This is a genomic window from Acinetobacter sp. AOR01_HL (assembly GCF_027855455.1).
Classification (GTDB): Bacteria; Pseudomonadota; Gammaproteobacteria; order Pseudomonadales; family Moraxellaceae; genus Acinetobacter; species Acinetobacter baumannii.
Genome location: NZ_JAKTIM010000018.1, coordinates 230,687 through 346,029 on the forward strand (window position 1 = coordinate 230,687; position 115,343 = coordinate 346,029).

Annotated in this window: 108 protein-coding genes and 2 pseudogenes (2 of these 110 running past the window's edge); 78 read left to right on the plus strand and 32 right to left on the minus strand. The window is 39.5% G+C overall.

Features of this window, described 5'->3' with window-relative positions:
- The 3 genes from MKL62_RS05665 to MKL62_RS05675 all read left to right on the plus strand — a co-directional run.
- A protein-coding gene (locus MKL62_RS05665; RefSeq protein ID WP_000450961.1) for a GntT/GntP/DsdX family permease crosses the window boundary here: on the plus strand, positions 1-419 show its 3' portion. It extends 940 nt beyond the left edge of the window; only the last 419 of its 1,359 coding nucleotides appear in the window; its start codon lies beyond the left edge, outside the window; its stop codon occupies positions 417-419.
- A 17-nt stretch (positions 420-436) separates the two neighbouring features.
- On the plus strand, positions 437-949 hold the full coding sequence (locus MKL62_RS05670; RefSeq protein ID WP_001978744.1) for a gluconokinase: 513 nt from the start codon (positions 437-439) through the stop codon (positions 947-949).
- 172 nt (positions 950-1,121) lie between these two features.
- Positions 1,122-2,750, plus strand: a complete 1,629-nt coding sequence (locus MKL62_RS05675) for an NADP-dependent glyceraldehyde-3-phosphate dehydrogenase (RefSeq protein WP_001072702.1) — start codon at positions 1,122-1,124, stop codon at positions 2,748-2,750.
- 105 nt (positions 2,751-2,855) lie between these two features.
- On the opposite strand, the gene MKL62_RS05680 is transcribed toward MKL62_RS05675, so the two are convergent.
- Entirely contained in the window at positions 2,856-4,121 is a 1,266-nt protein-coding gene (locus tag MKL62_RS05680) for a glutamate-5-semialdehyde dehydrogenase (protein WP_001154159.1), read from the minus strand.
- 299 nt (positions 4,122-4,420) lie between these two features.
- Here MKL62_RS05680 and MKL62_RS05685 point away from each other — a divergent pair, with 299 nt between their 5' ends.
- Positions 4,421-5,734, plus strand: coding sequence for an alpha/beta fold hydrolase (locus MKL62_RS05685; RefSeq protein ID WP_001084482.1), 1,314 nt, complete (start codon positions 4,421-4,423; stop codon positions 5,732-5,734).
- A 53-nt stretch (positions 5,735-5,787) separates the two neighbouring features.
- Here the strand turns inward: MKL62_RS05685 and MKL62_RS05690 are convergent, their stop codons facing one another.
- Positions 5,788-6,630 carry a class I SAM-dependent methyltransferase gene (locus tag MKL62_RS05690; protein ID WP_000191936.1) on the minus strand — a complete coding sequence of 281 codons (843 nt, stop codon included), beginning with the start codon at positions 6,628-6,630 and terminating at the stop codon, positions 5,788-5,790.
- Between the two features lie 325 nt (positions 6,631-6,955).
- The gene (gene nagZ, locus MKL62_RS05695) at positions 6,956-7,975 is read right to left on the minus strand and encodes a beta-N-acetylhexosaminidase (protein ID WP_000578583.1); all 1,020 of its coding nucleotides are present in this window, start codon (positions 7,973-7,975) and stop codon (positions 6,956-6,958) included.
- Positions 7,976-8,167: 192 nt separating this feature from the next.
- Between nagZ and MKL62_RS05700 the strand changes: the two genes are divergently transcribed.
- The 14 genes from MKL62_RS05700 to MKL62_RS05765 all read left to right on the plus strand — a co-directional run bounded on the left by MKL62_RS05700 (position 8,168) and on the right by MKL62_RS05765 (position 22,831).
- The gene (locus MKL62_RS05700) at positions 8,168-10,351 is read left to right on the plus strand and encodes a carboxy terminal-processing peptidase (RefSeq protein ID WP_000776302.1); all 2,184 of its coding nucleotides are present in this window, start codon (positions 8,168-8,170) and stop codon (positions 10,349-10,351) included.
- A gap of 138 nt (positions 10,352-10,489) precedes the next feature.
- Positions 10,490-11,788, plus strand: coding sequence for a glycosyltransferase family 4 protein (locus MKL62_RS05705; RefSeq protein WP_086374126.1), 1,299 nt, complete (start codon positions 10,490-10,492; stop codon positions 11,786-11,788).
- A 24-nt stretch (positions 11,789-11,812) separates the two neighbouring features.
- Positions 11,813-12,364 (plus strand): phosphatase PAP2 family protein, encoded by a 552-nt coding sequence (locus MKL62_RS05710; RefSeq protein WP_005129748.1) that lies wholly within the window; start codon positions 11,813-11,815, stop codon positions 12,362-12,364.
- Positions 12,365-12,463: 99 nt separating this feature from the next.
- The gene (gene iscX, locus MKL62_RS05715; RefSeq protein ID WP_000524329.1) at positions 12,464-12,664 is read left to right on the plus strand and encodes a Fe-S cluster assembly protein IscX; all 201 of its coding nucleotides are present in this window, start codon (positions 12,464-12,466) and stop codon (positions 12,662-12,664) included.
- 113 nt (positions 12,665-12,777) lie between these two features.
- Complete coding sequence (gene ndk, locus MKL62_RS05720; RefSeq protein ID WP_000963851.1) at positions 12,778-13,209, plus strand: nucleoside-diphosphate kinase; 432 nt, start codon at positions 12,778-12,780, stop codon at positions 13,207-13,209.
- 122 nt (positions 13,210-13,331) lie between these two features.
- Positions 13,332-14,564: a dual-specificity RNA methyltransferase RlmN gene (gene rlmN / locus MKL62_RS05725; protein WP_000093084.1), complete on the plus strand. Its 1,233-nt coding sequence runs from the start codon at positions 13,332-13,334 to the stop codon at positions 14,562-14,564.
- A gap of 15 nt (positions 14,565-14,579) precedes the next feature.
- Positions 14,580-15,380 (plus strand): type IV pilus biogenesis/stability protein PilW, encoded by an 801-nt coding sequence (gene pilW, locus MKL62_RS05730; RefSeq protein WP_004738086.1) that lies wholly within the window; start codon positions 14,580-14,582, stop codon positions 15,378-15,380.
- The gene (locus MKL62_RS05735) at positions 15,371-16,162 is read left to right on the plus strand and encodes a helix-turn-helix domain-containing protein (RefSeq protein ID WP_005129742.1); all 792 of its coding nucleotides are present in this window, start codon (positions 15,371-15,373) and stop codon (positions 16,160-16,162) included. The genes pilW and MKL62_RS05735 overlap by 10 nt, the downstream gene beginning before the upstream one ends.
- A gap of 21 nt (positions 16,163-16,183) precedes the next feature.
- Positions 16,184-17,299 (plus strand): flavodoxin-dependent (E)-4-hydroxy-3-methylbut-2-enyl-diphosphate synthase, encoded by a 1,116-nt coding sequence (ispG, locus tag MKL62_RS05740; RefSeq protein WP_000572095.1) that lies wholly within the window; start codon positions 16,184-16,186, stop codon positions 17,297-17,299.
- Positions 17,296-18,588 (plus strand): histidine--tRNA ligase, encoded by a 1,293-nt coding sequence (gene hisS / locus MKL62_RS05745; protein WP_000095254.1) that lies wholly within the window; start codon positions 17,296-17,298, stop codon positions 18,586-18,588. Before ispG ends, hisS begins: the two co-directional genes overlap by 4 nt.
- Positions 18,589-18,616: 28 nt before the next feature.
- Positions 18,617-19,315: a YfgM family protein gene (locus MKL62_RS05750; RefSeq protein WP_005129738.1), complete on the plus strand. Its 699-nt coding sequence runs from the start codon at positions 18,617-18,619 to the stop codon at positions 19,313-19,315.
- Entirely contained in the window at positions 19,315-20,460 is a 1,146-nt protein-coding gene (bamB, locus tag MKL62_RS05755) for an outer membrane protein assembly factor BamB (RefSeq protein ID WP_005129735.1), read from the plus strand. Before MKL62_RS05750 ends, bamB begins: the two co-directional genes overlap by 1 nt.
- Before the next feature lie 187 nt (positions 20,461-20,647).
- Positions 20,648-22,057 (plus strand): ribosome biogenesis GTPase Der, encoded by a 1,410-nt coding sequence (der, locus tag MKL62_RS05760; RefSeq protein ID WP_000805592.1) that lies wholly within the window; start codon positions 20,648-20,650, stop codon positions 22,055-22,057.
- Positions 22,058-22,174: 117 nt separating this feature from the next.
- Positions 22,175-22,831 carry a 4'-phosphopantetheinyl transferase family protein gene (locus MKL62_RS05765; protein ID WP_005129732.1) on the plus strand — a complete coding sequence of 219 codons (657 nt, stop codon included), beginning with the start codon at positions 22,175-22,177 and terminating at the stop codon, positions 22,829-22,831.
- Positions 22,832-22,898: 67 nt separating this feature from the next.
- Here MKL62_RS05765 and secB read toward each other — a convergent pair whose 3' ends face one another.
- From secB to rsgA, 4 genes are all read right to left on the minus strand, one after another.
- Entirely contained in the window at positions 22,899-23,357 is a 459-nt protein-coding gene (gene secB, locus MKL62_RS05770) for a protein-export chaperone SecB (RefSeq protein WP_001288260.1), read from the minus strand.
- A 27-nt stretch (positions 23,358-23,384) separates the two neighbouring features.
- Positions 23,385-23,642 (minus strand): glutaredoxin 3, encoded by a 258-nt coding sequence (gene grxC, locus MKL62_RS05775; protein WP_000729828.1) that lies wholly within the window; start codon positions 23,640-23,642, stop codon positions 23,385-23,387.
- Positions 23,643-23,653: 11 nt separating this feature from the next.
- Positions 23,654-24,070: a rhodanese-like domain-containing protein gene (locus MKL62_RS05780; RefSeq protein WP_000443006.1), complete on the minus strand. Its 417-nt coding sequence runs from the start codon at positions 24,068-24,070 to the stop codon at positions 23,654-23,656.
- Positions 24,071-24,167: 97 nt separating this feature from the next.
- Positions 24,168-25,226 (minus strand): ribosome small subunit-dependent GTPase A, encoded by a 1,059-nt coding sequence (rsgA, locus tag MKL62_RS05785; protein ID WP_001174001.1) that lies wholly within the window; start codon positions 25,224-25,226, stop codon positions 24,168-24,170.
- Between the two features lie 125 nt (positions 25,227-25,351).
- Here rsgA and orn point away from each other — a divergent pair, with 125 nt between their 5' ends.
- The 3 genes from orn (at position 25,352) to MKL62_RS05800 (ending at position 27,745) form a co-directional block, all read left to right on the plus strand.
- A complete protein-coding gene (orn, locus tag MKL62_RS05790) occupies positions 25,352-25,918 on the plus strand; it encodes an oligoribonuclease (RefSeq protein ID WP_000099436.1) in 567 nt (188 codons plus the stop codon).
- A 155-nt stretch (positions 25,919-26,073) separates the two neighbouring features.
- Complete coding sequence (locus MKL62_RS05795) at positions 26,074-26,805, plus strand: Bax inhibitor-1/YccA family protein (RefSeq protein WP_001191562.1); 732 nt, start codon at positions 26,074-26,076, stop codon at positions 26,803-26,805.
- 136 nt (positions 26,806-26,941) lie between these two features.
- Entirely contained in the window at positions 26,942-27,745 is an 804-nt protein-coding gene (locus tag MKL62_RS05800; RefSeq protein WP_002027450.1) for an enoyl-ACP reductase FabI, read from the plus strand.
- 69 nt (positions 27,746-27,814) lie between these two features.
- Here the strand turns inward: MKL62_RS05800 and MKL62_RS05805 are convergent, their stop codons facing one another.
- The 7 genes from MKL62_RS05805 to MKL62_RS05835 form a co-directional block, all read right to left on the minus strand.
- Positions 27,815-29,209, minus strand: a complete 1,395-nt coding sequence (locus MKL62_RS05805) for an efflux transporter outer membrane subunit (RefSeq protein WP_161778796.1) — start codon at positions 29,207-29,209, stop codon at positions 27,815-27,817.
- A gap of 22 nt (positions 29,210-29,231) precedes the next feature.
- Positions 29,232-31,226, minus strand: coding sequence for a MacB family efflux pump subunit (locus tag MKL62_RS05810; protein ID WP_000165905.1), 1,995 nt, complete (start codon positions 31,224-31,226; stop codon positions 29,232-29,234).
- Between the two features lie 2 nt (positions 31,227-31,228).
- Entirely contained in the window at positions 31,229-32,566 is a 1,338-nt protein-coding gene (locus MKL62_RS05815; protein WP_001124211.1) for a MacA family efflux pump subunit, read from the minus strand.
- Between the two features lie 107 nt (positions 32,567-32,673).
- Entirely contained in the window at positions 32,674-33,663 is a 990-nt protein-coding gene (gene holA / locus MKL62_RS05820; RefSeq protein ID WP_000762831.1) for a DNA polymerase III subunit delta, read from the minus strand.
- 19 nt (positions 33,664-33,682) lie between these two features.
- Positions 33,683-34,192, minus strand: a complete 510-nt coding sequence (locus tag MKL62_RS05825; RefSeq protein ID WP_000549819.1) for an LPS-assembly lipoprotein LptE — start codon at positions 34,190-34,192, stop codon at positions 33,683-33,685.
- A 27-nt stretch (positions 34,193-34,219) separates the two neighbouring features.
- Positions 34,220-36,844 carry a leucine--tRNA ligase gene (gene leuS / locus MKL62_RS05830; RefSeq protein WP_005129726.1) on the minus strand — a complete coding sequence of 875 codons (2,625 nt, stop codon included), beginning with the start codon at positions 36,842-36,844 and terminating at the stop codon, positions 34,220-34,222.
- Between the two features lie 186 nt (positions 36,845-37,030).
- On the minus strand, positions 37,031-37,366 hold the full coding sequence (locus tag MKL62_RS05835; RefSeq protein WP_001054464.1) for a DUF4124 domain-containing protein: 336 nt from the start codon (positions 37,364-37,366) through the stop codon (positions 37,031-37,033).
- A 504-nt stretch (positions 37,367-37,870) separates the two neighbouring features.
- On the opposite strand from MKL62_RS05835, the gene MKL62_RS05840 reads away from it, so the two are divergent.
- The 5 genes from MKL62_RS05840 (at position 37,871) to MKL62_RS05860 (ending at position 44,692) form a co-directional block, all read left to right on the plus strand.
- Positions 37,871-39,595 carry an acetolactate synthase 3 large subunit gene (locus MKL62_RS05840; protein ID WP_000422094.1) on the plus strand — a complete coding sequence of 575 codons (1,725 nt, stop codon included), beginning with the start codon at positions 37,871-37,873 and terminating at the stop codon, positions 39,593-39,595.
- Positions 39,595-40,086 carry an acetolactate synthase small subunit gene (gene ilvN, locus MKL62_RS05845; RefSeq protein ID WP_001215920.1) on the plus strand — a complete coding sequence of 164 codons (492 nt, stop codon included), beginning with the start codon at positions 39,595-39,597 and terminating at the stop codon, positions 40,084-40,086. Before MKL62_RS05840 ends, ilvN begins: the two co-directional genes overlap by 1 nt.
- 32 nt (positions 40,087-40,118) lie before the next feature.
- Positions 40,119-41,135: a ketol-acid reductoisomerase gene (gene ilvC, locus MKL62_RS05850; RefSeq protein WP_001165443.1), complete on the plus strand. Its 1,017-nt coding sequence runs from the start codon at positions 40,119-40,121 to the stop codon at positions 41,133-41,135.
- Positions 41,136-41,465: 330 nt separating this feature from the next.
- The gene (locus MKL62_RS05855) at positions 41,466-43,520 is read left to right on the plus strand and encodes a bifunctional diguanylate cyclase/phosphodiesterase (protein ID WP_000510211.1); all 2,055 of its coding nucleotides are present in this window, start codon (positions 41,466-41,468) and stop codon (positions 43,518-43,520) included.
- A gap of 608 nt (positions 43,521-44,128) precedes the next feature.
- Entirely contained in the window at positions 44,129-44,692 is a 564-nt protein-coding gene (locus MKL62_RS05860; RefSeq protein WP_001985463.1) for a TetR/AcrR family transcriptional regulator, read from the plus strand.
- A 215-nt stretch (positions 44,693-44,907) separates the two neighbouring features.
- On the opposite strand, the gene MKL62_RS05865 is transcribed toward MKL62_RS05860, so the two are convergent.
- Entirely contained in the window at positions 44,908-45,480 is a 573-nt protein-coding gene (locus MKL62_RS05865) for a TetR/AcrR family transcriptional regulator (RefSeq protein ID WP_000043985.1), read from the minus strand.
- 330 nt (positions 45,481-45,810) lie between these two features.
- On the opposite strand from MKL62_RS05865, the gene MKL62_RS05870 reads away from it, so the two are divergent.
- The 8 genes from MKL62_RS05870 (at position 45,811) to MKL62_RS05905 (ending at position 55,588) form a co-directional block, all read left to right on the plus strand.
- Positions 45,811-46,674: a heme oxygenase-like domain-containing protein gene (locus MKL62_RS05870; RefSeq protein ID WP_000037371.1), complete on the plus strand. Its 864-nt coding sequence runs from the start codon at positions 45,811-45,813 to the stop codon at positions 46,672-46,674.
- 204 nt (positions 46,675-46,878) lie between these two features.
- A complete protein-coding gene (locus tag MKL62_RS05875) occupies positions 46,879-48,471 on the plus strand; it encodes a peptide chain release factor 3 (RefSeq protein ID WP_000008539.1) in 1,593 nt (530 codons plus the stop codon).
- Between the two features lie 69 nt (positions 48,472-48,540).
- Positions 48,541-49,383 carry a hypothetical protein gene (locus MKL62_RS05880; protein ID WP_001054080.1) on the plus strand — a complete coding sequence of 281 codons (843 nt, stop codon included), beginning with the start codon at positions 48,541-48,543 and terminating at the stop codon, positions 49,381-49,383.
- Positions 49,384-49,470: 87 nt separating this feature from the next.
- Entirely contained in the window at positions 49,471-50,412 is a 942-nt protein-coding gene (locus MKL62_RS05885) for an RsiV family protein (RefSeq protein ID WP_025470096.1), read from the plus strand.
- Positions 50,412-51,224, plus strand: a complete 813-nt coding sequence (locus MKL62_RS05890; RefSeq protein ID WP_000549985.1) for a TatD family hydrolase — start codon at positions 50,412-50,414, stop codon at positions 51,222-51,224. Before MKL62_RS05885 ends, MKL62_RS05890 begins: the two co-directional genes overlap by 1 nt.
- A 124-nt stretch (positions 51,225-51,348) precedes the next feature.
- Positions 51,349-54,105 (plus strand): aconitate hydratase AcnA, encoded by a 2,757-nt coding sequence (gene acnA, locus MKL62_RS05895; protein WP_001151979.1) that lies wholly within the window; start codon positions 51,349-51,351, stop codon positions 54,103-54,105.
- Positions 54,106-54,225: 120 nt separating this feature from the next.
- Complete coding sequence (locus tag MKL62_RS05900) at positions 54,226-54,699, plus strand: RidA family protein (protein WP_000532213.1); 474 nt, start codon at positions 54,226-54,228, stop codon at positions 54,697-54,699.
- A 124-nt stretch (positions 54,700-54,823) separates the two neighbouring features.
- Positions 54,824-55,588, plus strand: a complete 765-nt coding sequence (locus MKL62_RS05905; protein ID WP_001281716.1) for a tRNA threonylcarbamoyladenosine dehydratase — start codon at positions 54,824-54,826, stop codon at positions 55,586-55,588.
- A 60-nt stretch (positions 55,589-55,648) separates the two neighbouring features.
- Here the strand turns inward: MKL62_RS05905 and MKL62_RS05910 are convergent, their stop codons facing one another.
- On the minus strand, positions 55,649-55,771 hold the full coding sequence (locus tag MKL62_RS05910) for a hypothetical protein (RefSeq protein ID WP_001984446.1): 123 nt from the start codon (positions 55,769-55,771) through the stop codon (positions 55,649-55,651).
- Between the two features lie 103 nt (positions 55,772-55,874).
- Between MKL62_RS05910 and MKL62_RS05915 the strand changes: the two genes are divergently transcribed.
- Entirely contained in the window at positions 55,875-56,768 is an 894-nt protein-coding gene (locus MKL62_RS05915) for a LysR family transcriptional regulator (protein ID WP_005129672.1), read from the plus strand.
- A gap of 7 nt (positions 56,769-56,775) precedes the next feature.
- On the opposite strand, the gene MKL62_RS05920 is transcribed toward MKL62_RS05915, so the two are convergent.
- Positions 56,776-57,285: a hypothetical protein gene (locus MKL62_RS05920; RefSeq protein WP_000587862.1), complete on the minus strand. Its 510-nt coding sequence runs from the start codon at positions 57,283-57,285 to the stop codon at positions 56,776-56,778.
- A 335-nt stretch (positions 57,286-57,620) separates the two neighbouring features.
- Positions 57,621-58,637: a tRNA dihydrouridine(20/20a) synthase DusA gene (gene dusA, locus MKL62_RS05925; protein ID WP_030423654.1), complete on the minus strand. Its 1,017-nt coding sequence runs from the start codon at positions 58,635-58,637 to the stop codon at positions 57,621-57,623.
- A gap of 134 nt (positions 58,638-58,771) precedes the next feature.
- Between dusA and MKL62_RS05930 the strand changes: the two are divergent.
- The 4 genes and pseudogenes from MKL62_RS05930 to MKL62_RS05945 form a co-directional block, all read left to right on the plus strand.
- A pseudogene (locus MKL62_RS05930) lies at positions 58,772-59,842 on the plus strand (tyrosine-type recombinase/integrase); the annotation flags it as partial.
- Positions 59,830-59,985, plus strand: a pseudogene (locus MKL62_RS05935) (copper-binding protein); the annotation flags it as partial. The pseudogenes MKL62_RS05930 and MKL62_RS05935, both read left to right, overlap by 13 nt.
- Before the next feature lie 14 nt (positions 59,986-59,999).
- On the plus strand, positions 60,000-63,146 hold the full coding sequence (locus tag MKL62_RS05940) for an efflux RND transporter permease subunit (RefSeq protein WP_000561732.1): 3,147 nt from the start codon (positions 60,000-60,002) through the stop codon (positions 63,144-63,146).
- Positions 63,147-63,179: 33 nt separating this feature from the next.
- Entirely contained in the window at positions 63,180-63,542 is a 363-nt protein-coding gene (locus tag MKL62_RS05945) for a copper-binding protein (protein ID WP_000911303.1), read from the plus strand.
- Between the two features lie 71 nt (positions 63,543-63,613).
- On the opposite strand, the gene feoB is transcribed toward MKL62_RS05945, so the two are convergent.
- From feoB to MKL62_RS05960, 3 genes are read right to left on the minus strand one after another with little or no spacing between them, the layout of a single operon-like run.
- Positions 63,614-65,443 (minus strand): ferrous iron transporter B, encoded by a 1,830-nt coding sequence (gene feoB / locus MKL62_RS05950; protein WP_002061944.1) that lies wholly within the window; start codon positions 65,441-65,443, stop codon positions 63,614-63,616.
- Complete coding sequence (locus MKL62_RS05955) at positions 65,433-65,693, minus strand: FeoA family protein (RefSeq protein WP_001048218.1); 261 nt, start codon at positions 65,691-65,693, stop codon at positions 65,433-65,435. Before MKL62_RS05955 ends, feoB begins: the two co-directional genes overlap by 11 nt.
- A gap of 11 nt (positions 65,694-65,704) precedes the next feature.
- Positions 65,705-67,012, minus strand: coding sequence for a cation efflux transmembrane domain-containing protein (locus MKL62_RS05960; RefSeq protein ID WP_000537299.1), 1,308 nt, complete (start codon positions 67,010-67,012; stop codon positions 65,705-65,707).
- Positions 67,013-67,087: 75 nt separating this feature from the next.
- On the opposite strand from MKL62_RS05960, the gene cadR reads away from it, so the two are divergent.
- The 23 genes from cadR to MKL62_RS06075 all read left to right on the plus strand — a co-directional run bounded on the left by cadR (position 67,088) and on the right by MKL62_RS06075 (position 88,119).
- Positions 67,088-67,480, plus strand: a complete 393-nt coding sequence (gene cadR / locus MKL62_RS05965) for a Cd(II)/Pb(II)-responsive transcriptional regulator (RefSeq protein WP_000480876.1) — start codon at positions 67,088-67,090, stop codon at positions 67,478-67,480.
- A gap of 224 nt (positions 67,481-67,704) precedes the next feature.
- Positions 67,705-68,139, plus strand: coding sequence for an arsenate reductase (glutaredoxin) (gene arsC / locus MKL62_RS05970; RefSeq protein ID WP_000213576.1), 435 nt, complete (start codon positions 67,705-67,707; stop codon positions 68,137-68,139).
- Between the two features lie 55 nt (positions 68,140-68,194).
- Positions 68,195-68,518, plus strand: coding sequence for a metalloregulator ArsR/SmtB family transcription factor (locus MKL62_RS05975; RefSeq protein ID WP_000373080.1), 324 nt, complete (start codon positions 68,195-68,197; stop codon positions 68,516-68,518).
- 6 nt (positions 68,519-68,524) lie between these two features.
- Positions 68,525-68,998 carry an arsenate reductase ArsC gene (locus MKL62_RS05980; protein ID WP_002125971.1) on the plus strand — a complete coding sequence of 158 codons (474 nt, stop codon included), beginning with the start codon at positions 68,525-68,527 and terminating at the stop codon, positions 68,996-68,998.
- Positions 68,999-69,005: 7 nt separating this feature from the next.
- Positions 69,006-70,046 carry an ACR3 family arsenite efflux transporter gene (gene arsB / locus MKL62_RS05985; protein ID WP_000068659.1) on the plus strand — a complete coding sequence of 347 codons (1,041 nt, stop codon included), beginning with the start codon at positions 69,006-69,008 and terminating at the stop codon, positions 70,044-70,046.
- Between the two features lie 4 nt (positions 70,047-70,050).
- A complete protein-coding gene (gene arsH / locus MKL62_RS05990) occupies positions 70,051-70,755 on the plus strand; it encodes an arsenical resistance protein ArsH (protein ID WP_001052988.1) in 705 nt (234 codons plus the stop codon).
- 18 nt (positions 70,756-70,773) lie between these two features.
- Positions 70,774-71,727, plus strand: a complete 954-nt coding sequence (gene trxB, locus MKL62_RS05995) for a thioredoxin-disulfide reductase (RefSeq protein WP_002061937.1) — start codon at positions 70,774-70,776, stop codon at positions 71,725-71,727.
- Positions 71,728-71,832: 105 nt separating this feature from the next.
- On the plus strand, positions 71,833-72,900 hold the full coding sequence (locus MKL62_RS06000) for an ArsO family NAD(P)H-dependent flavin-containing monooxygenase (RefSeq protein ID WP_002061939.1): 1,068 nt from the start codon (positions 71,833-71,835) through the stop codon (positions 72,898-72,900).
- A gap of 293 nt (positions 72,901-73,193) precedes the next feature.
- The gene (locus MKL62_RS06005; protein ID WP_000835372.1) at positions 73,194-74,012 is read left to right on the plus strand and encodes a hypothetical protein; all 819 of its coding nucleotides are present in this window, start codon (positions 73,194-73,196) and stop codon (positions 74,010-74,012) included.
- A 407-nt stretch (positions 74,013-74,419) separates the two neighbouring features.
- Positions 74,420-74,692 carry a type II toxin-antitoxin system HigB family toxin gene (locus MKL62_RS06010; protein ID WP_000770669.1) on the plus strand — a complete coding sequence of 91 codons (273 nt, stop codon included), beginning with the start codon at positions 74,420-74,422 and terminating at the stop codon, positions 74,690-74,692.
- Positions 74,682-75,905, plus strand: coding sequence for an ImmA/IrrE family metallo-endopeptidase (locus MKL62_RS06015; protein ID WP_000394713.1), 1,224 nt, complete (start codon positions 74,682-74,684; stop codon positions 75,903-75,905). The genes MKL62_RS06010 and MKL62_RS06015 overlap by 11 nt, the downstream gene beginning before the upstream one ends.
- A gap of 2 nt (positions 75,906-75,907) precedes the next feature.
- Positions 75,908-77,038, plus strand: coding sequence for a beta family protein (locus MKL62_RS06020; RefSeq protein ID WP_000975797.1), 1,131 nt, complete (start codon positions 75,908-75,910; stop codon positions 77,036-77,038).
- A gap of 711 nt (positions 77,039-77,749) precedes the next feature.
- Positions 77,750-78,889, plus strand: coding sequence for a phosphoribosyltransferase domain-containing protein (locus MKL62_RS06025; protein ID WP_005129669.1), 1,140 nt, complete (start codon positions 77,750-77,752; stop codon positions 78,887-78,889).
- Positions 78,882-79,703: an HAD family hydrolase gene (locus MKL62_RS06030; protein ID WP_025470094.1), complete on the plus strand. Its 822-nt coding sequence runs from the start codon at positions 78,882-78,884 to the stop codon at positions 79,701-79,703. Before MKL62_RS06025 ends, MKL62_RS06030 begins: the two co-directional genes overlap by 8 nt.
- The gene (gene stiP / locus MKL62_RS06035) at positions 79,687-80,838 is read left to right on the plus strand and encodes a cysteine protease StiP (RefSeq protein ID WP_005129667.1); all 1,152 of its coding nucleotides are present in this window, start codon (positions 79,687-79,689) and stop codon (positions 80,836-80,838) included. The genes MKL62_RS06030 and stiP overlap by 17 nt, the downstream gene beginning before the upstream one ends.
- A 4-nt stretch (positions 80,839-80,842) precedes the next feature.
- Positions 80,843-81,724, plus strand: a complete 882-nt coding sequence (locus tag MKL62_RS06040) for an HpcH/HpaI aldolase/citrate lyase family protein (RefSeq protein WP_030423642.1) — start codon at positions 80,843-80,845, stop codon at positions 81,722-81,724.
- Between the two features lie 22 nt (positions 81,725-81,746).
- Positions 81,747-82,931: a TerD family protein gene (locus tag MKL62_RS06045; protein ID WP_005129663.1), complete on the plus strand. Its 1,185-nt coding sequence runs from the start codon at positions 81,747-81,749 to the stop codon at positions 82,929-82,931.
- A 93-nt stretch (positions 82,932-83,024) separates the two neighbouring features.
- Complete coding sequence (locus MKL62_RS06050; protein ID WP_005129662.1) at positions 83,025-83,603, plus strand: TerD family protein; 579 nt, start codon at positions 83,025-83,027, stop codon at positions 83,601-83,603.
- A gap of 59 nt (positions 83,604-83,662) precedes the next feature.
- Complete coding sequence (locus tag MKL62_RS06055) at positions 83,663-84,727, plus strand: DUF475 domain-containing protein (RefSeq protein WP_005129661.1); 1,065 nt, start codon at positions 83,663-83,665, stop codon at positions 84,725-84,727.
- Between the two features lie 88 nt (positions 84,728-84,815).
- Entirely contained in the window at positions 84,816-85,391 is a 576-nt protein-coding gene (locus MKL62_RS06060) for a TerD family protein (protein ID WP_005129659.1), read from the plus strand.
- A gap of 78 nt (positions 85,392-85,469) precedes the next feature.
- Positions 85,470-86,765 carry a VWA domain-containing protein gene (locus MKL62_RS06065; protein ID WP_005129658.1) on the plus strand — a complete coding sequence of 432 codons (1,296 nt, stop codon included), beginning with the start codon at positions 85,470-85,472 and terminating at the stop codon, positions 86,763-86,765.
- A gap of 14 nt (positions 86,766-86,779) precedes the next feature.
- Positions 86,780-87,493 (plus strand): TIGR00266 family protein, encoded by a 714-nt coding sequence (locus MKL62_RS06070; protein WP_005129657.1) that lies wholly within the window; start codon positions 86,780-86,782, stop codon positions 87,491-87,493.
- A gap of 47 nt (positions 87,494-87,540) precedes the next feature.
- On the plus strand, positions 87,541-88,119 hold the full coding sequence (locus MKL62_RS06075; RefSeq protein ID WP_005129655.1) for a TerD family protein: 579 nt from the start codon (positions 87,541-87,543) through the stop codon (positions 88,117-88,119).
- 87 nt (positions 88,120-88,206) lie between these two features.
- Here MKL62_RS06075 and MKL62_RS06080 read toward each other — a convergent pair whose 3' ends face one another.
- The 3 genes from MKL62_RS06080 to MKL62_RS06090 all read right to left on the minus strand — a co-directional run bounded on the left by MKL62_RS06080 (position 88,207) and on the right by MKL62_RS06090 (position 90,811).
- Positions 88,207-89,391: an MFS transporter gene (locus MKL62_RS06080; protein ID WP_000106691.1), complete on the minus strand. Its 1,185-nt coding sequence runs from the start codon at positions 89,389-89,391 to the stop codon at positions 88,207-88,209.
- A gap of 18 nt (positions 89,392-89,409) precedes the next feature.
- Positions 89,410-89,817, minus strand: coding sequence for a RidA family protein (locus MKL62_RS06085; protein ID WP_001031016.1), 408 nt, complete (start codon positions 89,815-89,817; stop codon positions 89,410-89,412).
- 67 nt (positions 89,818-89,884) lie between these two features.
- The gene (locus tag MKL62_RS06090) at positions 89,885-90,811 is read right to left on the minus strand and encodes a DMT family transporter (protein WP_000703587.1); all 927 of its coding nucleotides are present in this window, start codon (positions 90,809-90,811) and stop codon (positions 89,885-89,887) included.
- A gap of 239 nt (positions 90,812-91,050) precedes the next feature.
- Between MKL62_RS06090 and MKL62_RS06095 the strand changes: the two genes are divergently transcribed.
- From MKL62_RS06095 to MKL62_RS06105, 3 genes are read left to right on the plus strand one after another with little or no spacing between them, the layout of a single operon-like run.
- Positions 91,051-92,178: a Re/Si-specific NAD(P)(+) transhydrogenase subunit alpha gene (locus MKL62_RS06095; RefSeq protein ID WP_001165468.1), complete on the plus strand. Its 1,128-nt coding sequence runs from the start codon at positions 91,051-91,053 to the stop codon at positions 92,176-92,178.
- A gap of 11 nt (positions 92,179-92,189) precedes the next feature.
- Positions 92,190-92,504: a proton-translocating transhydrogenase family protein gene (locus MKL62_RS06100; protein WP_000230434.1), complete on the plus strand. Its 315-nt coding sequence runs from the start codon at positions 92,190-92,192 to the stop codon at positions 92,502-92,504.
- Positions 92,505-92,516: 12 nt separating this feature from the next.
- Positions 92,517-93,971, plus strand: a complete 1,455-nt coding sequence (locus MKL62_RS06105) for an NAD(P)(+) transhydrogenase (Re/Si-specific) subunit beta (protein WP_000394402.1) — start codon at positions 92,517-92,519, stop codon at positions 93,969-93,971.
- Between the two features lie 52 nt (positions 93,972-94,023).
- Here the strand turns inward: MKL62_RS06105 and MKL62_RS06110 are convergent, their stop codons facing one another.
- The 6 genes from MKL62_RS06110 to MKL62_RS06135 form a co-directional block, all read right to left on the minus strand.
- Positions 94,024-94,845: an SDR family NAD(P)-dependent oxidoreductase gene (locus MKL62_RS06110; RefSeq protein WP_005129654.1), complete on the minus strand. Its 822-nt coding sequence runs from the start codon at positions 94,843-94,845 to the stop codon at positions 94,024-94,026.
- Between the two features lie 251 nt (positions 94,846-95,096).
- Positions 95,097-95,498 carry a ribosome silencing factor gene (gene rsfS / locus MKL62_RS06115; protein ID WP_001047580.1) on the minus strand — a complete coding sequence of 134 codons (402 nt, stop codon included), beginning with the start codon at positions 95,496-95,498 and terminating at the stop codon, positions 95,097-95,099.
- Positions 95,499-95,579: 81 nt separating this feature from the next.
- Positions 95,580-96,374 carry a hydroxypyruvate isomerase family protein gene (locus MKL62_RS06120; RefSeq protein ID WP_000532984.1) on the minus strand — a complete coding sequence of 265 codons (795 nt, stop codon included), beginning with the start codon at positions 96,372-96,374 and terminating at the stop codon, positions 95,580-95,582.
- A gap of 13 nt (positions 96,375-96,387) precedes the next feature.
- Positions 96,388-97,257, minus strand: coding sequence for an NAD(P)-dependent oxidoreductase (locus MKL62_RS06125; RefSeq protein ID WP_005129652.1), 870 nt, complete (start codon positions 97,255-97,257; stop codon positions 96,388-96,390).
- A gap of 10 nt (positions 97,258-97,267) precedes the next feature.
- Complete coding sequence (locus MKL62_RS06130; RefSeq protein ID WP_001196726.1) at positions 97,268-98,056, minus strand: crotonase/enoyl-CoA hydratase family protein; 789 nt, start codon at positions 98,054-98,056, stop codon at positions 97,268-97,270.
- 96 nt (positions 98,057-98,152) lie between these two features.
- Positions 98,153-100,960, minus strand: a complete 2,808-nt coding sequence (locus tag MKL62_RS06135) for a GacS-like sensor histidine kinase (RefSeq protein ID WP_000064534.1) — start codon at positions 100,958-100,960, stop codon at positions 98,153-98,155.
- 172 nt (positions 100,961-101,132) lie between these two features.
- Between MKL62_RS06135 and cysM the strand changes: the two genes are divergently transcribed.
- Genes cysM through MKL62_RS06155 form a run of 4 tightly spaced genes read left to right on the plus strand, consistent with a single transcriptional unit; the run spans position 101,133 to position 106,626 of the window.
- Positions 101,133-102,047, plus strand: coding sequence for a cysteine synthase CysM (gene cysM / locus MKL62_RS06140; protein WP_000072604.1), 915 nt, complete (start codon positions 101,133-101,135; stop codon positions 102,045-102,047).
- A gap of 22 nt (positions 102,048-102,069) precedes the next feature.
- A complete protein-coding gene (locus MKL62_RS06145) occupies positions 102,070-102,888 on the plus strand; it encodes a 3'-5' exonuclease (protein WP_001212169.1) in 819 nt (272 codons plus the stop codon).
- Between the two features lie 9 nt (positions 102,889-102,897).
- Positions 102,898-104,289, plus strand: a complete 1,392-nt coding sequence (gene rlmD / locus MKL62_RS06150) for a 23S rRNA (uracil(1939)-C(5))-methyltransferase RlmD (RefSeq protein ID WP_005129649.1) — start codon at positions 102,898-102,900, stop codon at positions 104,287-104,289.
- A 30-nt stretch (positions 104,290-104,319) separates the two neighbouring features.
- Positions 104,320-106,626, plus strand: a complete 2,307-nt coding sequence (locus MKL62_RS06155) for a RelA/SpoT family protein (protein ID WP_000259109.1) — start codon at positions 104,320-104,322, stop codon at positions 106,624-106,626.
- A 44-nt stretch (positions 106,627-106,670) separates the two neighbouring features.
- Here the strand turns inward: MKL62_RS06155 and MKL62_RS06160 are convergent, their stop codons facing one another.
- Positions 106,671-107,444, minus strand: coding sequence for an SDR family oxidoreductase (locus MKL62_RS06160; RefSeq protein WP_000682841.1), 774 nt, complete (start codon positions 107,442-107,444; stop codon positions 106,671-106,673).
- Positions 107,445-107,555: 111 nt separating this feature from the next.
- On the opposite strand from MKL62_RS06160, the gene mazG reads away from it, so the two are divergent.
- The 9 genes from mazG (at position 107,556) to yjgA (ending at position 114,194) form a co-directional block, all read left to right on the plus strand.
- Complete coding sequence (gene mazG, locus MKL62_RS06165; protein WP_000359487.1) at positions 107,556-108,362, plus strand: nucleoside triphosphate pyrophosphohydrolase; 807 nt, start codon at positions 107,556-107,558, stop codon at positions 108,360-108,362.
- Positions 108,331-108,741, plus strand: coding sequence for a ComEA family DNA-binding protein (locus MKL62_RS06170; RefSeq protein WP_002041921.1), 411 nt, complete (start codon positions 108,331-108,333; stop codon positions 108,739-108,741). Before mazG ends, MKL62_RS06170 begins: the two co-directional genes overlap by 32 nt.
- 124 nt (positions 108,742-108,865) lie before the next feature.
- Positions 108,866-110,329 (plus strand): polynucleotide adenylyltransferase PcnB, encoded by a 1,464-nt coding sequence (gene pcnB, locus MKL62_RS06175; protein WP_005129648.1) that lies wholly within the window; start codon positions 108,866-108,868, stop codon positions 110,327-110,329.
- On the plus strand, positions 110,326-110,808 hold the full coding sequence (folK, locus tag MKL62_RS06180) for a 2-amino-4-hydroxy-6-hydroxymethyldihydropteridine diphosphokinase (RefSeq protein ID WP_030423643.1): 483 nt from the start codon (positions 110,326-110,328) through the stop codon (positions 110,806-110,808). Before pcnB ends, folK begins: the two co-directional genes overlap by 4 nt.
- A gap of 45 nt (positions 110,809-110,853) precedes the next feature.
- Positions 110,854-111,663, plus strand: a complete 810-nt coding sequence (panB, locus tag MKL62_RS06185; protein WP_000624763.1) for a 3-methyl-2-oxobutanoate hydroxymethyltransferase — start codon at positions 110,854-110,856, stop codon at positions 111,661-111,663.
- 3 nt (positions 111,664-111,666) lie between these two features.
- Positions 111,667-112,515 carry a pantoate--beta-alanine ligase gene (gene panC / locus MKL62_RS06190; protein ID WP_000846362.1) on the plus strand — a complete coding sequence of 283 codons (849 nt, stop codon included), beginning with the start codon at positions 111,667-111,669 and terminating at the stop codon, positions 112,513-112,515.
- Positions 112,516-112,537: 22 nt separating this feature from the next.
- Positions 112,538-113,389 carry an RNase adapter RapZ gene (rapZ, locus tag MKL62_RS06195; RefSeq protein ID WP_000821671.1) on the plus strand — a complete coding sequence of 284 codons (852 nt, stop codon included), beginning with the start codon at positions 112,538-112,540 and terminating at the stop codon, positions 113,387-113,389.
- On the plus strand, positions 113,386-113,655 hold the full coding sequence (locus MKL62_RS06200; protein WP_000567533.1) for an HPr family phosphocarrier protein: 270 nt from the start codon (positions 113,386-113,388) through the stop codon (positions 113,653-113,655). Before rapZ ends, MKL62_RS06200 begins: the two co-directional genes overlap by 4 nt.
- A 2-nt stretch (positions 113,656-113,657) precedes the next feature.
- Positions 113,658-114,194 carry a ribosome biogenesis factor YjgA gene (gene yjgA / locus MKL62_RS06205; RefSeq protein ID WP_000124014.1) on the plus strand — a complete coding sequence of 179 codons (537 nt, stop codon included), beginning with the start codon at positions 113,658-113,660 and terminating at the stop codon, positions 114,192-114,194.
- Between the two features lie 60 nt (positions 114,195-114,254).
- On the opposite strand, the gene MKL62_RS06210 is transcribed toward yjgA, so the two are convergent.
- On the minus strand, positions 114,255-115,343 hold the 3' portion of the coding sequence (locus tag MKL62_RS06210; RefSeq protein ID WP_000253052.1) for an acyl-CoA synthetase. Its footprint extends 540 nt past the window's final position; the window shows 1,089 of its 1,629 coding nt (coding positions 541-1,629); the start codon falls outside the window, past its right edge; its stop codon occupies positions 114,255-114,257.

Consider the following 115,343-nt stretch of genomic DNA (forward strand, 5'->3'; position numbering starts at 1 on the left):
TTTTGCTGATTGTTGGTGCTGGTGGCGGTTTCGGCGGTATTTTAAGAGACAGTGGAATTTCTAATGAAATCGTCTCTACTGCTTTAAAAGCAAACCTTTCACCATTGTTATTAGGATGGCTTGTTGCTGCTCTCATACGTCTGGCAACAGGTTCGGCTACTGTTGCGATGGCCACGGCTTGTAGCATTGTTGCACCTATTGCGGCAGCAGCAGGTGTAGTCGTTAGACCTGAACTTTTAGTATTAGCGACAGGTTCTGGATCATTAATTTTCTCGCATGTAAACGATGCTGGTTTCTGGCTAATCAAAGAATATTTTGGAATGACAGTTGGGCAGACACTGAAGACTTGGTCTGTACTGGAAACAATTATTTCGGTACTTGGTTTGTCTTTCACATTGTTGCTTAGTGCTGTTTTGTAATTAGAGGTAGGTAATCCATGATAGTGATAGCAATGGGTGTTTGTGGCACAGGGAAAACCCTTATTGGTGAGTTGTTATCAGAGCGTTTGGCTTGTGAGTTTCTTGATGGCGATACGCTTCATTCAGCTGCAAATAAAAGTAAGATGAGCCAAGGTATTCCTTTAACCGATGAAGACCGCTTGCCGTGGTTGCAAGCTATTCGTCAGGCAATTGAAGCAAAACAAAGAGATGGTGAAACGGCTGTGTTTACATGCTCATCTTTAAAGCGTATGTATCGCGATATTTTAAGAGGGCAGGACCAGAACGTTAAGTTTGTATATCTAAAAGGTTCTTATGAACTATTACAGCAAAGACTTGCAGAAAGATCTGGTCATTTTTTTGATCCAGCATTGTTACAAACCCAGCTAGATACATTAGAGGAACCTGATGTGAATGAAGCAATTGCTATCGATATTGCTCTCACACCAGAACAGATCATTGAACAAGTTATCCAGAAGCTAGGGGTAACTGATAGTGTGTGTCGGGGGTAAATTCAACTAAAAAATATCGAAACTATCCATGCTTTAAGAATTCACCTTGTGGTCTACGGTTCAAGCAAGGTGAGTACTGATAATAATAGTGGTATTGATCCGAAGAAGAACTGATTACAGTGTACGGTTCGGGGATATATAAAGACATACAAATAATAAGGTATTAAGAAGAATGAATCAGTTAAATAATTTACAGCATAAATTTCCAGTAGTGGACGGTATTCCTGAAAGTGTACGTTTGCCATCTCAAATTCATCAGCGTGTCTCACTCGTGGATGGTGAGTTGAAGTTATGGGCTGGTGCAACCAAGAAAACATTATCTCCAATCTGGATTCAGCAGCCTGACGGTAGCCTACAGCAAGTTGAACTTGGTAGTTATCCAGTCATGGGCGAAAAAGAAAGCGATGAAGCATTAGAAGCAGCGGTACGAGCTTATAACAATGGTCGTGGCGAATGGCCAATGATGAAGGTTAGTGAGCGTATTGCATGTATGCAAAATTTCATTCAGCGCATGGTAGAGCAACGAGATCTGATTATTAAGCTGATCATGTGGGAAATTGGTAAGAGCTTGGCCGATTCAGAGAAAGAGTTTGATCGTACTATCACTTACATGCGTCAAACCATTGATGCCCTGAAAGATCTGGATAATGCTAACTCCCGCTTTGTAATTGCTGAAGGCACCATTGGTCAAATTCGTCGTACTCCATTAGGTGTTGTGTTGTGTATGGGACCATACAACTACCCGCTAAACGAAACCTTTGCAACCCTGATCCCGGCTATGCTGATGGGTAATACTATTATTTTTAAACCGCCTCAATTTGGAACTTTACTATTTGAACCATTGTTAGAGGCATTTCGTGATTCATTTCCAAAAGGGGTGATCAATACCATTTATGCACCAGGTTCTCTAGTAGTGCCGCATTTGCTGGCATCTGGGCAAATTAATGTATTGGCACTGATTGGTTCTAGTAAAGTGGCCGACCACTTGAAAAAACAACATCCAAAATCTCACCGTCTGCGTGCGATTCTGGGGTTGGATGCAAAGAATGCAGCCATCATTTTGCCGGATGCTGATTTGGACCTGACAGTGAAAGAGTGCCTGTTGGGTGCATTGTCATTCAATGGTCAGCGTTGTACAGCTTTAAAAATGCTGATGGTGCACCGCTCGATAGCCGATGAGTTTGTTAACCGTTTAACGACGGAGCTGGCTAAACTGAAAGTAGGTATGCCGTGGGAAAAAGGTGTCTCTATTACGCCGTTACCGGGCATGCACCGTACAGCCTACATGACTGAAGTGATTGAAGATGCGGTGGCAAAAGGAGCAAAAGTGGTTAATCCGGAAGGTGGTGAATTCTGCAAAACCATGTTCTATCCAGCCGTAGTTTATCCAGTGACTGAGGGGATGAGACTGTATCGCGAAGAACAGTTTGGCCCAGTGGTACCAGTTGCTGTTTATGATGATATTGAAACTGTATTGGATTATGTCACTACTTCTGATCATGGTCAGCAGGTGAGTATTTTTGGTAGTGACCCAGCGCAAATTGGTCATTTGGTCGATACACTTGTACATCAAGTTTGTCGTGTAAACATCAACTGTCAGTGTCAACGTGGTCCTGATGTATTCCCATTTGGTGGTCGTAAAGATTCTGCAGAAGGTACACTTTCTGTGCATGATGCGCTTCGTGCATTCTCGATTCGCTCTATGATTGCGGCTAAACAGACGGATGACAGTAAAGGTATGCTGGCTTCTATGGTGTCTGAGCACTATTCGAAATTTGTGAATACCGACTTTATTTTCTAATTGATCTATGGTTAAAAAAACCAGCCTTCGGGCTGGCTTTTTTATGGGAAATAACAAAATAAAAACGCCTGATATGGATCAGGCGTTTTTATTTAAGTAGGAGGCTTATTGACGAATTTGACCGTCACCTAACACAATCCATTTTTGAGAAGTTAAACCTTCTAAGCCAACAGGGCCGCGTGCATGAATCTTATCTGTTGAGATACCAATTTCAGCACCTAAACCATATTCAAAGCCATCGGCAAAACGAGTTGATGCATTAACTACGACGGAGCTTGAATCTACGCGAGCCAAGAACTGACGTGCCAAAGTATAGTTCTCTGTCACAATTGCATCGGTATGATGCGAACCATATTTGTTGATATGGTCAATTGCTTCATCAATACCGCTAACCACTTTAACTGCAAGAATCGGCCCTAGATATTCGGTATACCAATCTTCTTCTGTCGCAGGTTTGACAGTAGTACCCAAAATACGACGTGTTTCTGGGCAACCACGTAGCTCAACTTGTTTTTCAGCATAAAGCTCAGCAATGTGTGGTAAGAAAACTTCTGCAATTTTTTCATCAACGAGCAGAGTTTCCATTGCATTACAAACGCCGTAACGATGTGTTTTAGCATTCAAAGTAATCGGTAATGCTTTTTGTAAGTCTGCTTGGGCTTCTACAAACACATGACAGTTACCATCAAGATGCTTAATCACAGGAATGCGAGCTTCGTTGGTTACACGCTCAATTAAGCTTTTACCACCACGTGGAACAATAACATCTACATACTCAGCCATAGTAATGAGGTGACCAACCGCTGCGCGGTCAGAAGTTTCAATCACTTGTACTGAGTGCTCAGGTAAACCAGCAACTTTTAGGCCATGCTTCACCGCTTCTGCGATTGCTTTATTTGACTCAAGTGCTTCTGAGCCACCACGTAAAATAATAGCATTGCCCGATTTAATTGCTAAAGATGCAGCTTCAAGTGTGACATTTGGACGTGATTCGTAAATCATACCAACGACACCTAGAGGTACACGCATTTTCCCAATTTGAATGCCTGTGGGGCGATATGCAAGATCCGTAATTTCCCCAATTGGATCGACAAGCGCGATCACATCTTTTAAACCTTGCAACATCCCTTTAAAACGTGCGGGCGTAAGCTCAAGACGATCAAGTAAGGCGCTGTCGAGCTGGTTGCTACGGCCTTTTTCCATGTCGATTTGATTCGCCGCCAAGATAGCTGCTTGGTTGTTTTCCAAAGCAGTATAAATAGCAGAGAGTGCATGATTTTTAAGTGAGGTAGAAGCACTTGTTAAGACGCGTGAAGCATCACGTGCTTGTTGCCCAACTTTTTGCATATATTGTTCAATTGAATCTTGCATAGCATTTTTTAATCATTTACCAATGACTACGATAGTAGCAGTCAAATGCGGAACAATGAATGGCTTTTTTGGAAAAATGTGACCGCTATAAAAAAACATTTAAATATTTTGCAAACTATTCGCGGCTTAAACAGGATGAGCGGTCAATTCAGCGATTGCGTATATTTCAGACAATTGTTTAGAATGGACTTGTGCAATACAAACTAATACAAATTTTAAAGATTTGTGCATAAAAGATTACATGTTCAAGAAGGAACTCTTGCAGCATAAAAAAATTACAGCAAGGAGGAAGCAAGGATATGAATTCCATTATTCAAATGGATTCGGAGATAAACCAAGCTTATGCCGGTTTTGGGTTTTTCGATATCTACCATAGAGATAGTTTTAAACAGCCAGCTCGTACCACATGGATTGACGGTTGGAAAATTGAATACATGGCGATTGCAGACCCACAAACGATTCACAAAACACCGATTGTGATTGTTGGCGGTGCTTTTCAAAATTTTAACTCGTATAAATATTGTGTTGAACAACTATTTGAAAGTGGCCCGGTGATTTTAATCGACTTGCCATCTATGGGCGCAAATCAACAAATTACCAATCGAGATACCGGAATTTCTGCTGGAACATTAGAGCTTCCCGATTTGTCGGAAATGTTAGGACGTTGGCTAGATATCGTCGGAATTCAAAAAGTTTCTGTAATGGGAATGTCGTTGGGTTCAGTTGTTGCTTCTTGTTTTGCTTATCATCGTCCAGATTTGATGGACCGTATGATTTTAATGGGTGTTATGCAAAAGACCCGTAAAAGCTGGCGGATGATTCTGGAAGAGTCGCTCAAACTCATGCAAGAAAATCGTATGGAAGAGTTTGGGCAAGCGGTAATTTTATATTTGGTGAATCATGCCAAATTAGATAAAACACGTATGTCGCCTACAGCTAAAAAATTATTTTTTAGGCAAATGGCAGAATTTACGGGTACTGAAAGAGAACGTTATGAAATTAACTGTAATCGCCTTTTGCGTTTAACAGATGTACCTATTCCAGAATGTAAGACACTGGTCGCAGCAGGGCAGTACGATAGTTTTACTTTGCCTCATGAAAATGCCAATTTTGCTTTGCAATGTCCGGATATGGAATTTGCTCTGATTGCTAACGCTGACCATGTGCCGCAGCTCCAGCGCCGTAAAGAAACTATGAGTTTGTTCACTTCATTTTTGAAGGGTGAATCTATCCAAAATCTGGATGGCATTATTCCAATGACGCGTGAGCAAATACAAAACATGGAACGCCGAGGTGAAGAGCGTATACCAGTTCTCCAGCCTAAAACGAAACTGAGCCACCGTGAATGTGAAACAGAGGTGCCAGTGACGATTGTTGACGTGACTTTCTTTGGGATGTATTTGAAGTTAGATGATGTAGCACAGCTTGAGTTTGTAAATGAACACCCACGTGATTTGGCTTTACATTTAGAAGATGAAGAGGGTGCTTTCTCGATTGAGTGTTTAATTTTTGAAGCTACTGAACAAGGAGTCCGTGCCTTATTTAAACATGGTAGCTTTGAGCTTGCTGACCGTTTAAGCCGCTTCATTGCTCGCCAGAAACAAGCAGCTTAACGTTTAATTCTTTTATGATTTGGAAGCCCCAAAACTCACGAGGCTTCCATTTTTTATTTTAATTGAGCATGGATAGTCCAGACTAAGTCGCCTAAATGCTCTTCATCGCTGTCTTTAGAAACTTGTCCAAAGAATATTTGAGGTTGTTCAACGTTAACTTGACTAAAGCCTGCATCTTTAAAAAAGTCTTTCACTTCTAGTGGAGTCTTAAAATGAAAACTAAATGAGCTTCGAGACATAAGTTTAAGTAATTTACTACTATTCCAGATAATACTTGCAAGTTTGTTTTTAACGGGTTCAGGATACAGGTCGGTTAAATAATGAAGCTTTTTAAAGGAAGCACCATAGTGGGCAATGGATTGGATCAGTTGCTTTAATAAGTCTTTATCAAAATAGTTAATTAAACCTTCACTAATTACAACCAGTGGGCGGTTAGAGTCAAACACTTCAAATGCTTGAGCAAAGGCTTCGGTAAATAAATCGACTGATAAAACCTCAGGTGCATTTTTTTCAATTTGTTGTAGTGCATTTTGTTTTGTTTGAGCCATATCAGGTAAATCAAGCTCTCGATAGCTAATGGAAGGATAATGCTGCCTAAACCACCAACCACGTGGTGATAAACCACAAGCAATTTCAAGCACCTGTAAATCAGGATTTTCTTGAATTAACTTCTCTAAATCATGATCAAGCATGGTATGGCGCTGTTTAAGCGTCGTGCGCATACTGCCACCGACATATTTCTCCGCCCAAGACTCTAATGGGTGAACTAAATATGCCAGTGATTTGCCTTTGCTAGTGGCAAGTGCTTCATGTGAGATCCCCATTTGATACCAGATATAGCCTGTATAGTGGGCTGTAAAAGAAATGTGGCGGTGTTTTGAAAGGTGTTGTGTCATTCGTCCTGAACTCGATTTATTGTTTTTGTGTGATCTTCATTATTAATAACAATGAAGAGGTTCTAATGCATTGATGGTGAATGAACTTGCATGACGGAGTCCTGTCAATTAGGTTGACATTCTGGGATGAACTTTCAGTTGGAGTTACTTTTCTTTCGGGAAAAGTAACCAAAACCATTGTCATACGCAAAACCTGTTCACTTTCTGCATCTATCAAATATATTGAAGCAATCAATATCCTTCAGCAGATGAGCAGGTTGCGTATGACTTAACCGCGTATCAGATAGTGAATAGGCTTTTGTAGCCAATTAAAATTTTTACTAACTTAAATCGAATTTTTAAATTCTTCAATGGCTGTTTTGACAGCTTGCCAGTCATTTCCAAGCGATAAAGTTTCACCCACTTGGATTTGTGGAATTCGACCACGCATACGTTCTAAACGCTCTTGATTTGGTAGCTCTAAGTTTGCAATACCATCGAGTGCAGTACATGCTGCACTACGGTCATTACACACTAACCCCATATCACAGCCTGCTGCCAGAGCCGCTTGAATACGCGCATCTGCACCACCAGCGACACAAGCAGCTTGCATGCTTAAGTCATCGGAGAAAAGTACGCCATTAAACTTCAAGCGATTACGAAGGACTTCTTGAATCCAGAAAGGTGAGAAACCTGCCGGATTTGGGTCAACCTGATCGTAAATTACATGTGCCGGCATGAGCGCATCTAGCTCAGGCATAAGCTTGATAAAGCTTTGCATGTCATGGTTATAAATTTCGTCATAGCTACGGCTATCGATTGCAGCTGCGACATGTGAGTCAGCTTTTACCGATCCGTGACCAGGGAAATGCTTGCCGGTATTTGCCATGCCGGCTTTTTTCATACCGCGCATAAATGCACCAGCAAGTGGAGCGATATCTTCGATATTTTTAGAGAAGCCACGGTCACCAATTACATCGCTAATTGCATTCAGATCTAAAACTGGCGCAAAACTAAAATCGATCCCCACAGCCAAGACTTCAGTTGCCATTAACCAGCCGCACTGTTCAGCTAATTCAAGTGCTTTTTGAGGTTGAGTGATATAGAGTTCACCAAAACGGCCCATGGCTGGCAATAATGTAAAGCCAGATTTTAGACGTTGAACGCGACCACCTTCTTGGTCGACAGCAATCAAAATATCTGGGCGAACTTGGCGCATATGGTCGGTTAAAGCACGGACTTGTTGTGGTGATTCAATATTTCGTGCAAATAAAATCATGCCACCGACTTGCGGAGCTTGTAATAGTTCAATATCTTCTTGAGTAAGTTCTGTGCCGGCTATGTCCAGCATCAACGCGCCAATCATATTGGTTCCATTTGAATTTTGATTGAAAAACAATAAGCGAATTTTGCAATGATTTGCTACATTTTGTCAGTACAGAATATGATAAAACTACACGGTATAAACAATTTAGTTGGTTAAGATGTTGAATCTGCTTAGTTCATATCGAAAACAGAGCGTGTAAGATACGAACACCCAAGGAAGTATTAAGAATTTATGAAACTTCAAACTATAGCTTGTGCAGTAGCAATCGCGACTGGCGGTTTATTCTTCTCTCATACGATGAACGAAGCAAGAGCAGCAACCAATACTGCTGCTGTTTCTCAATCGATCCAGCCAACGCAAGAGCAAGCCTTGGTGGCTCGTCAACTGGCAACTTTAGTAGACCGCCAACATTATTTAAATATGCGTCTGGATGCGAACACATCTAACCGTATTCTTGATATGTACTTAGACAGTCTTGATCCGGACCACTCATTATTTTTAGACGCTGAAGTTCAAAACTATAAAAAGCTATATGGTTCAAATTTTGGTGCTTCATTAAAAGCGGGGAATTTAACTGGGCCATTTGCTATTCACCAGCAATATCGTGAGCGCTTAAAACAGTTTTATGAGTTCATGCTTGCTGAGTTGAAGAAACCACAAAACTTAAAACAGCCAAATACTTTTATTGAAGTAGATCGCGAAAAAGCACCGTATTTTAAAACGTCAGCTGAGCAGCAAAATCACTGGCGTAAAATGCTGGTTTCTCAGTTAATCAATTTAACAATTAGCCGTGAAGAAGAGCAGGCGAAACAAAAGGCGTTAAAAGAAAACCCTTCACTTGCTGATGGTCAAGACTTAACAGGCCCAGAAGATTTAACGCCAGCTCAGACTTTGACTAAGCGTTATACGCGTCAGCTTGAAAGAATTAGTCGTGTGAAAAGCGACGATGTGTTGGATAAAACATTAAATGCAATGTTGGCAACTTATGATCCACACAGTAACTATTATCCGCCAATTGATGCGATAGAACTCAATCGCCAAACAACCTTACAGCTTGAAGGTATTGGGGTATCGATTCGCCCAGAACGTGGTAATGAAGATTACACCAAGATTGAAACTATTGTAGAAGGTGGCCCTGCAAGTAAGTCTGGTCAAGTGAAATCAGGAGACCGAATCGTTGGTGTCGCTCAAGAGGGCGGCAAAATGATCGATGTGGTCGGCTGGTCGAGTTCGGAAATTGTTGGGTTGATTCGTGGTAAGCGCGGTACAAAAGTAACGTTGAAGCTTCTTGGTGCTGGTGCATCAATGAGTCAAGCACGCAATGTGACTTTGGTACGTGATGTTATTCAAGAAGAAGATGCCGGTGTTCGTTCACGTACAGTTGAAGTGACACGTGATGGTAAAAAGCATCTATTAGGTGTGATTGAAATTCCATCGTTCTATTTTGACTATCGTTCACGTCGTGCCGGTCAACAATATCGCTCAGTTTCTGAAGATACTGCAAATGCGTTTGAGGCATTAAAAGCCAAGAAAGTTGAAGGTATTATTATTGACTTGCGTAATGACCCAGGTGGTTCATTAGAAGAAGTTGCACGTATGCTTGGACAAGTGATTAAGTCAGGTCCAGTTGTGCAAATTCGTGATGGTAATGGCAACGTAAGTGTATTTGAAGACAACGATGGTGGTCAGCAAATCTATACAGGTCCACTCGCTGTATTGGTGAACTTAGCATCAGCATCTGCAAGTGAAATTTACTCTGCTGCAATTCAAGATTATGAGCGTGGCATTATCATTGGTAGTACAACCACAGGTAAAGGTACAGCTCAGGTCCAACTCGATACTTTGGCATATGGTCAAGCAACCTTAACTCAGCGTAAATTCTACCGTGTAACTGGTGGTAGTACGCAAAACAAAGGTGTAGTGCCAGATATTAAGCTTGTTGATATCTATAACGAAGAGTTTGGTGAGCGTAAATCGAAAAATGCGTTGAAGTGGGATACGATTCCGACTGCACCATTTAAGCGTGAAGGTTCAGTGCAGCCATATGTAGCGAAGCTGTCTCAACTTTCGGAACAACGCGTTGCTGTTGATCCACAGTTTAAGTATTTAAATAAACGTACAGCAATTGCGAAGGTTACGAGTGACCAGAAACAAGTTGTGCTTGATATTGATAAGCGCCGTGCAGAGCTTTTGAGTTTAGAAAAGCAAACTTTAGATGCTGAAAATGAACGTCGTATAGCAACAGGTCAAAAACCTTTCCCTAACTGGGAAAGCTATCAGGCTTCTTTAGATGCTCTAGCTGAATCTCGTGCCAAAATGAAAGCTAATCAACGTCCTGCGTTGCCAGAAGAAGAAACGTTCGTAAATGAAGCTGCGAATGTATTGATGGATTATGCGAAATTGCAGAACCGTTAAGTTCTCTTGTCTGTTTTATGAAAAAGCACGCTGTTCTCGGCGTGCTTTTTGAATTTTTATGTCAGTAAACTGTCATGCATTTATCATCAAAGTGTCAAGAAAGCTGCTTAATCTTTAAGCATGAAAATAAATATACTGATGGATGGCGCTATGCAAGGCTCATACGCGACAGCACTATTAAAACAACAGCAACTTCCTGAAAGCTTCCAATTCTATTTTAAACAAAAACAGCATTTGTCTAATACTCAGGAATTGCACCAACTTCACGAGTTGGTTCGTCCTCGTTTAAAAATTGCGATTGTGACAGAAACATGGCCGCCTGAAATTAATGGTGTAGCACTCTCTTTGTTGCAGTTATGCCAAGGTTTACAGAAACAAGGGCATAAAATTCTACTTGTTCGACCTGAGCAAAAAGCCAAATGTCATGATTTTTTGCCAGAACAAGAATGTCTGGTCATGTCACAAGCGATTCCAAAATATCCAACTTTACAATTTGGCTGGCCCCAATATTTAAAAGTTTCAAAAGCTTTTGAAAAATTTGTGCCAGATGTCGTACATATTGTGACTGAAGGGCCGTTAGGTTTAACAGCCATGCAAGCTGCAAAAGCTAAAGATATTCCGGTCTCTAGTGGTTTTCATTCGCCGTTTCAAGATTTTAGCAGGTTCTTCGATTTGGCCTTTTTGGTGAAGCCGATTCAAAAATACCTTTGCTGGTTCCATAACAATACTCAAGTGACCTGTGTTCCAAGTAAAGATACGGAAGAGGCTTTACGCGGTTTTGGCATTACATGTCCTCTAGTTGTTGTTGGGCGAGGAGTGGATACTACTCGTTTTTCACCAAAACATCGCTCAGAAAGCTTACGCCAGCAATGGGGCGTTGATTCCAATACACGTGTCATGTTGTATGTAGGTCGTTTATCACCGGAAAAAGAAGTCCAACTGATCGTTGAGAGTTATGCAGCTATGCAAAACATTCAGCAACAGAAAACTAAACTGGTTGTGGTGGGAGATGGCCCGGATCTTGCTCGATTAAAAGCACTACCTGAAGCGAAAAATGTTATTTTTACGGGTAGTTTGCGCGGGCACGATTTGGCAGTCGCATATGCAAGTGCCGATGTCTTTGTATTTGCAAGCCAAGTTGAAACGTTTGGTAACGTAGTTTTGGAAGCAATGGCGAGCGGTTTGCCAGTTATCGCGTATGATTATGCATGTGCACACCAGTATTTAATACATGGCGTAAACGGTTGGTTAAGCCCACTTGGGCATAAGAACCATTTTATACAACAAATTTATCAGCTTCCTTCAATACAACAACTTAGAGAAATGGGCATACAAGCCTGTCATAAAGTACAGCAAAGCGGTTGGCAACTTCCGGTACAGCAATTAGAACAGGCATTTTATCAGGTAGTGAAGGAACCCTCGGCGGACTTCACCTAAGTATCCTAAAATAGGAGAACAACCATGAAATTTAAGAATGCAAAAATAAAAATACTCGATCTCGATTTACGAGGCTGCTTATATCTCAATAATTTCTCTCATTCACAGCGTGTGGCATTATTCTTCAAAATTATTAGCCGTGCTGGTGACGGACCTTTTTGGTACCTCATGTTGGCGATTGTATGGGGAATGCAGGGTATTACCTATAGCTTGCAAATTATCTATTTGCTACTTGGTGGTTCGGTTGGAACAGCAATTTATAAATTCTTAAAACATAAAACCACGCGTCCACGTCCTTACCAAGTACATCAGGTGATTGTTCTCGGTGAAAGACCACTCGATCACTTTAGTTTTCCATCAGGTCATACGTTACATGCTGTCATGGTGACAATTGTGTTGGGGTATATCCAACCTGTGTTGCTTGCAGCGATGTTGCCGTTCATGGTGCTTGTGGCATTGTCTCGTATGGTACTTGGACTTCACTATCCGAGTGATGTGATTGTGGGCGCACTTATTGGTGCAGCAGTAGCAAGTCTGATTATTTTTATCGCGCCATTATTGGGCATTGCTTTATAACGAACAGTAATTTTTATCAGCTTAAGCTATCGATTAGGTTTGTGGATTTGCTAAAGTACACAGTTCGTGATTTAGCAGATTAAACAGATAGGAGCCGCTATGGGCTTACGTTGGACAGATACGATTGATATTGCCATTGAATTGTCAGAAGCACATCCAGAAGTTGATCCGCAATGGATTCGTTTTACCGATTTACATGCATGGGTTTGTGCGTTACCAGACTTCAGTGATGACCCAAATAAATCAACCGAAGGATTGCTAGAAGCCATCCAGATGGCTTGGTTGGATGAAGTTCGCTAAAAACAGTAGAAAAAATCGCAACTTTTACACATTCAAAGCTGATTATTGCCTATGACATCGGTATAATGCGGCAAATTTTTTAAAGTTTAAATCTTAAAATAAAGGAGCCACTCATGGCAATTGAACGTACTTTGTCTATCGTAAAGCCAGATGCTGTGTCTAAAAACCACATCGGTGAAATTTTTGCTCGTTTCGAAAAAGCGGGTTTAAAAATTGTTGCGACTAAAATGAAACACCTTTCTCAAGCTGACGCTGAAGGTTTCTATGCAGAGCACAAAGAACGCGGTTTCTTTGGTGACTTAGTTGCATTCATGACTTCTGGTCCAGTTGTTGTATCTGTTCTTGAAGGTGAAAACGCAGTTCTTGCTCACCGTGAAATCTTAGGTGCTACAAACCCTAAAGAAGCGGCTCCTGGTACTATCCGTGCTGATTTCGCTGTAAGCATCGATGAAAATGCTGCTCACGGTTCTGACTCAGTTGCTTCTGCAGAGCGTGAAATTGCTTACTTCTTTGCTGACAACGAGATCTGCCCACGCACTCGTTAATCGAAAGCATTCAAACCAGATAAGTGGTATACTACTTATCTGGTTTTTTTATTCTCTCAAGAGCATATTGTTTGATTCTTGAACAATATATTCTTTTTTTGACATGGTTTAGGTAAATACACATGAGTTCTGCAGTGGTCGTTTCATCTGAAAATCTTGATGGACAGCAGCAATCTTCGTCCACGCCAGCATCGCCTGCTGCCGAAAAAGTGAATTTACTCGGCATGTCACGTGCTGAATTAGAAAAATTCTTTGAAGATATTGGTGAGAAAAAGTTTCGTGCCGGTCAGGTTATGAAATGGATTCATCAATACTTTGTTACTGATTTTGCTGAAATGACCAATATTTCAGGTAAATTACGTGCAAAGCTTGAACAAATTTGTGAAATTAAAGCCCCTGAAGTGGTACACCGTCATTATTCAAAAGACGGAACACGTAAATGGGTGTTTCGCGTAGGTGAAGGTTCTGGCTCTTTAGTAGAAACTGTATTAATTCCTGCCGAAGATAAAACAGGTTCACGCAAAACTTTGTGTATTTCTTCACAAGTAGGTTGTGCATTGGACTGCTCATTTTGTTCAACAGGTAAGCAAGGTTTTCAGCGTGATTTAACCCCAGATGAAATTATTGGGCAACTTTGGATGGCAAACTATTCCTATATGGAAGAAGTGCCTGTTGCTGAGCGCGAGCGTTCAGTGACCAATGTCGTGATGATGGGTATGGGTGAGCCATTGCTCAACTACGATGCCGTATTAAGCTCAATGCACATTATGCTCGATGACTTTGCTTATGGTATGTCAAAACGTCGTGTGACTTTGTCAACGTCAGGTGTTGTGCCAAAAATTGATCAACTTGCAAAAGATATTGATGTTGCTTTAGCAATTTCCCTACATGCGCCAAATGATGAATTGCGTAATGAACTTGTGCCTATTAATAAAAAATATCCATTGGCTCAGTTGATTGCGGCATGTCAGCGTTATATTGCTAAAGATGGTAATGAAAGTGCGCGTAAACATGTGACCATTGAATATGTCATGTTAGAAGGTGTGAACGACCAACCTGAACATGCACAGCAGTTGCTTAAATTACTTAAAAACTTACCAAGTAAAATTAACTTGATTCCATTTAATCCGTTCCCTCATGCGCCATATGGACGCTCAAGTCGAAATCGTATCATCTCTTTCCAAAAAACTTTGTCTGATGCAGGATTTGTGTGTACGATTCGTCAAACACGTGGCGATGATATTGATGCCGCATGTGGACAATTGGTCGGCCAAGTTGCTGACCGTACGCGTCGTGCTGAGCAGTGGCAAAAGAAAGTGGCTCAACGACAAGAGATTTTACGTACACAAGGATAATATTGAGGGCAGACTTTGAGTACTCCGAAGTTGAAGATCATGTTATGTATGGGGGTTGCTGTTGCACTTTTGGCAAGTGGTTGTCAGACTTCGCAAACGGTTAAAAAGGACCCGGAAAAAGCAGTAAAAGTGCGTACGCAGCTTGCTGCCGAATACATTCGTTCTGGTGACTTGGATTCTGCAAAGCGTTCCCTTGACCAAGCGTTAAGTGTCGATAGTCGTGATGCAACGGCAAATATGATGATGGGTATTTTATTGCAACAAGAAGGCAGTAAACCCAATTTAGAAAAAGCGGAACATTACTTTAAGCGTGCAATTTCGTCTGAACCAGACAATGCTCAGGCACGTAATAATTATGGTACGTATTTGTACCAAATGGAGCGTTATAATGATGCTATTGAGCAATTTCGTATTGCTGGTGCAACATTAGGCTATGATCAACGTTACCAGGCTTTAGAAAATCTGGGGCGAATTTATTTAAAACTAGGCGATATTGCGAGTGCTGAAAAAACATTCAAACAAGCACTTCTTGCTAACCGCGACTCTTACATTTCAATGTTAGAGTTAGCAGAAATTTTTTATTTGCAGCAGCAGATTCCGGCTGCTACACAAATGTATGAACAATATGTTCGTACAGTGGGGCAGAAAAATCAGGGTGCACGCGCACTTTGGATTGGTTTAAGAGTGGCTCGAGCCAATGCGGATAAAATGGGAATGCAAGTTTTAGTAAACCAGTTACGTGCTTTATTCCCGGAAAGTCCAGAATATCAACGTTATTTGCAATTACAGTATAGTACTGAGGCCGTATGGAAATAAATCCTAATTCACAGCAGCCAACTGGCTCAAGCTTACCGACTTCTGCTTTAGGAAATATTCAACGTCCTGGTGAGTATTTACGTCAAATTCGTGTTTCTCAGAAAAAAGAATTAGAGCAAGTATCTGCAGATTTAAATATGCCGCTGAAAACGCTCAATGCGTTAGAGCAAGACGACTATAAATCTTTGCCAGAAGCGACTTTTATCAAAGGCTATTATCGTTCTTATGCGAAGTATTTAAATACTGATGCAACTGCAATTATCCAGCGTTTTGATGAGATTTATGCAAACGATACTGGGCTTTTGCCAAATCATGCTTTAAACAATTCACCAATTAAAATCATGGGTAAATTACCGGGTTCTAATAGTGATCGTAACAAAAAATGGTTAAAGCGCGCACTGCTTGCAATTTTGATTATTGCTGTTGTGTCATTAATTGTGATGGGTGTCCAAAAATGGACCTCAAACAAAGAAGATGCTGAGCTGCCAAAAGCAAATCAGTCTAATGTTGAAGTTTTACCTATGAAAGGGAACACCTCTGCAACAGTGGGTGACCAATTGGTGTTAAACTTTAACCGTCCAACTTCTGTTCATATTGTAGATGCAACAGGGAAGGTTTTAGCGACGGGTCGTCAGGCATCGACTTTAACCTTAAATGGTGAGTCTCCATTCCAGATTCGTCTTGATGATGCAACGGCTGTGTCATTAAGTCTAAACCAAGAACAGATTTCATTGTCTCCATATACGGTAAACGGTAAAGCTGAATTCCGTTTATCCCGCTAATACCATGAGTTGAGCGATACAATGATAGAGAACCCAATTAAACGTCGACCAACACGTAAAATCCGTGTTGGTTCGGTCTATGTCGGTGGCGATGCACCTATTAGTGTGCAAAGTATGACAAATACCGAAACTTGCGATGTTGACGCAACTGTGGCTCAGATTGAGCGTTGTGTTGATGCAGGTGCAGATATTATGCGTGTTTCAGTGCCTTCTATGGAAGCTGCTGAAGCCTTTGGCGCAATCCGTAAGCGTGTTTCAGTTCCATTAGTAGCTGATATCCATTTTGACCATAGAATTGCTTTGGCAGTTGCAGATTATGGTGCGGACTGCTTGCGTATTAACCCGGGCAATATCGGTTCAGACCAGAAAGTTCGTGAAGTTGTGGCTGCGGCACGTCATCACGGTATTTCTATGCGTATTGGCGTGAACGCGGGTTCTCTAGAAAAAGATTTACAGAAAAAATATGGCGAGCCTACAGGGCAGGCACTTCTTGAGTCAGCTTTACGTCATATTGATATTTTAGACCGTCTTGACTTCCATGAGTTTAAAGTCAGCGTAAAAGCATCGAATGTGTTTTTAACCATGGATGCTTATCGTTTGCTTTCACAACAAATTGATAATCCATTGCACTTGGGTGTAACCGAGGCTGGTATTTACCGTACAGGTACTGTGAAATCAGCGATTGCTCTTGGTGGGTTATTAATGGAAGGCATTGGCGATACGATGCGTATTTCGCTTGCTGCTGAACCTGAAGATGAAATCAAGATCGGTTTTGATATCTTAAAATCGCTTGGTCTACGTTCTAACGGTATCAACTTTATTGCTTGTCCAAGTTGTTCTCGCCAAGAATTTAACGTGATTCAGGTGATGCAGGCTTTAGAAGAGCGTTTAGAAGATATCCGTACACCAATGGACGTTTCGGTTATTGGCTGTAAGGTAAATGGCCCAGGTGAAGCAAAAGAAGCAGATATCGGAGTCGTTGGGGCTGCGCCTCGTTCATTGGTTTATCGTAATGGTGAAAAAAGCCATTTAATTGATACCAATCAATTGGTTGATGAAATCGAAACTATGGTTCGTCAACGTGTTCAAGAGCTTGAAGAAGCTAAATCTAAAGAAATTATTCGTAGTTCATCATGAGTTCAATTGTCGCAATCAAAGGTTTTAATGACGTTTTACCAACGCAAACTGCAGCGTGGAGACGTCTCGAGCAGCATTTAGCATCTTTAATGGATGCTTATGGTTACCAACAAATTCGTTTGCCGATCGTTGAACAAACGGGACTGTTTAAACGTGCTATTGGTGATGCTACCGATATCGTAGAAAAAGAAATGTACACATTCTTCGATAAAGGAAACCCACCTGAGTCACTGACTTTACGTCCGGAAGGAACAGCGGGTTGTGTCCGTGCGTTGGTTGAACATAACTTGTTGCGTGGTGCTACGCCACGTGTGTGGTATATGGGACCTATGTTCCGTTATGAAAAACCACAAAAAGGCCGTTACCGCCAGTTCCACCAGTTTGGTGTGGAAACTTTTGGTGTAGCGACTCCTGATATCGACGCTGAATTGATTATGTTGACTGCCCGTTTGTGGAAACGTATGGGTGTTGATCACATGGTTCAACTTGAGTTGAATACTTTGGGTGAAACAGATGAGCGTACGGAATATCGTAATGCTTTGGTTGCGTTCTTAAATGAACATAAAGATGCTTTGGATGAAGATTCACAGCGCCGTTTAACAACAAACCCATTACGTATTTTAGATTCTAAAATTGAGTCGACTCAGAAAATTCTGGAAAATGCGCCGAAATTACATGACTTCTTAAAAGAAGACAGTTTAAGCCACTTCCAACAATTACAAGATTATTTGACTGCCGCAGGCATTAAATTTGTAATTAACCAAAAATTGGTACGTGGTCTAGATTATTACAATAAAACTGTTTTTGAATGGACAACAACAGCATTAGGGTCGCAAGGTACAGTATGTGCAGGTGGACGCTATGATGGTTTGGTTGGCCAGTTAAAAGGTAAGGCTGATCAGTCTGTTCCAGCAGTCGGTTTTGCAATGGGGATGGAGCGTTTATTGCTTCTACTTGAGCAAGTCGAACAGGCTGAAATTGTACGTGACTGTGAAGCGTTCTTGGTTGCGGAGCCTGCTTATCAATCTAAAGCTTTAGTTCTAGCAGAACAATTACGTGACCAGTTAGAAGCTGCGAATAGTAACATTCGCATTAAAACTGGTTCACAAGGCAGCATGAAGAGTCAGATGAAAAAAGCTGATCAGGCTGGGGCTGTTTACGCCATAATTTTGGGTGAACGCGAGTGGGAAGCACAGCAGCTTGCTGTAAAAGAGTTGGCAACAGCTGAGCAATCACAAGTTGCGTTGGCTGAACTCGTACCATTCTTAATTGAAAAATTTACAAAATAAACTGAAACATCTGGAAAAGGACAATCACATGAGCTTAAGTGATGAAGAACAATTCGACAGCTTAAAGTCGTTCGCCAAAAAATATGGTTCTGCCATGATTAGCGGGATTCTCATTGCATTGATTGTCTTTTTCGGGTGGGAATATTGGCAAAAAAGAAACCTTGCAACGAGTCAGACAGAAACTGCAAAGGTACAGCAGTTAATGGATGAAGCGAATGCAACAGCTGATAACCCAAATGCTTTAGCTTCAATAACAGCTTCGGCAGATAAGATTGTAAAAGACGATATTGATTCAGTTCAGGCGATACAAACTCAATTTGTATTGGCAAAACTTGCATATGAAAAACAAGATTATGCTGCTGCTGAAAAAGCTTTGAAAAAAGTTGAGAATTCAAAAGTAAAAGATGAAGGACTGATTCAGGTTGTAAAATTGCGTTTAGCAGATGCACAATTAGCGCAAAACAAATATGATGAAGCTCTAAAAACCTTATCTGGTAATGTCGATCCGGCATTTAAAGCAACAGTAGAAGAGTTACGTGGTGATATCTTTGTTGCGAAGAAAGATATTGATTCTGCTAAAAAAGCGTATCAAGCTGCATGGGATTCGTTACTGGAACGTAAACAAGAGCGACAAATTTTACAAATTAAACTCGAAAGTGTTGGCGTTTTAGTTGAAGATCCACAGATTGAGCGCCCAATTTTGGAAACACAGGTGGAAGAGTCTTAATGAATCAGAAATTCAAACTGCCTTTGGCAATTGCAATCGCATCAGCTGTACTGGTGGGATGTTCTAGCAACAAAGTAAAAGAAGCAAAACCAAATCCACTACCGAAATTGACTGAGTCGAAAAAGTCTCTAGTACCGGTGTTTTCGCGCAGTGTTTCTTCTACGAACAAGGCAGATCCATTACGTTTACAACTTGATGCTAGTGACGGTGTTGTTTTTACACTTGACCCTAAAGGTGAAGTTGCTGCATATCGTGGTAAACAACGTCTTTGGGAGAAAAAAGTAAGTAAATTGGGCTTAAGCTCTGGTGTTGAAGCAGCTGAAGGTATTGTTGTTGTTGGTAACAGTAAAGGTCAGTTATTTGCTTTAGATCAGGCAACGGGTGAACAAAAATGGACTGCACAATTATCTGGTGCTTTATTAAGTCCTTCTTTAGTTCAGTCTGGCCGCGTGATTACAATTGCAAATGACGGTACTGTATTTGCACATGATGTATCATCAGGACAACAAGTTTGGGCATATAAATTGCCAAATGTTCAGTTCAGTTTACGTGGTCAACCATCGCCAGTGAGTCTTGACCCTCGCACGGTTTTAATTGCTTCTGCAAATGCATATGTTTATGCAATTGATACGATTAGTGGTATTCCGCGCTTCCAACGCCGTGTTGCAGTAAGTGAAGGGCGTTCTGATATTCAGCGTTTAATTGACATTGATGGTGATCCGGTTGTTGCGGGTCAACTCATGGTAACAACTAGTTTCCAAGGCCAAGTAACTGTTACTGATCTTGCTTCTCAACGTGTGGTTTGGAGTGAAGATTCAAGTAGCACCAAGCGTCCAGAAGTTTATGATAATAAAGTGTTTGTTTCGTCAACTGATGGCAAGCTTACTGCTTATGACTTAACAACAGGCGAACAGCTTTGGCAAAATGATAGTCTCTTAAACCGTCATTTAAGTAATCCTGTCGTCTTGGGATCGGACCTTATTGTTGGTGATTTGGATGGTGTTTTACACCTAATCGACCCGACAACAGGTAAGTTGATTGGTCGTTCTAAAACAAGTGGTGAGGTCAATACATTACGTGTGATTGAGAATCAGCTCTATGTTTCGACCCGAAAAGGCGATTTAAGTATTTGGCAGAATCGTTAATTTTGTTCGCTTGTGCTAAAATAGCCGCTTAACAAATTACGCTGTTAAAAATATCGGGGTGTTTGAATTAAATCAGTTCAAAGCCCCGTCTTTTATTATGGTCATATCTGACCTTAAAATATATCTCCTGTACTGTTTCTAATGCTCATGCCATGAGATATGGCTGGTCTTGAATTAAGGTTATTGTATGAAACCCGTTATTGCGCTCATTGGTCGTCCGAATGTCGGAAAATCAACGTTATTTAACCAGATTACCAAGAGTCGTGATGCACTTGTAGCCGACTTCGCGGGTTTGACTCGTGACCGTAAATATGGTGATGCGACTTATCAAAATAAGTCTTTCATTGTTGTTGATACTGGTGGTATTGGTGAAAGTGAAGGCGGTATCGATAACTACATGGCCGAGCAGTCGAAAACAGCCATCAATGAAGCAGATATTATTATTTTTGTAGTTGATGCGCGTGCCGGATTGTTAGCTTCCGATGAGCAAATTGCCCGTGAATTACGTACTTTAGGCAAGAAAATTTATCTTGTTGCCAATAAGGTTGATGGTGTTCATGCTGAAGCTGCTTTGGTTGAGTTCTACAAGCTTGGTATGGGTGAACCATTACAAGTTGCAGCGAGCCATGGCCGTGGTGTACAACAAATGCTTGAGGATGTACTTCAAGATATTCCAGAAGATGAAAATCCTGAAGAGCATGACAAAGATACCGGATTGCGTCTAGCAATTATTGGTCGTCCGAACGTAGGTAAATCAACGTTAGTAAATCGCTTACTTGGTGAAGACCGTGTGGTAGCGTTTGACCAACCGGGTACAACTCGTGACTCTATTTATATTCCGTTCGAGCGCGAAGGTCGTAAATACACTTTAATTGATACAGCAGGTGTACGCCGTAAAGGTAAAGTTGATGAAATGATTGAGAAATTCTCAATTGTGAAGACTTTACAAGCGATGAAAGACGCACATGTGGTGGTGGTTGTAGTTGACGCCCGTGAAGGTATTGTTGAGCAAGACTTACATTTAATTGGCTATGCGCTGGAAGCTGGGCGTGCCATGGTCATTGCGATCAATAAATGGGACAACATGAGTGAATACGACCGCAAGCAGTGTAAGCTTGATGTTGAGCGCCGTTTTGACTTTATTCCTTGGGCTCGAATTCACCTTATTTCTGCTCTACATGGTACTGGGGTGGGTGAGTTATACCCATCAATTCACCGTGCTTATGAGTCTGCAAACTTAAAGGTATCTCCTGCGAAATTGACGCAGATTTTGAATGATGCAACTGATCAGCATCAGCCGCCGACAGTTCAAGGTCGTCGTATTAAAATGCGTTATGCGCACATGGGTGGACAAAATCCACCGACTATTGTGATTCACGGTAACAAGGTGGATAAGACTCCTGCAGATTACCGCCGTTATTTAGAGAATGTGTTCCGTAAGGTTTATAAGCTTGAAGGTACACCAGTTAAAATTGAATTTAAGACTTCTGAAAACCCGTTTGAAGGCCGTAAGAGTCAGGTCGATGAGCGTACAGCTGCACGTCGTCGTCGTTATATTCAGAAATTCAAAAAAGCAGAAAAGAAATTTAAACGTTAATCTGTTTTTAATTGAAAAAGCCCAAAGTCTTCTTTGGGCTTTTTATTGTATTGTCTAATCAGGTATCAGTAAGGTTTTAATGCTAGCAGTGAATTATGGATGGTTCGGATTAATAAAATGAATAGTAAACATGTGGACATTTATATAGGAAAACTCAATGATTTTTTAAATCGAAAACAACACGACTTTCCAGACTTTCGTTCATTTAATCATTATAAAAAACAACAAATAAACAGTGTCAGAAATAGACTGATTGCAGAGAAACTACAACTCACTTCAATGGAATTAGAGTTTGCCAAGCATGAACATGGCAAACCTTATTTATTGAATCATACTTTGCATTTTAATCACTCACATAGCCAACAATATTATGCTTTAGCGCTGAGTGAGCGAGTTAAAGATATTGGTATAGATGTTGAAGAGCTTGATCGTAAAGTACGTCTGGATAGTCTGGCACAACATGCTTTTCATCCTGATGAATATGCAACGTGGCAAAGTCTAGAACAAGATAGAGAATATTGGTTTAAAGTCTGGACCACTAAAGAAGCTGTTTTAAAAGCATCAGGCCTTGGTATACGTTTAGATTTAAATACCTTAAACACCCAAGCACATCCTACAAATCAGGGCGGATTATGTTCGCATGAGCTTATTGGGACATTTGCCTACCAAAACTTTGTGTTAGGTAATATGATCTTAACAGTCGCATGGCGTTCAGAGCAATCATGCCGTGGATTCCAGTTTCCTTCTATTCAGATTCATTCACTTGACCGTTAAATCTAAATTACTCTCATAAAAAAACCGCGAATTACGCGGTTTTTTGAGTTTAGGGTAAGCTATAAAATTAAGCTTGACCTTCAACAGCAGCAGCTTGAGCGCGTTGCATGTTTGCTTCGAACTCTGCATCAAAGTTGATTGGAGTAAGAAGTAACTGTGGGAAGCTACCTTTTGTTACTAAGTCGTTTACTGCTTCACGTAAGAACGGGAACAAAATGTTCGGGCAATATGCACCTAAAATGTAAGGTAAACGGTCTTCTTCGATATTATCGATTAAGAAAATACCAGATTGAGTTACATCTACGATGAACGCTGTTTCATTGTCGTTATTGGCTTGAACCACAACTTTTAAAGATACTTCAAAGTGAGTTGGGTCAATCTTTTCAGCAGCTGAAGAAAGATTGATGTTAAGTTCAGGTTGCCATTGTTTAGTGAAAACTTGTGCCCCTGGAACCTCAAAAGAAATATCTTTTGTATAAATACGCTCTAAAGCTAATTGTGGTTGAACTTGTTGTTCTTCGCTCATTGTTTTTTCCTTAATATGGATGCGATGTTAAGCCAATAATTCGTCGAGTTTACCTTCACGCTCTAAAGCATAAAGTTGGTCAAAACCACCGATAAACTGATCATTAATAAAAATTTGTGGAACAGTGCGATGATTTGTACGTTGCATTAATTCAGCACGTACTTCTGGCGCTTCAACAGAAAGATTTACTTCTTTATAAGCAACACCTTTACGCTCAAGTAATTGTTTAGCGCGAACGCAGTACGGGCATACAGAAGTTGAGTAAACAATGACATTTGCTGCCATAACAATTCTCCTTAAGCTTTTGGTTTGCTTTTAACGAGAGGTAAGCCTTGAGCTTTCCAGTTACTGATACCACCATCAAGGCGATAGCTGTCATGGTGAGCGACTTTCTGTAAAGCGCTACCAGCAACTTGCCCTAGGTTGCAAATAAATACCAATGGACGGTCACTTGCTTTTAATTCATCAGCATGACTTGCAATTTGGCTATAAGGAATATTGCGGCTACCACTAATGTGACCTTCGCGGAAGTCTTTGCTATCGCGTAAGTCAATCAAAAGGGCATTTTTCGCTTTCACTAAAATACCAAGCGACTGTGGAGAAATTTTACGACCGTTACGTTGACCTTCAAAAATGAAGAACAATACGATCAAGACTCCGAGTGTACCAAACAAAATGGGGTGATTCCCCATAAACTCTAACCAGCGTTCCACAAGTCACCTAAAAAAATTAAAAACAAAATTGACCTAGAGTATAGCGTATATAGATGGTGATCAAAATCACCACTTCAAGGGCAAATGGGGTAGAAAATTAGTTTTTTTGCTGCGCTTCTTGAATCTCATCGATTAAACGTAAAAAGCTGTCTAGGCGGCGTGGTAAAATTTCACCTGCTTCAACAGCTTGTTTTAAGCCACAGTTCTTTTCATGAGTATGAGTGCAATTACGGAACTGACACGAACCTAAATGTGCTTCGATTTCAGGGAAGCCCATACGAATTTTATCTAAATCGAGATGCCAAAGCCCAAACTCGCGAATTCCCGGTGAATCAATCAAGGCGCCATTTCTACCAAAGTTGATTAAACGAGTAGAAGTCGTGGTGTGCTGTCCAAGTGCTGAGTTTTCAGAAATGATATTGGTTTTTTGTTCAGCATCTGGAATGAGCACATTAATAAGTGAGCTTTTCCCAACCCCTGACTGACCTACAAAAGCTACTGTCTCGCCATCAAGACGCTGGGACAATGCTGAGATGTCACCTTTAGAATGACAAATCATGACTTCATAGCCTAAATTTTCATACTCTTTGAGCATGTCGAGAATCGGATCATTTTCAGTGAGTAAATCTGATTTATTAAGCACTAAAAGAGCTGGAATATTCGCATCTGCACATGCCACTAAGTAGCGGTCAATCAAAGTAGGTGCCGGTTCTGGCAGTGGGGCAAAAACAATAACGATTAAGCTGATATTCGCAGCTACAGGTTTTACTTTGTGATAGCGATCCGGGCGTGTAAGTAAAGATGTACGTGGATGAATTGCGGTAATAATCCCTAAACCTGTATTAGGGTCAGCTTGCCACTTCACTCGGTCACCAGTGACCAGTAATTCAAGGTTTGTACGGGTGTGACAGCGCCAAACGCTATTTAATTCAATCGGTTTCCAAAACGGTTCTGGTTCGCCTTCGGCGACTTGCGGTTTTTCTGGGTGATGATCGGGTACAGAAAGTGCCTGTACTTCAAGTTGACGTCCATAGTGCTGTACAACCAGCCCATCTAGATCTTGTGAAGTATCGACTTCTTCTTGGCGAGTTTTATGCTGTTTTTCAATACGACGTTGCTGTTGCTCAGTTAAACGACGCTTACGAATTAGAGCCATTCATATCCCAAAAAAACCATTGTTTGAAGACCGCAAAAATAGCACGAAGCTGGTATGGAATTACAGCGCAGAAGCAAGAAATTTGCTAATATTGATGTTTTTACGGCACTTTAGAACGTACATTCATGAGCAGTACTTTAAATACACGATTAATTTGGATTGATCTGGAAATGACAGGTTTAGATACCGACAACGACCAGATTATTGAAATTGCAACAATTATTACAGATGATCATTTAAATGTACTTGCCGAAGGTCCGGTTTTGGCTATTCATCAACCTGATCGTATTTTAAATGCAATGGATGAGTGGAATACGCGTCAGCACGGCCAGTCAGGTTTAATTGAACGAGTTCGTCGTAGTAAATTGACCGCTCGTGATGCTGAATTACAGACTTTAGAATTCCTAAAAAAATGGGTAAATCCAAAAGTTTCACCAATGTGTGGTAACTCGATTTGTCAGGATCGCCGTTTCTTACATCGTCTTATGCCTGAACTAGAGCAGTATTTCCACTATCGTAATCTTGACGTATCTACAGTAAAGGAACTCTCAAAACGCTGGCGTCCTGAAATTATGAGTGGTCTGAAAAAAAATGCGTCACATTTGGCGATGGATGACATTCGTGATTCCATTTCTGAGCTTAAGTATTACCGCGAATACTTCTTCATTATGAATACTGACGGTAAAGATTGATTAAGTTATTCAAGTAAGAAGAAAAGGGGGCGAAAGCTCCCTTTTTTATTGTTTAAAGGACATTGTTACAATAATGCCAAGTGGGAATTTGGCTTTCATATTCATTTTGCTTAAAATGATGTTTTAAGTTTATTTATTATAAAAAGAGAGCATTTATGCAAAGTAATAACCCGATACTGACACGCGTTGAAACGGTCAGTGACTATAGTCAACCGATGACCGTGCAAGGTGCGATTCAAAAATCTGTTATGTTGACCATCATTGCTGCTGCAGTGGGTGTCGCTTTATTTTTCTATGCAGCCTTTACTGCAAATGTTGGTATTGCTTATGCGGCTTCAATTGTGGGTGCAATTGGCGGCTTGGTTTTAGCTTTAATTACGACTTTTAAACCAACGACTGCACCAACTTTAGCAATTCCTTATGCTTTATTTGAAGGGGCTTTCTTAGGTGGTATTTCTTTTACTTTCCAGTTGAAATATCCGGGCGTTCCTCTTCAAGCTTTATTGGCAACTTTCGTCACGACTTTGGTGATGTTTGGTCTATATAAGTTTCAAATCATACGCGCAACTGAAAAGTTCAAATCAGTTGTGATCTCTGCATCTTTGGCGATCTTTATTGTATTTATCGTGCAGATGGTGATGCGTTTAGCTTTTGGCTCAAGCATTCCTTATATTTTTGAAAGCAACTGGTTAGGTATTGGTTTTGCTGCTTTTGTTGCAGTGATTGCTTCACTGAACCTAATTTTAGATTTTGATTTGATCGAAACCAATGCAGCATATCGTGCACCAAAATTCATGGAATGGTTGTGTGGTATTGCCTTACTTGCAACTTTAGTATGGATGTATATCTCGTTCTTACGTTTGCTTGGCTTATTATCTGACGACTAAAAATGAGTTGGTAAAAAGTCGCTCCTAAATCGGAGCGATTTTTTTTCGTGCGATTTTTGAAAAAAGATGCATTATGCAATTTCGAAAAACGTTGAATATTGGCATTATGCTGAAAATTGTTTTGAGTGAGATCGGCATGACACAAGGACTTTTAGCAGGTAAACGCTTTTTGATTGCAGGCGTTGCTAGTAAATTATCAATTGCTTATGGTATTGCACAAGCATTACACCGTGAAGGTGCTGAGCTTGCATTTACTTATCCAAACGAAAAATTAAAAAAACGTGTAGATGAGTTTGCTGAGCAATTCGGTTCTAAGCTTGTGTTTCCATGTGATGTTGCCGTTGATGCTGAAATTGATAATGCATTTGCGGAACTTGCAAAACATTGGGACGGCGTAGACGGTGTTGTGCACTCAATCGGCTTTGCACCTGCACACACGCTTGACGGTGACTTCACTGACGTGACTGACCGTGACGGTTTTAAAATTGCTCATGACATTAGTGCATACAGCTTTGTTGCAATGGCACGTGCTGCAAAACCTTTATTACAAGCTCGCCAAGGTTGTTTATTAACTTTGACTTATCAAGGTTCTGAGCGCGTTATGCCTAACTACAACGTAATGGGTATGGCAAAAGCTTCTTTAGAAGCTGGTGTTCGCTATTTAGCATCAAGCCTTGGTGTTGACGGTATCCGTGTAAACGCGATTTCTGCGGGTCCAATCCGTACTTTGGCTGCTTCTGGTATTAAATCTTTCCGTAAAATGCTAGATGCTAACGAAAAAGTTGCACCGTTAAAGCGTAACGTAACCATTGAAGAAGTGGGTAACGCAGCGTTATTCCTATGTTCACCTTGGGCTTCAGGTATTACTGGTGAAATTCTATATGTAGATGCTGGTTTCAATACTGTAGGTATGAGCCAATCTATGATGGATGATGAATAAGTTTTAAAATTTATTCAGACATAAAAAAAGCCGTAGTTGAAGGACTACGGCTTTTTTACTGGGCGCAAGTTATTGCGGCAGTTCTTTTACAGGTGAACCGCCTAATGCCTGCATGAGGGTAACATAAGCGTTGTATTGGCTTTGTTTGGTTTCAACAAGACTCAAGCGCGCAGTACGTGTAGTTTGCTGTGCATCAAGAAGTGTTTTTAACGCAACAGCGCCATAACGGTAGCGGACTTCAGTTAAACGTTCAGTTTTTTCTGCAAGTTCGACATTACGCTCTTGTAACGCTACTTGTTTGTCGAGTTCTGTGCGGCTTGATAACGCGTTTTCTACATCAGCAAAAGCCTGATAAAGCGTTTGGCGATATTGAATAATCGCTTTTTCATAATCTAGGTTGCTAATCGCGATATCTTTTTTCATATCGTTATATTGTAAAAACGGTAGGCTCAAACTCGCCCCAAGCGTAAGGGCAGGGTTACGTAATAACTCCGTTAAAGATGTACTGCTTGAACCTAAACTACTGGTTAAGCTAATTGACGGATAGTAGCTTGCTTTAGTCGCATCTTTAGTTGCCAATGCCTTTCTTAAACGAAGCTCAGCTGCTTGCAAGTCTGGGCGACGTGACAAAATATCCGCTGGTAAACCCGCACCAATAGCAGGCAGCGCTGTACGTGGTAAACGCTGTGGCTCTTGAATATTGAGTTGCTGTACTGGCTCATGCAATAACACAGCAATGGCTGTACGCGTTTCAACAAGCTGTTGCTCAATCTGGCTTAAACTTGCTTTTTGGCTTTGAACAGACTGCTCGGCTTGCGTAAGGTCTAATCCTGAAACTGCACCTGCTTTATACTGAGTTTGAACCAATTGATAAAGCTTTTGTGAAGTGGCTAAGCTTTGCTGCGCAGTTGCATAACGTTCATTTAAATAGCCGAGTTGCCAGTAGAGTTTCGCAGTAGTGGCAATCAGACTTTGACCAGTAGCTTGAAGATCTTGTTCGGTTGCTAACGCTTCCCATTTACTTGCTTCAGTTTGACGAGCAAGCTTGCCAAACAAATCAAGTTCATAGCTCACCCCAGCACTCATTGATAAACCTTTCGCACTGTCATCGCCCGAATTTAAGTCGAAAGAATGCCCTGTAGAAACACTAGAGCTGGTCCGTAAGCCTTGTTTATTCGCGGTTAAATCAGCTTGCAAGCGTGCTTGCTGGAGTGTGATTCCCGCAACAGCCAAATCACTATTGCGCTCTAATACATTAGTTACGAGTTGGTTGAGCTGTGCATCTCCAAACAATGTCCACCAATGGTCAGAATATTGCTCAACCGATGCTGTTTTAGCTTTAGCCTTATCGTACTGAAAACTGCCTGGAACTTGTACAGCTGGTGCTTGGTAAGGTGTTTTTACTACAGCGGCACATCCCACAAGAGAACTAGTGAGGAGAAGTGCTGCGCTAAGTTTAGTCATAGAAAAAGACATGCAATTTTCCTTATTCTCGTGATAGTGCTGCAACAGGGTCAAGTTTTGCTGCATTCTTGGCAGGTAAGAAGCCGAATACGACACCAATCAATGTTGAACACACAAACGCAGCAACAATTGATGTGGTTGAATAGGCGACAGCAAAGTTGCCACCGGCAAACTTATTAATCAGTTGTCCTAAGCCAAGTGATAACAGTACGCCAAGTACACCACCAATCAAACATACTAAAATTGCTTCAATCAGGAACTGCTGCAAAATATCACTTTGTCGAGCACCCACAGCCATACGCACACCAATTTCTTGCGTACGTTCAGTCACCGAAACCAGCATAATATTCATTACCCCGATACCACCAACTACCAGAGAAATTACAGCAATTGCTGATACTAAGAGAGTCATAGTACTTGTGGTTTTCTCAATGGTTTGTCGGATACTGTCACTGTTCATGGTGAAAATATCTTGGGCACCGTGGCGTTGGGTTAATAAGTTAACAATGGCGTTTTCAGCAGCACTGGTCGAGTATTTATCATTAATACGTACGACAATATTACGGACATGCGCTTGCCCTAACATACGGCTCATGACCGTGGTATAAGGCATATATACATTCAGCGTGTCATCCGAACCCATTCCGCTGGTCTGAGGTTCTACAATGCCGATAATACGAGCTGGTACGCTACCCAGTAACACGACTTGCCCGATTGGGTTAGTACCATCGCTAAAGAATTGTTTTTGCGTATTGGTATCAATCACCACATCTTGTGAGCGGTCGCGGACACTTCGTTGATCAAAGGTTTGGCCGTCTTTAAAAACTAGACCTTTTACATCGAAATAATCGTTACTTACGCCGTTAATAGTCGCATTTGCTTCATTTTGTTGATAGCGCATAGTCTTGGATGTACTGACCATCGGGCTGACTGCACTGACATAAGGCTGTGTCATTAATGCATCGGCATCGGCAGGAACTAGCGTTTTAAAATTGGCTGTCTTGGAGTTATCACCAAAACCACGACCTTGGAATACCGTAATTGTGTTGGTGCCTAAACTGCTAATGTTGCTCAAAATCTGTTGTTGAGAGCCATTACCCAGTGCGACCACTGTTACGACAGAGGCAATACCAATAATGATCCCCAGCATGGTTAAGAAAGTACGCATGCGGTGAGCATTCATGGACAGTAAAGCCATTTGAAAGGCTTCGGATAAGCGATCTAGAGTTGATCGCCAAGCCGAAATACTTTTGCCTTTTTTCTGCTTATTTTGTAAAGCAGGTGCTGCATCTGGATCAGATTTAACTTCTTCTAAAGACTGGTCTGGAACGTTAGGACGGTCACTAATAATTTCCCCATCACTAATTTCGATAATACGCGTTGCATTCTTTGCAACTTGCATATCGTGCGTTACCAAAATAATCGTATGACCAGCCGCGTTGAGTTCACGCAAAATTCGCATCACTTCAACGCCGCTATGTGAATCGAGTGCCCCTGTTGGTTCGTCGGCCAAGATTACATCACCGCCATTCATTAAGGCACGTGCAATCGACACACGTTGCTGTTGACCACCTGAAAGCTGACTTGGTCGGTTTTGCGTTTTAGTACCTAAACCTAACTCCGTGAGCAGGGCAGTAGCTCGCTGTTTACGGTCTGCTGGAGTAACACCAGCATAAACAGCTGGAACCTCAACGTTACCTTCAGCTGATAAGTCACCCAGTAAATGATAGCGCTGGAAAATAAAACCAAAATATTCACGGCGTAACTGCGCTAACTGGTCTGGTTCAAGTTTACCGGTTTCTTGACCATTAACCTTATAACTACCACTCGTTGGGCGGTCCAGACAGCCCAAAATATTCATGAGTGTTGATTTACCAGAGCCGGACTGGCCGACAATAGCAACCAGCTCACCCTCATAAATGGTCAGGTCAATGCCTTTTAAAATTTGAATCGTGCTTTCGCCAGCAGGGAATTCCCGGACCAGATTGCTGACTTCAAGCAAAGCTTGTTTTGTCATGCTTACATTCCCATTGGGCCACGGCGGCGGTTATTACCACTGTTTGCAGAAGCTGCAGAGTTTTCTGAACTATCGGCAATTACAACTTGGTCACCTTGTTTTAATCCGGCAAGTACTTGCGCATTTACACGGTTATTAATACCTACCAAAATTTGTGTTGGTTTAGTCGTACCATCTGCTTGTAAAACGCGAACTACACTCAGAGTTGCTTTGCCTTGTTCAATAAGTTGTTTTTGTTCAGGAGTTAAATTTAAGCGTTCTAAACGGGCGCCGTTACCTTGATGCTTGCGTTCTGCACTTGGAGTAGAACTTGCTTTATCTGCTGATTGACCCTGTTTTCTTTGGCCAGAAAATTGTTTGCTACTTAACGCAGAAGATGGAACCAGTAAGGCATTTTTTGCTGAATTTAATACGATATAAACTTGTGCAGTCATATCAATACGTAATTTGCCGTCCGTATTTGGAACATCAAATAAAGCGTTGTAGTAAACAGCTGAGCTGGTTGTTGAACTTGTGGTGCTGTTTGATTCACTAGAGATCGAATCTGGAGCAGGTTCGATTTGACGTAAGGTTGCATAGCGCTTGGTTTCATCACCTAAGGTCGTGAAATAGACCTGCTGACCTTTTTCCACTTTCATAATATCGGCTTCACTCACCTGTGCTTTAATCGTCATATTTTGAAGTTTTGCAATTTTGACGATAGTTGGAGCACTTTGGTTTGCGTTTACCGTTTGACCTTCTTCGGTCACAATCGCAACAACCGTACCATCAGTTGGCGCAACAATACGTGTATAGCCAATATTGGTTTGTGCTGTTGAACGCGTTATTTTTGCAGACTCAATTTGTGCATCTAATGCTTTAACTTGTGCCTGAGCTGTTTTATAAGCAGCTTCAGCCGACTCTAAATCTGCACGAGGTGTTGCATCTTGAGCATACATTTGTTGTTGACGACGATATTCGAGTTGTTTCTCGTTTAAAGAAGCGATTTGCTGAAGACGCTGTGCCTCTAAATTTTTAATATTGGCATCAGATGTTTTTAAACTGTTTTCTTGGGTGGTCGAGTCAATTTGTGCAATAAGTTGACCTTGTTTTACTTGATCACCAAGCTGCACATACATCTTTTTAACCTGACCAGATACCTGAGCACCCACACTAATGAGCTTGGTTGCATCAAGTGTACCGGTTGCAAGTACATTATTCTCAATATCCCCGCGAGTTACCTCTGCTGTAATATATTGAGGCTGCTGTTGTTTAGGCTTTAAGAATTTCCAAGCTAAGACAGCAATAATGGCGATACAGACGACAATAATTACGAGTTTAATTGGCTTTATTTTTGGCATGGCGAGAGGTCGAAAAGTCTAAAATTTAACTTAGTATAAGAGTCAAATGAGGATAAAACGTGAATTTTTATGATATTTCAATAAAGCAGGCAAATGATTTGGCTGCCCTAATGTATAAATAATGTTTTTCCACACAGCTCGGCAATGGCTTGTTGCATTAAATGTTGGGCATTCTCATTTGACATGCCTTTGATTGCGGCATCAATTTGTAAAAGCAGGGCAGACCATCCCAAAAATTGCTGTGGATTGAGTCTTCTTAATGCTTGTTGATATAAGCTAACTTTTGTTTTCCATATACCCAGTTGTAATGCATTATGTGGTTGTTCAAACAACTGCATTAATAAACGCATTTCTTTACTTAATGTCCATAAGATCAAGCTTTCCGGTTCACCGGAACCGATTAAATATTGAAAGATCTTAATGGACTGAGCAAGATTACCTTCTAATAACGCATCGCTTAAATCGTAAGTGGTGTAACGAGACTGATCTTGTAGACACGCATATAACTGTTCAATTTGAATTAGTTTCTGGTCTGGAAAAGTATCTCTTACCCGCATCAAGCTATTTTTAGCAGCGAGCAGGTTATGCTCATGATGCTGCATGAGCCACTGCCAAGCATCATTGTCGAGTTGAATTTCTAACTTCTCAGCCTCAGCGGCTAATATTCGTTGACGATCTTGCGGATAGTTAGCAGTAAGGGCAACCACCACACCGTTCGCTTCAACAACTTGGAAAAAAGCAGATTTTAAGCTGCTACTGTCTTGTTTGGGTAAAACAATTAACAGCAGGTTAGTTTCATTATGCTGGATATAACTTTTTAGCTGTTTTAAACCATTGGCATCGGGCTTGATATTGCCGTGAACTTCAATCGCAAGTTGCTGAGAAAATAAAGATAAGCTGTTCAGTGCATTAAAGACATTTTTCCAGTCACTTACACTACTAATATCGTAGCGCTGTCTTTCAATGTCTTGTTGCTGCCAGCTTTTGCGGAAAGTATCGAGTAAATTTTGTTCTAATAAAGGTTCCTGTCCATGCAGGATCCACGCACCCCGAGCTTCCGGAATGCGTTTGAGGGCTTGTAAATAGTCAAGTTTCATTACTTAAGAAAAGATACGTCTATGGTTGAGCTTTTGGTAAGCGATTGGCTGAAATTTGACGAGTAATTTGCTGTGCAAGGTCATCAATTACAATACGTTGCAAGTAACTCTCTTGCTGGTTCTCAGTGTTGACCGTTGCCAAGTCATATTGATAACTACGAGCTGCGGTTAAAGTACGCGGCTCTGTAATTTTATTACCTTGACGGTCTTCGATTTGGAAAGTTACGGTCAAGCGTAATAACACTTCTGTAAGTTTACCATTTAGAAGCTGACGACGAGGCGTGTATTCTAAAACACGAAGAACATAGGCGTCGTTGTCATTGCTGAGCTGAACACCATTTGCCGTTAAATACACTTTTAATTGTGTTTCAAGGTCATCGGTTTTTGCCGGTAACTCAAGGCTTAATTTTTTATAAACAAGTGGAGTCGCAGTCGGGTTGGTTCCTTTTAAATGGAAACCACACCCGACTAAGCCTGCACTAAGGCCTAAGGTTAAAACAACAGCGGCTAAACGTTGGGCTAAGTGCATGCTTGATCCTCTCATTAATACCTGTAATTAAACCACGAGGTTAACCAATTTGTTTGGAACCACAATCTCTTTTTTGGTTGGTCCTGTTAAGAACTGCTGAACTTCTGGTAATGCTTTCGCTTGAGCTAATAACTCATCTTTAGAAATATCAACAGAAACTTCAAGTTTACCGCGAAGTTTACCATTTACTTGTACAACAATCGTTTGAGTATTGCGGGTTAATGCAGAAGCATCAACTTCAGGGAAAGTTGCTTCTGTTAAGTCCGTACCAAACTGAGCCAATAAAGTCTGACTTAAATGTGGTGCAAATGGAGCAAGTAAAGTTAACAATGTGGTGATTGCTTCACGTTCTACAGCAACGTCATTATCATCTTTTGCTTCAAACTTATTGCTTGCATTTAACAATTCCATCAATGCAGCAATTGCAGTATTGAACGCATGACGACGCTCAATATCATCACTTACTTTTTGAATGGTTTCGTGTGTCTTACGACGTAAATCTTGAGCATCTTTAGACAAGCTTGCTTTATCGATTGCTGTTGCAGAGTTTCCTTTTTCAAGGAAGCTTGCTGCCAGACGCCATACACGTTTCAAGAAACGGTTTGCACCTTCAACACCTGCATCAGACCATTCTAAAGATTGATCTGGTGGTGCAGCAAACATCATAAATACACGAGCTGTATCTGCGCCGTATTGATCAATAATGGCTTGTGGGTCAATACCGTTATTTTTCGACTTGGACATTTTTTCTTGTCCGCCGATAATCACTTCTTGACCATCACCTGAATATTTTGCAGAAATGATGCGACCTTTCTCATCACGTTCTAATTCGATATCAGCAGGGTTGAACCAAGTTTTCTTACCATTTTCTGCTTCACGATAGAAAGTATCTGCAAGCACCATGCCTTGAGTTAACAAGTTGGTAAATGGCTCATTACCTTGTACGACACCTTCATCACGCATTAATTTGTGGAAGAAGCGTGCATAAAGTAAGTGAAGAATCGCGTGTTCAACACCACCGATATATTGGTTTACAGGAAGCCAGTTTTTAGCTGCTTCAGGTTTTACCATACCACCAGTAAAGTCTGGAGATGCATAGCGTGCGTAGTACCAAGATGATTCTACGAATGTGTCCAATGTATCTGTTTCACGGCGTGCATCGCCACCACAGCAAGGACATTTCGTTTCATAGAATTCAGGCATTTTATTTAGTGGATTACCTGAACCATCTGGAACAACGTCAGTTGGTAATACAACCGGAAGTTGATCTTCAGGAACTGTGACTTGACCACAAGTATCACAGTTAATCATTGGAATTGGGCAACCCCAGTAACGTTGACGAGAAACACCCCAGTCACGTAAACGGAATTGAACTTTAGAATTTGCTAAACCTTGTGGTTCTAATTTCGCAAGGAATGCATCGAATGCAGCTTGGAATTCTAGACCGTCAAACTCGCCAGAGTTAACAAGTTTACCTTCTTTAGAGCCGTACCATTCTTGCCACTCGGTAGCAGAGTAGTCTGCATCGTCAGCACCTTTGGCATCAATGACTTGCTTAATTGGCAAGTTGAACTTGTTAGCAAATTCAAAGTCACGTTCGTCATGTGCTGGTACAGCCATCACTGCGCCAGAACCGTAAGACATTAATACGTAGTTCGCAATCCAGACAGGGAGCTCTTCGCCAGTTACAGGGTGTTTTACAAACAAACCTGTTGCCATACCTTTCTTCTCGGCTGTAGCCAAGTCAGCTTCTGCAACTGAACCCATGCGGCATTCTTCAATAAATGCAGCCAATTCAGGGTTATTTTCAGCAGCTTTAAGCGCAAGAGGGTGTTCTGCTGCAACGGCAACGTACGTCACACCCATAAGTGTGTCGGCACGTGTTGTATAAACAGTTAAGCCGTCAGCATAAATTTCAGTATTGGCAGATGGGAAGGTAATTTCCATACCTGTAGAACGACCAATCCAGTTACGCTGCATGGTCAACACTTGTTGAGGCCAGCCGTCTTGTAGAGTGTCTAGGTCGTCTAATAATTCTTGTGCATAGTCCGTAATACGGAAGTAGTACATTGGAATATCGCGTTTTTCAACCAATGCACCTGAACGCCAGCCACGACCATTTTCAACTTGTTCGTTTGCCAAAACTGTTTGGTCAACCGGATCCCAGTTTACTGTTGAAAGTTTACGGTAGATTAAACCTTTTTTATAAAGCTGAACGAACAACCATTGTTCCCAGTGATAGTACTCTGGTGTACACGTTGCAAATTCACGGTCCCAATCTACAGATAGACCTAATTTTTTTAATTGGTCACGCATGTAAGCGATGTTTTCAAATGTCCATTTTGCCGGAGCAACTTTATGGGCAATTGCAGCGTTTTCCGCTGGTAAACCAAATGCATCCCAACCCATAGGTTGTAATACGGTTTCGCCTTTTAAACGGTAAAAACGGCTAATTACATCGCCAATGGTATAGTTACGCACATGACCCATGTGCAGTTTGCCACTTGGGTAAGGGAACATTGACAGGATGTAGCGATGTTTACCTTCGACAGTGTCGGCAACTTTAAAGACTTTACGATTTTCCCAATCTTGTTGGACTGATGGTTCAATCGTGTTTGCTTGATATTCTGGGTCAATGTGAGAAATAGTCATAGACGTAAGCTATACAACGAAAATTGAAATGAAAGATTGCTGCACAGCATAGCGCAAAATAGAGGAAAATGTCAGTTTTTAGAGCAGGATTTTATCTTTTAATCTGCGCTATAAAATTTCCCAATCTATTCTTGTTTATTTTAAATAATTGAAGAGTGGTAAAAATATTCACCACTCTCATTTTAATTATCTTGGTGCCGATACAGACGGGGCAGGTGGGACCGGGACAGCAGGTGCACCTTTTTCCACTGCTACGTTAGTTACTTCTTGCACGACTTTATCTTTATCCTGAGATGGTTGTTCTGAGTTTGATGTTGGATTTTTCAACAATGGTTGACTGCCGTAAGTCGAAACTTTGTTCAAATGTTTTGCGCCTTTAGGTGGTGGCGTCGTGGTGTAATGTGTCGAGCCACTTTGATCTATCCATTTATAATATTGCTGTGCCTGACTTTGACTTGAGCAAAGTAAAATTGCTGTTGTAGCGGCTGTATACAGGCTTGTTTTTAAATAAGATAAATTCATATCAGTTCTTCCCCAATGTAAACTAATTATATTTAAATAAACTTTATAAATAAGCAATTTAGAATGGATCGTTTTATATAAAAATAATGAATTTTTAATAAATAATGAGCTAAGAAGAGTAAATTCACAATTTAATATTAGATTAAAAAAGCAGCAGCTAAATTTTTTTATGGAAAAACCTTTTCTTTATTCTTGACTTTGTATATAGAAACAACAAAAATGCTTTCTCTAGTTTTATATGCATTTACTCGATCACCCTTCGAATAACTGTCATGTTTTGTAATAGACATTCTCTCTAGCCGAGAGATTGATTTTACTAAAGTATGTATATCCAGACATGCTTTATTAATGTTAAAACAGCTTATACGGCTGAAAAACAGAAATTTTTCTATTGCAACGAAAACTAGACAATATGTGTGCTATAACAGTGCAGACAATTCAATGAATGAAACACTATTTATGCCTTCCATAAAATAGTGATATAAGATTTTAGGGTGAATCACGTTGGAACTTTTATCTGGTGGTGAAATGCTCGTTCGCGCTCTTGCGGACGAAGGCGTTGAACATGTTTTTGGTTATCCAGGCGGCGCAGTATTACATATTTATGATGCGCTATTTCAACAAGACAAAATCAATCATTACCTCGTGCGCCATGAGCAAGCTGCTGGTCATATGGCAGATGCCTACTCGCGTGCTACAGGTAAGACTGGCGTAGTACTGGTCACTTCTGGTCCAGGCGCAACCAATACAGTAACTCCAATTGCAACAGCTTATATGGACTCAATCCCAATGGTGGTTTTGTCTGGCCAGGTTGCATCACATCTGATTGGTGAAGACGCTTTCCAGGAAACTGACATGGTTGGTATTTCACGTCCTATCGTGAAACACAGCTTTCAGGTCCGCCACGCAAGTGAAATCCCTGCAATTATTAAAAAAGCATTCTATATCGCATCAAGTGGGCGCCCTGGTCCAGTTGTAGTCGATATTCCTAAAGATGCGACTAACCCTGCAGAAAAGTTTGCATACGAATATCCTGAAAAAGTGAAGATGCGTTCATATCAACCACCTTCACGCGGCCACTCTGGTCAAATTCGTAAAGCAATTGATGAATTACTAACTGCAAAACGTCCTGTTATTTATACAGGCGGTGGTGTCGTACAAGGGAATGCTTCTGCGTTATTAACCGAACTTGCGCATTTACTTGGTTATCCGGTAACTAACACACTTATGGGGTTAGGCGGATTCCCGGGCGATGACCCACAGTTTATTGGCATGTTAGGTATGCACGGTACATATGAAGCCAATATGGCAATGCACCATGCAGACGTAATTTTGGCGATTGGTGCGCGTTTTGATGACCGCGTAACAAATAACCCAGCCAAATTCTGCCCGAACTCAAAAGTGATTCATGTCGATATCGACCCTGCAACCATTTCAAAAACGATTATGGCTCATATTCCGATCGTTGGTGCAGTAGAGCCAGTTCTTCAAGAAATGTTGGCACAGTTAAAACAATTAAATGTGTCTAAACCAAATCCTGAAGCAATTGCAGCTTGGTGGTCTCAAATCAATGAATGGCGCAAAGTTCATGGTTTGAAATATGAAAATCCATCTGATGGCACTATGAAGCCACAGCAGGTTGTTGAAACTTTATATAAAGTGACCAATGGCGATGCCATTATTACTTCTGATGTAGGTCAACATCAGATGTTTGGTGCACTTTATTATAAGTACAAACGTCCTCGCCAATGGATCAACTCAGGTGGTCTTGGCACCATGGGTGTTGGTTTACCTTATGCAATGGCTGCGAAGCTTGCTTTCCCAGACCAGCAAGTTGTTTGTATTACGGGTGAAGCTTCAATTCAGATGTGTATTCAGGAACTTTCAACCTGTAAACAATATGGCTTGAACGTAAAAATCTTGTGCTTGAACAACCGTGCATTAGGTATGGTGAAACAATGGCAAGATATGAACTATGAAGGTCGTCATTCAAGTTCTTATGTTGAGTCATTACCTGACTTTGCCAAGTTAATGGAAGCTTATGGTCATGTAGGCATTCAAATTAATCATGCCGATGAACTTGAATCTAAGCTTGCAGAAGCAATGGCAATCAATGATAAATGCGTATTTATCAACGTTATGGTTGACCGTAGCGAACACGTTTATCCAATGCAGGTTGCAGGTCAATCTATGCGTGATATGTGGATTTCTAAAGGGGAGCGCATTTAATGAGACACATTATTTCTGTACTCGTTGAAAACGAAGCTGGTGCGCTTTCTCGTTTGGTGGGCTTATTCAGTCAACGTAACTACAACATTGAAACACTTAATGTTGCACCAACCGAAGATCCGACATTATCGCGTTTGACGTTAACGACTTATGGCGATGACCATAAGATCGAACAAATTACGAAACAGCTCAACAAGCTTGTTGAGGTGGTAAAAGTAGTTGATTTATCAGAAGGTTCACACATTGAGCGTGAACTCATGCTAATCAAAGTAAAAGCATTAGGTGCTTCACGTGCTGAAATTAAACGCACTGCGGATATTTTCCGTGCGCAAATTGTAGACGTGACACCAACGACCTATACCATTCAAATAGCAGGGACAACTGAAAAATTAGATGGTTTTATCGATGCGCTTGCAGAAAACACCATTCTTGAAGTCGTTCGTTCAGGTGTATCAGGTATCGCCCGTGGCGAAAAAGTTTTAGCCATTTAATTTTTTAAAAAGTATTTTAGCGGAGAACACAAATGCAAATTTTTTACGATAAAGACTGTGACTTATCAATCATCCAAAGCAAGAAAGTTGCGATTATTGGTTACGGTTCTCAAGGTCATGCTCATGCACTTAACCTTAAAGACTCAGGTGTAGACGTAACTGTAGGTTTACGTGCTGGTTCAGCTTCTTGGAAGAAAGCTGAAAACGCTGGTCTTAAAGTTGCTGAAGTCCCAGCAGCAGTTAAGCAAGCTGACCTCGTAATGATTTTGACTCCAGATGAATTCCAATCACAACTTTACCGTGACGTGATTGAGCCAAACATCAAAGAAGGCGCGACTTTAGCATTTGCTCATGGTTTCTCTGTTCTATATAACCAAGTTGTTCCACGTAAAGACTTAGACGTAATCATGGTTGCGCCTAAAGCTCCTGGTCACACTGTACGTTCAGAATTCCAACGTGGTTCAGGTGTTCCTGACCTAATCGCAATTCACCAAGACGCTTCTGGTAATGCACGTAATGTTGCGCTTTCTTACGCTTCTGGCGTAGGTGGTGGCCGTACAGGTATTATCGAAACTTCATTCCGTGAAGAAACTGAAACTGACTTATTCGGTGAGCAAGCAGTTCTTTGTGGTGGTGCAGTTGAACTTGTGAAAATGGGCTTTGAAACTTTGGTTGAAGCTGGTTATGCACCAGAAATGGCTTACTTCGAATGTTTACACGAACTTAAGTTAATCGTTGACTTGATGTTCGAAGGCGGTATCGCTGACATGAACTACTCAGTTTCTAACAATGCTGAGTACGGTGAATACGTAACTGGTCCTGAAGTAATCAATGAACAGTCTCGTGAAGCAATGCGTAATGCATTAAAACGTATTCAATCTGGTGAATACGCGAAGATGTTCATCCAAGAAGGTGCGTTGAACTACCCATCTATGACAGCTCGTCGTCGTCAAAATGCTGCACACGGTATTGAACAAACTGGTGCTAAATTACGTGCGATGATGCCTTGGATTCAAGCGAACAAGATCGTAGACAAAGAGAAAAACTAATTCTCTTTTCTATTGTTTTTAAAAGAACCCTGCTAAATGCAGGGTTTTTTATTTTATTAGCCCCTAAAACAAGTTTAAAAAAACATCATTAAGGTCAATTGACCTAGACTTAAGAAATCCTATATTTTTCATATAATTGGATGCTTAATTTTTGTTTACTTTATTGATTTCTAAAGTAAAAAATACTTGACCAAATGTTAGATAATGTTATTGTTTATAACTGACTAAAAAAGTCGAATTTACTAATTTTTCTTTAACGTGTTTAATTGTATTTTGTGCAATGAGTTGAACAAAATAAAAAAAAGTATTGAATAATCATGGAAGTCCAATATGGGTCATGTTGATTACGATAGCACATTGATCGTCGGCTCTTTTATTGCGGCTGGCGCTATTTGCTATATTGTGATTTCCATGGAGCAGTTAATATTTAAGCAAACTTATAAAAAGATTGAGCCGTTTATTTTATTACTCAATGGATTATTACTCGCAGCAGCGATTAGTATTGTCCATATTGTCGGTATGCATGCTTACCATTTATTTGAAGCAGCTTCCTCGAACGTTCCTTTAATTACACTGGCTTTTGGCATTAGTGCTGTACTTTCAAGTGTCGCAATTTGGCTGACTTCTCGTTTTACACTTCCTATATTTAGACTCATTTTAAGCTCAGTCATTATGGGAATTGGAATTTCTGCTTCTTATTATGTGAGTATGTTAGGCTGGAATATTGATATTTATAAGAAAGACTACACTTCCTTTCTTATTTTATTTTCTGTCTTAATTGCCATGAGCGGGTCGGGACTAGCTTTCTTGCTGGCCTATAAATTAAAAGAAAGTGAACGTCACCGTATAAGTTTAAAATTAGCCTTTGCAGTGATGATGACCCTAAGTATTATGGGGATGCACTATACGGCACTTATTTCGACAAATATTACCGATAAGTTTGTAAGCCAATATCAGGCTGAACATGACTTGCTGCTATTTACAATTATCTTGGTGACGTGTCTGGTGCTGGTCGCGAGTTTTATTGTTGCCGTGCTGGAACAACGACTGAACCAGCGAAATCTAGAACTGCGTAAAGCCAATAAAGAATTAGCCAACCTCTCTATTCAAGATAACTTAACTAAATTACCAAACCGACTTTATTTAGTGGATTACGCCGAAGTTCTCCTTTCAGATCACCGTTATAAAGACCAAAAAATAGCTTTTCTCTATATTGATTTAGACCGTTTTAAATCGGTAAATGACGCGTTTGGACACCACATTGGTGATCAACTGCTTATACAAATGGCCAATCGGTTACATTGGCAACTCAATGAAAAATGTAAATTGCTTAGAATTGGTGGGGATGAGTTTTTACTCATTGCTGAAAACACTGATACTGAAGAGGCAATGCAACTTGCTGAAAAAGTATTACATCTTATTCAAGACAGTTACCAAATTTCCGGTAAAGAAATTAATATTTCAGCAAGTCTAGGTATCGCACTGTTCCCTGAACATGGGCAAAATGTTCAAGACCTGCTGATGAATGCCGATGCTGCCATGCTGATGTCTAAAGAGCAGGGCCGCAATACTTATACCGTCTTTAGTTATTCTACCCATCAACAAGAAACAAGAAGTCAGTCAAAACTGATCAATGATTTATACAAAGCAGTCGAAGAAAAACAATTTGTTCTCTATTACCAGCCAAAATTTAATACCAATCTTGAGATTTGTGGAGTAGAAGCACTCATTCGCTGGAACCATCCGTCTTTAGGTATGCTGACACCGCATATGTTTATTGGTGGCGCGGAAAAAACAGGTTTAATTATTCCAATGGGATATTGGGCGCTTGAGCAAGCTTGCCAACAAATTCAGGAATGGGAACGTAGCAATACGCAGTTTTATCCTATCGCAGTCAATTTATCGGCCTTGCAGTTCGAAAATAAAAAGCTCTTTAGTACTCTCGAAGGCTTATTAAAAAAATACCAAATTCAGCCGCATCACCTCATTATTGAAATTACCGAATCAACCGCAATGCGGCATATCGACTTAAGCATTCGGGCTTGTGAGCGACTGCGCGATATGGGTATTCGGGTGGCAATTGATGACTTTGGAACAGGGCACTCAAGCTTCTTATATTTAAAAGATTTACCAGTTGATGAACTTAAAATTGACCGTGGATTTATTGTCGATTTAAAACCGGGCTCAAAAGAAGAAGTCATTTTAGAAAGTATTATTCATTTGGCGAAAAAGTTAGGTTTAACCGTAACAGCCGAAGGGGTGGAAACACAGCAACAAGTTGAGATTTTAACGCGCTTGGGCTGTCAGCAGTTCCAAGGTTATTTGTTGGGTATGCCTGTAAATGTAGGGCAACTGATTCAGTCGCAAGGCGCTCATTTTGTTTAACCCAGATATTTGGTTAAATTTAAAAAACTACTACTTAATATAATATCTAATATAATAATTTGGTTAATCTAATGAAAAATAATAAGAATTTTTAAAACTTGTCATAAATTCCACATTGACACTTCTAAACTCTCAGATTATCCTTTGCCTGCTGGCCTACATTGCCAGCCGGTTGTCGCAGACCGATTAGTAAAGGCATCAGATTATTCCTTCTGAGGAGTAGTCTTGTGTGTACAATCGTCCCTCGCTCGTTGCGGTAGGACGAGTGAGGGACACCTTTGGGTGTGCTGATTCTTTACTATCAGTCTGCGAACCCTTGCTCGTTCTGCCACCATAATCTTTTATTAATGCTTTGGCAGAACTCCCAAAATAAGGAGTTGGCTATGCATACTATTTTTACACCTCCCAGTTAGTCTTTATGCAGTTTGATCACCTTTAGGTTTTCAGGCGTCAGTTCTTCACGACTAAAAAATCATATGAACAATAAAACTTGAGATGCGTTAGGGCCATCTTTGGGGCCTTTGCATGCTTTTTTTGCCTAAAGCAAAAGTTGCAGCCGTTTTCTCTCATTTAGACACAACAAGAAATTATTTTATAACGGTACATATATGCCATATTCAGATCTCTCATTTCGCGCGTTAAGCGTACTCCATAAGTCTCGATATCTTTTTAATAAACATGGTTTTCATAACGTAGGAGTAGACCGCATTGTGCGAGAAGCAGAGGTGACAAAAGCTTCGTTTTATAACTATTTCCACTCTAAAGAACGGCTTATTGAAATGTGCCTAAACTTTCAAAAAGACGTCTTAAAAGAGCAAGTACGCTCAATCATTTACCTACAAAAAGATTTAATCTTGCGTGAAAAACTCAAAAAAATTTTCTTTTTACATACCAGCCTGGATGGTTATTACCACTTGCTATTTAGGGCTATTTTTGAAATTGAAAAACTCTACCCCGCAGCCTATCAAGTGGTTGTACAGTATCGGCATTGGTTAACTACTGAAGTTTATAAATTGCTTTTAACTGTGAAGAAAGACACTACGAAAAGCGATAGCGATATGTTTTTATTTACATTAGATGGTGCCATTATTCAGCTGCTAGATGAAACTAGGGGTGATACGAGAGAACTGTTATTCGCTTATATTTTAAAGGGTATTTTTCTTAAAGATTAACTTATTAAAATCTATATGTTTATTAATTGATATATTTAGAATAACTAAATTTATATAGAGTTCAGGCGGTTGTGCTTTTAAAACATATCGGCCTGAACTTTATATTGAACCAGATAAAAAACAGATCTGATCACCTGATAGAGCATGTATTACAGATCCTCTCATCTTCAAAATAAAACTTATAATATGGTAAGGAACCGTAATAATTAAATTTTTTAAGCAGCTTCATATTTTTGTTTTGTTTCAAGCTCAATGAGTTTATTTATATAAGACCATGTTTCTTCAGAGTTAATTTCTGGTTTGTTAATTGTCCCGTCAATAATAAGCCCATCTATAATGTTAAGAAAAAGACTGCTTAATACTTTTGGATCTTCAATTTCTAACTCTAAAAATATAGATAAAACTAAACTGTAAATCCATTCACGGTATTTATTTACTTGTTTTTTAATAGAAGGATAGAGCTGCAGGACTTCTATCGTTGCTTTTTTAAATAAACAACCACTAAAATCTTCAGTGTTAATCCAGTCGATATACCAATTAAAAATACTTTTCAGTTTATTTAATGGGTTATCTGCACTATTAACTTTATCTAATAAAGAAGTTTGGACTTCTAAAATTCTTCGGCGAAGACACTCTTCAATTAAAACTTCTTTAGAAGAGAAGTACTTATAAAAAGTCATTTTTGCAACTTTAGATTCAGCAATAATTTTGTCTACCCCAATAGAGGTATAACTTTTCTGATTAAAAAGGGTCATTGCTGTTGTTATAATCGTTTCTCTTTTTGACATTGGTTGCCCCGTCATAGATATTTTTTGATTAACTTTGCTATTGTAAAGTATGAAAGCTTAAATAAAACTTATTTAATGATATTTAAAAAATTATATTTATTCAATAGCTTGGTTTGCCTTGATAAATAAAGAAATAAATATTTTATTGGCAATAGTTTACTTTTTTAAATAATATTAATTAATCCATTGATTTGTTGAGATAATAAACATAATATCAATTCGTTAAGTATGGGTATACGGAATTTATCCTTTTTACGTTCGAATACGTAATGGAAATAGAGGGATAGCCTTTAGCTTAACTATAAGAAAAACTTTTTATTGAGAATGATTATGTCAAAAAAATTTGAAGACTTTAATAATCCAAGAGAAAAAGCATTGCAGGGGATGAAAGATAGTATTCCCGCTTCACAATGGGAAGAAAACTTACAGTTTCTCAAACAATTAAGGAATAAAATTGCGCAATTGCCAGTAAGTAAACACCCTGCAATTGAAATATTAAATAACGGTTATCTTGATAAACAAACCCTGACTCGTATTCATTTAGAATATCGTCATGCCATTGTTCAGATTTTTACCGATGCTTTATTAAAGGCGCAGTTTCTGACAAAACAATTGGAGCCAAAGCTTCACTCAGGCGCTAAAATGTTTCCACGGGTGTTGTTGAGCTTAAATATATTAGATGAATTTGGTTTTCGACCGGGTTTAGATAAAGATCATTATTATTTAGGCAACCCTGAATATGCACATTATCCATTATATGAAGATTTGCTAAATGACTATGGTTTGACTGAGGCTGACCGCCGTAATTATAAACCTTCAAAAATTGCAGATCAGGTGAGAACATTTTTAGAAGCTTCTTACGATCGTTATATTAATGTGGTGGCATTATTGGCGGTGGCAGAAGAAGAAGTTATTCTTTTTAGCCCACCATTGCGACAAGCAACCAAGTTTGTAAATATCGATGTTAAGGGTGGTGGTTATTACCATGTACACGGCGTTTCAACAGATGAAACAGCTGAAGCTGCTGATGATGACCATCAGGATGACCTTTGGTTTGCGTTGGCTCAAGCCATTACCAAAGATGATTATGAAAGCTTGACTCAACTATGTCTTGATTATTGTGCACTGTGGACTGAGTTTTGGGATGCACAAATTGCCGATGTCCAATTTATTGAAGAAAAGAAATTAGCATAAGCGTCTAAGTTTATTCATAAAAAGCCTGTTGATATTGAACAGGCTTTTTTAATGGCTTAATTAAAAATATTCCAAATATGAAAACACTGATAGACAACTCAACAATCTCTAAACAGTACCTATAAATCTGCTACAATTACGCCAATTTTTATTTTGATCGACTTTAGATCTTTGGCACTGCAATCTCCGCAGTAGGTGTATTTCATGAGTTTTAAAGATGAGTTAGCGGCACAGGTCGCTCAACGACGCACATTTGCTATTATTTCCCACCCCGATGCCGGTAAAACCACCATGACAGAAAAACTGTTGTTATGGGGTAAAGCGATTCAGGTTGCAGGGATGGTAAAAAGCCGTAAATCTGATCGTGCAGCTACATCTGACTGGATGGAAATGGAAAAAGAACGTGGTATTTCGATCACCACGTCTGTTATGCAGTTCCCATATAAAGGTCACACGATTAACTTACTCGATACACCGGGGCACGAAGACTTCTCGGAAGATACTTATCGTACCCTTACTGCTGTTGACTCTGCACTAATGGTGATTGATGGTGCAAAAGGTGTCGAAGAACGTACCATCAAATTGATGGAAGTGTGTCGTATGCGTGACACACCAATTATTTCATTCGTCAACAAAATGGACCGTGAAATTCGTGAGCCACTTGAGTTGTTAGATGAAATTGAAAATGTCTTAAACATTCGCTGTGTACCAATTACATGGCCACTTGGTATGGGTCGTGACTTTGCTGGTGTATACAATATTCTTGAAGATAAATTGTATGTCTACAAAGCAGGTTTTGGTTCAACCATTACCGATATTGAAGTACGTGATGGCTATAATCACGCTGATATTCGTGAAAAAGTTGGTGAGTTAGCGTGGGCTTCTTTTGAAGAGTCACTTGAGCTTGTACAAATGGCAAATGAGCCATTAGACCGCGAGCTTTTCTTACAAGGTAAACAAACGCCTGTTCTATTTGGTACGGCATTAGGTAACTTTGGTGTTGACCACGTTCTAGATGCATTTATGAACTGGGCACCTGAACCTAAAGCTCACCCAACGCAAGAACGTGTGGTTGAAGCAAAAGAAGAAGGTTTCTCTGGTTTTGTATTTAAAATTCAAGCCAACATGGACCCTAAACACCGTGACCGTATTGCCTTCATGCGTATTTGTTCAGGTAAATACGAGAAAGGCCTGAAAATGAATCACGTACGTATTGGTAAAGAAGTTCGTATTAGTGATGCGTTGACTTTCCTTGCAGGCGAGCGTGAGCACTTAGAAGAAGCATGGCCGGGCGATATTATTGGTTTACATAACCACGGTACAATCCAGATTGGTGATACTTTCACTAGCGGTGAAAACTTGCACTTCACAGGTATTCCTCACTTCGCGCCGGAAATGTTCCGCCGTGTACGTTTGAAAGACCCATTAAAGTCAAAACAGTTGCAAAAAGGGTTGAAAGAGTTGTCTGAAGAAGGTGCAACTCAGGTATTTATGCCACAAATTAGCAATGATTTGATCGTGGGAGCTGTGGGTGTACTTCAGTTTGACGTTGTTGCTTACCGCTTGAAAGAAGAATATAAAGTTGACTGTGTTTATGAGCCAGTAAGTGTAAATACGGTACGCTGGATTCATTGTGATGATGAAAAGATTCTTAATGAGTTTAAGAAAAAGGCACATGACCAACTTTCTATTGATGGTGGCGGACACTTAACGTATCTTGCGCCAAGCCGAGTGAATTTGCAGATTATGCAAGAGCGTTGGCCTGATATTGAGTTCCGTAGCACACGTGAACACTAATCATGTAAATGTGACAAACAGCTTCGAATAGAAGCTGTTTTGTTTTGAAAAATAAGAAAGGATGATGAAATGAACTTGAGTAAAAAGACAATTATTGCGCTTGTGGTTGCAGCCATAGCTCTAATTTTGGCTATTTGTGTATTTGTCTGGAAAAAGCCTCAGTCTTCATCATCTTCTCAAGAAAATTCAGCTTCTACTCAAGACCATCCGGTTGAGAAAGCAGAGGTTTTACCTTATTTAAATTTGACCGAAACCAAAGCAAGTTATGCAGTGCCGTTTTGTGAAAAGAAAAATTGTATTGATGTCGATATTCAAACCATAAAAACCCAAGATGCGTGGTTAAATAGCTGGATTGAAAAAAATCAGGCGAAAGTTATTCAAGCTCAAATTAATTTGAAAAAAGATTTAAGCCTTCAACAAGCGATTAATGCTTACGTGAAAAAGTCGGATGAATGGCAAGATAAGTATTCTAAAAATCGTGCTTATGAGTTACACATTCGTACACGCATTGCCTCGCAGCGTAACCAGTATGTGTTATTGCAATTGGCTTTAGACAGTAAACAAGAAGAGATCACCATAAAAGACCGTTATTATTTTTTCGTGGCTGATCGTAAACTGCATAAAAACTTAACGTTGCTTGATGTGCTTAAAAAAGATCAGCAACCGACAGTACATCAAATTGTTCAAACCGCGTATCAGGACTGGTTGAAAAAGCAAACTGCCGATGTCAAAAAACAGGCCCCAAAAACTTTATATTGGGGACAAGCTGACTGGTTCTTTGATGGTGAAGGGGTAGGTTTGCACTATCAGGCAAATCAGATTACGAAAGATGCGCCTCAACTTGATATTTATTTAACAACAGAACAAACGAAAAAAATATTGCAACCTCAGGTTTATGAACAAATGTTTTAAGTTGGTAGCAGAATTTGCAACCTACTTGTAGATGCGCTAACTTCATATGAGTTATGCATAATCTTCTCAGAATAAAGGCAAAATATGATGTTAACTTCTAAGGCTTCGCTACGTTTAACGCTACTTGCTTCTGCGATATTTTTGGTGGCATGTCAGCCTAAAAGTGATCCTAAAGAGTCGGAAGATCAGCAAAAACCGGCTGTGATTGAACAAAAGCCTGTAGAACTGACTTTGAAAGGAGAAACAGTTCCAAGTAAAGTGACTTTACCGGATTGTGATGGTAAAACTTGTCCTGAATTTACGGTAGAACGCCTACAAAGTAATTTCCCTTTTATTGATAAGATTATTGATCAACAAGTTTTAAAAGCACTTGGACAGATTCTTGAAATTGCAGAACCAGATGCAAAAGCAGCACAAGCTGATAAGAAGACAGAAGCTTCAGCAGCTGCCGCTACAGAGCAACAAGATAGTTTCGATGCTCAGGTTCAGCGCTATGCAAATTCATTTATTGATTTGGACAATGAATTAAAGGCTCTAAGTAGTAATCACCAGATTAATCTGTTGGTGAAACCTAAAATCATACAGTCTCAAGGTAAAGTCGTAACTGTTGTTGTAAATAGTAGTAGCTATTTAGGCGGGGCACATGGCTCGGCAGCGCAGCAATATTATAATTTTGATTTAAAGAAAGAAAAGCAGGTCAAGCTTGAAGACTTGTTACGTCCAGAGAAAAAAGCGGCTTTAGAAAAATTAGCACATGAAGCGTTTAAAGCTTGGGTGACAGACTCAAAACTTGCAAATAGTGTGAGTGAATATGAGCAAGCTTGGCCGTTTAAACTCACAGAAAATTTCCTGTTAGGTGATCAGGGCTTAATTCTTCAATATGGCGAATATGAAATTGGACCTTATGTGGTCGGGCTACCTCGTTTAGTCATTCCATATGACCAATTACAAGAAGTATTGAAAGAAGAATATTTGCCGCAGCCTAAAGCTAAACCAGCTTCGACACCTGCCGCAAAAAGTGCCAGCTAATGCATCTGTTTGATACTCATACCCATTTTGATGTTGCCGATTTTGATGAAGATCGGCACCAGTTAGCACTTGAAGCTAAAAAAGTGGGTGTGGATGCTCTGGTGTTAATAGGCTTTTTACAGTCACGTTTTGATGATTTGGTACAAACCCATCATCAGCTCAAGCAGTGGGACAACGTGCCTACTTCTTATTTAGCACCGGGGTTGCATCCGTTTTATATTGAGCAGCACAAACCAGAGCATCTTTCTCATCTTGAACAGATTTTGCAGCAAGAAGACTGCGTCGCAATAGGAGAAATCGGCTTAGATACCTTCTTAAAGGAACACAAGCAGCCCGATATATATGCCAAGCAAAAACAGTATTTTGCTGATCAGTTAGATCTGGCAACTCAATACCAAAAACCGGTGTTGCTTCATATACGAAAAGCACATGGTGATGTGCTCGCACTATTAAAAGCGCATAAGTTTAAACTCGGTGGCATTGCTCATGCCTTTAGTGGCGGAGTAGAGGAGGCAAAAGGCCTGATTAAGCTTGGTTTTAAAATTGGTGTGACGGGACAAATCACGAACCCCAATGCGAAAAAGCTTCATACGGTTGTGCAGGCTATAGGTGCCGAGCATTTAGTGATTGAAACAGACTGTCCTGATATGACGCCACTTTGCTGCCAAACTTCAACTGAGCAGCGTACTCGAAATACGCCTGTGAATTTACCTTATGTACTAAAAAGTTTGGCTGAAAATTTAAATATGGCAGAGTCAGAATTAGCAGATTTGCTGTGGAAAAACTCTTTATCTGCTTTGAAATTATCGTAATAAAAATCAAAGATTAGAAATAGTAACTAAAACAAAACACAGCGATTAAAAAAGAAGCTTAAAGTAAGAAAACAACATGTAAAAACGTGAAAAATAACATTGCCAGACATGGGAGGATAACCCAATGGCTAAGTATAGCAATATCAATAGTTTTAATGCTTTACAGACGCTAACAGTAGGTTCCAGCAATTATCAGATTTTTAGCTTAACCCAAGCCGAGAAAAAGCTAGGTGACATTGCCAAACTGCCGAAATCATTAAAAGTACTGTTGGAAAACTTATTACGGTTTGAAGATCAGCTCAGTGTTAAAACAGAACACATTTATGCTTTAGCTGAGTGGCTAAAAACCCGTACCTCAGATCAAGAAATTCAATATCGACCTGCACGGGTTTTAATGCAAGATTTTACCGGCGTTCCGGCAGTCGTTGACTTAGCCGCAATGCGTGCTGCAATGGCTGAAGCGGGGGGTGACCCTGAAAAAATTAATCCGTTATCACCTGTAGATTTGGTTATTGACCACTCTGTGATGGTAGACCATTTTGCCGATGATCAGGCTTTTGAAGAAAACGTTCAAATTGAAATGCAGCGAAATGGCGAGCGATATCAATTTTTGCGTTGGGGACAATCTGCATTTAATAACTTTAGTGTTGTGCCACCAGGTACCGGTATTTGCCATCAGGTCAATTTAGAGTATTTGGCTCAAGCAGTGTGGTTAGGTGAAGACAACGGACAAACCTTTGCTTTCCCTGACACCTTAGTGGGTACAGACTCACATACCACCATGATTAATGGTTTAGGGGTTTTAGGTTGGGGTGTTGGTGGTATTGAAGCAGAAGCTGCCATGTTGGGTCAGCCTATCTCTATGCTCATTCCTGAAGTGATCGGTTTTAAACTAACCGGCAAATTACAAGAAGGGATTACGGCAACTGACTTGGTGCTCACCATTACTCAAATGCTTCGCCAAAAAGGTGTGGTAGGTAAATTTGTAGAATTCTATGGCGATGGTCTAGCCGATTTACCACTTGCTGACCGTGCAACCATTGCCAATATGGCGCCTGAATATGGTGCAACTTGTGGTTTCTTCCCAATTGATGAAGTGACTTTGGGTTATTTGAAATTAACAGGTCGTCAAAGTGACCGTATTGCATTGGTGGAAGCATATAGCAAGGCGCAAGGTTTATGGCGTAATGCGGGTGATGAACCTGTGTTTACAGATACGTTAAGTTTAGATATGAGTACGGTTCAGGCAAGTTTGGCAGGTCCAAAACGCCCTCAAGACCGTGTGCTTTTATCGGAAGTACCTAAAACGTTTAATGCGCTCATGGAATTAACCCTTAAGCCAGCCAAAGAAGCGAAAGAACGTTTAGAAAATGAAGGCGGTGGCGGTACGGCTGTAGAAGCGACCAAAGCCAATATTCAGCATGAAAGCCCATCTTGTGTAATTGAAGGACAAGAATATCCATTAAATCATGGTGATGTCGTGATTTCAGCGATTACTTCATGTACCAATACTTCTAACCCAAGTGTCATGTTGGCAGCCGGTTTACTTGCTAAAAAAGCCATTGAAAAGGGGTTGCAGCGTAAACCGTGGGTAAAAAGTTCACTTGCGCCTGGTTCTAAAGTTGTGACCGACTATTTATTGGCGGCTGGGCTTACGCCGTATTTAGATGAGTTGGGCTATAACTTGGTCGGATATGGTTGTACAACGTGTATTGGTAACTCAGGTCCTTTACCTGAACCAATTGAAGATGCAATTCAATGTCATGATCTAAACGTGGCATCTGTACTTTCGGGTAACCGTAACTTTGAAGGGCGTGTGCATCCATTAGTTAAAACCAACTGGCTTGCCTCACCACCACTTGTGGTTGCCTATGGTTTAGTTGGGAATATCCGTACCGACTTAACGACTCAACCAATCGGGCAAGGTAAAGATGGGCAACCTGTTTACTTAAAAGATATCTGGCCAAGTCAGGCAGAAATTGATGCCGTCTTACAAAAAGTAAATACCGATATGTTCCACAAAGAATATGCTGCGGTGTTTGATGGTGATGAAAGCTGGCAAGCGATTCAGATTCCAAAAAGTAAAACTTACGAATGGGCTGATGACTCGACTTATATTCGTCATCCACCGTTCTTTGAAGGTATTGGTGAGCCACCAAAACCAATCAAGAATATTGAACAGGCACGTATTTTGGCAGTGCTTGGTGACTCGGTAACCACTGACCATATTTCACCAGCGGGTAATATCAAAAAAGACAGTCCAGCAGGTCGATATTTGCAAGAGCAAGGTGTTGAGCCAAAAGACTTCAACTCTTATGGTTCACGACGTGGTAACCATGAAGTCATGATGCGAGGCACCTTTGCCAACATTCGTATTAAAAATGAAATGCTCGGCGGTGAAGAAGGCGGTAATACCATACATGTGCCAAGTGGTGAGAAGCTTGCCATTTATGATGCGGCAATGCGTTACCAACAAGAACATACACCGCTTGTGATTATTGCTGGTAAAGAATACGGAACAGGTTCTTCACGTGACTGGGCTGCCAAAGGAACGAACTTGTTAGGTGTAAAAGCTGTCATTGCTGAAAGTTTTGAACGTATTCACCGTTCAAACTTGGTGGGTATGGGCGTGTTGCCATTACAGTTTGTTGATGGCCAAACCAGACAGTCCCTCAACTTAACGGGTCATGAAGTCATTTCGATTCGTGGTTTATCGGATGGTATTCAGCCTCATGAAATTCTTGAGGTTGATGTGAAAGGGCCAAATGGAGTAGCTAGTCATTTTAATGTGTTATGTCGAATTGATACGTTAAATGAGGTTGAGTACTTTAAGGCAGGTGGTATTTTGCATTATGTACTTCGGAATTTGATTGCTTCATAAATGTCTATTTTTCAAAAGCTATATAAAAAAGCCTTATATTCATGAGGCTTTTTTATTGTCTTTATTTAATGGATAAGCTAAATATAAATAAAATAATTTTTGTTATAAGAAGAAGCAATTATGGGTAGAGATACAGTATTTTTAAAAGTTGAATCTCGATTGGGATATGATTTTTCAGGGGATATAAAAATAGGAGGTAAATATACCTCATTAATTGAACACGCTGGACTTGTATTTATTAGTGGTCAAATTCCAAGAGTGGGAGATACGGTACAGATTTGTGGAAAAGTTGGATTAGATGTTGATTTATCAGATGCACAGCTTGCTGCAAGTATTAGCACCATGAGAGCTTTAGCAATTTTAAAACAGCACTATGGGACTTTAGATGTTATTGGAAAAGTTTTACAAATGAATGTATTTGTTCATTCAACGTCATCTTTTATACAGCAAAGCGAAGTTGCTGATGGAGCATCTGAAATACTTTATGAAATTTTGGGTTTAGATACGGGACGGCATACACGTACATCGGTCAGCGTGTACCAACTTCCAAAAAATGCATCTGTTGAAATCAACTTCATTTTTGCTTTGAAATAAAAGTAAGTTGGTGGAATTCAATTATTGCAATTTTACTGGGTATTTTTATTTGTAAGAGCGGCAAGACGCTCTACGTAAAAAACAGTAAAATATATGGTTTGATTTTTTAGAGAAAGCCATTTCCATGTCCGATTTACCACAAAATGATGAATATGACCGCCGTTTTGCAGGTGTAGCCAAAATTTATGGTGATTCATCGTTCCAGCACTATGAACAAAGTCATGTGATGGTGATTGGTATTGGTGGGGTCGGCAGTTGGGCAGTAGAAGCTTTAGCGCGTACAGGTATTGGTGAGATTACATTAGTCGATATGGATGTAGTTGCAGCATCAAATGTGAATCGTCAGCTACCTGCAATGACCTCAACTCTGGGCTGTGAAAAAGTTGAAATTATGGCGGAGCGTTGTCGCCAAATTAACCCACGCATTAAAGTCAATATTATTGATGACTTCTTAACACCTGAAAATGTTGCAGAGCTTTTAAACCCTGTACCGGATATTGTTTTGGACTGCATCGATGACGTTAAGGCAAAACTGGCTTTAATGCTCCATTGTCGTTTTAACAAAATTCCTTTGATTGTGTCGGGTGGGGCAGGTGGTAAGCTCGATCCACTTAAAATTCGCGTGGCGGATCTATCAAAAACAGAACAAGACCCAATGTTAGCAAAGCTACGTAGTCAGCTTCGCGCTCGCGGCATCTGTAAAAAGCCAAAAGAGAAATTTGGCATTACCTGTATTTACTCAATCGACAATCCATTTTCAAGCGCAGATGTCTGCCCATCGGCGGGGTTGCGCTGTGGTGGCTATGGTTCAGCGGTGGTGGTGACTTCAAGCTTTGCCATGATTGCTGTGGCTGAAGTTTTGAAAAAGCTCGATTTAAAGAAAGCCTAATTTAAATATGGAAAAGGCATGCGCTTGGGTGGGGGCATGCTTTTTTTTGGGAAAAACTATTTAATCATATAGCTCTATATTGTCTTGTTTGGGCTGTGTGGGTAATTGCTGATCATAAAATTTAAAACACCATAAAATTAAAATAACGATGGTGCATATTGCGAAACCTTTTAAGTACTTCATGAAGAATTCAATTAAGTGAATGGTCTTGATTAAAATTCTAGCGAAGGAGATCTATCTAATCTAATATGGAAAATAGACCAAATGATCTAATTTTGAGATGGTAATGCTCACATTAAAACAATTCCAATATTTCATAAAAATTGTTGAAGAGGGGAGCTTTACCGCTGCTTCCGAAAAGCTATTTATTGCCCAGTCTGCTTTAAGTCGACAAATGAAACTATTAGAAGAAGAAATTGATTTTCAGTTGTTTGATCGTACGGACAAAAGAGTAAAACTTACGGTAGCGGGAGAGGTCTTCTATAAGAAAATAAAAGATAACTTGCTTTATTTAAATGAAATTATTGATCTATCTAAAAGTGTGTCGGAAGGGAAAAATCGACAGATTAAACTTGCTCATTCCAGCAGTATTGTCGTGGATAATACAAAGGTGCAGATATTAAAAGAAGTTAGCTTAACGCAGCAGTTGAGCTTTGAGATTAATACCTTATCATCCGAGCAGCAAATCTTAGCGTTATTAAATGGTGAAATTGATATCGGTTTGATCCGTCCACCAGTTCGGCATACTTTAGATGGTATAAATACTTTTAAGTTATATGAAGAGCCTTTAATGGTGGCTGTGCATATTGATCATGCCAAGTTTGCTAAATCAGAAAAGGTTTATTTAAAAGACTTAAAAGATGAGTGTTTTGTATCAACGCCTCATGCCGAAAGAGGAGGCTTAAGTTATTTGGTCGCAAATCTGTGTTTAGCCGCAGGATTTACCCCACAAAAAGCCTCCATTCAGTCGCGTAAGATTTCACAGTTACAGCTCGTGGCGGCAAATTTAGGGGTAGGTATTGTTCCTGCGGAGTTTCAACAAATCTTACCTGCCAATGTAAAACTAATACCTTTGGCAGATTCTCTATCTCTTTCGGAAGTTTTACTGGTCTATAGAAAAGGCCATGATGAAATCATTCAGCACTGCGCCGAGCAAATTCATCAAATGTTTCTATCTTAGAAGTGAATTAGCCTAATCTATAGTAAGTATAGGTGACGTTATCATCTTTATAGACGTCATAACTACTTTGTTTAAAGTCTGACACCCATTCGCTTCCTGTATAACCAGCGATATGACCGTAAATATGGTTGCGGGTTCTGTGAATGATATAAATGTCGCCTTCTTGTGGCTCATCAAAGGCTGGATTTATTTCTTTATAGCCAATTTTCTTGAGGGTATCGCCCCAATCTGATGCTGCAATCGGATGGTTTTCAACATCGGCACCAGCAGACTCAAGCGCAATACGGATGCTACGTGCACAACGCGCTTTACTGCGTCTAGAGGTAATACTTTCTAATTTAGCTACGAATTTTTCTACATCAATGGCTGGAGGAGTGTTGGTTTCAGTGGAGTGATTATTGGGTTTCATGGTGAATGGATAAGGGAGGCTTGGTGTGCTGTGGGATACAACAATGGCTGCCTGATTTGAATCCTGATACATATAGTTATCAGCTACTTGTCCGTCATAAATAATCATCGTGAAATCTCTACCCGTACTACCTATATCCGTATTTAGAAAATCACCACCTACCTGTGGCGTTCAGAGATACTAATGGCCCAAACTTAAAAGTTTTGTTTATGTTATGTAATAACGTATCTTTTTACCAGTTTTTATTTCTGGCTATGGAAAAAAGGGCTAATTAAAAGAGCTTTTGAAATCATACAAATTAAGTTTTTGATATTATTGAATATAAATAATTAATCAGAGCTTAATTTTGAATATTTCGAGCCAACATTTGCGAATATACTCAAAATCTAAGTCTCTGATTTAAAATGCCACATTTTCTTACAATTTTAGAAACATGGGCTGGCTTAAAATTGGTGTTCCTTTAAATACTCTTCAGTACGGATAATGGCAGCTTGCATATTATGGATTGCATTCTCGACATCAGTTAAAGTTTTTGCATTTCCACCACTTAGCGCCTGACGCCATTTGCGAGCGCCCGGTAAATTTTGGAATAAACCTAAAATATGACGCGTAATGATAGAGAGTGGCGCACCCTCAGCTAGACGTTGTTCAATATACGGTAGCATTTGTTCCATAATATCGAAGCGATCCGGTGCTTCTAGGTTCCAAAGTTGGCCGAGCTCAGCAAGTAAGTAAGGGTTGTGATAGGCTTCACGGCCAATCATGACGCCGTCAACGTGCTGTAAATGAGCTTGAGTTTCGGTAAAAGTTTTAATACCGCCATTAATTTCAATAGTCAGATGCGGGCGTTCTTGCTTTAAACGGTAAACATCTTCATAGCGTAGCGGTGGTACTTCTCGGTTTTCTTTCGGAGACAAACCTTTCAATATCGCAATACGGGCATGTACAACAAAGTGGGTACAACCTGTTGCTGCTACCGTATCTACAAAATGCAGCATTTCTTCGTAAGACTGCATGTCATCAATACCGATACGGTGCTTAACCGTTACCGGAATGTTGACGGCTTTTTGCATGCTGTGAATACATTCAGCGACCAAGTCTGGTTCTGCCATTAAACATGCACCGATTTTATTGTTCTGTACACGGTCACTTGGGCAGCCTACATTCAAGTTGACTTCGTCATAACCCCAGTCTTCAGCCATTTTTGTGCAAGTGGCAAGCTCTTGTGGGTTTGAGCCGCCAAGCTGCAATACGATTGGGTGTTCTTGAGTGTTATAGTCCAAATGGCGTTTCGCATCACCAAATAGAATCGCGCCCGTAGTCACCATTTCTGTATAAAGTACAACGTTTGGGTTAAACAACCGTGCAAAGAATCGGTAGTCCTTTGTAGTCCAGTCCATCATTGGGGCTACACTGATTCTTGGAGATTTAATAGTTTCAATGGTTTTATTAATAGTCATTAAAAATCATGCCTTTAATCAGTGTTTTGCAACCTGTTTGAATCTGTGGGAACTCATATTTAGCTGCGTTAATTAGTTTGCATTTACACCAAAATTTACACCATAATGGAGAAAATGGTTCATGGTGTAAATTTATGGGGTCAATTACTGCCAGAAAAGGTGCAGATGGAAGTGTTAGTTACCGAGCTGCTATCCGGATCAACAAAAAAGGTTATCCAGCTTATTCTGAAAGCAAAACATTTCATTCAAAAAAAGTGGCAGAAAACTGGCTTAAAAAAAGAGAAGTTGAGATTCAAGAAAATCCAGACATTTTACTTGGCAAAGAACAACTGATTGATCTAACTTTGTCAGATGCCATAGATAAATATTTGGATGAAGTTGGGAGCGAGTACGGTAGGACGAAACGCTATTCTCTACTCTTAATTAAGAAGTTGCCAATCGCGCGCAATATTATCACAAAAATACATTCAATACATTTGGCTGAGCATGTTGCTCTAAGACGGAGAGGCGTGCCGAATCTTGGTTTAGACCCTATTGCAACAAGTACACAGCAGCATGAGCTTTTACATATTAGAGGTGTTCTATCTCATGCATCTGTTATGTGGGGCATGGAAGTTGATTTAAGTAGCTTCGATAAAGCTACGGCACAGCTTAGAAAAACTCGCCAAATCTCCTCTAGCAAAGTGAGAGATAGACTTCCTACAAATGAAGAGTTAATTGCTTTAACAAAACTTTTTGCTGAGCGTTGGAAATTAAATAAATATGGTACTAAGTATCCAATGCATTTAATTATTTGGTTCGCAATTTTTTCATGCAGACGTGAAGCAGAGTTAACACGCTTATGGCTGCAAGATTATGATTCTTACCATTCATCATGGAAAGTTCATGATTTGAAAAATCCGAACGGTTCTAAAGGTAATCACAAGTCTTTTGACGTGTTGGAACCTTGTAAAACAATAATTGAACTTTTATTAGATAATGAAGTGCGGAGTCGTATGCTTCGATTAGGATATGATGAACAACTCTTATTGCCTCTGAACCCAAAAAGCATAGGAAAAGAATTTCGTGAAGCATGTAAAATATTAGGAATTGAAGATTTACATTTTCATGATTTGAGACATGAGGGATGTACACGATTGGCAGAACAAAGTTTTACTATTCCTGAAATTCAGAAAGTGAGTTTGCATGATTCGGTTGGGGGGCTATGACTATGAGCTTTAAACAACCAGTGCAACCATTTACCCAAATTCAGCAAGGCGATCAGGTCCGTTTTAGATTTACACATGCTAGAGATACTTACGTTATTTCTGACATTTCCAAGATGTCTATGACATCTATGAAGAACTAAACGGGAGGACGATTATGATTGCCCGTGTTATTCGTTTTTCAATTGCGAATCGTGTATTTGTCCTGTTAGCCGCTTTAATTCTGGCTGCTTGGGGAACTTGGGCCGTAAAGAATACTCCGGTCGATGCATTACCAGATTTGTCTGATGTACAAGTAATTATTCGAACTAATTTTTCTGGTCAGGCACCACAAATTGTTGAAAATCAGGTGACCTACCCTTTAACAACAACCATGTTATCGGTACCGGGTGTTAAAACTGTTCGCGGTTATTCTTTTTTTGGTGACTCATTTGTTTATGTCATCTTTGATGAACATACTGACCTTTACTGGGCCCGTTCTCGTGTATTGGAGTATCTAAATCAAATTCAAGGGAAAATGCCTGCAAATGCGAAATCTTCATTGGGACCAGATGCCACTGGCGTTGGTTGGGTTTATGAATATGCATTAGTAGACCCAACAGGACAGCATGATCTTTCGGAGCTGAGAAGCATACAAGACTGGTTTTTAAAGTATGAACTGAAGACATTACCTAACGTGGCTGAAGTTGCCACAATTGGGGGAATGGTTAAGCAATATCAGGTTGTCTTAGACCCAAGCAAGATGGCTACTTTAGGTGTCACACAAAACAATGTCATTGAGGCGATTCAAAAAGCTAATCAGGAAACTGGTGGTTCAGTTCTGGAAATGGCTGAAACGGAATATATGGTGCGGGCTTCTGGTTATTTAAAAACTTTAGATGATTTTCGCCAAATTCCTTTACGAACAAATAGTTTCGGTGTTCCTGTTTCTTTAGGTGATGTTGCAACTATTCAACTTGGTCCAGAAATGCGTCGTGGCATCAGTGAATTGAATGGGCAAGGTGAAACGGTTGGGGGTGTCGTGATTTTACGAGCAGGTAAAAATGCACGTGAAACGATTACTGCTGTGAAAGCGAAGCTAGCTGAATTACAACAAAGTCTACCGAAAGGTGTACAAGTTGTTCCTGTATATGATCGCAGTCAATTGATTGATAGAGCAGTAGAAAATCTCAGCCATAAATTAATTGAAGAGTTCATTGTGGTGGCTTTAGTCTGTGGACTCTTCCTCTGGCATTTACGTTCAGCAATGGTGGCTATTGTTTCTTTGCCGCTTGGGATTTTATCTGCTTTCTTGGTGATGCATTATCAAGGGCTAAATGCCAATATCATGTCGTTGGGTGGTATTGCTATCGCGATTGGCGCTATGGTCGATGCCGCAATTGTAATGGTTGAAAATGCACATAAGCATATCGAAACTTGGCAACACGAACATCCTGAGCAAGTCTTGGAAGCACAAGTCCGTTGGAACATCATTACACGTTCTGCCAGTGAGGTCGGGCCAACTTTATTTTTCTGTCTACTCATCATTACCTTATCCTTCATTCCTATTTTTACTTTACAGGCACAAGAAGGTCGCTTGTTCTCACCACTGGCATTTACTAAAACCTATGCAATGGCAGCAGCAGCAGGTTTATCCATTACCTTGATTCCCGTTTTAATGGGTTATTGGATTCGAGGGAAATTACCTTCTGAACAGCGTAATCCACTGAACCGTTTTCTGATCAAAATATACAGCCCTATGTTGGATAAGGTTTTAGCTCATCCAAAGACAATTTTACTTGGTGCATTGCTAATTTTCCTTATTAGTCTTTTCCCTTTAACACGGTTAGGTGGGGAGTTTCTACCCAATATGGATGAAGGTGATTTACTGTATATGCCTTCAGCTTTACCGGGATTGTCCGCAGCAAAAGCTTCTGAGCTACTCCAACAGACTGATCGAATGATTAAAACCGTTCCTGAAGTTGCAACAGTATTCGGTAAAGCTGGTCGCGCTGAGTCAGCCACAGATTCTGCACCATTAGAAATGTTTGAAACCACGATTCAGTTCAAACCACGGTCTGAATGGCGTTCAGGTATGACACCTGACAAATTGATAAAAGAACTAGATAAGGCAGTCCAAGTACCGGGTTTAACAAACATTTGGGTGCCACCTATCCGTAACCGGATTGATATGTTGGCAACTGGGGTGAAAAGTCCAATCGGGATTAAGGTTTCAGCAAATGATCTGCAAGATATTGATCGGGTAGCACAGCAAATTGAACAAGTGGCTAAACAGATGCCCGGTGTTAGTTCAGCTTTAGCTGAACGGCTCACAGGTGGTCGATATGTTGATGTTGATATTAACCGTATGCAGGCTGCGCGATATGGTCTCAATATTAAAGATGTACAGCAAATCGTCTCATCAGCGATTGGCGGGGAAAATATTGGTGAAACTGTTGAAGGCTTGGCACGGTATCCCATTAATGTACGTTACCCACGAGAGATTCGAGATTCACTGGAAGCCTTAAGAAATTTACCGATTCTAACTGAATCTGGTCAACAAATAGTCTTGAGTAGTGTTGCGAATATTCAAATTACAGATGGGCCGCCAATGCTTAAAAGTGAGAATGCCCGTCCAAGTGGTTGGGTCTATGTCGATGTACAAGGACGTGACTTAGCTTCGGTTGTACAAGATTTGAAGCAGGCCATAGACCAAAAAGTAAAACGTTCTTCTGCCATGAGCATTAGCTATTCAGGACAGTTTGAGTTCATGGAGCGTGCGAATGCTCGCTTAAAAGTTGTTATTCCAATTACTTTGATGATCATTTTTCTATTGCTCTATTTGATTTTTAGGCAAGTACAAGATGCTGTTCTGATTATGGCAACACTACCTTTTGCCTTGATTGGTGGTATTTGGGCTATGTACTTGAGTGATTATCACTTTTCGGTTGCGATTGCTGTTGGTTTTATTGCACTTGCTGGTGTTGCCGCAGAGTTTGGTGTAGTCATGTTGTTCTATTTAAAGCAAGCAATTGAGCATGCACAGCAAAGCCTATCTTCTTCAACGGCATCCTTAACAGAGCAACAACTCAATGAGGCAATTCATACAGGGGCCGTGCTACGTGTTCGCCCTAAAGCAATGACAGTCGCTGTCATTTTGGCGGGGTTAATCCCTATTCTGTTGGGGACTGGAACAGGTTCTGAATTAATGAGTCGTATTGCTTTACCTATGGTTGGGGGCATGATTTCAGCCCCTCTCTTATCTATGTTTGTTATCCCTGCGGCATATCAGCTTTTAATCAAAAGAAAACTATCAAAGAATTGATAGTTTTATTATTTCGTCAAAAGAGGTTTTATTATGTTGAAATTTATGAAAATTGTGGCTCTTGTTGCAACTGTTGCTGCGTTAAGTGCATGTAGCAAAAATGAGGCATCAGAGCAAAAGAAATCGGAAGCACCGATGGAGCAGATGAGTAAAGAGTCATCTACAGTTGCAACAGCTCAAGCTGTTGGTGTGATTACTGCTATTGATACGAAAGAAAATATTCTAACACTCGACCATGAAGCAATTCCTGCAATTAAATGGCCTGCAATGACCATGGGCTTTAAAGTTGCAGATCCAGCATTATTGAATGGTTTAACTGTAGGGGAAAAGGTTGACTTCGAATTAAAAATAGAGGGTGAGAGTCAGATTATTGTTGCTGTGAAAAAAAGCTCATAATCAGTTTGATACTTAAAAGAAAAATGGATGCGAAGGCATCCATTTTTCTTTATGAAATATTCTTATTTTGATTAAAGTCTACTAATAAGCTGATATGTAATGAAGGCAAAGAAATACGCAAGCCCAAATAAGTAAGTCGCCATAATAACAGGCTGTTTCCAGCTACCAGTTTCACGACGAATGGTCGCTAATGTTGCAAGACAATGTGGTGCGAAAATGTACCAAACTAATAATGACATCCCTGTAGCTAGCCCCCAACCATCAGGACCAGAGATTTGACTCAACAATGTTTGAGTTACAGTATCTTCATCTCCAGACATAGCATAAATTACACCTAAAGCAGCAATGACAACTTCCCTTGCAGCCATAGCAGGAATTAATGCGATACAGATTTCCCAAGTAAAGCCAATAGGTGCAAATATAGGCTGAATAATGTGTCCAAGTTGTCCAGCTAAACTATAGTTGATAGCAGGCATCGTGGCATGCTCAGGTGGTTGAGGGAACGTAACCAACACCCAAAGCAATATAGATAATGCTACGATAATACCACCAACTCTTTTTAGAAAGATCGTAGCTCGATCATAAAGTCCTAATGCAACGTTTCGAATATCTGGCAATCGATAAGTAGGCAACTCAAAGATAAAAATACTTTCTGTTTTATCTTTTCTAACTAGTTTCAAAAATAAAGAAACACCTAATGCTGAAACAATTCCAGCCATATATAGTCCAAAAAGAACTAAACCTTGTAGGCTCAACCAACCATAAACTAATTTGTTTGGAATGAATGCCGCAATTAGCAAAGCATAAACAGGTAATCTTGCAGAACAAGTCATTAATGGCGCAATCATAATGGTTGCTAAACGATCTCTTTCCGAACTAATGCTTCGTGTTGCCATGACACCAGGAATAGCACAGGCAAAACTAGATAATAGTGGAATAAAGGAACGTCCACTTAAACCAGCTTTGGACATTAATTTATCCAAAAGGAATGCTGCTCGTGGCAAATAACCTGATTCTTCTAAAATTAAAATAAAGAAGAATAAGATAAGGATCTGCGGCATATAAGCCAAAACACTACCCGATCCAGCGATTACCCCATCAACAATAAGACTTCTAAGTAATGGATGAGTAATAAGCGGGCCAATTGTATCTCCTAACCAAGCAATTGCATTTTCAATTAATGAGATAAAAGGTTGTGCCCAGATAAAAACGGCTTGGAACATGACAAACATGGTAAGCGTTAGGATGGCTAAACCAAGTACAGGATGTAAGAAAATTTTATCCAAGAAAGCTGTTCTTGCATCACCGTTATCATTTTTTAAAATTACCTGTTTAGTAATATTTTTAATCTGATCAAAATGATTCAGATCAGAATGATAAGGAGTGACAAATAGATTTTTTTGATCTAATTGATTTAGTAGTTCTTGCACGCCTTTAGTTTTAACGGCAACAGCCTCAATAACAGGGATACCCAACAATTCTGATAGCTTATTAATATCTATCGAAATACCACGCTTTTTGACCTCATCCATCATATTTAAAACAAGAAGCATTGGTCGATTCAATGCCCTAATTTCAAGCACAAGACTTAAATGTAAATGTAAATTAGTGGCATCAACCACACATACATATATATCAGGTAGAACCTCACCCTCAAGCTCACCTAAGCATACAGCCCTTGTTACCTCTTCATCTAGACTCGTAGGCTTTAAGCTGTATGTGCCGGGCAAATCTAAAACTCGAACTGATTCACCAGAAGGTAGTTTAAAGAAACCTTCTTTCCGCTCAACAGTAACACCAGCATAATTAGCTACTTTTTGACGAGTGCCTGTTAAAGTATTAAAGAGAGATGTTTTCCCACAATTTGGGTTACCAATAAGTGCAATATTTTTACTGTTCATTTGAAACAATCTCTACAAAAATTCGTTCAGCTTCATTCTTTCTTAACGCAAATCGAGAAGTTTCAATTTGAACCAATACTGGATCACCACCGAAAAGTCCCTTAGCTAGAACTTGTAAAGTTTCACCAATTCTGAAACCTAACAATTCAAGTCGTTCTAGAACTGGATCATTTTTATCTAAATATTGGTTACCTTTTTTTAGGTCAACAATTTTGACAAATTCGTTTGGTTTAACTTGGAATAAATTCATTTTTAATACTCTTATTTCAATGCCAAAATTTTTCGAGCACCGTTAAGTACGAAAAGTGAAACAATTATTCCTATAACAAGATCTGGATATGCGGAACCTGTCAAAGCCACAAGGAAGCCAGCAATAATTACACCTAGATTCACAATCACATCATTAGCGGAGAAAATCCAACTTGCTTTCATATGTGCTCCACCATCTTTATGTCCAGAAATTAGATAAAGACAGGCAACATTCGCAATTAGTGCAAAAAAGCCGATTACAATCATTAATAAAGATTCAGGCTCACTACCTAATATAAAACGTCTAATTACATCGACAATTACAGTTATTGCGAGAAATAATTGAATCCAACCCGCAAAATGCGCGGCTTTAACTTGATACTTTGCAGCTTTACCTACAGCATAAAGTGCAATCCCATAAACAGCAGCATCTGCAAACATATCAAGAGAGTCTGCGATTAACCCTGTAGATGCAGCAATTAGGCCACTAATAAATTCAATAACGAAAAGTGCAGCATTAATCGCTAAAAGAATTTTTAAAACTTTTGCTTGTTCAGACGTATCTGCTTTTTCAGGCATTTCACCCACAGAGGTGGCGGTACTTTCAAGTTTGGCTCCAAAACCAAGTGCTTCAAGTTTGCTAGTAATTTCATTAAGACCATCATTATGAAAAACTTTCAATTTCCGATTAGGTAAATCAAATGTTAGTCCTTTGACCTCATTCACTGGAGACAATGCCATACGAACCATTTGCTCCTCAGCAGAGCAATCCATTTTCGGAATCAGAAACGTACTGATTTCATTTGCATGCTCTTTATTTACATAGGCTTCAGTTTTATTTAATTTTGCTCCAAACCCAAGAGCTTCAAGTTTTGCAGTGATTTCATTACTTTCACCATTATGCATAACTTTTAGGTTTCGATTCGGCAAATCAAAAACTAGCCTCTTAACATTTACCAAAGAAGATAAAGTCATCCGAACCATTTGTTCCTCTGCGGAACAATCCATTTTAGGGATTTTATAGTCACTGATGAAAGTCGCTACATCCTCATTATCACTAACTGTCTCAGGTGAACTTATCGAATCTGGGGTGCAACATGAGTTTGACTGCGTAGAGCATGGCTGAGTACTAGAACAAGGATCTTTTTCATCTGGCTTAGATTGTTGTGGTACTTCATTACCACAACAAGAACTTTTACTTTCTTCAGCAGTTAAATCTTTACTGTTACCAGAATTTGTTTCTGATTCATTTTGATTTTGCTTAGTGTCTTCACAAGAACTTTCTTTATTACAACCGCAACCACTCATTGATGTGCCCATAGTCATATCTTTACTTATTGCATATTAAAATCTCTATAGCTACTATAGAGTCAAGTTGGATTTTGAGTATTTCTAATGTTTATGAAGATAGGAGAGCTCTCTGAAAAAACGTCGTGCTCAGTACTGACAATACGGTTTTATGAAAAAGAAGGTTTAATCCCGCAACCTGATCGAACTCAAGGTAACTATAGACTATATACTGAAGATTACATTGATCGGTTGAAATTCATTGTGAATTGTCGTTCTTTGAATATGAACTTAACTGAAATCAAAAAATTACTAAATTATAAGGATCTGCCTAATCTAAATTGTTCTGATGTGAATGAGCTTATCGATTCACATATTAACGATGTTGAGGAAAATATTCGGAATCAGCAGAAACTCATACAGCAGCTATTAGAAATAAGAAAGACTTGTGATGGGTTATGTACAGTGGACAAATGTGGTGTATTGAAGAAGTTAGCCTGAATAAAAAGTTAGTGATCACATTTGTTTCTCAAACTTACTGATACGTATATTAGCTTATTTAATATTATTGCTAAATTATTAATCTAAAATGAATTGTTTACAGCAGTTTTTCAAATTTAACTAGCTTATTTAATGGATTGTATTTTGCAGACCATCATATATGAAGTTGCATATATATGATAATTCGTATATAAAGATATTAATATATTAAAGGTCCCAGTTTCATGACAACTTCATTAGATGTAAAGATTTATCACAATCCTGCTTGTGGCACCTCTCGGAATACTTTGGCTTTGATTCGCAATACAGGAATTGAACCAACCGTTATTGAATATCTCATTACACCACCTAGTCATGACGAATTAGTTAAATTGATTCAGGATGCAAACTTAACAGTAAGAGAGGCTATTCGTCAGAATGTAGATCCTTATCGGGATTTACAGCTTGATCGTAGTGATTTGAGTGATGAACAACTACTCAGTTTTATGCTTGAACATCCTATTTTGATTAATCGACCATTTGTTGTTACTGAATTAGGTACTCGCTTAAGTCGTCCTTCAGAAGCTGTCTTAGATATTCTGCCATTACCACAAAAAGGTGCTTTCACTAAAGAAGATGGTGAACAAGTGATCGACGAAAATGGTCAGAGAGTAAATTAAAAAATTTAGTTCTTGTATGTGATTATCTGCATATCCAAATTTATAGGTAGCAAAGATGGATCAAGTTAATTTTTTTAAATGCTTATCAGATGAAACCCGTCTCAATATTGTCACTTTAATTGCTGAGAATAAAGAACTCTGTGTTTGTGATCTGACAGAAAAGCTACAACTGAGTCAACCAAAGATTTCTAGGCATTTAGCTTTATTACGCTCTTCTGGTCTCTTACAAGACAGACGACAAAGCCAATGGGTGTACTACAGCATTAATCAACAACTTCCAGCATGGTGTTTTGAAATTCTAGATACTTTAAAAAAAACATCATCTAGTCAAGTTGTAAGCAATACCAACACGCTTTCTATAAATAGTTATTGTGAGTAATAGATTATGAAATTCCTTTTTTTGTGTACTGGAAATAGTTGTCGTAGCATTTTGTCTGAAGTGCTTTTTAACAGTCGTGCTCCTCATGACTGGAAAGCATACAGTGCAGGAAGTAAGCCATCAGGACAGGTGCATCCATTGACTATTGAAACTTTGGAAAACCTTGGTCTTTCAACAGAAGGTTTATGGAGTAAAACAATTGATGACTGTGAGCAATATAAACCTGAAGTAGTGATTACTGTGTGTGATTCAGCAGCTCAAGAAGCTTGTCCTCTTTATTTAGGGGGAGCGATCAAGGCACATTGGGGCTTGGCTGATCCATCACATTTAGACTTGCCTAAAGAGGAAAAATTAAAAGCTTTCCTAGTGACAGTAGACCATATCAACCGTCGTTTAGATGCTTTATTTGCACTTGATACAGCAAATATGTCTCGTCCTGAATTAATTGCTGCAATCAATCACATATCAGATATTGAATGAGAAAATCATGGCTCAACAAAGACTGTCATTTTTAGATCGTAACCTTACGCTATGGATTTTCATTGCGATGGGGGTGGGGATTGCGATAGGTGTCTTCTTACCTCAAGCTTCTGTTACTTTAGACAAAATGAGTGTGGATTCTGTCAATATTCCAATTGCGATTGGTTTGATTCTGATGATGTATCCACCGTTAGCCAAAGTGGACTATGCAGCTCTACCACAAGTATTTAAAGACAAAAGAACATTAACTTTGTCTTTAGTACAGAACTGGATTATTGCTCCTGTATTAATGTTTGCATTAGCAATTATTTTTTTGCATAGCTATCCAGAGTATATGACTGGACTAATCCTGATCGGATTAGCTCGTTGTATTGCAATGGTTTTAGTTTGGAATGGTTTAGCCTGCGGCGATAACCAATATGTAGCAGCATTGGTTGCATTCAATAGTATCTTTCAGATTTTGTTCTTTAGTACTTATGCTTGGTTATTTCTTACCTTCTTACCACCTTATTTTGGTATTGCTGGGCAAGTAATCAATGTGGATTTTTGGACGATTACCCACGCGGTATTGATTTACTTGGGTATTCCTTTTTTTCTTGGTTTCTTGACCCGTTTGATCTTAGTCAACGCCAAAGGCTTAGAGTGGTACCAAAATGTCTTTTTACCGAAGATCAGTCCATTAAGTCTATTGGCATTACTGTTTACTATTGTTGCTATGTTTAGTCTCAAAGGTGGAGATGTAGTGAGTCTGCCTTTGGATGTAATTCGAATTGCGATTCCATTAACAATTTACTTTATCGTAATGTTCTTCATTAGTTTCTTTATGAGTAAGTGGATGGGTAATGACTACCCAAAAACTACAGCAATTTCATTTACTGCTGCGGGTAATAATTTTGAGTTAGCACTGGCTGTAGCCATTGCAACCTTTGGTTTAGCATCGCCTGTGGCATTTACTACAGTCATTGGGCCATTAGTTGAAGTACCAGTTTTGATTGCTTTGGTCAGTGTCTCTTTATGGCTAAGAAAAAAGTATTTTGAATCGGTGTAAATCTATGAATCTCCCAAATGTTGATATGAATCTTCTTGATCGACCTACTTTAGAGAAAGTTCAAGCTAAAGCACTGGATCATGCACCACGCATCTTATTGTTGTATGGCTCGAATCGTGAACGTTCTTATAGTCGTTTAGCGGTGATGGAAGCAGGACGAATCTTGGAGGAGTTTGGTGCTGAGGTGAAAATTTTTCATCCGAAAGGATTGCCTTTGCCAGAAGATGCCGATACTGAACATCCAAAAGTAAAAGAATTGCATGAACTTTTGGCTTGGTCAGAGGGTATGGTTTGGTGTTCACCTGAGCGTCATGGTTCTATGAGTTCTATTTTTAAATCCCAAATCGACTGGATTCCTTTGGCTGGTGGTGCAATACGTGCGACGCAAGGTAAAACTTTAGCACTTATGCAAGTTAGTGGTGGTTCACAATCTTTTAATAGCGTTAACCAGATGCGTATTTTGGGGCGCTGGATGCGGATGATTACAATCCCGAATCAATCTTCAATTCCTAAAGCCTTTTTAGAGTTTGAAGAAGATGGACGTATGAAAGCATCTTCTTATTACGATCGTATAGTAGATGTGATGGAAGAACTCTATAAGTTTACATTACTTACGCGTGGACAAAGCCTGTATCTAACTGATCGATATTCTGAGCGTAAAGAATCTGCTGAAGAATTATCTAAACGTGTTAACCAGCGTAGTCTGTAATACATTGGAGAGAACTAAATGCAAAGTAGACATTCACGTCTGATAATTCTCGGTTCTGGCCCTGCGGGCTATAGTGCAGCAGTATATGCAGCGCGTGCAAACCTTAAACCTACTTTAATTGCAGGTTTACAGCTTGGCGGCCAACTTACAACAACAACCGAAGTTGACAACTGGCCGGGCGATCCTGAAGGTTTAACAGGTCCTGCATTAATGGATCGTATGCAAGCACATGCTGAACGCTTTGGTACAGAACTCGTCTATGACCATATTAACGAAGTGGACTTAAATGTACGTCCTTTCGTTCTTAAAGGTGATATGGAAGAATACACATGTGATGCTTTGATTATTGCAACTGGTGCTACAGCTCAATATCTTGGCCTAGAGTCTGAACAAAACTTTATGGGACAAGGCGTAAGCGCATGTGCAACATGTGATGGTTTCTTCTACAAAAACCAAAAAGTAATGGTTGTAGGTGGTGGTAACACTGCTGTTGAAGAAGCACTTTATTTATCAAATATTGCTTCACATGTAACGCTAGTACACCGCCGTGATAGCTTACGTTCTGAAAAGATTTTGCAAGATCATTTATTTGTCAAAGAAAAAGAAGGCAAAATCAGCATTATCTGGAATCACGAAGTTGAAGAAGTATTGGGTGACAATACTGGTGTAACAAGTGTTCGCCTTAAATCAACTCAAGATGAATCTAAGCAAGACGTAGAGGTTCATGGTCTATTCGTTGCAATTGGCCACAAACCAAATACTGGTATGTTTGATGGTCAATTAAACTTACGTGATGGCTATATCCAAGTACAAAGCGGTACTTCTGGTAATGCAACAGCAACCTCTGTAGCTGGTGTTTTTGCTGCTGGTGACGTCGCTGACAGCATTTATCGCCAAGCGATTACTTCTGCTGGATCAGGCTGTATGGCTGCTCTAGATGCTGAAAAATATCTAGATCAATTGAACGATTAAAAAGCTAATTCAATCACTTGAAAATTTTAAGAAATAAGCCCAGTCTGTTTAACAGATTGGGCTTTTGATTTTGTTTATGACAATAAAGAAGGGGGGAGCGATACTTTGTCTCAATTACAAGCTGAAGTAGATGTAGTCATTATTGGTGGTGGACAAGCAGCTCTTGCTACAGCTTATTTTTTAAAACGTAAGAAAATTCCATTTGTGATTTTAGATGACCAAAATCAGGCAGGTGGTGCATGGTTACATGCTTGGGAGTCTTTACGTCTTTTTTCTCCAAATACTTGGAGTTCGTTGTCGGGCTGGATGATGCCAAAAACTGAACAAACTTATCCAACGCGGAATGAGGTGATTCAATACTTATCTGCATACGAACAACGCTATCAATTTCCTGTCATTCGACCTATACATGTTGATCATATTGAGAAAAAAAATGACTGCTTAGATGTATATGCGGGTGATAAATATTGGCGAGCAAAGGCGGTTGTCAGTGCTACAGGTACATGGAGTCAGCCTTATATTCCACATTACGAAGGATTAGAAAGATTTAAAGGAATACAAACCCATTCAGCACATTATGTTAATCCAGAACCTTTTATTAATAAAAAGGTTCTAGTGATAGGAGGAGGTAACTCTGGTGCTCAAATTCTTGCTGAAGTCTCAGAAGTTGCAGACACTATTTGGATCACAGTAACTCCTCCTCAATTTTTATCGGATGATGTTGATGGGCGTGTTTTATTCCTTCGAGCAACAGAACGTTTGAAGGCACAACAGGAGGGACGAATAGTTGATCAACCCATTGGTGGTCTAGGGGATATTGTCATGATTGACAGTGTCAAAGATGCACGTGAACGTGGGGTATTACATAGCAGAGAACCCTTTAAAGCATTTAAAGAACATTCGGTTGTTTGGGAGGATGGTTCAACACAATTGGTCGATGCTGTGATTTGGTGTACAGGTTTCAAAGCTTCCCTAAATCACTTAAGGAGTCTTGGAGTGATAGAACCTAATCAGACTGTTGCTGTCAATGATGGACGTTCAATAAAAATAAACAATCTTTGGCTAGTTGGTTATGGTGAATGGACAGGCATGGCATCGGCAACATTAATCGGGGTTTCTAGAACAGCCAAAGCAGTAGTCGATGAAATAGCTGTTTACTTAGCTATAGATTAAAAATTCTTAAATAAAGGATGGCTGAGGCTATAGAAGGTTTATATATTTTTATATCAAACACTTATGTTTTTTTGGTGGTATTGGTTCTAATTTAGTAAGTGATCAATAACTGGAAAATTTTAACTAGACTCTAGTTGCTTAATATAATTCCCAATAAAACTAGTCTACTGTTTATATACTCTTTCATGAGAAAGGAGGTATCTGAGTACTATAAAAGTTATTATTACTCAGATACCGACAGATTTAATTGAGCTAATTACACTGTAAGCAGAACCAATTACAGAGATGAAATCATGAAGTCTATAGATGAAATAAAAGCTCAAGAGGTATGTGTAGCTATTCTATTAGATAAAAAAGCTACTAATACGCAAGCCAAGATACTTCCTAGTGAAAATATAATCATTGATAGGTTACTTGAGCGTAAAGTTGAGTTACAACATGCTTATAGTGAGTTGTATTCAAAACTAGGGAAATATCATCAAGCCCTCACAAATTTTTTAGATTTGTTAGTAGGAATTACTTCAATGCATAGTCCAGAGGAAGTAATAAAGTCTAGGGCTGCTCAGAAAAAATTGAATGAGATTAATCAGCAAATTTCTATTAAAGCTCATGAATTAGCAGCTCTCCTAGAAACTAGATCCGAGTTAATAAATACTTCTGGCTTTATGACAGATACCCATTATCACATTGGTAATGTAATTCGTGAAGCATCTCAGAATAATCCGTATTTTAGAACATCTTTGCTAGATAAATTAAAGCAACTCCAAGGTCAGTTTGATCTTAAATATTGGCCTCGGTTAGATGATGTAATGAAAGTTATCGCTGAAGATGCAAGAATGGCCGTACCTATTGCTATTGATTCTATTACTGAAGTGGCAACAATAGGTGAGAGAGCTTCCTTAGTTGATTATTTTAGAGCTTTATTTGAAGCTATTGAATGTAATCGTCAGAAAGAATATGGTTTCTTACCTAATGACTTTAAGTTAACAGATAATACAATTGCTACCTTAGCGAATTGCGCCTTAGCTTTAGAGCCAAAAGAAATGATTGATGGCCTATATGTGAAAAATTTTAGAAGTCGTGAACGCAAACGCATAGGTAGTGACTCTTAATTTTAAATATGTGGACAAGTCTGGATTTGTCCACATACATAAAACAATCTATAGACTACCTATCCCTATAACAGAAAGTATTTTTACTGTTATTTATTATTTAAGATCATTAGAGGTTAGTCAGACTGTAATTCTGTTAGAAAGACCGTGACTAAATTAGGTTTTGAATGAAGGAATTATGGGCAGCTTATGTCAATTCAATATCTAACATATCAAACTTTAAATATTGATTTATTTAATTAAATTTATTCTTTTATTTCAAAAAAATCTAACAAAGACCATATCACTGATAAATATTTAAGCAATTAAAGTAGTTCTCAATAATTAGTTTATGATAATTACCAAAATGGGAATTGAGTTGTATTTTGAAATGGTGTAATTTATTCCCAAATTGGGAATATTTTTAAATGAAGCTTTTAGGTCTTGAAAAAATAACAGTGATTGAGTGTGAGTTTGCTAAAAAATGGCTCATAAGTTGGATCTCTGAAATACGTGATGCTCATTGGCGGGGCGCGGAAGATATTCTGAAACAATTTCCAAAAGTATCTATTTTGGAAAATCAATGTTTCGAATTTTCGATACATAACTCTAAATGGGTTATTTGTCTACAAATCGCGTTTTCTCAAAGAATAGCGATTATTAAAGCTGTAAACATTAAAGGTGCTAACAATGGAATTTAAAGTTATTCGTACAAGAGAGCAGTATCAAGCTTATCTTGACGAAGTGCATTCTTTAATTATGCTAAATCCGGCTATAGGAAGTCCTGAGAGTGATCGGTTGGAATTATTATCGGTTTTAATAGAAGATTATGAAACTAAACAATATCCGATAGAGGCGCCTGATCCTATTGATGCAATTCTATTTAGGATGCATGAGAAAGGGTTAAAACAAGCTGATTTGGCCCCATATTTTGGTACTACTAGTAGAGTTTCTGAAGTTCTTAATCGAAAAAGAGCTTTAACCGTAGATATGATCCGAGCATTATCTGTAGGGTTGGGACTGTCGGTAGAGACATTAATTGGTTTATCAAATTCAAAGAATACATTAGATAAAAATAATATTGATTGGTCTAAATTTCCTGTTAAAGAGATGAAAAATAGGGGGTGGTTAAAAACATTTCTTGCTGATACGGCAGCATCAACTGAGAGTATTATCCAAAAATATATTGCTCAATCAGGGTTACAAATCGGCTCAGCTTCTTTTAAACGAAAGTTGTCTGGTGATGCCCAAACACCTAATACGATGTATGCACTGTATGCGTGGCTAGCTAGAGTCATTCTCCAAGCTAGAGATAAGAAAGATAGTCTAGGAAAATATGACCCTAATTTAATAAATAGTAATTTTTTAAGAGAGTTAGCTCAATTAAGCTGGTTTGAGCATGGGCCAATATTAGCAATTGAATACTTAGAAAAACATGGAATTGCTGTAGTCATTGAGCCTCATCTTAAAGGTACGCATCTTGATGGAGCGGCATTGAAGGACAGTGACGGCACTCCTATTATTGGGCTAAGTTTACGATATGACCGATTGGATAATTTTTGGTTTACGTTACTACATGAATGCGCACATATTTGGAAGCATGTTGATGAAACAGAAGCATTTCTCGATGATTTAGATTCATCAAGTATGGAGGATCGGAGGGAGGCTGAAGCAAATCGATTGGCAAGAGAGGCATTTATACCAAGAGGAGTTTTGAGACGTACAGAGGCATTTATCTCACCAAGTAAAGAATCTATTGAAAAGTTGGCTAAAGAGTTGAGAGTTCATCCAGCAATCATTGCAGGGCGTATTCGAAAAGAGTTGGGAAATTACACCTTATTTTCAGACTTGGTTGGTCAATATCAGGTCAAGGCATTATTAACCAATTCTCATTTATTAAGTGTTGAGGAGTAGAGATGATGAAAATTCCAGAATATGTCCCAATCATGAAAGCGAAGCAAGGTGAATTTGATGCGATAAAACCTATTAGGTCTGAGCAGTTAGAATATCAAATACAGCCAACTTTCCACCCTTTATTTGAAATGCCTAATATTTATAAAGAAGGGGTTTCAAGACTTGTTGATATTAATAGCCGTTGCGAGAAAATAGGGAAATTATGGAGTGGAAATATTGCTTTAGTGGATGGTTATTTTTGGAAACCATCTGAAGCTTTATTGGAGAATGGTGAGCATTTCCTAACCTATACGTATAACAAATTGTTTGCATTAGGAGTAAAGGTAGTTCCTGTAATTGGTTATGACCGTTGGTTTGATCAAATGAGCAGTCTTTATCATCAAACAATGAAAAATTTAAATTATCCAGAGGCTCCTTATTTTTGTATTAGATTAGATGGTGAGGCAATGTATGATATTGATGAACCTGATTTTTTCAAAGAACAACTAGAATCAATTATTTCTGATTTAAAATTAGCAGAAAATAATTGTTCTATATTATTAGATTTTGGGGATGTAAGTGTCAATCGTATAACAATTGAACAGATGCTAAGCAAGTCTAGAGACTTTTTAGAAGTATTAACTGAATATGATTTTAAATACATTTCTATCAGTGGAGCTTCATATCCTTCAAGCGTTGCAGAAGCCATTGAAGATCATGATACGGATGGTCCAGTACTTCGAAAAGAAATGGTTGTATGGCAGACTTTAAGAAACATGTTCCCTAATGTTAAATTGAAGTTTGCAGATCATGGAGCAAGACATCCAGCTCCAGAAAAGCAGATTATTAATCAACATACGAATGGAAAAATTATCTACACTATAGATAAAAATTACTATGTCGTAAGAGGCCATCCATTTTCTAGAGATGGTGGAAGTCATGGGCATAGAAAGCAGCTAGCAATGAGATTAATTAATTCTATCTATTATGAAGATGTAAGCTTTAGTTGGGGAGACAATAAAATCTTTGAATGTGCGCACGGTATTAATAATTTTATAGGAAATCCTACGCAATGGGTTGCAATTGATACGAGCCACCACATTCGGTATGTCTTAGAGGAAATAGGATCTTTTGAGCTAGCTTATCAAAAATAGATCAAATAAAAATCCAGCCATTCATAAATGGGCTGGATTTTTAAATTATTTTTCAGTAATTAAATTTTTACACTAAATTTACACCATAAATTTTATTTTTGTTTCTAAGTTTTTAATAATAAATGATATTTTATTTTAGTTGATCCTATCCATCATAGGGGCTACTGAAATACGAGGTGGTAACGATTGAAGTGATTGCATAACCGATAGACCCAAAAGTCGCTAAATTAAAGAAAGGGCAGCATTATACGGGGTTTAGCTCTGAATCGACAGTGGCATTTAACTGCGTAATTTATAACCGCCCTTATATTAAATATAGAAAGATGATTTTTAACAAATTACCTTTAGCTAAACCATTTGCTTTTTTGTAAGAAAGCATCAAATAAATTTAGTATTTAATTTAAGACAAAGTCACTGTTAAGCTGTTCAGGCCATTTAAATTGAATGTGATTAAAACTGTTATGAACTCAGCCATTTATATAAGTAACTATAATTTTTTATATAAATTTATATACTCTATAACTAATTTCAAGCCTTTAGAAGTTTGTTCATAAATTAATTAACATATATAGTTTAATTGTTTTTACCTTAAAAATTAATTATTTATTAAAAAAATGTAAAGTAATGATCACTATGCGAAGCATAATTTTTAGTATTTGTGTAATATAAAGACCGTTATGTATACTTTTTTAATTTAGATTTAAGAATTAAATGATTGAGATCGAATTACAGCGTGGGAAATTATATTTACAACCTGATAAAAATAGCTGTTGGCAATGGCAGGATTTGTTGGGCTTTGCTGAACGGGTAAACCCAAAGCGGGCCTTTCTTTTTGTTTCTAAAGTACTAGGTCGGCATATTCCAGTCAGTCCTGATGTAATGCGTCATGCTTTTACTGATTTGGCTGAGCTGGTTCCAGATGACTTGCCTGAACCCATTATTGTGATTGGGATGGCTGAAACAGCAGTTGGTTTAGGGGCGGGAGTACATCAAGTTTTACAAAAGCGCTATCCCAATGCAATTTATGTAACGACGACACGCCATCCAGTTAAAGATGTGCCTTTGCTGGCCCGTTTTCTGGAAGAGCATAGCCATGCGCAGGATCAATTATTGTATGGATCACCTGATGCAGATATCCAAAAGAAGATTTTGGCCAGTAAAAGTATTGTTTTGGTAGATGATGAGGCATCTACAGGGAAAACCTTTATTAATCTTGTGTCAGCTCTTCGGGCCGCTGGTTTAGATCAGCTCTCACATATTGTTACGGCGACGCTTGCAGACTGGTCATCAGGAATTCATATTGCGGGATTAAATTGTCAATGTATTGCTTTGATGAAGGGTAAATGGAAATGGCAAGATGCAGAAAATTCTCCTCCTATTACTATGCCAAAAGTCGACACTGTGGCATTTGGAGAATTTAATACCTTACCGGAACCTACTTGGGGGCGTGTACCGGTTTATGATACCTCTGCCTATATTCGTTTAAAAACTAAACCCGCAGAGCGAATTTTAGTTTTAGGAAGTGGTGAATATGTTTGGTCTTCTTTTTTATTGGCAGAAGATTTGCAAAGACAAGGTGCTGAAGTGAAATTTAGTGCCATTACCCGCTCACCTATTGCCATAGGGCACGCGATCCAGTCTGCTTTAGCTTTTCCAGATAACTATGGATTAGGTATTCAAAATTTTGTTTACAATATCAACCCTTTAGAATATGACCGTGTCCTGATTACTGTGGAAACTTCTGCTGACTCGGTCGCAACGAGCTTATTAGAGGCAATTCCAAATGCTGAAGTCATCAGTGCAGTAGAGTTTCCACATCAAACTGTGAATTTGTATGGTGCAAATGAATAACTTTTTATCTGGTGCGCCTAATATGTTGACGCCTTTAATGCTAGTCGATCTGGATGATACTTTATTTCAGACCCATCGTCGTATCACTCCTCAAGCTGACTTTAAGATGGTGACAACGGATAAGCAAGGACAACCCCTGGCATACATGAACCCGATTCAACAGCATTTTGTACAATGGTTGCTACATAATACGCATTTAATTCCAGTAACGGCAAGAAGCGCAGAAGCATTGTCCCGTGTACATTTACCTTTTGATTACGGTGCTGTGTGTTCACATGGCGGAACAGTATTAAATGCGGATTTCAGTGTGAATCGAGAATGGCATATACAAATGCAGTGTGCACTAGCACCTTATCAAAAAAAACAGCAGATCTTAATTGAGGTGCTACAGAAGCAAGCCCTTGAGTTTGGTTCTATTCGAACTTGGGTTGTTGATGAGCAGGGCTTGGGTTTATACGTGGTGGCTAAACAAAATACAGAAAATGATAATCCTTATGCACCGAATTTCTTACCACAACTATTAAATACATTAAGTCCATCGCTTCTAGAAGATTTCTATTTTCATTTAAATGGCAATAATTTAGCGTTAATTCCAAAACCAGTCAGTAAAGCCAATGCTGCTCGTTTTTTATTGCAACGATTCGCATCTCAACAACGTCCAATTCTTGGTTTTGGCGATAGTTTATCGGATGTCGAGTTTTTGAACTTATGTCATTGGTGGGGAATGCCTAACCATAGTCAGTTAAATCGTTGGGTGACACATAATTTGACACAGCAATACAAAGAAGAAGGATATTATGGCGATTATCAGTAAAGACAGGGCAAGTGAATTAGTTTTAAAGCATGGGTTTAGTGGTAGTTATCAGAAAAAACAAGTTACTTTTCTATTAAAACGTACCTATATTGAGCCAATAGATACAATTAAAAAAGAGCGACTGATTCAATCTGGAGAAAAGCATTATTCGCAGATGATTAGTGTGGAAAGTGCACCAACAGAACGACATTTGCAATTATTTGAGCAAGCAATGCAACAAGGGCAGCAGCGCCTAGCAAAAGAAGTTCAGCAATTGGCACAGGCCTTGGTTAGTCATTTTACTGCACCAATCGTTTTAGTAAGTTTTGTGCGGGCAGGAGTACCTTTAGGTGTACTGCTTTATCATGCTATACGAGACTTGGGGTACGAATGTATACATTACGGTATTAGTATTATTCGAGATCGTGGCATCGATTTTGCCGCATTGGAAACTATTATTGCTAAACATGGACATGATTCGATTGTGTTTGTGGATGGTTGGACAGGTAAAGGTGCTATCCGTCAAGAATTACAGCGTAGTTTAAGTAATGATTCCCGTTTTAATGGGAAGCCTATACCATTAGTTGTGTTATCAGATATTGCAGGTTGTGCATGGCTGGCCGCTAGTGGAGAGGATTGGCTGATTCCATCGGGTATTTTAGGCTCTACAGTTTCTGGATTAATTTCCCGAAGTATCTGTGAGGGTGAGGTCTTGAGTGCCAAAGAGCTTAACGCTAATAATATCGATCAATGGCATAGTTGTATTGAGTATCCTCATTTAAAAGAATTTGATACGTCTCAGCAATTTATTGAGCAAATCAACCAGCTCCGAAGGTCATTAAAATCCCAAAGTAATGCTGTCTGGACAGAAGCATATCAACAAGTGCAGCAAACCCAAAGCCAGCATGTAATACGAGAACTGGCAAAAAAATATAATATTCAAAATATTAACCGTATAAAACCAAGTATTGCTGAAGCAACCCGAGCTATTTTAAGACGTGTACCTGAACTGGTTTTACTGCGTGATGCAGATGATCCAGATACTGCTTTACTACGCCATTTGACTTGTATCACAAAAACACCTGTGCAAATTGTAGGTGATCAAATCGCTCCCTATAAAGCGATCACATTAATTCAAAATTTGGGAAAAGGTTAGCTTCATGTTGTCTGCATTATCTCTAGGAGCAACTTTATATATGCCAGCTACTCGTCCAGATTTGTGGCAAGTGGTAAATGGTGAAAAATATCCTGAGCTCCGCTCTTTAGTAATTTGTTTAGAAGATGCAGTTGCTGGGCATGAAATTGAATTTGCCAAGAAAAATCTCAAATTATTATTACAGCAAATTCAACAGCGGCAACATAGGGCACAACATCCTAAGATTTTCATTCGCCCTCGTCATATCATGATGGCTGCTGAGTTGGCGGAATGGTCAGAAATTCGTGCCTTAGATGGAATGGTATTGCCAAAGTTTGGTTTGACTAATTTTAAGCAGTGGGTGGAGGTACTTCCACCAGAACTTGCTTATATGCCTACCCTTGAGACAGCAGAGTGTTTTGATGTTGGACAAATGAAAGAGTTGAGAGAAGCCCTGCCTGAATTTCACAAAATTATTATTCTTAGAATTGGGGGGAATGACTTACTAAATTGCTTGGCCTTGCGTCGTCCAAATGATATCACCTTATATCAAACCCCAGTAGGTACATTAATTGCGAATCTAGCCGGTCAATTTTTACCTCATGGTTTTGCATTAAGTGCGCCAGTTTGTGAGCATTTTAGTCAAGTGAAATTATTGCAAGATGAGTTGTATTTAGATTTACAGCATGGCTTATCAGGCAAAACAGTGATCCATCCAGCTCAAATTTCAATTGTTCATCAAGCGTATCAGGTTAATGAAATTGAACTAAAGCAGGCCCAAGATATTTTATTAGATACAGGTAAAGCCGTATTCGCATGTCATGGAAGTATGTTGGAGCCAGCTACACATCGTCGTTGGGCAGAAAGAATTCTGGAAAGATCAAGAATATTTGGGTTAAAAATATAAAATTAAAATGGGAGAGAATTCAATGCAACAACTCATTACGGGCGCCAATCTGGTCTTAAGCTCTGCACAATTTCATTTGAAAGTTAAAACCACCTTGCCAACGAATATTGGTCTAGATGTAACCGCTTATCTATTAAACTCTCAAGGTAAAGTGCGTGGTGATGCTGATATGGTTTTTTATGGCCAAAAGCAGACACCAAATTGTAGTGTTGAGTTAATTGAAACGACCTACAAAGTGCCTTATTTAGCACAATTTAATATTAATACACAAAAGTTGGATGTTGATATTCACAAAATCGCTATGTGTGCGACGGTTGATGGTGAAGGTGTACTAAATACCATTCAGGATATTCAAATAGAATTATGGGAAAATGGGCAGCTCACTGCTACTGCAACTGTAAAGAGTGCCGAAAAAACAGAAAAGGCACTGATTTTGGCGGAAGTTTATCGCCATAAAGATCAATGGAAATTACGTTTTGTAAATCAGGGTTTTAATGGGGGCTTAAAGCCTTTATCTGAATATTTTGGTGTCGAAATTAGTGATCAACCTTCTGCACCTATACCACCTACTCCTGTAACGCAGCCGAAAATTAATTTAAGTAAAATTACTTTAGATAAACGTAATAGTCAGATTAATTTAAAAAAACAGGCACAAGGGTTTGGAGAGATCAAAATTAATCTGAATTGGAATCAGAGTTCTCAGCAGACACAACCAGGTGGTTTCTTTAAAAAGCTTCTTAATCAGAATCAGGGAATTGATCTCGATTTGGGATGCCTTTTTGAAATGCAAGATGGTACTAAATCGGTTGTTCAGGCATTAGGAAAGAGATTTGGTAGTTTTAACGATTTTCCATATATCCAGCTTTCTGCAGATGACCGTACTGGCGCATTAAAAGAGGGTGAATGGCTTCGAATTAATGGACAGAATTGGCAACAAATTCGTCGAGTGGTCTTATTTGCTTTCATTTATGAAGGTGTACCCAATTGGGCTGAGACAGATGCAGTAGTGACGATTTATGTTCCCGATCAGCCACCAATTGAGATTCGTTTGACTGAAGGACAGCCTTTAGGTATGTGCGGTATTGTTGAGTTAGTGAATCAGAGCGGTAGTATTCAAGTCCAACGCCATGTGCGTTATGTACCAGGTCATCGAGAGCTAGATCAAGCGTTTAGTTTCGGTTTACGTTGGGTTGCAGGTAGCAAATAACATTTAAATTAAAGATAAAACAGAAAGACTTACTTATATACGAATCATTGAGATTGTGAACTGTCGATTGTTAAGACGAGGAGAAAATACAAAATGGCAATTAGTTTAAATAAAGGTGGAAATTTATCCTTAAGTAAAACAGACCCTAATTTGGTCCGCGTCTTAATTGGATTAGGGTGGGATGAGCGAGCGACGGATGGGGCTGCATTTGATTTAGATGCGAGTGCCTTCTTATTAACAGCTACAGGTAAGGTCCGTGGAGATCACGATTTTATTTTTTATAATCAACTTAAATCACAGGATGGTTCGGTAGAGCATACAGGGGATAACCGTTCGGGTCAGGGCGATGGTGATGATGAAACTATATTGGTTAACCTTTCAAAAGTTGCTCCTGAAGTTGAAAAAATCGCAATTACAGTAACCATTCACGATGCTCAGACAAGAGGCCAAAACTTTGGGCAGATTGCAAATGCATTTATTCGAGTAGTAAACCAAGATACAAATGTAGAAGTCGTACGTTTCGATTTGGCCGAGGACTATTCTACCGAAACGGCCATGGTGTTCGGAGAAGTGTATCGCCATAATGGGGAATGGAAATTTAGAGCAGTCGGTCAAGGTTACGCTGGGGGATTGGCTGCAATGTGTCAACAGTATGGTATTCAGGTTGGATGAAATTATCATTTCAACAAATGAATGATGAGCACTTTTAAATTTTTAATAAAAGGAAAAAAATGAAACATTTTCGTTTCTCAATTTTTTTTACCGTGATTTGTTTAGGATTATCGGCATGGTGGGGGTTAACTCATGGACCAAATGCTGGTTTCTCTATGATGCTTAAAGCATTGTTGATTACAAGTGTATTGGCGGTAATGGAGGTCTCTTTATCTTTTGATAATGCTGTGGTGAATGCTTCAGTATTAAGAAACTGGGATGAGTTCTGGAAAAAGATTTTCCTTACAGTGGGAATTTTGGTTGCCGTATTTGGTATGCGTTTAGTCTTCCCTTTATTAATCGTTGGCGTAACTGCTGATATGGGAATGATCGAAGTTGCCAAATTGGCACTAAATGATCCCAAAGCGTATTCAGAAAAACTACTCGCCCATCATGCTGAAATTTCAGCTTTTGGTGGTATGTTCTTGCTATTGGTATTTTTAAATTTTTTATTTGATGATGGCAAAGATACGCATTGGTTCCACTGGTTAGAGGTACATCTTTCGAATTTGGCTAATATCCCGGCAATGTCAGTATTTGTATCCTTAATTGCTCTACTTGTTATGTCCGCATTTGTTCCTTTAGAACAGAAATTAATTGTGATTGTAGCTGGTATTTGGGGCATCGTGGTATACATTGGGGTTCAGGTCATTGGTCATTTGCTCGAAAGCAGTGGCGATGAATCTGATGAAGAGCAGGAATCTAGCAAGTCAGGTAATCTTGTTAAGGCCGGTATTGGCGGCTTTCTTTATTTGGAAGTTTTAGATGCCTCATTTAGTTTTGATGGTGTTATTGGTGCCTTTGCGATCACAAATGATGTTGTAATTATTATGTTGGGGTTAGCAATTGGTGCAATGTTTGTCCGTTCTATGACTATTTATTTAGTTGAAAAAGGTACTTTAGAAGCCTTTATTTATTTAGAACATGGGGCGCATTACGCAATCGGAGCTTTGGCTGCAATTATGTTGTACACTGGAACAGGTGGGCATGTTCCTGAGGTCATAACAGGCTTAATTGGAATAGCGTTCATCACATGGGCTGTATTATCTTCGATTGCTTATAATAAAAATCAGACACAAGCTTAATAAAAATTAATGGATATATCATTTATTATGATCTCCATTATTCTAATCAAATAAATAATGAGTTTAAATTTAATAAGGAGTAACTCACATGGCAATTAGTTTAACTAAAGGCGGTAACGTTAGTTTAACAAAAGAAGCACCAGGCATTACCAAAACAACTGTGGGCTTAGGCTGGAACCCACGCGTGACGGATGGAACTGCTTTTGACCTTGATGCTATTGCATTTTTAGTTAATGAAAACGGTAAGGTTCGTGCAGATAATGATTTTATTTTCTTTAATAACCTAAAATCATCTGATGGTTCAGTAGTTCACAATGGTGATAACCGTACAGGTGAGGGTGACGGTGATGATGAGACATTAAGTGTGGACTTGAGCAAGGTTCCTGCTGATGTTTCAAAAGTAATCTTTGCTGTAACGATTTATGATGGACAAGCTCGTAACCAAAACTTTGGTCAAGTTGCTAATGCTTATATTCGCGTAACTAATGATGCGGGTGGTAGTGAGATCGCACGTTATGACTTATCTGAAGACAGTAGCACGGAAACGGCTATGATCTTCGGCGAACTTTACAAACATGGCAGTGAATGGAAATTCCGTGCAATTGGTCAAGGTTTTGCTGGTGGTTTAGGGCCTTTAGCAGCCTCTTATGGTGTTTCTGTTTAAGAGACATTTGAAAGATAGTGTTTAGGCACTATCTTTCTTTTTTATATTTATAAATGATAAAAATAGGTTATTTTTTATATGTTGAACCTAGTTCGCGGACAAAAAATAAAATTAAATGATATTTTACAGGGGCAACCCTCTTTTTATATCCAAATTCAATATCAAGCAGATTTTGAACTAGATATCGCTACTTTCGGGCTTGATTCACAGTATCGTTTAAGTGATGAGCGATATATGACATTTTATAATCAACCTGAAACGCCATGTCAGGCTGTAGGTTTGCTTGAAAATAATACTGAGTCTAGCTATTTCAAAGTTGGTCTTCAAAAACTTCCTTTGAGCATTCATCATTTAGTTTTAACTGCTGCAATTGATGGTCATGCTGTCATGTCTAGTGTACAGAAAATAACTGTCAAAATAATGAATCTACAAAATCAGCTTATTGCTGAATTAGAACTCAATAGCCAGTTATTTGATCAAGAACGTGCCACTATGCTTATTGAAATCTATCGTAAAGATGGTGTGTGGCGTTTGGCTGCAATTGGACAAGGTTTTAATGAGGGGTTGGCTGCATTAATTCGCCATTTCGGAGGTGAAGTTGCAGATGAAAGCTTTGCACAGAAAGACTCTATAGTGCAACCATCAAGTGTTGATCTAAAGAAAAAACTTTCTCTGGAAAAAGCAGAAAAAACAGGGAATGCTTCAATTATTGATCTAACTAAAAAATCTCTGATTCAGCTAGAGAAAAAAAACTTGCTAGATTTAACAGCAAGAGTTGCACTCGTTCTTGATGCCTCTGGATCAATGGATTGGCAATATCGCCGTGGGGATGTGCAAAAAGTAGTTGATCGTTTGATGCCATTAGCAATCCATTTTGATGATAATGGAAGTTTTGAGTGCTGGGCATTTGCCGCAAAAACAACACAGCTCGATGATGTTGTTTTAACTAATGTTAATGATTTTATTAATACGACTCATCGAGGTTGGAAAAACTGGTCAGTTGGCGCACGGTATAATGAGGAAATACCAGCAATTGAAGCTGTGATTAATTATTTCCAAAAATTTAATGATCAAATTCCAACTTATGTTTTATTTATTTCTGATGGTGGAGTTGGAAGTCGTCGAGAAATGAAAAAAATATTATCTCAAGCTGCCAAGCTTCCCATTTTTTGGCAATTTGTTGGGATTGGCGGACGTGATTACGGGGCACTTGAAAAGTTGGATGAAATGTCAGGTCGTATTGTTGATAACTGTAATTTTTTTAGTTTAGACCGGATTGATAGCGTTTCGGATGAGCGCTTATATGAATTGTTACTGCAAGAATTTCCTGATTGGTTAAATGCGGCCAAACATCATCGAATTGTTAGAAATTAAAAAGGTCAATAAAAATGGCACATTTTAGTTTAGTAGGTTCACCAGAGCCATTCTTACATGTTGCAATGCGTCGCGGGGATCGAATTTATTGTGAAAGTAATGCAATGGTCATGATGGAAGATGGCCTTGAGTTAAAGGGAAAACTACAGGGTGGCTTAATGCAATCATTATTACGCCGTTTTGCTAATGATGAATCCTTATTTCAGCAGCATATCGAAGCTGTACGTGGAGATGGTGACTGTTTATTGTCTGCTTCACTAGATGGCGATATGCAAATTCTCGATGTAGGTGCTACTCAATATATATTGAGTGATGGTGCATTTGTTGCCGCCCATGATTCAGTCAATGTAAAAGCAAGATTAAATACTAGTCTTGGAGGGGCTTTTTTGGGGAATACAGGTGGTTTTCTTGTTATGGAAACCAGTGGTCAGGGACAAGTTGTAGTTTCTGGCTGTGGGACTTTATTTGAGTTAGAAGTAGAGCCGAATAAAGAGGTTGTTATTGATAATGGGCATGTAGTCTGTTGGGATTCACGTCTAAATTATCATTTATCTGTTTCAACTTCACAGAATAGTGGTTTCCTTGGCAATTTAGTCAATAGTGTAACGAGTGGTGAAGGCATGGTGTTGCGTTTTTCAGGTGCTGGTAAAGTCATTATTTGCTCAAGAAACCGAAATAATTTTTTACAGTGGTTGATGTCAAAGTTAAACCGTCAACAGTCTCATTAAAAAGTAAAAGTCATCGTTTTTATAGTCCTAATAGAGAGATCCATAATATGGCAATTAATTTAGAAAAAGGTCAAAAAATCAATTTGCAAAAAGCAGATGGTAGTAGTCTTCAACAAGTTTTCTTAGGTGTAGGTTGGGATGTAGTAAAAAGTAAAGGATTTTTTGGATTTGGAGGCAGTGGTAATATTGATCTTGATGCTTCGGTCATTTTATTTGATGAAAATAAAAAAATGCTTGATGTTGTCTACTTTGGGCAATTACAAAGTAAAGATGGAAGCATTCGTCATTCGGGAGACAATTTAACTGGTGAGGGAAGTGGGGATGATGAGATAATTCGTGTGAATCTTAATCAAATTCCTGCCCAAGTAAAATCTTTAGTATTTACTGTTAATAGTTTTCGCGGTCAGAGTTTTGAGAAAGTGGAAAATGCATTCTGTCGTTTGGTTGATCAATCAACTAATCAAGAAATTGCAAGTTATAAACTTTCTTCACAAGGTGCCCATACTGGCCTAATTATTGCAAAAATTTATCGCCATAATGATGTGTGGAAAATGCATGCAATTGGTGAAAACGTACATGGTCGTACCTTTCAAGATATCGTTCCTAATGTTTTACCTCATATTTAATTTTTTAGCTAATTAAGTAGTTTCTCCACCATTGTTCAAAGCAATGGTGGGTTTTATTAAAATGATTTTTAACAAATTACCTTATAGCTAAGCCATTTGCTTTTTTTGTAAGAAAGCATCAATCATGCTAAATAAAATACAAAATACAACGAGTCCAACACCTGCTAGGCAAGTCATGGTCCATCCACCACGATTCCATGCAAAAATCCCTAATGCCGAACCAGCTGCACCACCAATAAAATAAGTAGTCATATAAATAGCATTAATACGAGATTTGGCATCGGGACGTAAGCGGAAAATAATACTTTGGTTGCTGGTGTGGACAAGGGCAAGTGCCAATTGAATTAAAGCAAAACCAATAACATAAGCTGAAAGAAGAGTTTGTCCGAAATAGAAACAAATCCAGCTTACCAAAAATAGCCCGCAACCCATCCAGGTGAGTAAACGTGTGTAGCCTTGGTCGGCATATTTACCGATATAACGTGTTGATAACGCACCAAAGATACCAACTAAAGGTACCAGCCCAATAAATAGATCGGGTAAATGATGTGCCGAGGTCAGTAGTAACGCGATTGTTGAATACAAAATACTCACTGACGCAAAGGCGAATGCACCTGTAAGCGCTCTTAATAAAAGTCGCTTTTCCTGCTTTAAAAGCTGAGCCATGGAAACAAAAATTTGTCCATAGTTCAGTTTCATACGCATGACATAAGGTAGGCGGCTTTTTAAGGTATAGGCCAACAAAAGCATTAATATACCGCTTATGGCATAAACGACTTTCCAGTGGAAAAGGTTGGAAAATAAGCCAGCCAGACTGGTAGAGAGTAAAATCCCGACCAATAAGCCACTCATTAAGAAGCCAATAATCTCACCAGTTTTTTCAGGTTTAACCGTCATTGTTGCAAGAGGAATAAGCACTTGAGCTGCAACTGAAAACAAACCCGCTAAAATTGTACCGATCCAGAGCATAGGTAAGTTAACAGCAAAAGCAGAGGTAAATAGGCCAACTGCACAAAGCATCATCAAAAACGGAATAGCTTTGGCTTTATTGACGATATCCCCCATCGGAACAATAAAGAGTAAACCTAAGGCATAAGACACCTGAGCGAATGTTACTGTTAAAGCAGCTTGTGCTTGAGTTACAGCAAAATCTTGCTGAATAGAGTGAATAAGGGGTTGGCAATAGTAATTCACACCTGCACATAGGCCACATGCTGCTGCCATCAACCAAAGTAAAGGTTTATTTTGACTGATATCTTCAGGGGTAGACATGATGTTCTCTCGATTTTATTAAGTGTATGCCGTTGCTTCGACTTCAATGAGCATATGTTCTAGTGCAAGACGCGGCACAGGAATGAGTGTGCAGGCTGGAAAAGGATGATTTTTCCATAAATCCTTCATAATTTTAATCAAAATCTCATGTTTTTCTACCGAATGGTCAACAACTAGAATTCTTAAAACGGCGATATCCGTAAGTTCTGCATTGGCAGCTACTAACGCATATTTAATATTTTCAAATGCTTGTAGGACTTGTTCGCTGAAATGAGAACTTAATTGACCTTGTTTGTCTTCGCCACCTTGACCTGCAATATGAATAATATTGTTAAAATTGCTTACTACAGCGACATGACTATAAGCGTTAGGTGTTGGGTCATATAAAGTAGAAGGATTTATGATTTTAAAAATTTCTTTGTTCATGGAACTCAACCGTTTAATAAAATTTAGATGAGTATCCAACCTCAACTTAAGTTGAGGTCAAGAGCATTTAGTGTTTTAGTCTTTTCTTTCTTAAAGTAATCATCATTACGCCGACTATATTGAGGAAACAACCGAACCATTGCCATATATTTAGGTTTTCATTTAAAAAAGCAACGGCAAGCAAAATCGTTAAAACTGGTCCGATCGAAGCAATCATTGCAGATTGAGATGCTCCGAGTCGCTCAATACTTTGCATAAGCATAACGGTAGGTAAGACAGTGACTAAAAAACCTAAGCCAATCCCGTACCAAATTACACTTGAGGGAAGTTGTAATAGGAGTTGAAACGGGTGAGTGGTACTTAAAGTGTAATGGGTTAATGTACCTATACAGGCAACTGTTAAAGCTAAACCTGTGAAATTCCAAGAACCAAATTTTTTAATTAATGGTGGAGTCAGCAGTAAATAACCGGCAAAAGCTACAGCGCTAGCAAATACAAAACTTGTTCCGAGCCAAAAGTTGCCCTGAATTGGTGCATTGTTGTGCTCTTGCAGCATCACTAACACGGTTCCACCATAACTAAGAAAAATGGCGAATAAACTTTTTACATCTAATTTTTGTTTGTAGAGCAGACTTGAAGCGATCACGGTAAGTGTGGGATATAAAAATAGGATAATTCGCTCTAAAGAAGCGCTAATAAACATGAGGCCCATGAAATCGAGCCAGCTGGCAAAGTAGTAGCCTAATAGACCAGCAAAAATTAAAATTAGCCAATCCTTCTTTTTTATGCCCTGATTATGATGCCTATTGAACCAGCAAATTAATAGAAAAAACGGTAAAGCGCTTAACATCCGTAAAGCCATCAGGACTGTACCGTCTACTAATGGAGAAAGGGCATAAGTTTGTTTAATAAAAATCGCTTTTGTGCTGAATAGAAAAGCAGAGCAAAGCGCAAAAAAAGACCCAATTTGAAACGAAGATAAAGAAATTTTCATATACAGGACTGTATAAGAGAGACTATTGTCTGCAAAAAAAAGAAAAATCTTCCTATATTACACCTCAAGTCAAATATCGTGAATCATCAGTTCAAAATATGGGTATTTATTAAATAAATAGTGGGTGGTATTTTCAAAAAGTTCAATTAGAATCCAAATTCTGTACAAAGAATACACATGGGGGAAACATTGCGGGTTGCAATGTTTTTGACAATGAGAAATTAGCTTGAGGAACGCTCATGCAGATCGGAATCCCAACCGAAACTGTCGTCGGTGAAAATCGTGTAGCTGCTACGCCAGAGACAGTAAAGAAGTTGATTAGCGCTGGTCATAGCGTTGTGATTGAACGTGGTGCTGGTGTAAAGGCTGCGTACATTGACAGTGCTTATGAACAGGTCGGTGCAACCATTACGGATGATGCCTATACGGGTAGTCAAATTATTTTGAAAGTTCGTGCGCCACAAGGCGGGGAAATTCAAAAACTTGCAGCAAATACAACTGTTGTAGCAATGTTTGATCCTTATCGTAATACCGAGCTAGACCAATTTGCGAATCAGCAAGTGTCTGCTTTTGCTCTGGAATTGCTTCCTCGTACGCTTTCTCGTGCACAAAACATGGATGTGTTGTCTTCTCAAGCAAACTTAGCTGGTTATAAATCAGTTTTGCTTGCAGCTGCTGAATATCAACGCATGTTCCCAATGCTTATGACTGCTGCTGGTACTGTAAAGCCTGCACGTGTTGTGATTATGGGTGTTGGGGTGGCAGGCCTTCAAGCGATTGCTACTGCAAAACGTTTGGGTGCAATTGTTGAAGCAACAGATTTACGTCCAACGGCAAAAGATCAGGTTGAGTCTTTAGGCGGTAAGTGGTTAGACGTACCAATGTCTGAAGAAGAACAGCAACGTGCAGCAGATGCAGCAAAAAATGGTTATGGCTGGATGCCGGGTGAGCAATACATCAAAGACCAAGCTGCGATTGTAGATAAAGCTGTATCGAATGCCGATATCGTGATTACAACAGCATTGTTGCCAGGCCGTGATGCACCGCGTCTGATCAAAGCTGAAACTGTTGCCAAAATGAAACCAGGCTCTGTCATTTTAGATATGGCAGTTGAAACAGGCGGTAACGTTGAAGGTTCTAAAGTTGGCGAAACTGTTGTCACTGAAAATGGTGTAAAAATTTTGGGTATTCCAAATATTCCAGCCACTGTTGCGACAGAAGCTTCTGCATTATATGCACGTAACGTTTTTAATTTCGTAGAGACTTTATTCGACAAAGAGAAAAACTTTGCGATTAATCAAGAAGACGAAATCCAAAAAGCCCTATTGGTCACTCATGGCGGTCAAGTGCTGCTTAAGCGTGGTTAAGGAGATTTCTCATGGTTGAAACTATTACAATTTTCGTCCTTGCCATCTTCGTAGGTTATTACGTTGTTTGGGGTGTTACACCAGCTTTGCACACGCCACTTATGGCGGTAACCAACGCATTGTCATCGATTATTGTTGTTGGTGCGATGTTACAAACAGTTGGCCTGCCTGTACTTGGTGTAGATGCAAATGTTGCATTTCAAAGTGTGAATGTTGTGAGCGTACTTGGTGCGATTGCAGTATTTTTAGCAAGCATTAATATTTTCGGCGGCTTCGCAGTAACTGCACGCATGTTGGAAATGTTCAAGCCTAAGCAAAAGAAATAAGAGGGCTTTGACATGGAATTTATTCAAGCAAATGCAAACTGGTTGTACCTTGTAGGCGCAATTCTCTTTATCTTGACGCTTCGCGGCCTATCTGGTCCTAAAACAGCAATTCAAGGTAACCGTTACGGTATGATCGCAATGGCGATTGCAGTTGTAACAACCTTCTTTGTTGCCAATAACCCGGTTATTTGGATGATTGGTGGTGCAATGGTGCTTGGTGCGATTGTGGGTATTGCACGTGCACGTACTGTACCAATGACTCAAATGCCTGAAACTGTGGCACTTATGCACTCATTGGTGGGTTTGGCTGCGGTTTTGATTGCAGTTGCAGCAATTTTGCATAACAACCAGCTTACAGCATTGTTTGCTCAAAATGAGGCAGCATTAACAGCGGCTGGCGTGCAACATGCACACATGAGTAAGGTTCACCTATTTGAATTGTTTGTTGGTTGTTTCGTTGGTGCGATTACCTTTACAGCATCTGTGTTTGCTTACGGTAAATTGGCTGCGAAAAAATGGGCTAAAACAATCTCTGGTGCATGGGTTAAACCTGTTCAAGCACTTATTTTTGTTGCGATGTTGGCTTGTGGTTTCTACTTCTTCACAACTGGCAACATGACTGCTTTCTGGGCAATGACCGCACTTGCACTTGCATTTGGCTGGGTATGGATTGCACCAGTAGGTGGTGGTGATATGCCTGTAGTGGTATCGCTTCTTAACTCGTTCTCTGGTTGGGCAGCAGCAGGTATTGGTTTTACCCTTGAAAACAACATGTTGATCGTTGCGGGTTCACTTGTGGGTTCATCTGGTGCGATTCTGTCATACATCATGTGTAAAGCAATGAACCGTTCAATCATCAACGTATTGTTTGGTGGTGCAATGGGTGGTGCAGCAGTTTCTACAGCTGCTAAAGGTGAACAAGTTCAACGTAACTACCGTTCAGGTTCTGCTGATGACGCTGGCTTCTTAATGTCAAATGCAGACAGCGTTGTGATTGTACCGGGTTATGGTATGGCGCAAGGTCGTGCACAAAATGCTGTAAAAGAGTTATGCGAAATTCTAAAAGAGCAAGGTGTTCGCGTCCGTTTCGCAATTCACCCGGTTGCAGGTCGTATGCCTGGTCACATGAACGTATTGCTTGCTGAAGCAGACGTAGCATATGAAGACATCTTGGAAATGGATGAGATTAACTCAGACTTCCCGGCAACTGACGTAGTACTTGTTATTGGTGCAAACGACGTTGTGAACCCTGCTGCAAAAGATGACCCAGGTTCACCAATTTATGGTATGCCGATTCTTGAAGCACATAAAGCACGTACAATCATGGTGATTAAGCGTTCTATGGCGACAGGTTATGCTGGACTTGATAATGACTTGTTCTATAACGAAAAAACAATGATGATCTTTGGTGATGCTAAGAAAGTTGTTGAAGATATGACGAAAGCAATTAACGGTACAGGCCACTAAGTTGCTTTGATATAAAAAAACCACCTTCGGGTGGTTTTTTATTTTTTTAGGGTTAGAGGAACTTTTCCACTAGAGTCATAGATTGCTGATAGAGATCGCGTGCTAATTGCTGGTTTTTGGCATGAGAGGATTTCCAGTCAGGCATATGCGCACTGACATATTCACCATTGCGGTTTTGCCATGTGTCGCCAGTCGCCATTTCTGTAATGAGCTTTGCAGGAACCGATGTTGGAACTAAACCTACTTTCATGGCTGCATAAACTGGTTTTGGTAAATCACGATAAATATCGGAAGCAACACCACCGGGGTGTAATGCATTATTGGTAATTGAACTGTCTGCTAGTTGTTCAGCTAATGCATTGCTGAACAGTAAGTTTGCAAGCTTGGATTGTCCATAATAGAACAGGGGATTGTAAAAACCTTCCGCACGAAATTTATTAGGCTTAATTGAGCCAACCCAGTGAGCAATAGACGCTAGATGAATAATACGTGCTTGAGGAGACTGCTTTAAAACGGGGAGTAGTTTTTGAGTTAATAAAAAGTGACCTAAATAGTTAACGCCAAATTGCTGTTCAAACCCATCTACGGTGAGCTGCTTTGTTTTTGAAAATAGACCGGCATTATTAATAAGTACATCAAGGCTACCATATTTATCTGTAATTTCTTCGGCAGCTTTTTGAGTTAATTCAAGGCTGTTTAAGTCGAGAGAAACGACATCAACTTGTCCTTGGTTGAGTGAGTGTAGTTTGTTTTGTGCCTCTAGTGCTTTTTGAGAATTTCGACATGCCAAAATGACATGTTGCCCTTGTTTTACAAGTTGTTCGGCTGTGGCAAAGCCAATCCCTGTATTGGCGCCAGTAATGAGTATCTTCACTTTTTAGTGCTCCAGTTATGCTATTTATTGATGAGACTATAAGAGTAGTTATAGTGCTGGAATTCTGACAATTTGTCATGTCAATTTTAAATAAGAGTGATGACTTGCTTGTTAGTGTTATTAAAGTTTTGTTGAGTTAACAGCTTTTCATAGGAAGGGAGGGTAAAGGTGGCTGTTTAAATAATAAAAGTTTGAGTAAGTATATAAACAAAAAGCGGCTCAAAAGAGCCGCTTTTTTTAAAAGCAAAATTTTATGCGACCGACTCTGGAGCAGTACGCCATAAGCTTTCTAAATCATAGAATTTGCGAGCAGTTGGTAGCATCACATGTACTACAACAAAGCCAAGATCGATTAAGATCCATTCGGCATCTCGTTCGCCTTCAACGCCAATCGGGCGGAAACCAGCTTTTCGAGCTTCTTCTGCAACATTGTCAGCAAGTGCTTTGACGTGACGAGTAGAAGTACCACTCGCGATGACAATAGCATCAGCAACATTGCTAATAGAACTAACATCTAACTGTAGAATATCTTTTGCTTTTACATCAACTAAAGCGTCATGGACGACTTTAAGACAAGCTTGTACGTCTTTATTTGAGGTGTTCATTGCGAAATCGTGAGAATTAGACACGCTGGGCGATGGTTCTAAATTCATATAGGGTATATTTTCCTGACAATTACTCACTATCTAATATAGTGGTTTTCACTCAGAATTTCAAACAAAACTAGTAACAGTTTATATATTTACATCATCGGAAAAATATTTCTTTTTCCATGTAAATGACTGATTTGAGCCATTTTTAGGTTTATATTCTGCCGCAATATAGCCCTCATAAGCACTTTGCTTAATCCATGAAAAAATTTGCTCATACGGTATTTGAGCCGTATCGGGTTCATGGCGTCCCGGGCAATCTGCAAACTGAATATGGCCAATCTGGTGAATATTTTCTTGTAAACCTTCAAGTACATCTTCACCCATCATTGCCATATGGTAACAGTCATATTGCATTTTTAAGGCAGGGTGATTGACTGCTTCTAGCATTTCTTGGGCTTGGGCAATGTTCTGTACCAAAAAGCGTGGCATATCTGTGCCATTAATCATTTCAAATACAGGTTCAATATCGTGTTCTGTCAGTAAATCACAGGCTAATTTTAAGTTGCTTGCAAGTGTCTTAAGGCAAGGAAGTAAGTCAGAGTCTTGAGGTTGCTTGCCTGCCAAAATGTTAACACGTGGTACTTTTAATGCTGTGGCATAGCGAATTGCTAACTGTAATGCCTCACGAAATGCTGCCTCTTGACCCGGTATACCTGCTAAGCCATTTCCACCTTGCATAAGGTCGCCAGCAGGAACGTTAATTAAACATAAATTTAGATTGTAACGTTCAAGTTGGTCTTGAATGTCAGAAATGGCAAGCTCGTATGGGAATTGAATTTCTACATGTTCAAAGCCCTCTGCATGGGCTAATGCAAAGCGTTCAATTAAAGGAACTTCGGTAAAAATCATGGATAAGTTTACGGCAAGACGACCCATACACAAACTCCGTTTATTGTTGCTCTACTACTTGAATCATAGTAGCTAAATCTTTCTCAGCAAAGCCATTTTTTTGGTGAGTTTGTAGCTGTAATAGAGCTTTTTGTGCAACGGGGATGTCTAAATTAACATTGTTAGCCAATGTTACTGCGTTATTAAGGTCTTTCGATAATGTTTGAACTTTCCACTGAACAGGTTCGAAAGTATGAGTCGCCATACGTGGTGCCAGTATTTGAAAAGGTTTTGAGTCGGCAAATCCGCCAGCTAGGGCAGGAGCGAGTAAAGTGGTATCTACACCCGCCCGGTCTGCCAGTGCAACTGCTTCGGCAATCAGGGCGCTGTTTGCTGCCACAATGAGTTGATTGCAAATTTTAGTTGCTTGTCCTGTGCCTGTATCTCCCATTCGTGTGACACGTTGGGAAAGAACATTATAAACAGGACTTAAAGCTTCAATAGTTTGAGCATCGCCACCTGCAAAAATGACTAGCGTGCCTTGTTCTGCCCCAGCCGTACCGCCTGAAACAGGGGAGTCAATCCATATCACATCTTGTGAAGCAGCAGCCTGAGCAAGTGCTTTTGTCGCAGCAACAGAGAGACTTGAGAAGTCGACAATGACCTGACCCGCTTTTAAGTTTGTTTGAATTTGATCAAATACTGCTTGCACAGCTTTATCGTCGGCTAGGCAAGTCAAAATGAGAGGGTACTGTCCGATGTTGGAAAGATCGAGTGCATGCGCGCCAATATCAATAAGTTCTTCACAAGCAGATGCTGTTCGATTCCATACTGCGACCTGAAAGCCGGCTTGTATAAGACGGCTTGCCATACGGCTTCCCATAAGTCCTATGCCTAAAAAAGCAATAGGAGTATTACGATCAAAATTCATAATAAAGCTCTTATCTATATTGGCGTGGTAAAAATTTAACTTCCGGATGTTTGTCTTTTTTACGAGCAAGTTTGCTATTTTTACCAAGTAATAATTTAAGTTGCCAGATTTTTTCTAAGCGTAATGATTTTTCTGGTTGATGTTCCATTGCATCTAGTACACGTTTTGCAGCAGTCAATGCATCAGGTGAGCGCTGCAACATTTCTGAAGCGATCGCATTTGCTTTTTCTAATGGATTCTCACTTAAGTGAGTCACAAGTCCAATATCTTTTGCATAATTTCCGTCAAAAACACGGGCAGTTAAAGTCAGCTCTTTTGCAAGGTCAACTCCAATCAAGCCTTTGAGCGAACGGGTAAGACCCATATCTGGTACTAAGCCCCAGCGGCTTTCCATAATCGACATTTTAGTGTCTGGGTGGGCAATGCGGATATCGGCAGCTAGTGCAAGTTGCATACCTGCCCCAAAACAATAACCTTCAAGAGCGGCAATAACAGGGACGGGCAAATTTTGCCAAATAAGAAAGGCTTTTTGGAAAAGACTTTGTCCTGGTTTAACAAGTTCCCAAATGGCAAATGCAGAGTTCTTAGGATTGTTTAAGTCAGATAAATCAATACCAGCACTAAACACTTGTGCTTCACCCGTCAAAATTACACAGCGGATATCTCGGTCTTTTTGTATAGCTTTAGCCGTTGTTACGAGTTCTTTGAGTAGAGCAAAACTCATAGCGTTACGTTTATCAGGACGGTTTAGATAAACTGTTGCAATGCCATTATTTTTTTCAATACGTAATAGTGCCATGAAATTCCCGCTTATTTTTTTATCGATAAGCGGAGCATAGCATGGCTGGAAATTGGAAACATGACAGGTCAGTCATGCCTATTTAGCAACTGTTATTTAATCTGGTATGACTAAAATTTGATGAGCTGCACTCTCAACTTCTTTAATGACGAGACCTAATTCATCGAAACGTCTCATGACTTCTTCAATGAAGCCATCGTCAGCTCTACGGCGTTCTTTGCGTAGCGTAGAAATAAATTGTTCAAAGTCACCTGTCACTTGTTGAAGTTTTGGTGTGCCTACATAGCGTGTTGCGCCATAGAGACGGTGTAGTACATGCTCAAGCTGAGGAAAGTCTTCAAGCTCAATGAGTTGTTGCATTTCTTCTAGCTCGGTTGGGAAGCTATCTACCAACATTTTGAGAAGATCTTGAGCTAAATCTTCTTTGTTTGCTGCTAGTTGTAAACTTTGCTGCCAATTTAAAATTTCTGGATCTAACGCTTCTGCAACCACATGATGATCTTTAGCTAGATTTTGCGCAGTGAAGTTGTTTTTCGTCCATTGCGTTAAAATTTGAATGATTTGCTCCATTTGAATTGGTTTGGTGACATAGTCATTCATACCAACTTTAAGAAGCTTTTGCTTTTCATCTGCAAGCGCGTGGGCTGTTAGAGCAATAATTGGAAGTTGCATTTCCCCATCTAAAGTGGATTCTAAAGATCGGATCGCACGTGTGGTATCAATGCCCGACATAACTGGCATTTGAATGTCCATAAATACCAAATCAAATGGTTTAAGCTTCTGATCAATTCTTTCTTGAATAATATTAAGCGCTTCTTGACCACTTAAAGCCTTAGTGGTTTTGACATTTAACTCACCTAATAATGCTTCTAAAACAATTAAGTTAGGTAAATGGTCATCGACCGCCAAAATATGTAAACCCTGTCCATTAAAGTCTTGTTGTTCCTCTTCAAAGATAGGTTGGTCACTTAATAATTGAATGAGGCCACTACGGCTTAATGGCTGATAAAGAGGGCGAGCGCGATATTCGGTGAGCATGTTTGGCTCAAGCGTCATTTGATAGCCGTAAACTGCTAAGTTACCTTGATAGCGGCTACGAATTTCTTTGAGTAGAGCTTCAGTATCACCACTATGATCAACAATGAGCCATGTATTGTCTTTCTGGTCGAGATGTTTTAAGCGGCTAAACAAGTCCAGAATCGATTGAGTTTCGATATGTGGTACTTGATAATTTTCAAGATAGTAGCGTAAAACACTCGCTGTTGCAGGGTGAGCTAAATAAGACACCACTTGTAAATGTTCGAAGTGAGGATGTTCAATCTCATGTTCTTCATCTACAGCAAACTGTGCAGTAAACCAGAATGTTGAACCTTTTTCTGTTGGAGCACGTTCTTGGTTATCTTCAAAGCCAATTTGGCCATGCATGAGATGAACCAATTGTTTAGAAATTGCCAGACCTAAGCCTGTACCACCAAATTGACGGGTAACAGATGCATCGCCTTGCGAAAACGACTCAAATAATTTTTTACGGTCTGTACCGCTTAAACCAATACCACTGTCCTGAACGCTAAAATGAAGCAAGCACTGACCGATGTCATCATGTTCCATACGCACACGAACAATAATTTCACCGTCTGGCGTGAACTTGATGGCATTGGAAATCAAATTAGTCAAAATTTGCTTAAAGCGTAAAGCATCACCAATCACCTGTTGAGGAATGTTATCTGCATAATAAAAAGCCATAGCAATGTGCTTTTGTGCAGCCAAAGGTGACAACATATCCATAACATCAAATACAGCTTCTTCTAAGTCAAAAGGTGCTGTTTCAAGTTCCAGTTTACCTGCATCAATTTTTGAGAAATCTAATACATCATTAATTAATGCTAATAAATGGGCGGAGGACTTGCGAATAGTTTGTAAATAAAGGTTCTGTTCGTTACTTAAATTTTGTTGGCGAAGTAATAAATGAATAAAGCCATCAATACTATTAAGCGGTGTACGAAGTTCATGACTGATATTGGCAAGAAAAACCGATTTTGCCTGATTAGATGAAATAGCTTGGTCGCGTGCTTGACGGTAAGTAATGTTTTGAACTTCTAAAGTATCTAAAGTTCTGCGTAAGTCTTCTTCTGTTTGCTCGGTATGTTCTTTTAACTCTAAAAAACTAAAGTGTAAGCGTTTCACCACGTTTGCGATATCGCGCTGGAGTAATCTTAACTCACCGGAACTGTTAATCACGATGTGTTGGTCTAAAGTGTCTGCATTGAGACGCTGTAATTGCATACGTATTTCATACATGGGTGCAATCCAGCGGCGAGAATAAAAGTTAAGACAGAGCAAAAGTAATAATAAAGTCATCAGACCGGTAATGACTAAAGCAATCAAAATGCGATAACGCGCTAATTCAAGTGGTTGATTATCCATTTCAATCAAGAGCCAGACAGGGGGCTTCCCTGCGGTATCAATGATACGGACTCCATAAATATTATTATGGTTATAAGAGATCGGACCAAAAAAGTTATTGTTTTGTGTGAAGTTAGGCCAGTAACGATTATCTCGATAACCGATACTTAAATAAGTCTGGCCATTACTATCAATTAAAGCAGCACGCTTTAGATTTTTCTCGCTAAACATACTTTGCATAATATGTTGAGCATGATCATATTCGTCTGGTTGTAGTTCTACTAATGTGTATAGATCTTTAGCAATTTGATTGTAGCGTGCCAAAATCGCTGAGGCATGATGCAATTGTTGTTGCTTTGCAGAACGTGATGTTTCAGTTAAAACCAGAAAAGCCCCAACACACGTTAAAATCATAATGGGCACAAAAATAAGAGCAATTAATTGCCCATATGCATGATTCAGACGTAAGCGTTTCGATAAGGTTTTATTGAAATTAGACATAGCTACATCAGATTGATCTCTCTGTAGGGCATATTATCACGCTTTATTTTAAAACAGACGGCATTTTATAACTGACTGGGCTTTAATCACTTTCATTAAAAAGCATAGTGAAATGGATGCAGTACCGATCATTTTTTCATACAATAGTGCCACCCCGATTTAGGTGTTGATCATGAGTAATACACAACCTGATTTTTTAGCCGACGAATTTTTGTTAGATCACTATGTAGGTAAAACACCTCTGGTCCGTTTGCAGCGCTTGGCTTGTCATACGCAGGCAACGGTTTTAGCAAAATTGGAAGGTAATAATCCAGCAGGTTCTGTAAAAGATCGTCCTGCATATAACATGATTATGCAGGCTGAAAAGCGTGGTCAAATTAAACCAGGTGATACATTGGTTGAAGCTACCAGTGGTAATACCGGTATTGCTTTAGCTATGGTTGCGGCGATGCGCGGCTATAAAATGAAACTTATTATGCCAGGGAATTCAAGTCAGGAGCGTAAGGACGCCATGCGTGCTTATGGCGCAGAATTGATTGAAGCGCCGAATATGGAAGCTGCACGAGATATGGCTTTGCAAATGCAAGCTGAAGGTCTAGGTTTAGTCCTCAATCAGTTTGGCAATCCAGATAATGTCGAAGCTCATTACCTTACGACTGGCCCTGAAATTTGGAAACAAACAGGTGGAAAGATTACCCATTTTGTAAGTTCAATGGGTACAACCGGTACCATTATGGGTGTTTCTAAGTATTTAAAAGAACAAAATCCAGATATTCAAATTATTGGTTTACAACCTTCTGAAGGTTCAAATATTGCCGGTATTCGCCGTTGGCCACAAGAATATTTACCTACGATTTTCGAACCAAAGCGTGTTGATCAAATTATGGATATTCCGCAAATTGAAGCGGAAAAAACAGCTCGCCGTTTAGCACGTGAGGAAGGAATTAGTGCAGGTACATCTTCTGGCGGGGCGGTATGGGCTTCAGTAAAAATTGCAGAAGAAAATCCGGATGCTGTGATTGTTTGCATTATCTGTGACCGTGGTGATCGCTACTTGTCTACAGGTCTGTTCTCAGTACAGGACTGATGACTCATAATTGAGAGAAAAAATGCGTTTTCCTACTTTAGTTTTTGATATTGAAACTTTAACTGATTTAAAAGCGGGAGCGCATTTATATCATCTTGATTTGCCAGAGACAGATGTTGAACAGGCACTCACAAAAATCCGTCGCCAAGAATCCGGCATGGATTTTCAGCGTTTGCCTTTACATGAAATCGTTTGTATTTCTGGTTTGTGGATTGATGAATCAGGTTTCAGATTATTTTCTTTTAGTCGGGAACACTATTCGGAAGCTGAAATTTTACAGAAATTTCTATCCATTTTTGATAAGCGTCATCCAACTTTAGTGAGCTGGAATGGTTCACAATTTGATTTGCCCGTCATTTTGTTCCGTGCCATGTATCATGGTCTTTCTGCACCCGGGTTATTTGATCAAGGCGAGCTTGATAGCCAGAAGCGTTTTAATAATTATCAAAACCGTTATCACCACCGTCATATTGATTTAATGGATGTTATGGCAATGTTTAATGGCCGTAATTTCCAGAAACTCGATGATGTAGCCTGTATTTTAGGTTTGCCAGGTAAACGTGGTGAGTCGGGTTATCATGTGCCTGAATATGTACGTACAGAACAATGGTTAAAGTTAACCAGTTATTGTGAAGGTGATGTGCTCAATACATGGTTTATTTATTTGCGTTGGCTATTGCTCAAAGGCCAAATGAATGTAGATGAGCATAACCACTGGATCAGTTCGAGTATTGAGTATTTACAGACTATGCCTCAGCAAGCCGATTTTCTTGAGGTGTGGCAACGTACATCGAAACATACCGAATTTACGTCCCACTATTTTAATCCTTTAAATTTTTAGGTTCATTCTTTGAAACAGCAAGCCAAATCTCGTAAACCTCAACAACCCGAATATATTTTTCAGGTTGAAACTCTTTCTCATGAGGGGCGGGGAATTGCGCATTATGGTTCTCATCCAGACCATCCGGCAGATAAGCATGGTAAAAAAGTGTTTATCCGTTATGCGTTGCCTGGAGAAACAGTAAAAGCCCAAATTACGCATGAGGCTAAGCGGCTTGAAGAAGCTGAAATGGTAGCGCTTTTAGCGGAACCTTCAGCAAATCGTGTAGAGGCAGTTTGTCCTCATTATGGTATTTGCGGGGGGTGTAGCATGCAGCACATCCACCCTGATGAACAGATCCATTTAAAGCAAAATGTCCTTCAGTCACACTTGCAACACTTTGCTGGTATTCAGCCTGAACAATGGTTAGAGCCAATTCGTTCTTTGCAAAGTGATTATCGCCGTCGTGCTCGAATAGGTGTGCGCTATTTGCCAAAACAGGACCGTTTGATTCTAGGTTTCCGTGAGCATCATAGTAATCGTTTAACATCTATCCATACTTGTAGCGTTTTGGATAAAAAGTTATCAGATAGTCTGCCGGAATTGCGTAATTTACTCCAAAGTCTAAAAGGCAAAGCGCATATTGGTCATGTAGAATTAGCAAAAGGTGATCATGAAACATCTTTATTAGTTCGTCATATCGAAAAACTAAACAATGCTGATGTCAACCAATTAAGACAATTTGCGTTACACAAAGGCTGGCAGTTGTATTTGCAACCTAAAGGACCCGAAAGTCTTCGTCGTATTGATGAAGAACAAGGAGCTATGCGATTACATTATGCTTTAAATGCATTTGATGTAAATTTTGCTTTTTCGCCATTGGATTTTACGCAGGTCAATGCCACAGTAAATGAACAAATGGTGCAATTGGCATGTGAATTGCTTCAATTGCAACAGGGTGAAAGAGTACTAGATCTGTTTTGTGGGTTAGGTAATTTTTCGCTTCCACTTGCACGATGTGTTGGTGCAAAGGGTCAGGTTGTAGGTGTGGAAGCAAGTGAAGAAATGGTGCAGCGGGCAACAGATAATGCAAAGCGTAATAATCTGGTGCAAGCAAGCTTCTTTTCACAAGATTTAACAAAAGATTTTTCGCATCATTCTTGGGCAAATCAAGGATTTGATGCATTATTGATTGATCCTCCTCGTGCTGGTGCATATGAAATTATGCAGTATGTACCGAACTTTGGAGCAAAAAGAATCGTTTATGTATCATGTAATCCAGCAACATTAGCAAGGGATGCAGGTGTTTTGGTTCAACATGGTTACCAGTTAAAAAAAGCAGCGGTTATGGACATGTTTACGCACACAGAACATGTTGAATCGATTGCTTTATTTGAGAAAATTCAAGAGATAAACGATTAAAAACATGAGTTACATATCCAGGAGAATGGTATGGTCACAGTACGTGAACAGTTACCTGAACAACTAACTGAGTTGTCAGAGGAAACGACTGTAGAGCATGCCGCCGAAACACAAGTCGGTTTAGCCTCATGGTTGGATCGGGTTCGTGAAATATTAGATGGGGCAGAGCTTAAACAACTCGAAGAGGTTGCGCATTTAACCCTACAAAAAGAGTTAGATTCAACGGTTAATCATCGTTCCAATACATTTGCTACTGGTGTTGGAATGGCTGATATTCTGGCGCATTTACATGTAGATGAAGATACTTTATCTGCTGCAATGCTTTATCGTAGTGTTCGTGAGGACATTACTGATATAGAAGAAGTAAAGCGAAAGTTTGGTGAGCAAGTTTATAACCTTGTCAAAGGTACTTTGGCAATGGGTAAGCTTTCAGAGCTTATTGAAAAAAATAAACGACTAGAAGACCATTTTAATAACAACCAACGGGAACATTTAAGCGGCATTTATAAAATGCTGATTTCAGTGACCGAAGATGTTCGTGTCGTTTTAATTAAGTTAGCTGAACGTACTTACTCTTTACGTGAGTTGGCAAACTCATCACGTGAACGTCAAGAGCGTGTGGCGCGTGAAATTTTAACTATTTATTCGCCATTAGCGCATCGCCTTGGTATTGCACAGCTGAAGTGGGAACTCGAAGACTTAGCGTTTCGTTATTTGGCGCCAGACCGTTATAAAGAGATTGCTTCATTACTCAATGAAAAACGTCTTGAGCGTGAACATTATATCCAGTTCGTGATAGACCGTTTAAAAAGTGAATTGGCGGCGCATGGTATTGAAGCTGAAATTACAGGTCGAGCAAAACACATTTATTCGATTTATCGAAAAATGAAAAGCAAAAACCTAAGTTTCGATCAGCTTTATGATATTCGTGCTTTACGTGTATTGGTGAATAGCGTACCTGAGTGTTATCACTCATTAGGTATTGTTCATCAGATTTGGCGTCATATCCCACATCAGTTCGATGACTATATTACTAACCCGAAAGCCAATGGTTATCGCTCATTACATACTGCTGTTATTGCTGAGAATAAATCTTTAGAGGTACAAATCCGTACTCATGAGATGCATGACGAAGCAGAGTTAGGGGTATGTTCGCACTTTAACTATAAAGAAGGTTCAAAGAATACCGACCACTCTTTTAACCACCGTTTGCATTCGCTTCGTGCTGTTTTGGAACATTACCAAGAACGTAATGAAACAACAGTACATCAAAATGAAGATGAGACGGAAGGTTTTGATCAGCTTCAAGACTTTGAAGGTTTTGAAAAGATTTATGTCTTTAGTCGTGATGGTGATATTAAAGAACTACCACGTGGCTCAACAGTTTTAGACTTTGCTTACCATGTGCATACAGAGGTTGGAAACAAGTGTTATGCAGCGCGTGTTAACCAGCGCTATGTACCATTAACCTATACGTTAAAAACAGGTGAGCAGGTTGAGATTTTAACTAAGAAGGATCGTGAGCCTAACCGTGACTGGTTGGTGAACTCTTTAGGTTATATCAAGACAGCTCGTGCTCGTGACAAATTACGTCATTGGTTCAGACAGCAAGACCGTAGTAAGAACCTTGAAGTTGGTCGTGAATTACTCAACAAAGAATTGTCTCGATTGGCGATTCACCCTAAGAGTATCGATCTCAACGATTACTCGTCACATTTTAATGTGAAAACAGGGGATGATATTTTGGTTAGTCTGGTCAGCGGCGATATTAGTTTGCATGCCCTGATTAATCAGATTAATCGTCAAATGCATCTGGATCAGGATGAGCCTGAACTGGTACTTAAACCAACATTAAACCCACGTGCCAGCCATACTCTGTCTGCGCATGGCATCTTAATTGATGGTTTAGACAATGTTGAGCTACATATTGCGCAGTGTTGCCAACCAGTTCATGGTGAATCAATTGCCGGTTATATCACATTGAACCGTGGGGTAAGTATTCATAAAGTCTTGTGTTCTGATTATCAACGCATGATCAAGCAAGAGCCAGAACGTGCTGTTGAAGCGGATTGGGAGATGCAGCCAACTCGTGGTCAAAGTGTTCAAATTGTAGTTGAGGCTTATGATCGTCGTGGCTTACTCAAAGACTTAACTCAAGTGATTTTTTCTGACCAGATTAATATTCGTCAGGTGAACACAATTTCTGAGGCAGATGGTATTGCTAATATGAAGTTGCTCATTGAGGTGAAAGGCTTGGCTCAGCTTTCACGTTTGTTAGCTCGTTTAGAGCAACAACCAGGGATTATTAGCGCACGACGCATGATTCAAGGTGTTTAACTAAATTGAGAAAAAGGCCGTCAATTGACGGCCTTTTTTATGAGCTACTTTCTCGATAAATAAATATTAGTTAAACGATTTAAAAACTGGGGGCTTATTGTTGAGAGTTGATAAAGCAATTTGGTTTTTATGCCAACTGGAGTGTGAGTAGGTGTCCAGAAATGAGCTTTTTTCTCGACAAGTGAAAGCACCTGTTGAGCAATATCATTAGGCGTTAAATCGACTCCCATGTTTTGAATAGAACCTGCATCCATATTGTTGACCATTGCGGTTTGTACAAATAAAGGCATCACATCTAAAACACGAATACCGTATTTTTTCCATTCCACATCTAAACCTTCGGTAATTCCTCTCACTGCAAATTTACTGGCCGAATAAGAAATGAGGTCAGCTTGCCCGTAAATTGCAGAAGCTGAAGAGAGATTAATGACTCGTGCAAAAGAAGCTTGCTTTAAATAAGGGAGTGCAGCATGGCAGCCATTGATTACGCCGTTTACATTAATATTGATTGTTCTTTGGTGTGACTTGATATCGATATTTTCAAAGGCTCCGGAATATAAAATCCCTGCGTTATTCACCAAAATATTAAGCTCGCCAGCCCAGTCGGTAAATTCTTTTAATATATGTTGCCACTGACTGTAGTCACTGACATCTAGATAGCCTGCGCATGCATTTGGTCCTAATTCCTGCGCTAAATTTTGAGCAAGCGACTCATTAATGTCATAAATGCCGACTTTATAACCCCGCTGATAAAATACCCGTGCAATTTCTGCTCCAATACCTTGAGCTGCGCCACTAATCAGAATGCTATGTTTCATCTTTTTTTCTCTTTATCGTTACAATATGACGAATGATTTGCCGCTTTAATTTTGATCATAGCAAATTAAGATTTTAAAGTTACTGACCAATTTTTTGAACTTGAGGGTTATATGGATAAATTGCTTAAAATTATGCAAGAGCTACGTGAAAAATGTCCGTGGGACCAAGAGCAAACTCCAATGTCACTGACTAAATATGCGATTGAAGAGGCATATGAAGTCGAGGCTGCCATTCGTCAAGGTGACATTAATGAAATTCGGAATGAATTGGGTGATCTGTTATTACAAGTGGTATTTCAATCGCAAATGTTTAGCGAGCAGGGGGCGTTCAATTTTCAAGATGTGGTTGAGGCAATTAGCGAAAAATTAGTACGACGCCATCCGCACGTTTTTCAAGCAGACCAATTTAACAACTTAACACCAGAACAAGTAAGTGAGTTATGGAAACAAATTAAACAACAAGAAAAGCAAGGAAAACCACAATCAAGATTAGATGAAATTAAACATGGACCAGCACTATCTCAGGCGCAGGAAATTCAAAAAAATGTTGCAAAAGTTGGGTTTGATTTTGAAACGGTAGAAGATGCTTATACAAAATTAGAAGAAGAATTAGATGAGTTTAAACAAGCACTTGAAAATCAAAATAGTGAAGAAATTCAAGATGAATTTGGAGACTGCCTGTTTTCATTAGTCAATGTAGGACGTAAACTTGGCATTTCAAGTGAAAGTTCACTTTTATCAACCATACATAAATTTAGAAGTCGTTTTGCTTTTATTGAAGAGCAAGCCATAAAACAGCAAAGAACATTGGAAGACATGACCTTGTCCGAAATGGATGAATTGTGGAATCAGGCAAAACGACAATTAAAATCAGGGGAAAAACCACATGCAATACAGCATGAGATTTTGGAAAAATAAGTATTTTGTTTTAATAATTTTGTGCTTGGGAGTAATTTCACCTTCGGTTTACGCACAATCTTTTGATCAAAACTTTCAAGAATGGAAGGCTAAACAGCAGATGTATGACCAAAAGTTAAACATCACTAAGTCTTCTCATTCTAATGGTTCTAAAATTTCTCAAACTAAAAATTTTAATGACTCTACAGGGCAAATTCATTTGAATCAGGCGAATGTAAATGAGTTTCAGCAGTTAAAAGGTATAGGTGAGAAAAAGGCTCAAGCGATTGTAGAATACAGACAAAAGAACGGTAGCTTTAAAAATATTGACGAAATTAAAAACGTCAAAGGAATCGGACCAGCTATTTTTGAAAAAAATAAATCACGTTTAGCCTTATAAAAGTTCTATTCGTCAATTATCATTTCCTGCGCAATCTAAGAGAATCAAATTGCCCTTTGTGTGTGTTAGAGCTATGATTAGCGACAACTTGTTATTTACGTCCTGACGTAGGAGACAGCGTCTTTTGCAAACCTTGCGAGCGTCAAAATGTGGTTTGTCCACAGCCCAACTTCCTTCTTCGATTTTAGATGTGATCGATAGTCTGACTAAAGCAGGCTATGAAGCTTATATTGTTGGGGGTGGTGTCCGTGATTTAATGCTAGGACTCAATCCTAAAGATTTCGATGCAGTCACCAATGCAACACCTTCTCAAATTAAAGAAGTTTTTGGCCGTCGATGCCGAATTATTGGCCGTCGATTTGAATTGGCACATGTCTATTCAGGACGTGAGCTAATCGAAGTTGCCACTTTCCGTGCTCCTCCTAAAAAAGCGGTGACCAGTGCTTCGGGCATGATTTTACGTGACAACAACTGGGGAACCATCGAACAGGACTTTGCTCGACGCGATTTTTCTATCAATACTCTGTACTACCAGCCGCGTAAGGGTATTGTGCTCGATTTCTGTAAAGCAATTGATGATGTCAAAAGTAAGACTTTACGTTTATTGGGCGATCCTGTGCAACGTTTTGAAGAAGATCCGGTGCGTATGCTCCGGACATTACGTTTTGCAGCTAAGCTCAACTTTAAAATTGATCCGGCAATTCTCGACATTTTTGATGTTGAGATGACGCAATTACTTCGTGATGTTTCACCACACCGTTTATACGATGAGTCTCAAAAGCTTTTCACAATGGGGCATTTGGCACGCGTATTACCAATGTTGATTGACTTTGGCGTGTGGAAACAGCTTTTTGCAGATATTCGTCCGGATCTCACTCCATTTATTCAACGTGCAGCAAAAAATACTGACCAACGTATTCAGGTGGGTAAAACGATTAATCCGGCATTTTTCTATGCAGTTTTATTGTGGCAGCCATTTTTAGAGCGTTGTGATTTTTATTTATCAAAAGGCGTTGTTCCGGCCGAAGCACGTGCTCAAGCAGGTTTGGATGTTTTAAAACGTCAAGCAACACGCACAGTTATTCCTCGTTTTGCCGAAACTTTTATTCGTGAAGTTTGGGAAATGCAAACCCGTTTGCTTAATCCAAAACCACAGCAAATTGAAGCATTGGCAAGCCATGCTCGTTTCCGCGCTGGGTTTGACTTCTTATTACTTCGTGAAAAGTCAGGTGATGACACAACACAGGGAATGGGAAGCTGGTGGGAAGCTTACCAAGAAATGTCAAACGACGAAAAAGAAGCTGCGATTAGCCAATATAATCGTCAGAAGGCGAAAAGTCGTCGTAAGATTGCTGCTGAGCCTGTTGAAAGCAATAAAGTTGATACGGAAATTGAGCCTTTGGTTGATGTTCCAGAGCCTCGAAGCCGTCGTGGTAAAAAAGAGCGTGCACGACAAGAGCAGTCTATTGACCGTTTTATTGAAAAATCTTCCGCAGCACAAACGAATGTGATGAGTGATCATCCAATTTTAAAGCGCAAGCGGGTACAACGTGATTTGAGCCAAGTTATTTTTGGGCCGACACAATGACAGTAACCACATATATTGGCTTAGGAAGTAACCTAGGTGATTCACGCCAGATTCTATCTGAAGCGATAACCAAACTTAAATCTCTTGGTGAAGTGAAAGTATCTAAACTTTACCAAAGTCCCCCTATGGGTCCCCAAGATCAGCCGAATTATCTAAATGCAGTCGCTCAGCTAAAAACCGAGTTACTTCCGCTTGAATTACTTGACCAATTACAGCGTTTTGAGCAGGAAGCTGGGCGGGTGAGACTCCGTCATTGGGGGGAGCGAACTTTAGATCTTGATCTACTGATTTATGGCAATGAAAAAATACAAAATGAGCGCTTAACGGTGCCGCATGTAGGAATATTACAACGAGATTTTGTTGTGATTCCTTTATTAGATTTAGATGCTGATCTACATATTAATGATCAGCCACTTAAAAATTTAGAACTCATACAGCAGCCAACGCTGACTGTACTTGCTGATGAGTCTTGGACTTAAAGCCGGACTTATTACGTTCTGCAAACTCCTGTAGAGGATACCATCATGATTAGTCTAAGTGACTTAAGAAAATTTAAAGCCGAAGGACGTAAGTTCTCTTGCCTAACTTGTTACGATGCAAGTATGGCAAAAGCAATGGAACTTGCTGAAATTGATACGATCTTAATTGGTGATTCTCTTGGAATGGCAATTCAGGGGCGTGACTCAACTTTACCTGTAACTGTTGAAGACATGGCCTATCATACAGCGGCAGTCCGTCGCGGTAATCAGCATGCTTTAATTATGACTGACTTACCATTTATGAGTTATGCCACTTTAAACGATGCTTTGCAGAATGCGAAAACAGTTATGCAAGCTGGTGCCCAAATGATCAAAATCGAAGGTGGTGCATGGCTAAGTGAAACTGTCCAAGTGTTAACACGTAATGGTGTGCCTGTATGTGTACATTTAGGTTTAACTCCTCAGTCTGTACATGTATTTGGTGGCTACAAGTTACAAGCTAGAACGCGTGAAGCAGCCGATCAGCTTATTGCCGATTGTACGGCGGTGGTTGAAGCGGGCGCGGCAGTTTTATTACTCGAATGCGTTCCGGCACAATTAGGTCAAGAAATTGCTGAATTGTTCCCAAATACTCCTGTGATCGGTATTGGGGCAGGTAATGCGACTGATGGTCAGGTATTGGTTGTACAAGACATGTTAGGTCTAACGTTTGGTCGAGTTGCGCGTTTTGTACGTAACTTTATGAAAGAACAATCTGGTGAAACAGCGATTTTAGATGCTTTTAAAGCTTTTCATGCTGCTGTACAAGATCAGTCGTTCCCAGCTAAAGAACACACTTTCCAAGTTGAGCTGTAATTCATGAAAACAGAAACCACTATACAAGGCTTAGCTGCTTCTTTAAATCCTGCTAGAGCTGCACGTAAAATCATTGGTTTTGTCCCAACGATGGGAAATCTACATGAAGGCCACCTCACTCTTGTTCGTGAAGCGAAAAAGTTATGTGATGTTGTGGTTGTGAGTATCTTCGTGAACCCAACACAGTTTGGTCCGGGTGAAGATTTTGATAATTATCCGCGTACGTTAGAGCAGGATAGTCGTCTACTTGCAGATGTTGGCTGTGACATTATTTTTGCACCATCAGTTGAACAAATGTACGGTACACAACCTCGCTTAACTAACATTAGCGTCAGTCAAATTACTGATGATTTATGTGGAAGCTCACGTCCGGGGCATTTTGATGGTGTGGCACTGGTTGTCACCAAACTCTTTAATATTGTGCAACCGAATTATGCTTTCTTTGGTCAAAAAGACTACCAGCAATTAGCAGTGATTCGCCAGTTTGTACAGGATTTGAATATTCCGTTAGAAGTTATTGGCGTACCAATTGTTCGTGCAGAAGACGGTTTGGCACTGAGTTCAAGAAATGGTTACTTGACTCCTGAACAGCGTCAGGTTGCACCAGTCATTTATCAGGGTTTAAAACAAGCCGAAGAGCAATTACACCAAGGTAAAGATTTACAACAAGTCTTGGCAGATTTGAAAACACTGTTGACAGACAATGGTTTTGTTGTGGATTATGTGGAGGCTCGCCAACCTAATTTGTTAGCTGCTTCTCAATTTGATCGTGATATTGTGTTGTTTGTCGCGGCGAAATTAGGTGGAACGCGCTTAATTGATAATCTACAAGTTGCCTTTACACCTCAATAATATATAAAAGGACAGCCATGCCATGAAGCGTATACTTATCGTGACAGGACAGTCTGGTTCAGGAAAATCTTCAGCTCTTCAAGTATTAGAAGATTTGGGCTACTACTGTATTGATAATTTACCTTTGGCATTGCTGCCTGAGATCGTGGCAAAGCTAGATCATGAAAATAATCTTGAGCAGCTTGCTTTAGGGGTGGATGTACGAAGTACTCGGGCAGATATGCAAGAGTTCGACCATGTTTTTGAGCAATTACAAAAACATGGTACGGTTGATGTGATTTATCTGACGACACAAGATCAAGATTTGATTGCACGATTTAGTGCTTCACGTCGTCCACATCCGTTAGCAAATCGTTTCAAAAGCCTTTTACAGTGTATTCATGAAGAAAAGCAGTTGCTGATTCCAATTCAGTTTCGTGCCACTGTTCACATTGATACCACAGATAAAAGTGTTCACGATTTAAAACATATCTTGCTATCAAAACTAGGGCAGTCAGATAATCTGATTGTTATATTGCAGTCATTTGGTTATAAACATGGCATTCCTTTAGATGCCGACTATGTTTTTGACGTACGGCATTTACCAAATCCGCATTGGGATTTAGAATTACGCCGCTTTTCTGGTTTAGACGAGCCAGTTAAACAATTTTTAGAAGCAAGTCCACAAGCAAATGAAATGTTTGAGGACATTCTCCACTTCTTAAAAAAATGGCTGCCGGCATTTGCTGAAGGGCATCGTCACTATATGACGATTTCAATAGGTTGCACAGGCGGCCAGCATCGTTCAGTTTATATGGTAGATAGACTAAAACAAGCACTTGAGGCAGAATGGTCTGTTCAGGTCTTACACAGAGAAATGAAGCACTGGTCATGATAGACACAACTGTTGATGTAATTAATAAACTCGGTTTACATGCACGTGCATCAGGAAAACTGATAGAGGTCACTACAAAGTTTCGTTCGTCAATTCAAATTGGTAAGGGCGATCATTTAGTAGATGCAAAGAATATTATGTCGTTACTGATGTTAGGTGCAGGTAAAGGGACTACTTTACGTTTAGTCATTGATGGCACTGACGAAGAACAGGCATTAAATGAAGTACAGGCGTTATTCGCCGCAAAATTTTATGAGGCAGATTAATCGTGGCACGTCGTCCCAAGCGTTATACTGAAGAAGATTTTGATTCTTTAGAAGGACGTGCAAGTAAAACCGAACAGAAAAAAGCAGTTCAACGTATGGCTGCTTTAGGTGAGCAGTTAGCACAACTTTCTATCAAACAAATTCAAAAACTTCCTGTTGATGAGCGTTTAATTGATGCTCTTTTGGAAGTTCAGAATATTAGTTCGTTCGAAGCACGCCGTCGTCAGTTTCAGCGTGTTGGTAAACTCTTGCGCAATGAAGATGAGACAGTCATTTTATCTTATTTGACCCCTCAGCAAGGCGCGAAGAAACAAGCTCAACTCATGCGTTGGGTGGATCGTATGATCGAGCAGGGTGACCCTGCAATCAATGAATTTAGCAAAATCTATAATGCATCAGAACGACATACTTTACGTCAGCATGTGTTAAGAATTAATCGTGATAAAACCCAGCAAGTTGCAGAAGCAGATCTAGAAGCAACTAAAATGAAATTTATTAACTATGTACAACAGGTTGCTCTATTGTCAGATCAAGGTTAATACAGTTTTAAATAAAAAGCGGCGTTAGATACGCCGCTTTTTATTTTTATAGGGTTCGGGTTAAGCACGTTCTTTTGCCCATTCACGCAAGATGAATTTTTGCAATTTACCTGTTGAAGTTTTTGGAATTTCAGTAATCACCACATCTTTAGGAACTTTAAAGCGCGCCAGTTCTTTTTGACAGTGCTCAATAATTTCTTCAGGCGTGACACTAGCCCCAGTTTTTAATTCAATAAATGCACATGGTACTTCTTGCCAACGTTCGTCAGGTTTTGCCACAACAGCGGCTGTTAAAACTGCTGGATGTTTATATAAAACGTCTTCGACTTCTAAAGATGAAATATTTTCTCCACCTGAAATAATAATATCTTTAGAGCGATCAGTAATTTTTGCATAACCATCTGGGTGACAAACAGCTAGGTCACCCGTGTGGAACCAGCCACCTGCAAAGGCTTCTTCAGTTGCCTTTGGATTTTTTAAATATCCTTTCATGACAATATTGCCACGGAACATAATTTCTCCCATGGTTTCACCGTCATTTGGAACTGGCTGCATCGTTTCAGGATCTAACACCCGCATACTATCTTGTAAAGGATAAGGCACACCCTGACGAGAGTGTAGTTGCGCTTGCTCGGTAATGGAGAGGTCGCTCCATCCCGCTTGAGAAGCACAAAGCGCAGATGGTCCATAGGTTTCGGTTAAACCATACACATGGTTGACATTAATCCCAATATTTCGCATACCTTCAATGACAGCGACAGGTGGAGCAGCACCTGCCACCATAACTTCAACATGATGTTCTATGCTTGGCTGCTTTTCCTTAGGCAGATTAATAATCATGGATAGGACAATAGGAGCACCACAGAAGTAATCCACCTTATGTTTTGCAATAAGCTGCATCACCAGTTCTGGGTCAACTTTACGTAGACAAATATTGGTTCCGCCACTTGCTGCAATACTCCATGCAAAGCACCAACCATTACAATGAAACAGAGGAAGTGTCCATAAATAAACGGCTCGAGGTTTCATGCCACAAGCTAAAATATTACTAGCCGCATTTAAATAAGCACCTCGGTGGTGATAAACCACTCCTTTAGGATTTCCAGTGGTTCCAGAGGTATAATTTAAACTAATTGCATCCCACTCATC

What these genes read in the sequence shown, in the direction of transcription:
- MKL62_RS05670 (WP_001978744.1), top strand. Translation starts at nt 437, where the DNA reads ATGATAGTGATAGCAATGGGTGTTTGTGGCACAGGGAAAACCCTTATT.
- MKL62_RS05675 (WP_001072702.1), top strand. Translation starts at nt 1,122, where the DNA reads ATGAATCAGTTAAATAATTTACAGCATAAATTTCCAGTAGTGGACGGT.
- MKL62_RS05680 (WP_001154159.1), bottom strand. Translation starts at nt 4,121, where the DNA reads ATGCAAGATTCAATTGAACAATATATGCAAAAAGTTGGGCAACAAGCA.
- MKL62_RS05685 (WP_001084482.1), top strand. Translation starts at nt 4,421, where the DNA reads ATGAATTCCATTATTCAAATGGATTCGGAGATAAACCAAGCTTATGCC.
- MKL62_RS05690 (WP_000191936.1), bottom strand. Translation starts at nt 6,630, where the DNA reads ATGACACAACACCTTTCAAAACACCGCCACATTTCTTTTACAGCCCAC.
- nagZ (WP_000578583.1), bottom strand. Translation starts at nt 7,975, where the DNA reads ATGATTGGCGCGTTGATGCTGGACATAGCCGGCACAGAACTTACTCAA.
- MKL62_RS05700 (WP_000776302.1), top strand. Translation starts at nt 8,168, where the DNA reads ATGAAACTTCAAACTATAGCTTGTGCAGTAGCAATCGCGACTGGCGGT.
- MKL62_RS05705 (WP_086374126.1), top strand. Translation starts at nt 10,490, where the DNA reads ATGGATGGCGCTATGCAAGGCTCATACGCGACAGCACTATTAAAACAA.
- MKL62_RS05710 (WP_005129748.1), top strand. Translation starts at nt 11,813, where the DNA reads ATGAAATTTAAGAATGCAAAAATAAAAATACTCGATCTCGATTTACGA.
- iscX (WP_000524329.1), top strand. Translation starts at nt 12,464, where the DNA reads ATGGGCTTACGTTGGACAGATACGATTGATATTGCCATTGAATTGTCA.
- ndk (WP_000963851.1), top strand. Translation starts at nt 12,778, where the DNA reads ATGGCAATTGAACGTACTTTGTCTATCGTAAAGCCAGATGCTGTGTCT.
- rlmN (WP_000093084.1), top strand. Translation starts at nt 13,332, where the DNA reads ATGAGTTCTGCAGTGGTCGTTTCATCTGAAAATCTTGATGGACAGCAG.
- MKL62_RS05735 (WP_005129742.1), top strand. Translation starts at nt 15,371, where the DNA reads ATGGAAATAAATCCTAATTCACAGCAGCCAACTGGCTCAAGCTTACCG.
- ispG (WP_000572095.1), top strand. Translation starts at nt 16,184, where the DNA reads ATGATAGAGAACCCAATTAAACGTCGACCAACACGTAAAATCCGTGTT.
- hisS (WP_000095254.1), top strand. Translation starts at nt 17,296, where the DNA reads ATGAGTTCAATTGTCGCAATCAAAGGTTTTAATGACGTTTTACCAACG.
- MKL62_RS05750 (WP_005129738.1), top strand. Translation starts at nt 18,617, where the DNA reads ATGAGCTTAAGTGATGAAGAACAATTCGACAGCTTAAAGTCGTTCGCC.
- bamB (WP_005129735.1), top strand. Translation starts at nt 19,315, where the DNA reads ATGAATCAGAAATTCAAACTGCCTTTGGCAATTGCAATCGCATCAGCT.
- der (WP_000805592.1), top strand. Translation starts at nt 20,648, where the DNA reads ATGAAACCCGTTATTGCGCTCATTGGTCGTCCGAATGTCGGAAAATCA.
- MKL62_RS05765 (WP_005129732.1), top strand. Translation starts at nt 22,175, where the DNA reads ATGAATAGTAAACATGTGGACATTTATATAGGAAAACTCAATGATTTT.
- secB (WP_001288260.1), bottom strand. Translation starts at nt 23,357, where the DNA reads ATGAGCGAAGAACAACAAGTTCAACCACAATTAGCTTTAGAGCGTATT.
- grxC (WP_000729828.1), bottom strand. Translation starts at nt 23,642, where the DNA reads ATGGCAGCAAATGTCATTGTTTACTCAACTTCTGTATGCCCGTACTGC.
- rsgA (WP_001174001.1), bottom strand. Translation starts at nt 25,226, where the DNA reads ATGGCTCTAATTCGTAAGCGTCGTTTAACTGAGCAACAGCAACGTCGT.
- orn (WP_000099436.1), top strand. Translation starts at nt 25,352, where the DNA reads ATGAGCAGTACTTTAAATACACGATTAATTTGGATTGATCTGGAAATG.
- MKL62_RS05795 (WP_001191562.1), top strand. Translation starts at nt 26,074, where the DNA reads ATGCAAAGTAATAACCCGATACTGACACGCGTTGAAACGGTCAGTGAC.
- MKL62_RS05800 (WP_002027450.1), top strand. Translation starts at nt 26,942, where the DNA reads ATGACACAAGGACTTTTAGCAGGTAAACGCTTTTTGATTGCAGGCGTT.
- MKL62_RS05805 (WP_161778796.1), bottom strand. Translation starts at nt 29,209, where the DNA reads ATGACTAAACTTAGCGCAGCACTTCTCCTCACTAGTTCTCTTGTGGGA.
- MKL62_RS05810 (WP_000165905.1), bottom strand. Translation starts at nt 31,226, where the DNA reads ATGACAAAACAAGCTTTGCTTGAAGTCAGCAATCTGGTCCGGGAATTC.
- MKL62_RS05815 (WP_001124211.1), bottom strand. Translation starts at nt 32,566, where the DNA reads ATGCCAAAAATAAAGCCAATTAAACTCGTAATTATTGTCGTCTGTATC.
- holA (WP_000762831.1), bottom strand. Translation starts at nt 33,663, where the DNA reads ATGAAACTTGACTATTTACAAGCCCTCAAACGCATTCCGGAAGCTCGG.
- MKL62_RS05825 (WP_000549819.1), bottom strand. Translation starts at nt 34,192, where the DNA reads ATGCACTTAGCCCAACGTTTAGCCGCTGTTGTTTTAACCTTAGGCCTT.
- leuS (WP_005129726.1), bottom strand. Translation starts at nt 36,844, where the DNA reads ATGACTATTTCTCACATTGACCCAGAATATCAAGCAAACACGATTGAA.
- MKL62_RS05835 (WP_001054464.1), bottom strand. Translation starts at nt 37,366, where the DNA reads ATGAATTTATCTTATTTAAAAACAAGCCTGTATACAGCCGCTACAACA.
- ilvN (WP_001215920.1), top strand. Translation starts at nt 39,595, where the DNA reads ATGAGACACATTATTTCTGTACTCGTTGAAAACGAAGCTGGTGCGCTT.
- ilvC (WP_001165443.1), top strand. Translation starts at nt 40,119, where the DNA reads ATGCAAATTTTTTACGATAAAGACTGTGACTTATCAATCATCCAAAGC.
- MKL62_RS05855 (WP_000510211.1), top strand. Translation starts at nt 41,466, where the DNA reads ATGGGTCATGTTGATTACGATAGCACATTGATCGTCGGCTCTTTTATT.
- MKL62_RS05860 (WP_001985463.1), top strand. Translation starts at nt 44,129, where the DNA reads ATGCCATATTCAGATCTCTCATTTCGCGCGTTAAGCGTACTCCATAAG.
- MKL62_RS05865 (WP_000043985.1), bottom strand. Translation starts at nt 45,480, where the DNA reads ATGTCAAAAAGAGAAACGATTATAACAACAGCAATGACCCTTTTTAAT.
- MKL62_RS05870 (WP_000037371.1), top strand. Translation starts at nt 45,811, where the DNA reads ATGTCAAAAAAATTTGAAGACTTTAATAATCCAAGAGAAAAAGCATTG.
- MKL62_RS05875 (WP_000008539.1), top strand. Translation starts at nt 46,879, where the DNA reads ATGAGTTTTAAAGATGAGTTAGCGGCACAGGTCGCTCAACGACGCACA.
- MKL62_RS05880 (WP_001054080.1), top strand. Translation starts at nt 48,541, where the DNA reads ATGAACTTGAGTAAAAAGACAATTATTGCGCTTGTGGTTGCAGCCATA.
- MKL62_RS05885 (WP_025470096.1), top strand. Translation starts at nt 49,471, where the DNA reads ATGTTAACTTCTAAGGCTTCGCTACGTTTAACGCTACTTGCTTCTGCG.
- MKL62_RS05890 (WP_000549985.1), top strand. Translation starts at nt 50,412, where the DNA reads ATGCATCTGTTTGATACTCATACCCATTTTGATGTTGCCGATTTTGAT.
- acnA (WP_001151979.1), top strand. Translation starts at nt 51,349, where the DNA reads ATGGCTAAGTATAGCAATATCAATAGTTTTAATGCTTTACAGACGCTA.
- MKL62_RS05900 (WP_000532213.1), top strand. Translation starts at nt 54,226, where the DNA reads ATGGGTAGAGATACAGTATTTTTAAAAGTTGAATCTCGATTGGGATAT.
- MKL62_RS05905 (WP_001281716.1), top strand. Translation starts at nt 54,824, where the DNA reads ATGTCCGATTTACCACAAAATGATGAATATGACCGCCGTTTTGCAGGT.
- MKL62_RS05910 (WP_001984446.1), bottom strand. Translation starts at nt 55,771, where the DNA reads ATGAAGTACTTAAAAGGTTTCGCAATATGCACCATCGTTATTTTAATT.
- MKL62_RS05915 (WP_005129672.1), top strand. Translation starts at nt 55,875, where the DNA reads ATGCTCACATTAAAACAATTCCAATATTTCATAAAAATTGTTGAAGAG.
- MKL62_RS05920 (WP_000587862.1), bottom strand. Translation starts at nt 57,285, where the DNA reads ATGATTATTTATGACGGACAAGTAGCTGATAACTATATGTATCAGGAT.
- dusA (WP_030423654.1), bottom strand. Translation starts at nt 58,637, where the DNA reads ATGACTATTAATAAAACCATTGAAACTATTAAATCTCCAAGAATCAGT.
- MKL62_RS05940 (WP_000561732.1), top strand. Translation starts at nt 60,000, where the DNA reads ATGATTGCCCGTGTTATTCGTTTTTCAATTGCGAATCGTGTATTTGTC.
- MKL62_RS05945 (WP_000911303.1), top strand. Translation starts at nt 63,180, where the DNA reads ATGTTGAAATTTATGAAAATTGTGGCTCTTGTTGCAACTGTTGCTGCG.
- feoB (WP_002061944.1), bottom strand. Translation starts at nt 65,443, where the DNA reads ATGAACAGTAAAAATATTGCACTTATTGGTAACCCAAATTGTGGGAAA.
- MKL62_RS05955 (WP_001048218.1), bottom strand. Translation starts at nt 65,693, where the DNA reads ATGAATTTATTCCAAGTTAAACCAAACGAATTTGTCAAAATTGTTGAC.
- MKL62_RS05960 (WP_000537299.1), bottom strand. Translation starts at nt 67,012, where the DNA reads ATGGGCACATCAATGAGTGGTTGCGGTTGTAATAAAGAAAGTTCTTGT.
- cadR (WP_000480876.1), top strand. Translation starts at nt 67,088, where the DNA reads ATGTTTATGAAGATAGGAGAGCTCTCTGAAAAAACGTCGTGCTCAGTA.
- arsC (WP_000213576.1), top strand. Translation starts at nt 67,705, where the DNA reads ATGACAACTTCATTAGATGTAAAGATTTATCACAATCCTGCTTGTGGC.
- MKL62_RS05975 (WP_000373080.1), top strand. Translation starts at nt 68,195, where the DNA reads ATGGATCAAGTTAATTTTTTTAAATGCTTATCAGATGAAACCCGTCTC.
- MKL62_RS05980 (WP_002125971.1), top strand. Translation starts at nt 68,525, where the DNA reads ATGAAATTCCTTTTTTTGTGTACTGGAAATAGTTGTCGTAGCATTTTG.
- arsB (WP_000068659.1), top strand. Translation starts at nt 69,006, where the DNA reads ATGGCTCAACAAAGACTGTCATTTTTAGATCGTAACCTTACGCTATGG.
- arsH (WP_001052988.1), top strand. Translation starts at nt 70,051, where the DNA reads ATGAATCTCCCAAATGTTGATATGAATCTTCTTGATCGACCTACTTTA.
- trxB (WP_002061937.1), top strand. Translation starts at nt 70,774, where the DNA reads ATGCAAAGTAGACATTCACGTCTGATAATTCTCGGTTCTGGCCCTGCG.
- MKL62_RS06005 (WP_000835372.1), top strand. Translation starts at nt 73,194, where the DNA reads ATGAAGTCTATAGATGAAATAAAAGCTCAAGAGGTATGTGTAGCTATT.
- MKL62_RS06010 (WP_000770669.1), top strand. Translation starts at nt 74,420, where the DNA reads ATGAAGCTTTTAGGTCTTGAAAAAATAACAGTGATTGAGTGTGAGTTT.
- MKL62_RS06015 (WP_000394713.1), top strand. Translation starts at nt 74,682, where the DNA reads ATGGAATTTAAAGTTATTCGTACAAGAGAGCAGTATCAAGCTTATCTT.
- MKL62_RS06020 (WP_000975797.1), top strand. Translation starts at nt 75,908, where the DNA reads ATGATGAAAATTCCAGAATATGTCCCAATCATGAAAGCGAAGCAAGGT.
- MKL62_RS06025 (WP_005129669.1), top strand. Translation starts at nt 77,750, where the DNA reads ATGATTGAGATCGAATTACAGCGTGGGAAATTATATTTACAACCTGAT.
- MKL62_RS06030 (WP_025470094.1), top strand. Translation starts at nt 78,882, where the DNA reads ATGAATAACTTTTTATCTGGTGCGCCTAATATGTTGACGCCTTTAATG.
- stiP (WP_005129667.1), top strand. Translation starts at nt 79,687, where the DNA reads ATGGCGATTATCAGTAAAGACAGGGCAAGTGAATTAGTTTTAAAGCAT.
- MKL62_RS06040 (WP_030423642.1), top strand. Translation starts at nt 80,843, where the DNA reads ATGTTGTCTGCATTATCTCTAGGAGCAACTTTATATATGCCAGCTACT.
- MKL62_RS06045 (WP_005129663.1), top strand. Translation starts at nt 81,747, where the DNA reads ATGCAACAACTCATTACGGGCGCCAATCTGGTCTTAAGCTCTGCACAA.
- MKL62_RS06050 (WP_005129662.1), top strand. Translation starts at nt 83,025, where the DNA reads ATGGCAATTAGTTTAAATAAAGGTGGAAATTTATCCTTAAGTAAAACA.
- MKL62_RS06055 (WP_005129661.1), top strand. Translation starts at nt 83,663, where the DNA reads ATGAAACATTTTCGTTTCTCAATTTTTTTTACCGTGATTTGTTTAGGA.
- MKL62_RS06060 (WP_005129659.1), top strand. Translation starts at nt 84,816, where the DNA reads ATGGCAATTAGTTTAACTAAAGGCGGTAACGTTAGTTTAACAAAAGAA.
- MKL62_RS06065 (WP_005129658.1), top strand. Translation starts at nt 85,470, where the DNA reads ATGTTGAACCTAGTTCGCGGACAAAAAATAAAATTAAATGATATTTTA.
- MKL62_RS06070 (WP_005129657.1), top strand. Translation starts at nt 86,780, where the DNA reads ATGGCACATTTTAGTTTAGTAGGTTCACCAGAGCCATTCTTACATGTT.
- MKL62_RS06075 (WP_005129655.1), top strand. Translation starts at nt 87,541, where the DNA reads ATGGCAATTAATTTAGAAAAAGGTCAAAAAATCAATTTGCAAAAAGCA.
- MKL62_RS06080 (WP_000106691.1), bottom strand. Translation starts at nt 89,391, where the DNA reads ATGTCTACCCCTGAAGATATCAGTCAAAATAAACCTTTACTTTGGTTG.
- MKL62_RS06085 (WP_001031016.1), bottom strand. Translation starts at nt 89,817, where the DNA reads ATGAACAAAGAAATTTTTAAAATCATAAATCCTTCTACTTTATATGAC.
- MKL62_RS06090 (WP_000703587.1), bottom strand. Translation starts at nt 90,811, where the DNA reads ATGAAAATTTCTTTATCTTCGTTTCAAATTGGGTCTTTTTTTGCGCTT.
- MKL62_RS06095 (WP_001165468.1), top strand. Translation starts at nt 91,051, where the DNA reads ATGCAGATCGGAATCCCAACCGAAACTGTCGTCGGTGAAAATCGTGTA.
- MKL62_RS06100 (WP_000230434.1), top strand. Translation starts at nt 92,190, where the DNA reads ATGGTTGAAACTATTACAATTTTCGTCCTTGCCATCTTCGTAGGTTAT.
- MKL62_RS06105 (WP_000394402.1), top strand. Translation starts at nt 92,517, where the DNA reads ATGGAATTTATTCAAGCAAATGCAAACTGGTTGTACCTTGTAGGCGCA.
- rsfS (WP_001047580.1), bottom strand. Translation starts at nt 95,498, where the DNA reads ATGAATTTAGAACCATCGCCCAGCGTGTCTAATTCTCACGATTTCGCA.
- MKL62_RS06120 (WP_000532984.1), bottom strand. Translation starts at nt 96,374, where the DNA reads ATGGGTCGTCTTGCCGTAAACTTATCCATGATTTTTACCGAAGTTCCT.
- MKL62_RS06125 (WP_005129652.1), bottom strand. Translation starts at nt 97,257, where the DNA reads ATGAATTTTGATCGTAATACTCCTATTGCTTTTTTAGGCATAGGACTT.
- MKL62_RS06130 (WP_001196726.1), bottom strand. Translation starts at nt 98,056, where the DNA reads ATGGCACTATTACGTATTGAAAAAAATAATGGCATTGCAACAGTTTAT.
- MKL62_RS06135 (WP_000064534.1), bottom strand. Translation starts at nt 100,960, where the DNA reads ATGTCTAATTTCAATAAAACCTTATCGAAACGCTTACGTCTGAATCAT.
- cysM (WP_000072604.1), top strand. Translation starts at nt 101,133, where the DNA reads ATGAGTAATACACAACCTGATTTTTTAGCCGACGAATTTTTGTTAGAT.
- MKL62_RS06145 (WP_001212169.1), top strand. Translation starts at nt 102,070, where the DNA reads ATGCGTTTTCCTACTTTAGTTTTTGATATTGAAACTTTAACTGATTTA.
- MKL62_RS06155 (WP_000259109.1), top strand. Translation starts at nt 104,320, where the DNA reads ATGGTCACAGTACGTGAACAGTTACCTGAACAACTAACTGAGTTGTCA.
- MKL62_RS06160 (WP_000682841.1), bottom strand. Translation starts at nt 107,444, where the DNA reads ATGAAACATAGCATTCTGATTAGTGGCGCAGCTCAAGGTATTGGAGCA.
- mazG (WP_000359487.1), top strand. Translation starts at nt 107,556, where the DNA reads ATGGATAAATTGCTTAAAATTATGCAAGAGCTACGTGAAAAATGTCCG.
- MKL62_RS06170 (WP_002041921.1), top strand. Translation starts at nt 108,331, where the DNA reads ATGCAATACAGCATGAGATTTTGGAAAAATAAGTATTTTGTTTTAATA.
- folK (WP_030423643.1), top strand. Translation starts at nt 110,326, where the DNA reads ATGACAGTAACCACATATATTGGCTTAGGAAGTAACCTAGGTGATTCA.
- panB (WP_000624763.1), top strand. Translation starts at nt 110,854, where the DNA reads ATGATTAGTCTAAGTGACTTAAGAAAATTTAAAGCCGAAGGACGTAAG.
- panC (WP_000846362.1), top strand. Translation starts at nt 111,667, where the DNA reads ATGAAAACAGAAACCACTATACAAGGCTTAGCTGCTTCTTTAAATCCT.
- rapZ (WP_000821671.1), top strand. Translation starts at nt 112,538, where the DNA reads ATGAAGCGTATACTTATCGTGACAGGACAGTCTGGTTCAGGAAAATCT.
- MKL62_RS06200 (WP_000567533.1), top strand. Translation starts at nt 113,386, where the DNA reads ATGATAGACACAACTGTTGATGTAATTAATAAACTCGGTTTACATGCA.